This window comes from Amycolatopsis sp. 505, from assembly GCF_031625235.1.
In the GTDB taxonomy this organism is placed as follows: domain Bacteria; phylum Actinomycetota; class Actinomycetes; order Mycobacteriales; family Pseudonocardiaceae; genus Amycolatopsis.
The window spans coordinates 396,676-512,018 of the sequence record NZ_JACKQP010000007.1; the positions used below are offsets into that span (position 1 = coordinate 396,676).

The window sequence follows — 115,343 nt, forward strand, 5'->3', positions numbered from 1 at the left end:
GAGCGTCCGCGGGGTGTGCGGGCCCAGCGCCGCGGCGAGGACGTCGGGATCGAGGGGTCTGGCCGGGTCGTCGGCATGGTGCACGGTGAACTCCAGCTCCACGCCGGTCAGGCGCGGTGGTCCGTGCTTGAAGCACACCGATGCGACGTACGCCTCGCCGGCCGCGCGATCCGCCAGGACCCGCGCGGTGCGGTTCGACGCACTACCCGACTTCTCGGGGAAATCGTGCACCGCTGTCATGTCCGTTCCTGTTCCGTGGGTGGGGAACTTCTCGCCTTCGGACGCTACACGCGGGGTACGACAAATTCAGGGCGGATCCTGCGGGCCGGGAGGTGTTCACCACCCTGTAAGAAGTCCCTGATCAGGGCAAAGCCGGTTCGGTACCGAGTCCGAGCTCGGCCGCGGAAGCCCGCACCGCGTCGATCACGAGGTGCAGCGCGGGCCGCCGGAACGCGGTGCGCCGGTAGGCGATCGACACCGTCCGCAGCAGCGGCGTGGTGAGCGTGACGACGTCGATCCCGGGCGGCCGCAGCAGGCGCAGGCCCAGGTCGGACACGAGGGTGATGCCGAGCCCGGCCCCCACCATCGCCATCGCCGTCGACTGCTCTTCGACCTCGTGGTTGATCTTCGGCGAGAAGCCGTGCCGCTGGCAGGCGGTGCGCATCGCGCGGCCGAAGTGCGACTTGGCGCCGGCCAGGATCCACGGGTGTTCGGCCAGCTCGTCGAGGGCCGCCGACCCGGACGGCACGGCACCCCGCGGCACCGCGGCGTGCAGCCGTTCGACCGCGACGACCGCGCGTTCCAGCCCGGCGTCCCACGGCGTCGGCGCGTCGGAGTAGTCGATGACGAAGGAGAGGTCGAGGCTGCCGTCCCGGACCGCTTCCGCGGTGTCTTCCGGGGCCAGTTCGCGGGTGCGCACCTCGATGCCGGGGTGCGCGCCGGCCAGGGCGGTCAGCGCCGTGGGCAGCAGGCCGGAGGCCACCGACGCCCACACCCCCGCGGTCAGCCGGACCGTGCGGGCGTCCTGGGCCTCCTCCAGGGCGAGGGTCGCCCGCTCGACCGAGCCGAGGATCTCCTCGGCGTGCTCGGTGAGCAGGGTGCCGAGCTCGGTCAGCTGGACGCGCCGGCCGAGCCGTTCGAACAGCTTCGCCCCCACGTCCCGCTCGAGCTGCGCAAGCTGCTGCGACACCGCCGAAGCGGTGTAGTGCAGGGCCGCGGCCGCCGCCGTGACCGTGCCCCGGCGGTGCAGCTCGCGCAGCATCCGCAAGCGGTGCAACGAAAGCTCCATACACAAAACTTAAACGAGATCGTGCAGCAGCGTTAAATGGACGGGCGGGCCACCGGGGGCGCACGCTCGTGATGGCGGTCACGAGGCCGCCCCGGACTTCCCTGGAGGTGAGTGGCCCGATGACCCCCGCCGAACCGCTGATGCGGCTCACGTGGACCGACCCCGTCACTGGCGCGCACGGCTACCTGGTCGTGCACAGCCTGGTCTCCGGCGTCGCCACCGGCGGCACCCGGATGCGGGCCGGCTGCACGATGTCCGAGGTCGAGGACCTCGCCCGGGGCATGGCGAACAAGACCGCGACCTTCAACCTGCCGGTCGGCGGGGCCAAGGGCGGCATCGACTTCGACCCCAAAGACCCGCGCGCCTTCGAGGTGCTGAAGCGTTTCTGCGCGTTCCTGCGGCCGTGGCTGGACGCGCACTGGGTGACCGCCGAGGATCTGGGCGTCCCCCAGCACCTGATCGACTCGGTGTTCGCCGAGCTCGGGCTGGAGCAGTCGTACCACGCGGCGATCCGCCGTTCGGCCGATCCGGCGCGCACCCTGCGCCGGGTGCAGGCGGGCCTGAACGCGCCGGTCCCCGGCGGGCTGCTGCTCGGCGACGTCGTCGGCGGCTACGGCGTGGCGCAGGCGTGCCTGGGCGTCGCGGCGGCGTGGGACTGGAACGTGCGCGAGACGACGGTGGCGATCCAGGGCATCGGCACGATGGGCGGCGGCGCGGCCTGGTACCTGCACGAAGCCGGCGCGAAGGTGGTCGCGGTGGCCGACGCCGCGGGCACGCTGTACGACCCGGCCGGGCTCGACGTCCCGGCGCTGCTGGACCTGCGTGACCGCTTCGGCGAAGTGGACCGCTCCCGGCTGCCCGCCGGGGTCCGTTCGCTGCCGCGCGAGACGATCGTCGGGATCGACGCGGACATCCTCGTGCCGGCCGCGATCTCCTACGCGCTGCGGCCGGACAACGAGAGCGTGGTGAAGGCCAAGGTGGTCGTCGAAGCGGCCAACGCGGCGACGACGCCGGACGCGGAAGCCGCGCTGTCGGCCCGCGGGATCGCGGTGGTGCCCGACTTCGTCGCCAACGCGGGCGCGGCGGCCTGGGCGTGGTGGCTGCTGCTGGGCGAGGTCGGCGCGGACCCGGCCGACTCGTTCCTGCGCCTGCGCACCGAAATGCAGGCGAAGATCGCGCTGCTGCTGGCGGAGTGGAACATGGACCGGCTGCCGCTGCGCGTCACCGGGCTGCGGCTCGCCGAGGCCAATCGCACGCGGCGCGCCGAAGCCGCGCTCGCCCCGGAAGGCGAGCCGGGCCTGCTCATCCCCTGAGCGCGAACCGGTCGGTCGCGCCGATCAGGACGTCCTGCATCGACGCGGCCGACACGGTGTGCCCGACGTCGTCGAGCAGCACCAGTTCACTGCCCGGCCAGGCGTGGTGCAGCAGCCAGGGCGTGCCGACGAGGTTGCTCGTGTCCAGCACGCCCTGCGCCAGCACCGCGGGGATGCCCGCGAGCTTCCCGGCCTGGCGCAGGATCTCGCCGTCTTCGAGGAAGGCGCGGTTGCTGAAGTAGTGCGTGACGATCCGGGCGAAGCAGAGCCGGTAGGCCGGGTCCTCGAAGACGTCGGGCGGCGGGACGCCCGGGAGCATCGCGTCCTCCCAGGCGCACCAGTCCTTCGCGGCCCGGTGGTGGACGGCGGGGTCCGGGTCCATCAGGAGCCGGTGGTAGGCCGCCGAAAGGTCGCCGTCGCGCTCGCTTTCCGGCACGCCTTCGCGGAACTTGGCGAAGCCCTCCGGGAAGTAGGCGCCGAGGCCGCGGATGAGCATCTCGATCTCGACGAACCGGTCGGTCGCCAGGCCCATCAAGACCATTTCGCTGACGCGCTCGGTGTGGCGCAGCGCGTAGGTCAGGCTGAGCACGGAGCCCCAGGAACCGCCGAACAGCAACCACTTCTCGATGCCGAGGTGGGTGCGCAGGCGCTCGAAGTCGGCGACCAGGTGGCCGGTGGTGTTGGCGGACAGGTCGGCGACCGGGGCACCGGCGTGCGGGGTGCTGCGGCCGCAGCCGCGCTGGTCGGCCAGGACGATCCGGTAGCGCGCGGGGTCGAAGAACCGGCGGACGTTCGCCGAGCAGCCGGAGCCGGGGCCGCCGTGCACGACGAGCGCGGGCTTGCCGTCCGGGTTGCCGCAGGTCTCCCAGTACATCTCGTGGCCGTCGCCGACATCGAGCCGGCCGTGGTCGTAGGGCTCGATCTCGGGGTACATCAGCGCGTCCTCCCGCCCAGATACAACAGCGCTGTCACATTAGCGCCTTGGCACGTTCCGGTGCACGCTTTTTCGTTCAGCCCAGGGTGCCGGCCAGTTCGGTGAGAGTGTCGGCCAGCTCCTGCGGGCCCGCCGGGCCGATGTGGATGACGGCGTCGTCGCCCGAGCCGGTGGTGTAGCTGAGGTAGCGGCCCCAGTCGGTGTCGGCGTAGTGCAGCGGCTGCTGCAGGCAGGTGTGCCGCCCGACGTCGTCACGACGGCCGACGTAGAGCTCCCCGCTGCCCGAGACGGGCCGCTGCACGAGGCTGACGACGTCGGCGACGGCCGGGGCCAGCGGGTAGGCGGCCTGCCCGCGCCGGGCGGCCTCGGTCAGGTCGGCCACCCGCACGGTGCGCGGGTGTCCCCCGCCGGGCCCGACCGGCGGCAGCTGCTCGACGAGCGCCTCGGCCAGCCGGTTCCGGTCGATCTCCTGCACGCCGACGTGCGTCCCGTCGGAGACGGCGAGGACGGCCTGAAGCCCCTTCGCGGCGGCGAGGACGCCGTAGGTCCGGCCGCCGGTGCCGACCCAGCCGTAGCACTCCCGCGCGGGGCTGACCAGCAGCGGAAGCCAGTCGAGGAAGTCGACGGTGGCCCGGCCGCGGGCATCGACGAGCCCGGCCTCGGCGAGCGCGGCGTCGACCCGCTTGCCGGCTTCCGCACGCTCCTCGTCCGAGAGCCACAGAGGCTCCGGACGCAGGGTGAGGTGCAGCTGGCCGACCTGTTCCCGGTCGGCCAGCGCGGCCAGCGCCTCGACCGGAACGTCCACCCGGCCTGTTGCCACGTCCACCTGCCTCTTGTTCGCTTGGGTCGCCCTATTCACCGATGACCGGCGGGCTGGTCCGCTGGTCGGTGCCGAAGATCGCGTCCGGATCGGCCTCGATCAGGTAGTCCGGCCGCTGGTGCTCGTCGTCTTCTTCGCCTTCGCCCCGGCGTCCGCCGGGACCCATCGGCCCCATCTGCCCGCCGCGCCCGGCGGCCGACCGCGCGGCGGCCGCCTCCGCGGCGGCGGCGTTGCCCAGGCTGCCCATGCCGGAGCCGCGGCCGCTGCCGAGAGCGCGTTCGCCTGCGCCGCCTGCCCCGCTCCCGCCGCCGGTGCCGGAGCCTCCCCGGCCGGTGGAGTCGAGGAGCCGGCCGCCGGCGTTCCCGCTGTTCGGGCCGCGGCCGCCGCCGGTGCCGGAGTGGGGATCGCCGGAGTTCGGGAAGTTCGGGCCGTAGTTCTGGCCGCCCCCGGTGTTGGTGGGATAGAAGTCGACCCCACCGGTGTTCGGCGGCGTCTTCCCGGGCTGGTCGGTGGTCTGCCCCGGCCGCGTCGGCACGTTCGGGCGGCCGGTGCCGGTGGTGTGCGTGTCGTCGCCGCCGGTCCCTCCGGTACCGCCGGTACCACCCGTTCCTCCGGTGCCCCCGGTTCCGCCGGTGCCGCCGGTCCCTCCGGTTCCGCCCGTGCCCCCGGTGCCACCCGTGCCACCGTTCCCGCCGGGCTTGTCCCCGCCGCCGGTCTGCCCGGGATCGAAGCCGGTGGTCGAGGTGTGGTCGTCGCCGCCGGGATCACCTCCGGGGTGCCCGGGCAGCCACTTGCTGCGGTCGGTCGGCTCGACCCGGCCCGGGCCGTCCGGGGTGGTCACGGAGATGGCGGCACCGTCGGACTCGAGGATGCCGTAGTCGGTCGGGAGCGAGGCCCGCGTGCCGCTGGTGACGTTGCTGTACTGGTCCATGACGCGGACGTTGGTCTCGTTCGCGGCGTTGTACTTGGCCATCCCGGCCTGGTAGGAATCGATGTCGTCCTTGGCCATGAACGGCCCGGCGATCGGGATCGCGGCTTTCAGCCCGGTGGTCCAGGGGTTGGGCTTGTCGGGCTTCGGCGGGACTTCGACGACGGCATTGCTGGAGGAGTCGAAGACGGCAGCCTGGGTGTCGACGGAAACCTTGGTGATGTCGAGCGGCGCGGCGGTTTCGGCGAAGGCCTGTTCCAGCGGACCGGCGCCGGCGTTCGCCGCGTCCGCGGCGTCGCCGGTCCACGAGTTCACCATGCGCGACTGCAGCGCCTTGATGCTCGCGCCCCGCTCCATGTAGGCGTCGGACAGCTGCTGCACCGTCTCGGCCACCTGGCGCAGACCGTTGGTGTCGCCCTGTCTGAAGTTCTCGTAGATCTGCTTGCCGTCCACTCGTCAGGCCCCCTTGAGTGTCTTGATGATGCTCGCCGCCACCTGGCTGGCCACCGCGCAGGAGTCGTCCTGGCCCTGGTAGCCCTGGGCGTACACGTTGAACGCGAGGTCGTCGGCGATCCCGACGTCCAGGCCGCAACTGCCGAGGGCGCGCTCGTCCTGGACGTCGACGTAGATCGCCGGGTAGCCGTCGACGTCCGGGGCGCGCTCCAGGAACTTGGTGATCTTGCCGGAGCGGTAGGCGGCGTACGCCCCGGCCAATCCGCCCGCCCCCTGCTCACGGTTGCCGGTGCCGAGCGCGGCCGAGAGCCCGAGCCCTTCGCCGGAAAGCTTCCACAGGCAGGACGGTCCCGCCGCGGTGGCCGGCGTGTCCCCTTGCGGGGTGTACTTGCCCGGATCCGTGTACCGCAGTGAAGCCAGCAGGTCCTTCGGCACCAGTCCACACGGGTCGGAGGCGTACTTGCCCGCGTCGAGCGGCGGCTGGGTCACCTTGGGCACTTCCGGGTCCACCGGCGACGACGTGCCCGCCGGCGCCGAAGAGCTCGGCGCGGGGGACGCGACACCCCCCGTCGTCGGGCTGCAGGCAGTGGCCAGTCCCGCGGAAACGACCACGGACACGGCGAGGACGCAGATTTTGCTTCGCACGAGGTTCGTTCGCCTATGCCTTGAAGGTGTCCGACAGATCCTGGTCGGTGACCACGGTCTTCGACTGGGCTTCCTTGAGCTTCTTGATGTACGCCTGCGCGTACTTGCGCATCGAGTCGTTCTGGCGCTGGAGGGCGGAAATCGAGTCGCCGGTCGTCGACGCGTAGCTGTCACTGGCCGGGTCCTGGCCCGGCGCCAGCCGGTCGGCGAACCGGAGACCCTTGATCTTCTCGCCGTCGTCGACGATCTTGTCCAGCAGGTCCTCCCACTGGCCGATCACCGCGGCGAGCTCTTCGGGGTCCATCTTGAACTGGCCGCCCTTGCCGCCGCCGTAGACGCGGCCCGGGGTGTCGAAGACGTCGCCCCACAGCGCTCTGGCCGCCGCGCCGGCCTCACCGATGATCACCGCGCACCTTCCCCTCAGCTCACCCACCGTGATGGGGCAAACCTTAGCCAACCGTCTCACTTCGTGTCAGCGAATCGCCGCAACGTTCAGACGGCGGGGGCAACCGGGCGGTTCCCTGCACTCCCGGTCACAGTACGTACGTACGGATTGCGAACTCCCGGTCCGCGGTGCCAGGATTTCAGGATGCCACGCGTAAGCCAGGATCACCTCGACGCACGCCGGCGCCAGATCCTCGACGGCTCGCGCGTCTGCTTCGCGCGCTACGGCTACGAAGGTGCCACAGTCCGGCGCCTGGAGGAAGCCACCGGCCTCTCGCGCGGGGCCATCTTCCACCACTTCCGCGACAAGGAATCGCTCTTCCTCGCCCTCGCCGAGGACGACGCCCTGCGGATGGCCGACGTCGTCGCCGAACAGGGCCTCGTCCAGGTCATGCGGGACCTGCTCGCCGGGGGCGACCACCCCGCCGACTGGCTCGGGACACGCCTGGAGGTGAGCCGGCGGCTGCGCACCGATCCCGAGTTCCGGGGCCGGTGGGCCGAACGGTCCGAGCAGCTCACCACCGCCACCCGGCTGCGCCTGCTGCGCCAGCGCGAGGCCGGGAACCTGCGGGACGACGTCGACGTCGACGTCCTCACCGCCTTCCTCGAGCTCGTCCTCGAAGGACTCGTCTCGCACCTGGCCATGGGCCTGCCGGCCGCCGGGCTGGGGCCGGTGCTCGACCTCGTCGAAGAAACCGTGCGCCGGCACCGGCCGAGCCGCGGATGAGCGCTCCGACACACCCGGTACGCGAGCGGCGAGCGCGAAAGACACGTTAAGATTGTCCGCAATAACCGCAGTACACACCGATTCACCGCTAGGAGTGACCGTTTCGTGCGCGCAGCGCAGTCACCCGGTGACAGTACCGGGCCGGGTGACCGACCCGGCTGTCCGATAGGTTCATCCCCCGCCACCGAGGCGGGTGCGGAATGATCCAGATCCTGCTCGCCGTCGCCGGCGTCCTCCTCTTCGTCCTGCTGACGATCGGCACCGGGCTCGCCGTCGCGGCCGAGTTCTCGCTGACCGCCCTGGAACGCAGCACCGTCGAGGCCAACGTCCGCCAGGTCGGCGACCGCCGCGCGGTGACCGTCCAGAAGGCCCACCGGACGCTGTCCTTCCAGCTCTCCGGCGCCCAGGTCGCGATCACGCTGACCACGCTGATCACCGGGTACCTGGCCGAGCCGCTGATCGGCGAGCTCGTCCGGCCGCTGCTCACCGGCCTCGGGCTGCCGGCCGGGTTCGCCGGCGGCGCGTCGATCGTGCTCGCGCTGATCATCGCCACGTCGCTGTCGATGATCCTCGGCGAAATGGTGCCGAAGAACCTCGCGATCGCCCGGCCGCTGCCGACCGCCCGCGCGGTCGCCGGCTACCACTCGCGGTTCTCCTCGCTCTTCCGCTGGCTCATCACGCTGATGAACAACAGCGCGAACTTCCTCGTGCGCAAGTTCGGCGTCGAACCGCAGGAAGAGCTGCGGTCCGCGCGCTCGCCGCAGGAGCTGGGCTCGATCGTGCGCTCCAGCGCCGAAAGCGGCACGCTCGACACGTCCACCGCCGAGCTGCTCGACCGCTCGCTGCGGTTCGGCGAGCGCACCGCGGAGGAGCTGATGACCCCGCGCGTGCAGCTCGAATCGCTCGCCGTCGACGACACCGTGGAAGACCTCATCGAGATCTCCCGCCGCACCGGCTTCTCCCGGTTCCCGGTGCACGCCGAGGACCTCGACGACGTCCGCGGCGCCGTGCACGTCAAGCAGGCCTTCGCCGTGCCCGCGGCGGACCGGGCCGCCGTGCCGATCGGCTCGGTCATGCGGCCGGTGCCGACCGTGCCGGAGTCCCTGCCCGGCGACGACCTGCTGCTGCGCTTGCGCGACTCCCGCTTCCAGCTCGCCATCGTCGTCGACGAGTACGGCGGCACGGCCGGGCTGGTGACCCTGGAGGACGTCGTCGAGGAGATCATCGGCGACGTCCGCGACGAGCACGACGAGCGCGAAGCACCGGCCTCCCAGCAGGTCGGCGCGGACAGCTGGCTGGTCTCCGGGCAGCTGCGCGCGGACGAGGTCACCAGTGTCACCGGGTTCCGGATGCCCGACGGCGACTACGAGACCATCGCCGGGCTGATCCTCGAGCGGCTGGGCAAGATCCCCGCCGAGGGGGACGCCACCGAGGTCGACGGCTGGCTGCTCACCGTGACCACGATGGACAAGCGCCGGATCGCCGAGGTCGAGGTCGCCCCGGTCCGGGAACCGGCCCCGCAAGCGGAGGTGGCGTTGTGAGCGACTGGCTGAACATCGCCCTCGTCGTCGTCCTGCTGCTGGCCAACGCCTTCTTCGTCGGCGCGGAGTTCACGCTGATCTCCTCCCGGCGCGACCGGCTCGAAGCCTTGCTGGAACAGGGCAAGACGCGCGCCCGGATCGTCATCAACGCGAGCAGGCACGTCTCGCTGATGCTCGCCGGCGCGCAGCTGGGCATCACCATCTGCTCGCTGCTGCTCGGCCGCGTCGGCGAGCCCGCGATCGCGCACCGGCTGGCGGCGGGCTTCGACGCCCTCGGCCTGCCCGAGGCGCTGCTGCACCCGATCTCCTTCGCGATCGCGCTGGCGTTCATCACCGTGGCGCACGTGCTGATCGGCGAGATGGTGCCGAAGAACCTCGCGATCGCCGAGCCCGAGCGGCTCGCGCTGTGGCTGGTGCCGGCGCACGTCGCGTGGGTGAAGCTGGCCAACCCGTTCATCTGGCTGCTGAACTTCGTGGCCAACTCGCTGCTGCGCGCGTTCCGCGTCGAGCCGAAGGACGAGCTGGAGACGGCCTACACGTCCGACGAGCTGGCCGAGCTGCTCAGCGAGTCGCGCCGCGAAGGCCTGCTCGACCAGTCCGAGCACCAGCGGCTCGCCCAGACACTGTCGTCGGTACAGAAGACGGTCGCCGACGTCCTGGTGCCGACCGCCGAGCTGACCACGCTCCCCTGCGGGCCGACCGTCGGCGAGGTCGAGCGGGCGGTGTCGTCCACCGGATTCTCGCGGTTCCCGGTGTGCACCGACGACGGGCGCCTGACCGGCTACATCCACGTCAAGGACATCCTCGACCTGGCCGGGCAGGACCCGGGCACGACGGTGCCGTCCTCGAAGACGCGCGCGCTGACCGAACTGCGTGCCGACGCCCGGCTCGACGTCGCGCTGTCGGCCATGCGCAAGGAGCGCAGCCACCTCGCGCGGGCCCTGGACGAGGACGGGAACGCCGTCGGCGTCGTGGCGCTGGAAGACCTGGTCGAGGAGTACGTGGGCACGGTGCGCGACGGCACCCACGTGGGCGCATGACCGAAGTACTCGCCGAGGCGGACTGGCTGGCCCGGGAGGCGGCGCACACCGCACGGATGCGCCGCTGGACCGGCCCGCACCAGGAGCGGCGGGCGCGCGGCGAGAAGCACCCGGTGCTGGACTTCCTCTTCACGTACTACTCGTACCGGCCGTCCCACCTCGAGCGGTGGCAGCCCGGGCCCGGCGTCGCGCTCGCCGGGCCCGCGGCGCGGCGCTTCCTGGACCGCAAGGGGTACGTCGCCACGCCCGAGGGCGTCCTGCTCGATCCGGCGGGCTTCGGTGAGGGCAAGGTGCGGACGGCCGAGTTCGTCCTCGCCCTGCTGACCGCGACGGCGTCCCGCGCGCCCCGGCTGAGCTGCTTCGGGCTGCACGAGTGGGCGATGGTGTACCGCGAGCCCGCCGATTCGGTGCGGCACAACCAGGTGCCGCTGCGGCTCGGCTCGGCGGGCACCGACGCGGTCGTGGAGTCCCTGGACATCCGGTGCGGGCACTTCGACGCCTTCCGCTTCTTCACCGACTCCGCGCGGCCGTTGAACGAGCTGGCGCCGTCGCGGGAGACGCAGGTCGCACTCGAGCAGCCGGGGTGCCTGCACGCGAACATGGATCTGTTCAAATGGGCGTACAAGCTCGACCCGTTCGTTCCGGCGGAGCTGGTCGCGGACTGTTTCGAGCTGGCGGTCGAGATCCGGACCCTGGACATGCGGGCGAGCCCGTACGACCTGGGTTCGTTCGGCTACCCGCCGGTGCGGATCGAGACGGCCGCGGGCCGGGCGGAGTACGCCAGGGCCCAAGGGGAGTTCGCCCGCCGTGCGGCGCCACTGCGTCATCGCCTGATTGCGCATTGCCATCGCCTGGTCAGCGCAGCACCCTGAGCGCGGCCCACTGTGAGTCAGATTATTCTCTCACCGATACTCACCTGTTAGGGTGATAACGGTTTGATTGCATAGCAGCGCGTGCTTGGCATGCGCTCACCCCGAAAGGATGACGGATGGGGCGACACTACCGGGACGAGGAGCCGGTGCCGCACCCTCAGGACCGCACGCCACGCGTGCCCGCCGAGGGCCGCAGCGAGGCCTCCGGTGCCTTCCGCACCCCGGGGCGCAGCTCCATCTCGGACGCCTTCGGCATCGCTCGCGTGCCGGGCGAATCGTCCGGTTCGGTGTTCTTCACGGAAGGGGCGCAGGCGCCCGGCTTCCCGCCCGACGGCCCGGCCACCCGGCGAGGTGAGGCTTCGGGGGCGTACCCGGCCGCTTCGGGCCCGGCCACCCGCCGGGGTGAGGCTTCGGGCTCGTACCCGGTCGCCGGCGGGGATTCCGCCGTGACGCACGCGCCTCGCCGAGGTGAAGCCTCCGGGGCTCACCCGGTGACGAGCAGCGAGATCACGACGACCATCGCCACGCGCCGCGGTGAGGCTTCCGGCGCTTACCCGGTCACCGAGAGTGCCGCCACCGCCACCCGTTCCCGGCGCGGCGAGGCTTCCGGCGCTTACCCGGTCACCAACCCCGCCCGCCGCGGCGAGGCCTCGGGTTCCTACCCCGCCGCCGACAGCGCGACTCGCTCGCAGCGCCGTGGCGAGGCCACCGGGGCCGCCGGGAGCGCCACCCGCACACCCCGCCGCGGCGAGGCGACCGGCGCGCACCCGGTCACCGACACCACCCGCTCCCGCCGCGGCGAAGCTTCCGGCGCTTACCCGGTCACCGAAGGCGAAGCGCGCCCGGCCGGCACCACCTCCCGCTCCCGCCGCGGTGAAGCTTCCGGCGCTTACCCGGTCACCAACGGCGAAGCCTCCGGCGCCGAAACCACCTCGCGCTCCCGTCGCAAGGACCGCGGCGCACCGGTCCCGGACCGCGTCGAAACGCCCGCCTCCGGCCGCCCCACCCGCGCGTCCCGCCGGGCCGAAGCCACCGGCGCGCACCCCGTCGCCGCCCCCGGCGAAGCGGCTTCCCCGCGGTCCCGCCGCAGGGGCGGCAAAGCTCCCGCCGAATCCGCCGCCGAGCGGACCGAGGTCATCACCCGGCCGGACGAGGACGTCGCTACCCGGCCCGACGACACCGGCACCGACGTCAGCGGGCCGCACACCCCGGGCCGCGGCGAGCGCACCGAGTCCACCGGGCCTCAGCGCGCCGGCCGCGGGGACAGCACCGGGCCGAACCGGACTGCCCGCAGCGAAGGCACCGGCTCGCACCGGATCGTCGGCAAGAGCGATGCCACCGGGTCGCACCGGATCGTCGGGAAGAAGGCTCCGCGCCGCCGGATCGCCACCTGGCCGATCGCCTGCCTGGTGCTCGCCGTCCTCATCGGGCTCGGCGTCGTCGGCTGGAACTGGGCCGACAACGAGCTGAACAGCCGGGCCGAGGCGCAGGCCGCCAGCTGTGACGGCGGCACCACGCACATGCGGGTCGTCGTCACGCCGAGCGTGCAGAAGCCCGTCGCCGCGGCGGCCGACCGGTGGAACCAGGCCGCCACCGTCGTGCACGGGCAGTGCGTGCACGTCATGATCGAGGCCAAGCCGTCGGCACAGGTGCTCGACGCGCTGGTCGGCCGGGCCAAGCTGGACTCCATCGGCGGGCTGCCGGCCGCCTGGCTGCCCGAATCGTCGTACTGGGTCAGCGAGCTCACCACCAAGAAGCCCGAGATGATCGGCTCGCCCGCCCAGTCGGTGGCGAACGCGCGCTCGGCCGACTACCCGTTCATCGGGCTCGCCGGCCCGGGGGTCGACGACACCGCGCTGCGCGCCGCCCAGACGTTCCGCGAGTACCTGGAGCAGCCCGCCCAGCAGGCCGACTTCGCCGCGGCGGGCATCAAGTCGACCTAGGCGCTAGACCCGCGTGCCGTTGTCGAGCTCGGCCACCACGGCGAGGTCGTCGTCGGCCAGCTCGAAGTCGAAGATGCCGAAGTTCTCCCGGGTCCGGGTCGTGGTGGCCGACGCCGCCACCGCGACCGTGCCGGTCTGCAGGTGCCAGCGGAGCACGATCTGGGCCGGGGTCTTGCCGTACTTGGCGGCGAGCGCGGTGACCGTCTCGTCGGACAGCAGCGCCGCGTTCGCGGCCGGGCTGGCGGCGGCCGTCACGATGCCGCGCTCGGCGTGGAACTCGCGCAGCGGCACCTGCTGCAGCCACGGGTGCAGCTCGACCTGGTTCACCGACGGCACCGAACCGGTCGCGTCGATCAGCCGGCGCAGCTCGGCGACCCCGAAGCCGGCGACGCCGATCGCGCGGGCCCGGCCGTCGGCGCGCAGCCGGCTCAGCGCGCGCCAGGTGTCGGTGAACGCACCCTTGGTGCCCTCCAGCAGGCAGAGATCGGCCCGCTCCAGCTGCAGCGCCGCCAGCGCCTGATCGGCTGCCCGGCGGGCGTTGTCGTAGCCCTGGGCGGGCACGTGCACGCTGACGAAGAGGTCCTCGCGGGGCACTTCGGCCGCGGCGAGCACCGCGCCCACCGCCGTCTCGCTGCCCGGCGTCGTGTCGATGCCGCGGTAACCGGTGTCGAGGGCGATGCGGACGGCCCGGCCGATTTCGGACGGCGACAGGCCGGCGACGCCGAACAGCAGCTGAGGGATGCGGACTCCGACGGACAGGGCGAGCGAAGGCGGGACGGCCATCAACCGGTGATCCTCACTTCGGATGCTGCGCGGACCCCCATCATCCCACCCGGGCGGCCCGCTCGCGCAGGTACGCCGCCGTCGCGCTGTCGGCCGGGAAGAACGACTCGATCACCAGTTCCGCCACGGTGACGTCCAGCGGGGTGCCGAACGTGGCCACCGTGGAGAAGAACGTGAGGTCGACGCCGTCGTGGCGGAACTTCAGCGGCACGAAGATGTCGCCCGGTCCGGGGACCTCCACCTCGGGCACGGCCTGCTCGCACGGGTACCCGCGCAGTTCGTCCAGGAGCTCGGCGAGGCCGGTGTCGGCGGTCTGGGTCACCTGGCGCCGCAGCCGGCCGAGCAGGTGGGCGCGCCACTCCCCCAGGTTGAGGATGTGCGGCGCCATGCCGTCGGGGTGCAGGGTCGCGCGCAGGACGTTGGTGGTCAGCTCGGGCGGGATCCCGGCGACGAAGAGGCCGACCGCGCTGTTGGCGTCGACGAGGTCCCAGTTCCGGTCGACGACGGCGGCCGGGTACGGCTCGTGGCCCGCGAGCAGCTGCCGCACCGCGCGGCGGACGGCGTCCAGCTCCGGGTCGCCCAGCGCGGTCTCGGTGTAGGCGGGCGCGTACCCGGCGGCGAGCAGCAGCCGGTTGCGTTCCCGCAGCGGGACGTCGAGGTGTTCGCCCAGCCGCAGCACCATGTCCCGGCTCGGCTTGGAGCGGCCGGTTTCCACGAAGCTGAGGTGACGGGTGGAGATGTCCGCCGAGATCGCCAGATCGAGCTGGCTGATCCGGCGCCGGTCGCGCCATTCGCGCAGCAGCTCCCCGACGGGCCGCTGCCGCGCCTGCACCAAGGTCGTCACGAGAGCGACGCTACGGCGAGCACGGCATCGCTGCCATTACTTCCGGGGTAATGGCTCGATCTCCGCACCGGCCGAGCAAAAGCCCTCCAGGCGGTCCATCAGGTCCAGGACGGCGTCGTAGGCCGGATCGTCGGTCCCGTCCGGGGCGCCGTCGGCGATGAAGTCCAGCGCCGCCCCGCCCGCCCGCAGCAGGGCGGCCTTGGTGACACCGGACGCGTAGCCCGCGGTCGCCACGGCTTCGAGCGCGGCCCACGCCTGCCCGGCGCGGGCCGCGGCGACCAGGTCGCCGACCAGGACCGGGTCCGCGGGCGGCTCGGCGTCGTTCGTCATGCCCGGAGTGTGCCGAGCCGCGGCCGGGGCGCGCCACCGGATTCCGCGGCCGCTCCGGCATTACCTCTCGCGTAATCGACGGGCCGCCGCTGGTCCGCCAGAGTCGGTCCCAGCACCGGATGACGGCGGAACCGTTGTCCCCCAACCGAAGGAGCACCATGACCGACGTTCGCACCCTCGTCGAGCGGTACCTCGCCGTCTGGAACGAGACCGACGCCGACAAGCGCCGGGCGCTCGTCGCCGACGTCTTCACCGAGACCGCCGGCTACACCGATCCGCTCGGCGCCGTCACCGGGCACGACGGGATCGACCGGTTCGTCGCCGGGGCCCAGGAGCAGTTCGGCGGCCTGACCTTCAGCCTGCCCGCCGAGCCGGACGCCCACCACGACCTCGCCCGCTTCCAGTGGTACCTCGGCACGCCCGGTGCCGAGCCGGTCGCCATCGGGTTCGACGTCGTCGAGCTCGAAGACGGGAAGATCGCCCAGGTGCACGGCTTCCTCGACAAGCTGCCCGGCTGACATCCCGGTGGGGGCTCCCCACGCGGGAGCCCCCACGAACGGCTAGCTCTTCAGCGCGCCGCGCCAGCGGACGGTCGGGCGCAGCTTCTCCGGGTTCACCCGGTGCTTGTTGGCGCCCACGATGTCGAACATCGACTCGATCAGCGTGTCCGACAGCAGGTGCGGCTCCAGGCCCAGCCCGACCAGCCCGGTGTGCTTCACGTTGTAGTAGTGCTCCGGCGCCTCGGTGCGCGGGTTCTCCAGCTGCTCGATCTGCACCGGGCCGGGGAACCGGTCGGCGACCAGCTCGGCGATCTCCGCCACCGACATGCTCTCGGTCATCTGGTTGAACACCCGGAACTCCCCCGGCTCGGCGGGGTGCTCGACGGCCAGGCGGATGCACTCCACGGTGTCGCGGATGTCGATCAGGCCGCGGGTCTGCGCGCCCTTGCCGTACACGGTCAGCGGCTGGCCCAGCACCGCCTGGATGACGAACCGGTTGAGCACCGTGCCGAACACCGCGTCGTAGTCGAAGCGGGTGGCCAGGCGCGGGTCCAGGGCCGTCTGCGGGGTCTGCTGGCCGTACACCACGCCCTGGTTGAGGTCCGTCGCCCGCAGGCCCCACGCGCGGCAGGTGAATTCGATGTTGTGCGAATCGTGGACCTTGGTCAGGTGGTAGAACGAGCCCGGTCGTTTCGGGAACAGCACGCGGTCGGAGCGGCCGTTGTGCTCCAGCTCCAGCCAGCCTTCTTCGATGTCGATGTTGGGCGTGCCGTATTCGCCCATCGTGCCCAGTTTGACCAGGTGGATCGCCGGGTCGATCTCCGCGATCGCGTAGAGCAGGTTCAGGTTGCCGATGACATTGTTGTGCTGCGTGTACACCGCGTGTTCGCGGTCGATCATGGAATACGGCGCCGACCGCTGCTCGGCGTAGTGGACGACGGCGTCCGGCGCGAAGTCGCGCACCGCCGCGAACAGGAACTCCGCGTCGAGGAGGTCGCCTTCGTAGCTGGTGATCGTCCGGCCGGAGACCTCGCGCCAGGTCGCGATGCGGTCGGCGAGGGACTCGATCGGGACCAGGCTTTCCACGCCGAGTTCGGCGTCGTACCCGCGCCGCGCGAAATTGTCGAGAACGGCCACCTCGTGGCCTTTGTCCGATAAGTGCAGCGCGGTCGGCCAGCCCAGATATCCGTCACCGCCGAGAACCAGCACACGCATTGTGCCGCCTTTCCTGCTCGTTTACGCCACACGAACGCTATAGATCACGTGCTGATGAAGACCTGGCAATGACCTGTGAATCTCCTATGCATGAGGGGGTCGGACGGCGGCGCGACCGGCCCGCGGGGAGGATGGGGGCATGACGACCGTAACCAACGGCGTGCGGCCCCGCACGGCGGACGAAACCCGCCATCGCGGCTGGGCCCGCCTGGCGCGCGCCGCGACGACGTCGGTCGCGGCCACGGTCCTCAGCCAGGTCGTGCTGCTCGCCGTTCTCGCCACCGGCGGCGCCGCTTCCCTGGCGAGCACGCTGGCCTGGGCGGCCGGCGCGGTGCTGAACTTCCTGGTCACGCGCCGGTGGGTGTGGGGCCGCACCGGGCGCCCGCGCGTCCGCCGGGAACTGCTGCCCTACCTCGCGGTGATCGGGCTCGGCGGGCTGGCGTCGATCGGCCTGACCACCCTGGCCGGCTCGCTGCTGACGCCCCTCGACCTGCCGCACTTCTGGTGGGTCGTGCTCGTCGACGGCGCGTACGTGGCCAGTTACGCGCTGGTGTTCGCCGTGAAGTTCACGCTGCTCGACCGGTTCGTGTTCGGCCGCGGCGCAGCACGTACCCCCGCCACCACGTCCCGGTCATGACCCGCGCGTAGTTGGCGCCGTAGACGAGGCTGCCGCCCTTCTTGCTCTTGCCCGCCTTGCGCAGCCGCATGCTCATCGGCAGCTCGGTGACGCGGGCGCCGCGCGCGGTGACGCCGAGCAGCAGCTCGGACGACTGGTACTGCGGCTCGTTCAGCGGGACCGAGCACGCCAGCTCCGCCCGCATCGCGCGGAAGCCGAACGACGTGTCGGTGATCCGCCGGGCCGTGAGCACCGACGCCAGCGCCGCGAAGACGCGCACGCCGAGCCACCGGACGCGGCTGTCGGCTTCCTCGTGCCCGAGCCGCCGGGATCCAGTGACGAAGTCCGCGGTCCCGTCGACGACCGGCCTGACCAGGGCTTCCAGCTCGCTGTTGTCGTACTGGCCGTCGGCGTCGGTCGTGACGACGTACTCGGCGCCGGCTTCGGCCGCGAGGTGGTAGCCCAGCCGCAGCGCGGCACCCTGGCCGCGGTTGCGGGGCGCGACGCACACGTACGCGCCGTGCGCTTCGGCGATCGCGGCGGTGTCGTCGGTCCCGCCGTCGACGACGACGAGGACGTCGACCGGCATGCCGAGGCACTCGTCCGGCATCTTCTCCAGGACTTCGCCGATGCCGCCGGCTTCGTTGTAGGCGGCGATGACGACGGTCAGCGGCGCCAGTTCCAGCTCCGGGTGGCGGCCGCGGAAGTCGTCCAGGGCGCCGGAATCGACGTCGTCGGGGAAGGCGGCGAGCCGCTTCCGGCTGGCCGAGGTCAGCGTGGTGAAGCCGAGCGCTCCGGCCACCGGCAGCAGCACGAGCGCCGGGATCTGGTAGCGCCAGGAGAACTGGAACAGCGCCGAGGCGAACAGCAGGAGCAGCCCGGCCGACGCCGCGAGCAGGGCCCCGGCCCGGGCCCGGTCGAGGGGTTTCCTGCGCCGGAACACCGTCAGCAGGCCGAGGAGCGCGCCGATGCCGAGGACCGCGCCCGGGACGTACCCGCCGCCGAGCTGGTAGTCGCGCAGGATCTTCGCGAGGGGCTGGTCGACGCTCGCGACCACGCCGTCGTTCTGCAGCGTGACCAGGTCGATCAGGGACTGGTCGGCCCACTGCGGGTAGGTCAGCTGGAACTGCCAGCGGTCGAGGGGGACGTCGGAGGGGTCCTGCTCGCGTGTCCAGGCGAAGCTCTTGGCGAAGTCGTCCAGGATCGCCGCGGCGACGTCGCCGGGCTGCTCCTTGAGGACGTCGATCGCGAACTCGTGCGCCAGCGCGGCCTTGTCCGCGCCGGGCGGGAGCGGGCCGGGCCAGTTCGGGTCGAGGTCGGCGTGGGTGTAGTTGTCGACGAGCCGGGTTTCGCGCGGCTCGGCCGGGCAGAACACCATCAGCGCCGGGTCGAGGTGGAGGTTCGCGCAGTCGGCGACGGCGGCGGTGCGGCCGTAGAGCATGTTCCCGGACGGCCCGGTCAGCCCCCACTTCCCGGTCTCCGCGTGCACCCGCGCCGAGTACGGGACCAGGACGACGAGGAGCCCCAGGAGGCCGACACCCGCCCGGCGCCAGCCCGCCCAGTGCCGCCACGCTCCCCCGGCGACGACGAGGAAGACCAGCAGCGGAACGGCGAGGGAGATCCCGATCAGCCGGGTCAGCACGCCGAAGCCGAGCAGCAGGCCCGCCGCGCCGGCGCGCTTCCAGCCGGGGGTGCCCCAGCCCAGCAGCAGCCACAGCAATCCGAGGAGGACGGCCTCGAACGTCACCTCGGACATGATGTTCTGCTCGATCTGCAGCTGGTAGGCGTCGAGCAGGACCGGGGCCGCGGCGAGCGCGCCGACCCACGGGCGGCCGCCGAGGCGCAGGACCAGCGCGTACAGGCCGATCGCGATCAAAACGCCGCCGGCGTGCTGCACCGCGGCGACCCACGCCAGGCCGCCGACGGCCAGCAGCGGCCGCAGCACCAGGTCGTAGCCGATCGGGTCGAGCTGGTCGGCGCGCAGGGCGTGCAGGTTGTCGAGGTAGCGGAAGGAATCGATGAACAGCAGCGCCGGGCGGTAGGCCGGCCAGGTCAGCACCCGGAGGGTGATCGCCGGGACGAGGAGCAGGAGCAGCAGCCAATGGCGCCGGAGAAAAGCTTTCACTGGTTCGCGAGGCCGGAGAAGTACTTCCACGCCGTCGCGAGGCCGTCGGTCAGCGAGACCTCCGGCCGGTAGCCGATGGTCTCCGCGCTCGCCGAGACGTCGACGACGACCGCGGGCATCTCCCCGGCCGGGGCCTCGACGTGCTCGACCGGCAGTTCGGCCCCGGTCACCTCGCGCACGGCTCCGACCATTTCGAGCACGGACACCGAACGCCCGGCGCCGACGATCGCGCGGCCGGAGTAGCCGCTGTCGAGGGCGAGGAGCACCGCCCGCACGACGTCGTCGACGTGCACGAGGTCGCGGCGCTGGCGGCCGTCGCCGTAGACCTTGACGCCGCCGCCGGTCAGCGCGGCCCGCATCATCCGGGGCACGAAACTGTCCTTGTGGGACATTCCCGGGCCGTAGACGTTGGTGAACCGCAACGCACACGTCGTCATGCCGTACGCCCCCGCGTAGCCCGACAGCAGCATTTCGCATGCCGCCTTGGTGGCGCCGTAGGGCGTCAGCGGGCGCAGTGGCAGGTCCGGGGTGATGGTGGCGGCGCCGACGTTGCCGATCACCGCGTTGGTCGAGGCGAGCAGGAACTTCGGCACCTCGTGGCGGCGGGCGAGTTCGAGGAGTTCCTGGGTGACCAGGACGTTGTCGGCGAAGGTGTCCTCGGGCAGCTCGACCGACTTCAGCACCGACGTCAGCGCGGCGAGGTGCACGATCGCCGCGGTCTCGCGGGCCACGGCCTGCTCGCGGACGGCCGCGTCGCGGAGGTCCCCGGCGACCACGCGGACGCCGGCCAGGTCCTCGGGGAACGGGACCCGGTCGACGACGGTGACCGGGACGCCCCGGTCGCGGAGGGCGTGCACGACGGCCCGGCCGATGAAGCCGCTGCCTCCGGTCACGACCACGGACGTCCGATCAGGACCGTGCCCACTCACCATGGGCGTCAACCTACCCGCCGTTCCTGTGTGCCCGCGCGATGGCTCGCTCAGGCGAACGCCTCCGGCGGCGGGCAGGAGCAGACCAGGTTCCGGTCACCCGCGGCGCCGTCGATGCGGCGGACCGGCGGCCAGATCTTCGCCGCGCCCGGGCCGGCCGGGAACACCGCGGTCTCCCGGCTGTAGGGCCGGTCCCACTCGCCGGTGACGCACCGGGCGGTGTGCGGGGCCTGCCGCAGCGGCGAGTCCTCGAGGGGCCACTCCCCCGCCGCGACCCGGTCGATTTCCGCGCGGATCGCGATCATCGCCGCGCAGAAGCGGTCGAGTTCGGCGAGGTCTTCGCTCTCCGTCGGCTCCACCATCAGCGTGCCCGCGACCGGGAACGACATCGTGGGCGCGTGCAGCCCGTAGTCCGCCAGCCGTTTCGCGACGTCGTCGACCGTGACACCGGTGGCCTTGGTCAGCGGCCGGAGGTCGAGGATGCACTCGTGCGCCACCAGGCCTTCGTGGCCGGCGTAGAGCACCGGGTAGTGATCGGCGAGGCGGCGGGCGATGTAGTTGGCGTTGGCGACCGCGACGAGGGTGGCCCGGCGGAGGCCTTCGGCGCCCATCATCCGGACGTACGCCCACGAAATCGGCAGGATCGACGCGCTGCCCCACGGCGCCGCGCTGACCGGGCCGACGCCGGTGACCGGGCCGGCCGCCGGCTGCAGCGGGTGGTTCGGCAGGAACGGCGCCAGGTGCGCGCGGACCCCGATCGGGCCGACACCGGGCCCGCCCCCGCCGTGCGGGATGCAGAACGTCTTGTGCAGGTTGAGGTGCGAGACGTCGGCGCCGAAGCGGCCGTACTGGGCGACGCCGATCAGCGCGTTGAGGTTGGCGCCGTCGACGTACACCTGCCCGCCGGCGTCGTGCACCGCCGCGCAGACCTCGCCCACGGTGTCTTCGTACACGCCGTGCGTCGACGGGTAGGTGAGCATGATCGCCGCGAGGTCGGCGCGGTGGGAGTCCACTGTGGACCGCAGGTGGGCGAGGTCGATGTTGCCGTCGGCGTCGCAGGCGACGACGACCACGCGCAGGCCCGCCATCACCGCGCTGGCCGCGTTCGTGCCGTGCGCGCTGGCCGGGATCAGGCAGACGTCGCGCGCGTGCTCGCCGCGGGAGCGGTGGTAGGCGCGGATGGCGAGCAGGCCCGCGAACTCGCCCTGGCTGCCGGCGTTGGGTTGCAGGGAAACGGCGTCGTAGCCGGTGATCCGGGCGAGCCAGGCGCTCAGGTCGGCGGCCACGCCCAGGAGCCCGGCGGCGTCCTCGGCCGGCGCGAACGGGTGCAGGCCGGCGAACTCCGGCCAGGTGACCGGCTCCATTTCGGCGGTGGCGTTGAGCTTCATGGTGCACGAGCCGAGCGGGATCATGCTGCGGTCGAGGGCGACGTCCTGGTCCGCCAGCCGCCGGAGGTAGCGCAGCATGGCGGTTTCCGAGCGGTGCGCGTGGAACACCGGGTGCGTGAGGTACGCACTGGTGCGCCGCAGCGGGGCCGGGAGCGCGTCGGCGGTGTCCGCGTCGAGGCCGTCCACATCGGACACGGAGACGCCGAACGCCTTCCACACGCAGGAAAGCCGCTCGCGGGTGGTGGTCTCGTCGCAGGCGATGCCGACGTGGCCGTCGTCGATCCGGCGCAGCGAGACGCCGAGGTCGCGGGCCGCCGCGACGACCGCGTCCGCCCGGCCCGGCACGGCCGCGACGACGGTGTCGAAGAACTCGCCGTGGACGACCTCGATGCCGCCTTCGCAGAGCCCGGCCGCGAGCACCGTCGCCATCCGGTGGGCGCGCAGCGCGATCGCGCGCAGGCCCTCCGGCCCGTGGTACACCGCGTACATCGACGCCATCACGGCGAGGAGGACCTGCGCGGTGCAGATGTTCGACGTCGCCTTCTCGCGGCGGATGTGCTGTTCGCGCGTCTGCAGGGCGAGCCGGTACGCGGGCGCGCCGTCGGCGTCTTTCGAGACGCCGACCAGCCGGCCGGGCAGCTGCCGCTCCAGGCCCTTCCGCACGGCCAGGTAGGCGGCGTGCGGGCCGCCGAAGCCGAGCGGCACGCCGAACCGCTGCGTCGAGCCGACGGCGACGTCGGCGCCGAGCTCGCCCGGGGGCCGCAGCAGGGTGAGGGCGAGCGGGTCGGCGGCGACGATCACGGCCGCGCCGTGCTTCTTGGCCTCGGCGATGGTGAGGTCGAGTTCACGGACCGCGCCGGACGCGCCGGGGTAGGACAGGAGGACGCCGAAGAAGTCGCCGCCGAGCCCGAGCCCGGTCAATCCCTGGGAGAGGTCCTCGACGACGAGTTCGATGCCGAGGGGTTCGGCGCGCGTCCGCAGCACGGCGAGGGTCTGCGGCAGGGTGTCTTCGTCGACGACGAACCGATTCGACGTGGTCTTCCCGGCCCGGCGCACGAGGGTCATCGCCTCGGCGGCCGCGGTGGCTTCGTCGAGCAGGGAGGCGTTGGCGACCGGAAGGGCGGTCAGATCCGCGACCATCGTCTGGAAGTTGAGCAGCGCTTCGAGCCGCCCTTGGGAGATTTCGGGCTGGTAGGGCGTGTAGGCGGTGTACCAGGCCGGGTTCTCGAGGACGTTGCGGCGGATGACGGGCGGGGTGACGGTGTCGTGGTAGCCGAGCCCGATCATGGCGGCGGTGGGCCGGTTCCGGGCGGCGCGTTCGCGGAGTTCGGCGAGGGCTTGGGCTTCGGAGGCGGCGGGCGGCAGTTCGAGCGGCTGCGCGGACCGCCGCAGCGACTCCGGGACGGCCCGTTCGGCAAGTTCGTCGAGGGAGGCGACGCCGATGACGTCGAGGATGTGGCGCAGGTCGTCCGGCCCGGGCCCGAGGTGCCGGTCGGCGAAGGGGATGCCCTGTTCCAGGGAGGCGAGTGACGGATCCACGAAGGCCTCCTGGGACAGCGGGGGTGGACCGGGACGGCGGTGTCCTGGTCCTCCCCGCTCTGTCTGACCCCGAGGGGCGCCTGAGAGTTTCGCCCGCAGGTTGAGCCGGGCTTGCACCGTCGGCGGGGCCATCAGGGTGTGTCCTGACGACCCGCTTTCCAGAGGCGTCTCGTCCGCGCGGTCCAGGGTGCCTGAGAGGTTCCGGGGAGGACTTGCTCCTTCGGCGCCGAGCTCAAGGTGTGGCTCGGACTCTCCCGCGCGGATTCGTCGACCGCACGGTGAACCTTACTCTGTCTGCCGCAGCGGTGATCAACCGGTCTTGCGGGCGTTGCGGCGCTGGGTGAGTTCGTCCGGTTCGTGCGTCTCGACGACGCCGCCGTCGGCGCGTTCGGCCGGGAACTCGTGGATGGTGCCGCTGATTTCCTGCATCGCCCCGCTGACCGCGATGCCGAAGACGCCTTGACCGCCCTGGAGCAGGTCGACGATCTCTTCCGGCGAAGTGCACTCGTACACCGTGGTGCCGTCGGAGAACAATGTCACCCGAGCCAGGTCGCGGACCCCGCGGACGCGCAGGTGGTCGACCGCGACGCGGATGTTCTGGAGCGAGACGCCGGTGTCGAGCAGGCGCTTGACGACCTTGAGGACGAGGATGTCCTTGAACGAGTACAGCCGCTGCGAGCCGGAGCCGTGCGCGGTACGGATGCTGGGCGCGACCAGCTTGGTCCGGGCCCAGTAGTCGAGCTGGCGGTAGGTGATCCCGGCGATCTGGCACGCCGCCGGACCGCGGTACCCCACCAGCTCGTCGGGCAGCGAGTTGTCGGGGAACAGTTCCCCCTGCTCCCCGGTCGCGACCTCGACAGGCTGCTTCTCGGAACCAGCCTCGACCACGCAAGCCTCCCCTCGCCCGACCTGGCGGCCGGCGAATGACAGCCGGACGGCCCCAGGAGCGGGACCCGCCGGAGATCAATCACCACGGTCCGGCCCCAGACCGTGAATCACACCGTGGCGATTTCTCTTCTTCGACGGTAAGCGCCCGGACAGTGCCGGTCAACGCGACGCGCGGCAAGGCCAGGCGGTCGGCTGAGCCTTTGCGCCGTTCGCCGTACCCCCTCCCGTGTGATCCAAACCCCTTGACCGGATTTACTCAGCCAAGTAACTTTTTACTCATGCAAGTAAACCCTGACATCATGGCCGAACTGGGCCTCAGCGTCACCGAGGCCGCGCGCCGGGCCCAGATCATCGGCGCCACCATCGGCGTCCTGGCCGACCTGGGCTACCGCCGGACGACCTTCGCCAAGATCAAGGAGCGGGCCGGGCTCAGCAGCACCCGGCTGATCTCGTACCACTTCACGAACAAGGCCGGCCTGATGCAGGCCGTGCTCAGCACGGTCGTCGAGACGAAGGCCGGCTTCCTGACCGAGCGCACCGGCGGCGGCCTCGACCCGGCCGACCGGCCCGGCTACCTGCGGGCGCACATCGAGACGTCGGTGGCGTTCCTGCGGGCCTACCCCGAGTGCGTCCGGGCGCTGACGGAGCTGGCGGCCAACGCCGACGACGCCGACGGCTGGGCGATGACGAAGGTGCTGGTCGACGACCTGCGCGTGCACGGGCTGGCCCGTCAGCTGAAGCAGGGCCAGGCCGAGGGCGCCTTCGGCGCGTTCACGCCCGAGGTGATGGCCATGTCGATCGCCCAGGCCATCGACGGCGTCGCCGCGGCCTACGCCGCCGACCCGGCGCTGGACCTGGAGCAGTACGGGCGCGAGCTGGCGGACACGTTCGTCAAAGCGACGGCACCGTGAGGGCCCGGTCGAGCCGCTCTTCGATGCGGGCCTTCGGGAACGCGCCGACGATCGTCTCGACCGGCTCGCCGCCGCGGAAGAGGATCATCGTCGGCAGCGACATGACCTGGTAGGAGCGGGTGGTCTCGGGGTTCTCGTCGGCGTTGATCTTCCGGACGGCGAGCTCCCCGGCCCGTTCGGCGGCCAGCTGCGCGAGCACCGGGCCGACCATCCGGCACGGGCCGCACCAGGTGGCCCAGAACTCGACCAGCACGGGGACGTCGTGGGCGAGCACCTCGGCGAACGTGCTGTCGGTGACTTCGAGGACTTCGGACACGGCAGGGCTCCTTCAGGGACGCGGGGAATCGGGCACGACACACGGATCGGGCGCCTGCCGGGCGAGGGCGGCGGCGAGTTTCGCGGCCAGTTCGCCGCGGATGCCGCCGAGCCGGGCGAGCAGGGCGTCGGCTTCTTCGAGCTTGCGCCGGTACACCTCGATGGAACTGGCGCACGCATCGCCGGTCTCGTGGCCGCTGCGCAGGCATTCGACGAACGGGCGCGTCTCTTCGAGGGTCAGGCCGACCGTCTGGAGGGTCTGGATCTCCTGGACGAGCTGGAGGTCGTCCTCGTCGTACTCGCGGTAGCCGTTGGCCGAGCGCCGGGCCCGCAGCAGGCCCTGGTCCTCGTAAAACCGCAGCGCACGGGTGGTGACACCCGTGCGCTGCGCCAGTTCTCCGATCCGCATGCCACCGACGCTAGACGTTGACGTCCGCGTCAAGGCAAGGTTCTTACGTGTCCGCTCCGCGGAAGTCTTCCGGCGACACGGAGTCGAGGAACTCGCGGAACTTCTCGACTTCGTCTTCCTGCTCGTCCGGGATGATGAGGCCGGCTTCCTCCAGCACCGAATCCACGGCGTGGATGGGGACGCCGATCCGCAGGGCCAGCGCGACCGAGTCGCTCGGCCGGGCGGACACCCGGATGTCACCGTCGAACACGAGCTCCGCGAAGAACGTGCCCTCCTTCAGGTCGGTGATGACGACCTGCTCGAGCTCCCGGCCGAGCGCTCCGATGACCTCTTTCAGCAGGTCATGCGTGAGCGGGCGGGCGGGGCGGACCCCCTGCTGCTCCAAGGCGATGGCGGTGGCTTCGACCGAGCCGATCCAGATCGGCAGGTACCGTTCACCCTCGGTTTCCCGCAGCAACAAGATCGGCTGATTCGCGGGCAGCTCGACCCGCACACCGACGACGCGCATTTCGCTCATCGGGCTTCGCCTCCCTCTCGTGCACACGGGCTGCAGCGCTGAACCGGCTTCACGCCCATACTCCCGACGCTACCCGTCATCCGTGCGCTGTGCTCGCTGTCCGGACTCTCTCGGTTCGCCTGCCGCAAACCCGTGCCTTCACGGTACGGCATGCGGTGCCGAACATTCAGTCATTGACATGGGACCGCAAAGAGGATCTCACTGCCCCGTTATCGATCAACACCCCGCGACGCCGCGGATTCCCGCCTTGACGAGGAGCGTGTGCAGGGTCACGGACAGTGCCGCGAGCTCCCGCACCACCTCGTCGGCCCGGGCCTTGGCCTCCGGGTCGCGGTGCCGGTACACCGGCGTCACGATCTGCTCCAGCAGCCCGACCTCGCGGTCGGCCGCGGCGCGGAAGGCACGCAGGTGTCTCGGTTCGATGCCGAATTCGGTCATCGCCTTCACCGTCCGCGCCACCAGGACCGCGTCCGGGTCGAAGAACCCGGCGGGACCGGGCCGGACCAGGCCGTACTGCTGCAGCTCGGCCAGCGCGGCCGCGTCGATGCCGGCCTGGGCCAGGAGCTCCTCCTGGGTCAGGCGCTGCTCCTTGCCCGGGGTGAAGTCGGCCGCCACGGGCAGGCCGACGTTCTCCGCGGGCGCGTCGATCGGGACCAGCCGGCGCGGCGGGCGGGGCAGGGCCGCGGCGGGCCCGGCCCCCGAGTCCGCCGCGTCCAGCTGTTCCTTGATGACCTTCAACGGGAGGTAGTGGTCCCGCTGGGCGGCCAGGACGAACCGCAGTCGCTCCACGTCCGCCGCGGCGAACTGCCGGTAGCCCGAGGGCGTCCGGCCCGGCTGCACCAGGCCTTCCGCTTCGAGGAACCGGATCTTGGAGATGGTGACATCGGGGAAGTCCCCGCGCAGCTGCGCGAGGACCGCCCCGATGCTCAGTCCGTGGTTCTGTGGCCGTCCGGCCGCCGTCACTGCGCCCCCTGGCCCCCGTGCCCCGGGCCGGTCAGGAAGACCAGGCGGAACTTCCCGATCTGCACCTCGTCGCCGCCGGCGAGCACGGCCTGGTCGACCGGCTCGCGGTTGACGTAGGTGCCGTTCAGGCTGCCGACGTCGATGACGACGAACTCGCCGCCCTCACGCCGGAACTCGGCGTGCCGGCGGGAGACCGTGACGTCGTCGAGGAAGATGTCGCTGTCCGGGTGCCGCCCGGCGCTGGTGGTGTCGCGGTCGAGCAGGAACCGCGAACCCGCGTTCGGCCCGCGCTTCACGACCAGCAGCGCCGAACCCGGGGGCAGCGCGTCGACACCCTGGACCGGGGCTTCCGGGGCGGGCTCGCGACCTTCGGCTTCGGCCAGGAAATCGGCCCGGAAGACAGAGGTCCGCTCCGGAGACTGCTCCGGGGGAACGCCGCCGGGCCCGTCGTTCGTGCTCACCTGAGCTCTCCTCCACACATGCTGTGTTGCCAGTACTCAAGAACGTGTAGCTGCCAACGTACCGTGCCTGATCGATTCTCCGAGCCCCGGCTCCCCGAACCGGCGGAGCGGGCTTCAGCCCTTGGTCAGCGCGTCGTACGCCTCGGCTTCGAGCAGGGCTTCCAGGCCCGCCGGGTCGTCGAGCCGGATCTCGATCAGCCAGCCCTCGCCGTAGGGGTCGCTGTTGATGAGTTCCGGCGAGTCGGCGACGGCGTCGTTGACCGCGACGACCTCCCCGTCGACCGGCGCGAACAGCTCGGAGACGCTCTTGGTCGACTCGACCTCGCCGAAGACGTCGCCCGCGCTCACCTGCCTGCCGACGTCGGGCAGGTCGACGAACACGACGTCGCCGAGCTGGTCCTGCGCGTACTCGGTGATGCCGACGCGCACGAGGGTGTCCTCGCCGCGGGTGGCGACCCACTCGTGTTCCTCGGTGTAGCGAAGCTCTTCAGGAGCGGACACCGCCGGTCCCCTTTCATGCCCTCACTGGAAGTGTTGGGCGAAGTCTTACACCCACACGGCCCAGCCGCCCGCCACGGCCCGGCGGAAGCTCACTCCGCGGCATGGCCGCGCAGGGCGTTGCGCGCCTGGACGACGTAGAGGACACCGGACCAGACGTAGAGGACGGCGCCCCAGATGGTGAAGGCGTACCCGATCGGCCTCGCCACGGCGGCGACGTCGGAGCCTCCCTGCGCGAGCAGCAGGAACGGGAAGGCGTACATCAGGACGAAGGTGGCGCCCTTCCCGAGGTAGGTGACCTCGGGCGGCGCGAAGCCCCGGCGCCGCAGGGTGACGACGCAGACGCCGAGCACGGCCTCCCGCAGCACGAGCGGCACGACGACCCACCACGGGATGATGTCGCGCACGAGGAAGGCGACGAGGGTGGCGAGGATGTAGAGCCGGTCGGCGGCGGGGTCCAGCAGCTGCCCGAGCCGCGACATCTGGTTGAGCCAGCGGGCGAGCTTCCCGTCGAGCCAGTCGGTCAGCGCGCTGAAGACGAGCAGGGCGAGCGCCCAGCCGTCTTCCCGGGGGCCGAGCAGCAGCCAGAGGAAGACGGGCACCCCGGCCAGCCGCAGCAGGGAGAGGATGTTGGGGACGTTCAGCGCCTGCCGCAGCAACGACGGTTCGGCAGCCTGAGCGGCGGGTTCGGGGGCGGCTGTGCTCACGGGGCCATTAAACAGCGGGGCGCGGACGGGGCGCCCGGTGGTGCGGTGCCCGGTCGGGGTGTGTTGCGGGCTTGGCGGGTTGGTGGGCGGTTCGGCCGGAGGGCCCCACGCGAGGCGGCGGCCGGCTTGCGGGCTCGCTGCGGGCATGCGCGGCGCCTGCCGGGATGCTCGGCGGTCGGCGGCGCGGTCGGAGGGCCCGGCCCGACGCGGCAGCGGCCTTGCGGGCTCACCACGGACATGCGGGGCGCCTGCCGGGATGGCGGGCGGTCGGCGACTCGGCCGGAGGGCCCTGCCCGACGCGACAGCCGGCCTGCGGCTCGCCGCGGACATGCGGGGCGCCTGCCGGGATGGTCGGCGGCTTGGCCGGAGGGCCCTGCGCCAGGCGGCGGTCGGTTTGCGGGCTCGCCGCGGACATGCGAAGTCTCTGCCGGGATGGTCGGAGGCGCGGCCGGAGGGACCTGCGCGACGCGGCAGCCGGCTTGCGGACTCGCCACGGGCCGCCAAGGCGGCTTCGCCGGCACGGCGGGCGTGCGGCGGCCGGGCCGCTCGATGCAGCGGTGAGCCGACGGATCTCGAAGCGCGCCTGCCTGGTCGGCGAGCGCCGGCGCAGCTCGGCCGGGATGCGGCCGCAGGTTCACGGGAAGCGCCGGCCGGGCGGGGTGGGCCGCCGCCGGTGGGATCTGCGGCCTTGGCCGCGAGGCAGCCGGCACGCTCGGTGATGTGCCACCTGCGGCCGCCGGTGGTGCGAGGCCTGCCGAGCAGCCCAGCCGGTCCGGACCCGGCGGCCACGACCGCGGGCTCACCCCGGCAGCGAAAGCCGGGCCACCCCATCGGCGCAGCCCGGCGTCACGCTCAGCTCGCGCGGTGGTGGCTCCACCCGCGGCGCTGCAGCTCGGCGCTGCTCAACGACTCGGGGCGGCCGCGGAAGTCGGTGCCCATCCAGCGGGCGCGGCCGGCTCGTCCTTCGAGGACGTACGGGCGGCCGCAGCACCAGACCACGGTGCTCGGGACGGTCGGCGGACTGGACGGGTCTTCGGTGCTCACAGCGTCGGCGTTCATCGCTCTCACGGATTCGGGACGGGGATTCGGGACGGGGAAGCTCTTCGGCCTCCACCAAGATCTTCGGCTCGCGAGGCCGGATCGTTAACCGTTTCGGCCCGGATTAGACCGATCGATTCTTGATGGCAGTGGGAGGTTTCGGAGCGTGAACGGAATGTTAATCGTCCATTGTGGACACCGTTTCGGTGGCCACCGGGCCGGGGCGCCGGGGCGCTGTTGTAATCTCCGGCACACCCGTGGGCACGCCACGGGACCACAGCGGGGAGGAAGGATCGCGGTGCCCCACCCGACCACCACGAGGACGTGGCTCGCGGCCTGCCTCGCCCTGCCCCTCCTCGCCGCCTGCTCGGGGGACCCCGCCGCGCAGGCTCCCCCGGCTCCTCCGTCCGTGACGCCGCCACCCTCCGTGACGACGTCGGCCGGCACCCCGCCGCCTCCGCCCGGCACCACCGGCAGCGAGTCCGCGCCGCCCGCCGTGACCAGGCCGTCCGGGCCGCCGCCGTCGGTGCCCGGGTCGTGCGGCACCGTCGCCGCCGCCAGCGGGCTGACGCTCTACGTCTTCGACAGCGGCGCCGCCGGGGTCAGCTGCGTCGCCGCCACGAAACTGGTCGGCGACTTCCACCGCAAGATCGCCGGGCGCCAGGACGCCGGCTCGAACGACGCGGTGAACGAAACCGTGGACGGCTGGCTGTGCACCTCCGGGCCGCCCGCCGCCCAGGGCGGCACCACCTGCACCAAGGGCGAGCAGACGGTCTTCGCGGCCGTCGTGCCGTCCGAATGAGTCCGATCCGATCCCGAGGGGCCATGAAGACACTCGCCTATCCCGTGCTGCTCGTCGCCGCGGCCGCCGCGCTGGCCGGCTGCGGCAGCGACCCGGCGCCCGCCGCGCCCTCCTCCGAGGCGCCCGTGCCCGCCGCGGCCGCCGCCGCGGGGTCGACGGCCCCCGGCGTGCCCTGCGGCGACGTCACCGGCACGGGCGGCGCGAAGACGGCCGTCGTCGCGCACGGCAAGGTCGACTGCGCCGCGGCGACGAAGCTGCTCACGGACTACTTCGCGAAGCTGACCCCGGCCGAGGCGAACGACGCCGACGGCCCGGGCCCGGTCGTCCTCGACGAGTGGACGTGCGGCAGCGGCGCGAACGACCCGGTGACGGCGTGCTCGACCGAGGACGGCCGCCAGGTCGAGGGCACCCGCAGCTGAGCCTCACTGGTGGACGTTGGGGGGTGGACAGGCGTATGCGTCTTGTCTGCACCCCGGGTCTGCCGGGTCACTGCCGGGCTGAGCGCGTCACCCGATGGGGATGACCTGGCTGAGAGTTGCAGGGCCCGGTGGCCCGGGACGTGCAGATCGGCCATAGGGCTTTGCGCCACGGCTTGCCGGCCTGGAGCGCCTCAGTGAGCGACCGACCGTCACGTCCCGGACCGGAGTGCTGATTTCCGTGGGCTGACGGAAAGGAGCACACCATGGAGGCTACGCCCGCGTTCGCCGGAATCGACTGGTCCTGGCAGCACCACGCAATGTGCATCGTCGATGCCGGCGGGCGCCGGATCGCCGAAGCCACCCTCACCCACTCCCGCACCGGGCTGAGCACGATCACCGCACTGTTGTCCCGCCACGGCGTCGCCCGGGTCGGGATCGAGCGGAGTGACGGGCCGGTGGTCGAGCACCTGCTGCGCGAGGGCTTCGAGGTCGTGGTCATCTCGGCCAGGCAAGTCCGGTCACTGCGGGCCCGTTACGGCAGCGCCGGCAACAAAGACGACCGGTTCGACGCCTTCGTGCTGGCCGATGCCGTGCGCACCGACGCCGGTCGCTGGGCCCCCGTTCGCCCGGACCGGGATGACACCATCGCGCTGCGGATGCTCATCCGCGCTCGCCATGACCTGATCGACCATCGGATCGCAGCCCACAACCAGCTGCTGGCCTTGCTGCAGCACCACTTCCCCGGGGCCGTCGGCCTGTTCAGCCAGCTGGACCTGCCGATCAGCCTGGCGTTCCTGCGTCGGTTCCCGTCCGAGGCCAAGGCCGCCTGGCTTTCCCCGTCGAGAATGGCGCACTGGCTCAAAGCCAACAGCTACAGCGGCCGGCACAGCGCCGCCGACCTCAACGCTCACCTGCGCGAGGCGGTCACCGGACACACCAGCGGGCCCGCCGCCGAGGCCGGCGAAGTCATCGTGCTCACCCTCGTCGACCTGCTCAGCCACCTGCGCACCCGGCAAACCGACCTCGAAACACGCATCAAAGAAGCGCTGCTGGCCCACCCCGACAGCCCGATCTTCCAGTCCCTGCCCCGGGCCGGCGCTATCCGCGCCGCGACACTGCTCGCCGAGATCGGAGATTGCCGAGCCCGCTTCCCCGACGCGCAGGCACTGGCCGCAGCCGCCGGGGTCGCGCCCTCAACCCGCCAATCCGGCAAACACCGCACCGTCGCCTACCGCCGCGGCTGCAACACACAGCTCCGCGCCGCGCTCGTCGACTGGGCCCAAGACACCCCACGCGCGAATCCCTGGGCCCACGACACCTATCACCGAGCCCGCCAACGCGGCTGCCGCCACCCCCACGCAGCACGGATCCTGGCCCAAGCCTGGACCAGAATCCTCTGGCGCTGCTGGCACGACCACCAGCCCTACAACCCCGACCTCCACGGCCGACTCCACACCCTCCACCAACAAGCCGCTTGACATAGGGCTCTCAGGACTTGAGGTCCGGGAAGTCCTCCTCGCGGTACTCCGTCCCCTCGCCGCGCTTCGGGTCGCTCTCGCGGCCCCGCAGCTCGACGCGGCGGATCTTGCCCGAGATCGTCTTCGGCAGCTCCGCGAACTCCAGCCGCCGGATGCGCTTGTACGGCGCCAGGTGCTCGCGGCAGTACGCCAGGATCGACCGCGCGGTCCCGGCGTCCGCCGCGAAGCCCGCAGCCAGCACGACGTACGCCTTGGGCACCGCGAGCCGGATCGGGTCGGGGGCCGGGACGACCGCGGCCTCGGCCACCGCCTCGTGCTCGATCAGGACGCTCTCCAGCTCGAACGGCGAGATCCGGTAGTCCGACGCCTTGAACACGTCGTCGGTGCGCCCGACGTAGGTGATGTACCCACGTTCGTCGATCGAACCGACGTCACCCGTGTGGTAGAAGCCGCCGGCGAAGGCCGCCGACGTGCGCTCGTCGTCGCCGGCGTAGCCGGTCATCAGGCCCACCGGCCGGTGCGCGAGGTCCAGGCAGATCTCGCCCTCGGAAGCGCGTTCGCCGCTGACCGGGTCGACCAGCGCCACCACGAACCCCGGCAGCGGGCGGCCCATCGAGCCGGGCACGACGTCCTGACCTGGCGTGTTCGCGATCTGGACGCTGCTTTCGGTCTGGCCGAAGCCGTCGCGGATGGTGACGCCCCACGCCTTCTCGACCTGGTCGATCACCTCGGGGTTCAGCGGCTCCCCGGCGCCCACCACCTTGCGCGGCGGCGTCTTCAGCGCGGTCAGGTCGGCCTGGATGAGCATCCGCCACACCGTCGGCGGCGCGCAGAAGCTGGTGACACCGCAGCGGTCCATCTGCGCCATCAGCGCGCCCGCGTCGAACCGGCTGTAGTTGTAGAGGAACACCGTCGCCTCGGCGTTCCACGGCGCGAAGAAGTTGCTCCACGCGTGCTTGGCCCAGCCGGGCGAGGAGATGTTCAGGTGGACGTCGCCGGGTTCCAGGCCGATCCAGTACATCGTGGACAGGTGACCCACCGGGTACGAGACGTGCGTGTGCTGCACCAGCTTCGGCTTCGCGGTCGTGCCGGAGGTGAAGTACAGCAGCAGCGGGTCGCCGGCCTTCGTCGGGCCGTCCGGGGTGAACTCCGGGGACTCGGCGGACGCGGCCGAGTACGCGTGCCAGCCTTCGACCGGGTCCCCCACCGCGATCCGCGTGTAGCCGCCCTCGATGCCGTCGAACTTCGGCGCGTCGACCGAGCGGACGACGACGTGCTTCGCGGCGCCGCGCTCCACGCGGTCGGTCAGGTCGGCCGGCCCGAGCAGCGTGGACGCCGGGATGATCACCGCGCCGAGCTTGATCGCGGCGAGGATCGTCTCCCACAGCTCGCCCTGGTTGCCCAGCATGAGGATGAGCCGGTCGCCGCGGCGGACGCCGAGCGCGCGCAGCCAGTTCGCCACCTGGTTGGACCGGCCGGACATCTCCGGGTAGGTCCAGCGGTTCTCGCGGCCGTCCTCCTCGACGATCCACAGCGCGTACCGCTCGGCGTTGTCCGGGTCGTGCGCGACGACGTCGAACCAGTCGATCGCCCAGTTGAACTCGTCGAACTCCGGCCAGGCGAAGTCGCGGTACGCCGTCTCGTAGTCCTCGCGGTGGGCCTGCAGGTAGTCCCGCGCGACGCGGAAGGTGTGGTGGACGCTCACGCTGCCTCTCCTCCTACTCGCCCTGGAACTCCGGCGGGCGGCGTTCCAGGAAGGCCTGGACCGCCTCGCCGAGGTCCTTGCTGGGCAGGAACGCCGAGTTCCACGCCGCGACGTACCGGAGGCCGTCGGCGACCTGGCGCTCGGTGTTCGCCGCCAGTACCTGCTTCGTACCCTGCACCACCAGCGGCGGGTTCGCAGCGATCTCGCCGGCGAGTTCGCGGGCGGCCGTCAGCAGCGCCTCCTGGTCCGGGTGGACGTCGTTCACCAGGCCGATCTTCTCGGCGCGGGCGGCGTCGACGTCCTTGCCGGTGAGGGCGAGCTCGCGCAGGTGCCCCTCGCCGATGATCGAGGCGAGCCGCTGGAGGCTCCCGAGGTCGGCGACGATGGCGACGCGCACCTCGCGGACGCTGAACTTGGCGTCGGCGCTGGCCAGGCGGACGTCGGCGGCCGCGACGACATCGACCCCGCCGCCGATGCACCAGCCCGAAACGGCCGCGACGACCGGTTTGCGGCATTCCGCGATCGAGCTGACCGCCGCCTGCAGCGAGCGGACCTGGTCGAGGAACGCCGTCCGCGGGCCGGCCAGGTTGTCCCCGCCCAGCATCGGCGCCCAGTCGCCCATCATCGCGGGCAGGTCCAGGCCGTAGGAGAAGTGTTTGCCGCTGCCGGTCAGCACCACGGCCCTGACCTGCGGGTCGGCGTCCAGCGCGCGGAAGACCAGGGGCAGCTCGCGCCAGAAGTCCGGGCCCATCGCGTTGCCCTTGGAGGGGCCGAGAAGCGTCACTTCGGCCACATGGCCGGCGACGTCGACCTTGAGGGACACCAGGTCGGGCAGACTGTCAGCAGTAGCGGTCATGGGGCCATCTTGACCCATGCCCGCGGCCACCCGCCATTGGCACCTTGTCAATTGCCCCTCGGGTCACTGTGCCAACCCGGCCGGGGGATGCTTTCCTGAAAGAACCGGCACCGACACGGGGAGGACGGTGGGACATGAGCCCGGCCAGCGCGACCGCGATCGAGTCCGAACCCCCGTCCGCCCCGGTCCGGCGGGCCTCCCGCCCGATCGAGCTGACCGGCTCGTTCGACCACGAAGGCCACCGGCTCTGGTACACCGAGTTCGGCAGCGGCGACAAGGTCGTCGTCCTCACCCACGGGATCATGCTGACCCGCCGGATGCACGCGCCCCTCGCCCGCCGGCTGGCCCGTGCCGGCTTCCGGGTGATCACCCTCGACCTGCTCGGCCACGGCGACTCCGACCGGCCGACCGAGTCGTGGCTGTACTCGATGCCGTCGTTCGCCGAGCAGACCCTGGCCCTGCTCGATCACCTCGAGGTGGACTCCGCCGTGATCGGCGGGACGTCGCTGGGCGCGAACGTCTCCCTGGAGGTGGCGGTGCAGGCGCCCGCGCGGGCGCGGGGGCTGATCGTCGAGATGCCGGTGCTGGACAACGCGATCGTCGCCGGGCTGGTCACCTTCGCGCCGCTGCTGATGGCGGCCCGGTTCCTGCCGTTCACCGTGCAGGCGGTGGCGCTGGCGGCCTCGGTGGTCCCGCACGGCAACCAGTGGGTCGACGTCGTCACGGACACGCTCTCCCAGCGCCCGGCCCCGATGGCGGCGCTGCTGCACGGGGTGCTGTTCGGCCGGATCGCGCCGCCGAAGTCGGTGCGCCGCAAGATTTCGACGCGCGCGCTGGTGATCGGTCACCAGGGCGACCCGATCCACCCGTTCGGCGACGCGGACACCCTGGCCGTCGACATGCCGGACGCGGAGTTCGTCCAGGCCCGCAGCCCGGTCGAGCTGCGGTTCGACCCGACCCGGTTGTCGGACGCGATCCGGGATTTCGCCGCGAGCTGCTACGAGAACTGACATCCTTCGCCCATGCCTTTGGTGTGGGTGACCGGCAACGCGGGAGCGGGCAAGTCGGCGGTCTGCGCGCTGCTGAAGGAGCGGGGCGAGCTCGCGGTCGACGCGGACAACGAGGGCTACCACCACTGGGCGGACCGGACGACCGGCGAAGTCGTCATCGACCCGCCCGACCCGGTGCCGGCGGGCTGGCTCGACCGCTTCGGCTGGCGGATCAGCCGCGCGAAGGTCGAAGCCCTGGCGGCGCGGACGGCCGGCGGGGTCGCGTTCTTCTGCGGCTGCCCCGAGAACCACGAGGACGTGCGGGACCTGTTCGACCTCGTGATCTGCCTGGTGATCGACGAGGACACGCTCCGCCACCGGCTCCTGACCCGCACGTCGAACAGCTTCGGCAAGCACCCCGAGGAGCTGGCCGCGGCCCTCGCCGACAACGCCTACCTCCACCCCGGCGCCACGATCGTCGACGCCACCCGCCCCCTCCCCGAAGTCGCCGACGCCATCCTCACCGCGGCCCGGCTCCCGCGTGATGGAAACGCCGGCTCGCGTGATTGGAAAGCCAACTCGCGTGATTGAAGGGTCGACACGACGTCCGGCCGAAGCCTTGCCGTGTCGACCCTCCAATCACGGGTGTCGACCCTTCGATCACGGGTGTCGACTCCCGGATCACGCGGGAATCCGGTCAGGAGACGGGGGCGAGGCCGGCCACCGGGCCGATCACGATCACCGCGGGCGGGCGGACGCCGGAGGCGGCCGCGTCGGTGACCACCGTGTCCAAAGTGGACCGGAGGGAGCGCTGGGTGCGCATCGTGCCGTCCTCGATGATCGCCACCGGGGTGTCGGCCGGGCGGCCGCCGTCCAGGAGGGCCTTCGCGAACTGCGGGAGCCGCTCGACGCCCATCATCAGGACGATCGTGCCGCGCATGCGGGCCAGCAGCTCCCAGTCCACCAGGGACCGGTCGTCGCCGGGGGCGACGTGGCCGGAGACCACCACCACCTCGTGCGCGACGCCGCGGTGGGTGACCGGGACGTCCGCGACCGCCGGGACGGCGAACGCGCTCGTGATGCCCGGGACCATCGTGACCGGGACGCCCGCCTCGGCGCAGGCCAGCACCTCTTCGAAGCCGCGGCCGAACAGGTACGGGTCGCCGCCCTTGAGGCGGACGACGAACTTGCCCTCCTTGGCGCGCTCGATCAGCGTGCTGTTGATGACGTCCTGGCTGGCCGCGCGGCCGTACGGGATCTTCGCGGCGTCGACGATCTCGACCTCGGGCGCGAGCTCGTCGAGCAGCTCGCGGGGCGCCAGCCGGTCCACCACGACGACGTCCGCGCGCGAGAGCAGGCGCCGGCCGCGGACCGTGATCAGCTCCGGGTCGCCCGGGCCGCCGCCGACCAGCGCCACGCCGGGCAGGGTGCCCTCCGGGTGCGGACGGCGGCCGTCTTCGATCGTGCCGTTGTGCAGGCCGTCGAGCATCGAGTCGCGGACCGCCGCCGAGCGCAGCGGCTCGCCACCGGAGAGCACGCCGAACAGCAGGCCGCCGTGCCGTCCGGACGCCGGGGTCACCGCCGAACCCGACTCGCCTTCGTCGGCGCGGACGCAGAACACCCGCTCCCGCTCGGCTTCGGCGCAGACGGCGGCGTTCACCTCGGGGTCGTTCGTGCAGGCCAGCGCGTACCAGGCGTCGCGGAGGTCGCCGTCCTGATAACGCCGTTCGTGCCAGACGAGCTCGCCCGCGTCCACCATCCCCTGCACCGACGGCGTCGTGTGCGGCGACACCAGTTCGACGCGGGCGCCCGCGCTGATCAGCCGGGGCAGCCGGCGCTGGGCCACGGAACCGCCGCCGATCATCACGACGCGGCGGCCGCTCAGCTGGAGGCCGGAGAGGTAGTGCGGGTCGTCCATGCGCGGGAGTTTATTGGCGAGCGAGCCCCGCGCCAGCCCAGCGTGGGTCATGCCACGCGGAAGACCGGCCCGCGGGCCACGAACGGCAGCCGCGCGCCCCGCGGCACCAGGTACGCGTGCTCCCGCCGCGGCCGGACGTGGTCGCACTGCGCGTCGGTGATGATCAGGATCGGCCCGTCCGCCGGGAAGTCCGCGGCCCGCTGCAGCAGGTCGACGCCGGGCTGCAGGATGGTCCCGCCGCGCCCGCGGACCTCGACCCGGCCCGCGATGTCCTCGACCGCGAGGTAGCCGGCGTCGTAGGCGACGGCGTCGCAGAACACCACGCGCGCCGCCGGGACGTCCCGGGCCAGCGCGTACGACGCGATCGCGCCCAGCGCCTTGCCGAGCAGCTCCGCGTTCATCGACCCCGAGGTGTCCAGCACCACGCCGAAGGTGACGCGCCGGTCGAGGCGGTCCGGCCGGACGCGGCCCGGACGCGGGATGTCCGGCGTCGACGACTGGCGGCGCGACGCCCGCGCGTAGCTGCGCACCGGCAGCTCCACCCGGACGTGCTCGTCGAACCAGCGGGCCAGCTGCGCGTCCCACGGCAGCGGCGGGTGGTCGAGGGCCCGGATCTCCTGCTCCAGCCCGGCCGGCAGCAGCCCGCGGCCCTGCGCGCGGTGGTACTCCAGGCCCTGGGTGAGCGCCCGGCGGTAGAACTCGTCGAGGTCGACGCCCCGGGTGCGGTCGTCCCACGGCGCGGGTCGCGGGTCCCGGCGCGAGGAGCGCCGCCGGACCGCGTCCGGTGCGGACAGCCAGTCGCCGAGGACGTCCCCGGCCTCGCGCGAGCCCAGGGTCACCAGCTTCCGGGCCCGCCGGAGGTCGGTGGTGAGCGTGTCGTACACCGACTCCGCGGACATCCCGGTGAGCTGCTGGTCGTGCAGGCTGCCGTGGGGCAGCTCGCCCACGCCCATCGCCACGAGCCAGCCGTTGATCACGTAGTCGCAGGCGACGTTCCACAGGTAGGGCTCGCGGCCGAGGGCCCGCCGGTCGTGCCGCAGCGCCGCGTGCAGCATCTCGTGGGCCAGCACGAACCGCCACTCCTCGGCGGTGAGGTCGGCGGCCGGGTTGACGTAGATTTCGCCGTGCTCGGCGTCGACCGCGGCCAGGGAGATGTCCCACGCGCGGACCACTTCGGCGTCGACGACCAGGGTGAACCCGGCCGCGACCGCGCCGAGCAGCGGGAACGACGAGACGAACCAGGACAGCGCGCGGTCCCACTCCCCCATCGCCCGCCGGTGGCGGGTCCGGCCGCGCGCGTCGGCGGCGCGTTCCATGGCCTCGGTGGCCGAGGCGATCAGCCCGCGGGCGAACCGTTCGGTCCAGGGCGTCGGCTTGCCGTGGTAGTGCAGCTGCCAGCGGGACATCGGCTCCCCGAGCACCAGGCACGGCCGGCCGGTGCCCAGGTCGGCGAACGGCGCCGGGACGCCCGTTTCCCGCCAGGCGCGGGTCAAGGCCGCCTCCTCGGTGCCCGGGAGTTCGGGCAGGTCCAGCACCGGGGTCCCGAGGTGCACCGCCTCCGCGAACCGGTGGACGGCGACGCAGCACGCGGCGGCGTAGACCGGGTCGACGTCACGGCCCGGCGTGACCGCTTCGGCCTCGGTGAGCCGGTCTTCGTCGAGGTGGCCGAGGCCGAGGTGGAGCAGCAGGTGGGCGAAGACCCACGCCCACTCGTCCGCGTCGGCGACCCGGCCGCGGTTCGGCGTGATCACCCCGCGGTCGCTGACGACGGCCCAGCCGCCGCCGCTCGTCCGGCTCAGGTTCGCGCCGCGGGCCAGGTGCTCGAGAACGGGGTGGCCGCGGACGTGGGCCCAGCCGTCCTCGATCGCCTTGTTCCGGCGCTCGCGGCGCTCGGCCTCGGCGCGGGCGTTGCTCATGCGCGGGCCGCCACCAGCCGCGGCAGGTCACGGACGGCTTCGACGAGGAACCACGCCGGCAGCCGCGGATTGCCGGCTTCGTCGTCGGCGATGACCAGCTGGGCCATCTCGAGGGAGATCTCGGCCAGCTCGACCAGGAGGCTCTTCGCGCGGAAGGCGAACTGGCGCACGGCCGCCGAGGCGTGCCGCTTGTCCGCGGGCAGGTCCTTGACCAGCCGGGCGCGGAACGTCTCGGCGAGGAAGTAGAGCAGATCGCGGTCGGCCGGTTCGGCGGGCCAGCGCGCGTCGCCCTTGAGGATCGCCTCCAGGTCGAAGGCGTGCCGGGCCACCTTGAGGTACGCGCGGAACGAGCCGGCGTGCGCCGGGGTGAGGGTCGCGTACGCCAGCAGCGCGACCGTCTCGTCGTCGGCGGGGTCACCCGCGGAGTGCAGGAGGTCCGAGAGCATGTGCCAGGACCGCGGCGTCGAGAACGGCTCCTCGGTCTTCGGCGGCGGGCTCCACAGGTGGTCCGGGCGCTGGGTGAGGTACTCGACCACCCACGGGTGGATGCCGTTCCCGGCGGCCCAGGCGAGCCAGTCGCCCGGCGCGGCCCGCAGGTGGACGTGCACGAGGCGGTTGACCAGGGCCGAGGCCATCGGCCGGGCCAGGGCCTGGTCGGTAGCGCGGTTGCCGGCGCCGATCACGACCGAGCCCGCCGGCAGCTCGTAGGAGCCGATGCGACGGTCGAGGATGAGCGAGTAGAACGCCTTCTGGACGTCGGGTGCGGCGGCGTTCAGCTCGTCGAGGAACAGGCAGTACGGCTCGTCGCGGGCGATCTGCTCGGGCGGGCAGAACCGGCTGCGGCCGCCGGTGATCTGCGGGACGCCGATCAGGTCCTCGGGGGCGAGCTGGGTGCCCAGCAGCGAAACGCAGTCCAGGCCCAGCGACGCGGCGAAGTCGCGCACCAGCGAGGACTTCCCGATCCCGGGCGCGCCCCAGAGGAACACCGGCCGCACGACGGCGGTGGTGAGCAGGAGCTCGGGCAGCCGGGCGGGCGTGACCGTGAGCTGGGCGTGCAAGCGTGGACCTCCGGTGCATCAGGACATCCCCCTGCGACGCCCCCTTTCGTGCGCCCATGGTCGCGCGCCGCCCGGCTTCGCGCATCCGATTTAGTTCGCGCGGCCCGCGGACGGGTACGGCAGCAGGGCCATCTCGCGCGCGTTCTTGATCGCCGTGGCGACCTGTTTCTGTTGCTGCGGCGTCAATCCCGTCACCCGGCGGGCGCGGATCTTGCCGCGGTCGGAAACGAACTTCCGCAGCAGGTCGACGTCTTTCCAGTCGACGTGGGTGATCTTGTTGGCGTGCAACAGGTTCACCTTGCGCTTGCCCGGGCGGTCGCGGTGCGGCTTCGGCATCCGGCTCACCAGCTCGACTTCGCCACGCCGGGCAGCTCACCGCGGTGCGCGGCCTGCCGCACCTTCACCCGCGACAGCCCGAACTTCCGCAGGTACCCCCGCGGACGGCCGTCCGCGGCGTCCCGGTTGCGGATCCGCGTCGGGCTCGCGTCGCGCGGCAGTTTCTGCAGCGCGACGACCGCGTCCGCCTTCTCCTGCGGCGACGACGCGGGCGAGGCGATGACGGCCTTCAGCGCGCGGCGGCGTTCGACGTACCGCGCGGCGATCACCTTCCGCTGCTCGTTCTTCGCGATCTTCGACTTCTTGGCCATCAGCGCTCTTCCTTGAACTCGACGTGCTTGCGCGCGACCGGGTCGTACTTGCGCAGGACCATGCGGTCCGGGTCGTTGCGGCGGTTCTTCTTGGTGACGTACGTGTAGCCGGTGCCCGCGGTGGACCGCAGCTTGACGATCGGCCGGACGTCGGTGCTCTTCGCCATTACAGCTTCACCCCCTTCGCCTTCAGCTCGGCGACGACGGCCTCGATGCCGCGCTTGTCGATCGTCTTCATGCCCTTGGCGGACACGCGCAGCCGCACCCAGCGGCCTTCGCTCGGCACGAAGTAGCGACGGTTCTGCAGGTTCGGCTCCCACCGCCGGGACGTACGGCGGTGCGAGTGCGAGACCTGCTTGCCGTAGCCCGGCTTGCGGCCGGTGACCTGGCACACGGCGGACAAAGGCCCTCCCGAGTTGATAGTGGTTTTCGTTTTCATTTACTGTAGCGCACCGTACCCCGCCCGCATTCCTGGAGCACCTGTGACCCACCACCCCCGCGTCCCGCTCGTCCTCGTGAGCGGTCTGGTCGCCGGGCCGAACGCCGCGCTCGCCGAGCTGCTGCGCGCGGCCGGGCCCGGCACCGCCGTCGTCCACCACGACCTGCGCGAGATCCACTCCGGCGTCGTCCGCCGCCGGCTGCGGCTGGGCGAGCGCGACGAGCTGACCGTGCTCGAACTGGCCCACGGCTGCGTGTCCTGCACCCTGCGGGAGGACCTGCTCCCGCTGCTGCGGCGGCTGGCCCGGCGCCCGGAGGTGACCCGGATCGTCGTCCGGCTCGACGAGGCGATGGAGCCGGAGCCGGTGAGCTGGGCGATCCGGAACGTCCTGGTCGGCGACCACCCGGTGAGCGAGGACGTCGACCTGCGGGCCGTCCTGACCGTCGTCGACTGCGCGACCTGGCTCGCCGACGCGACCGGCGACGACGAGCTGGCCGACCGGAACCTGCAGGGCAGCCCCGAGGACGAGCGGACGGTCGCCCAGGTCGCGCTGGCCCAGGTGGAGTTCGCCGACGTCCTGGTGCTGGCCGGCGCGGCCACCGACGCGTGGAGCGCCGCGAAGGCGTCCGCGGTGCTCGACCGGGTGGCGCCGTCGATCCCCCGGGTCGAGCTGGCCCGGATCGACGGCGCGGGCGTGCTCGACGCCGTCCCGGCGAACGCCCGCCGCGGCGAGGTGACCGACATGCACGGCGCGCTGCTGCGCGGCGAACCGCCGTGGCACGACGACTGCGGCATCGCCCTGCTGACCTTCACCGCGCGGCGGCCGTTCCACCCCGCGCGCCTGCACGAGGCCCTCGACGTGCTGCTCGACGGCGTCGTCCGCACCCGCGGGCGCGCGTGGGTGGCCAGCCAGCCCGATGTCGCGTTCTGGATCGAGTCGGCCGGCGGCGGGCTGGGCCTCGGTCACGCCGGGCCGTGGCTCGCGTCGCCGGATGGTCCGAAGTGGACGGATGTCTCCCCCGAGCGGCGGACGCTGGCGTCCCTGCGCTGGGACCCGGTGCACGGCGACCGCGCTCAGGAACTCGTCGTGGTGACGGACCAGACAACGCCGGACGAGATCGACGCGGCCCTGCGCGGCGCTCTACTGACCGACGAAGAGCTCGCGGCCGGGCCGGAAGCCTGGGCGCACTACCCCGACCCGTTCGGCGGCTGGCACGAGGAACCGTGCGAGGACGCCGAACCCGACCCCGCGCGGCACTCCGCGGCGAACCGGAAGGAAGAACGATGAAGACCGGAATCCACCCCGACTACCACCCCGTGGTGTTCAAGGACTCGGCCACCGGGGACGCGTTCCTGACCCGCTCCACGATCACCTCCGACAAGACGATCGAGTGGTCCGACGGCCGCACCTACCCGCTGGTCGTGGTCGACATCAGCGCGTGGTCGCACCCGTTCTGGACCGGCACCCAGCGGATCATGGACAGCGCCGGCCAGGTCGAGAAGTTCCACCGCCGCTACGGGAAGCGAGGCACGCGCTGATGGCCGTCCCCAAACGGAAGACGTCGCGCAGCAACACCCGGTCCCGGCGGTCGCGGTGGAAGGCCGCCGTGCCGGATCTGGTGCCGATCACGGTCGACGGCACGGTGCGGCTGGTCCCGCGCCGGCTGATGAAGCACTTGCACGGGCAGTGAGCGTTCCGGTCACCGTCCTGTCCGGGTTCCTCGGCGCGGGCAAGACGACGCTGCTCAACCACATCCTGGCCGGCCGGGCGGGCCTGCGGGTCGCGGTGATCGTCAACGACATGAGCGAAGTGAACATCGACGCCGCACTGGTCCGCTCGCAGGAGCGGCTGGTCGAACTGACCAACGGGTGCATCTGCTGCACCCTGCGGGAGGACCTCCTGGAAGAGGTCGCGGGGCTGTGCGCGGACGACCGCTTCGACCACGTGCTGATCGAGTCGAGCGGCATCTCCGAGCCGATGCCGGTCGCGGCGACGTTCACCTTCCTGGAGGAGGTCGCGCACCTCGACACGATGGTGACGGTGGTGGACGCGGCGAACTTCGCCCGCGAGCTGGCGGCCGGCGACTCCCTGGCGGAGCGCCGGCTCGACCAGTACGCCGGGGACGAGCGGACGGTGAGCGACCTGCTGGTGGACCAGATCGAGTTCGCCGACGTCCTGCTGCTGAACAAGACGGACCTGACCCCAAACGTCGACCGGCTCGTGGCGGTCCTGCGGCGGCTGAACCCGGCCGCCGACGTCGTCACGGGCCGCTTCGGGAAGGTGCCGCTCGAGCGGGTGTTCGGGACGGGCCGGTACGACGCCGTCCGGGCGCAGGAGGCGCCGGGCTGGGTGGCCGAGCTGAACGGCGACCACGTGCCGGAGACCGAGGAGTACGGCATCTCCAGCGTGGTGTTCCGCGCTTCTCGCGCGTTCGACCCGGCGGCGCTGTGGGACTTCGTGGCCCGGCGGCTGGATTCCGGCGAGTTCGGGACGGTGCTGCGGTCGAAGGGGTTCTTCACGCTGGCGTCCCGGCCCGGGGTGACCGGTCTGTGGTCCCAGGCGGGCACGGTGGCGCGCTTCGAGCCCCAGGGCGTGGCGGCCGGGCCGCGGCAGGAGCTGGTGTTCATCGGCGTCGACCTCGCCGGGGAGGCTCTGCTCGCCGCCCTGGACGGCTGCCTCGGCGACGCGACCGGGCCGGACCTCTTCCCGGAGTGGGAGCCGGTCCACCTGCACTGAACCGGCGAGCTCCGGGGTTCAGTGGTCGTCGTAGTGGTCCTCGTGGACGGCGTGGCGGTGGCCGTCGTGGACGTAGTCGACGTGGTCGCCGTGCGGGACCGCCATGTGGCCGCAGCCGTCGCCGTGGGTGTGGTCGTGGCCCGTGTGCGGGACGTGGCCGGTGATTTCGCACTCGTCGAAGTGGCCGTCGTGGGCGCGGTGCAGGTGGCCCTCGTGCACGTAGTCCACGTGGTCGCCGTGCGGGATCGTCGCGTGGCCGCAGCCTTCGCGGTGGACGTGGTCGTGGCCGGCGTGCTCGACGTGCAGGGTGGTCATCGGCGGTCCTTCCGGGGTGTGTCCATTTCGGACGGTAACACCGGAACCGCGGCGAAACCTCCCGGCTCACCCGATAGCGGCGCCGAAGTCCGAGTTGATCAACCCAGGTTTATCAGTCTAGGTTGACGATCGTGACGGACGAGGAGCTCCTCCAGGCGAGCGCCGACCTGCGCGTCGCGCTCGGCCGGCTGGTCCGGCGGCTGCGCCAGAGCTACGTCGCCGGCGAACCGACCCTGCCCGAACGCTCGGTCCTGTCCCGGCTCGACCGCGACGGCCCGGCCACCCCGGGCTGCCTGGCTGACCTCGAACGCGTCAAACCGCAGGCCATGGGCGTCACCCTGGCCGGGCTGGTCGAGCGGGGGCTCGTCGAGCGGCGCAAGGACGACTCCGACGGCCGCAAGGTCCTCATGTCGGTCACCGAAACCGGCGTCAAGCTGCTCACCGACCGGCGGTCGCAGACCACCCGGCGGATGGCGGCCGCGCTCGCCGGGAAGTTCACCGCGGCCGAGCAGCGCGAGCTGATCGCGGCCATCCCGCTGATCGAGCGGCTGGCGGACGAGCTGTGAGCTACAAGTGGGTCGCGCTGTCGAACACCACGCTCGGCGTGCTGATGTCCGCGCTCGACGGCTCGATCGTCATCATCTCGCTGCCGGCGATCTTCCGCGGCATCGGGCTCGACCCGCTCGCCGCGGGCAACATCGGCTACCTGCTCTGGATGATCCTCGGCTACCTGCTGGTGCAGGCCGTGCTGGTGGTGACACTGGGGCGGCTCGGCGACATGTTCGGCCGGGTCAAGATGTACAACATCGGCTTCGTCGTGTTCAGCGCCGCGTCGGTCGCCCTGTCCTTCGACCCGTTCCACGCCGGCGCCGGGGCGCTCTGGCTGATCGGCTGGCGGGTCGTGCAGGCCGTCGGCGGGTCGATGCTGACGGCGAACTCGGCGGCCATCCTCACCGACGCCTTCCCCGCCGAACAGCGCGGGATGGCGCTGGGCGTCAACCAGATCACCGCGCTCGCCGGGCAGTTCCTCGGCCTGGTCGTCGGCGGGCTCCTGGCCGAGATCGACTGGCGCGCGGTGTTCTGGGTCAGCGTCCCGTTCGGCCTGCTCGGCACGATCTGGTCGATCCGCAGCCTCCGCGAAGTCGGGACACCGCAGCGGGCGAAAGTCGACTGGGGCGGCAACGTCACGTTCGCGGCCGGGACCGCGCTGGTGCTGGCCGCGATCACCTACGGCATCCAGCCCCACGGCGGCGCGGCCACCGGCTGGGGCAACCCGTGGGTGCTCGGCGGGATCGGCGCCGGTGTCCTGCTGCTCCTGCTGTTCGGCGTCATCGAGACGCGCGTCGCCGCGCCGATGTTCCAGCTCGGCCTGTTCCGGATCCGCGCGTTCGCCGCCGGCAACATCGCCGCGTTGCTGACTTCGGTCGCGCGTGGTGGCATGCAGTTCATGCTCATCATCTGGCTGCAGGGGATCTGGCTGCCCCTGCACGGCTACGACTACGAGCAGACGCCGCTGTGGGCGGGCATCCACCTGCTGCCGCTGACCGTCGGGTTCCTGATCGCCGGTCCGGTGTCCGGGTACCTGTCCGACCGCTTCGGTGCCCGGCCGCTGGCCACCGGCGGCCTGCTCCTGGTCGCCGCGGCGTTCCTCGGCCTGCTGGCCCTGCCGGTGGACTTCCCGTACCCGGCGTTCGCGGCGCTGCTCGTGCTGAGCGGCATCGGCCAGGGCATGTTCGCCGCGCCCAACACCTCGGCGATCATGAGCAGCGTCCCGACCGAGCAGCGCGGCGTCGCCTCCGGCATGCGGGCGACGTTCCAGAACTCCGGGACGTCGCTGTCGATCGGCGTGTTCTTCTCGCTGATGATCGCCGGGCTGGCGGCGTCGCTGCCGCAGACGCTGACCGGCGGGCTGCAGGCCCACGGCGTCCCGGCCCCGGTCGCCGACGGCGTCGCCCAGCTGCCGCCGGTGAGCACGCTGTTCGCCGCGTTCCTCGGCAGCAACCCGGTCGGGCACCTGCTCGGCCCGGACGTCCTGGCCGGGCTCGCGCCGGCCGACCGGGCCACCCTCACCGGCGGCTCGTTCTTCCCGCAGCTGGTGTCCGGGCCGTTCCACCACGGCCTGGTGGTCGTGTTCACCGCGGCCGCGGCGATGGCCGTCGTCGCCGCGATCGCTTCCGCTTCCCGCGGCGCGAAGTTCGTCCACACCCCCGAACGAGCGAAGGAGACCCGATGACCGACGAGATCATCGCCGGGACCGTCACCATCACCGGCCACGGCGGCGACGAACTCGAGGCGTACCTGGCCAAACCGACCGACGACACCCCGCGCGGCGGCGTCGTGGTGATCCACCACCTGCCCGGCTACGACGGACCGACGAAGGAGATGGTGCGCCGCTTCGCCGTCGAGGGCTACAACGCGCTCTGCCCGAACTTGTACACGCGAGAGGCACCGGGCGCGGACCCCGACGACGCGGCGGCAACGGTCCGCGCGGCGGGCGGCGTCCCCGACGACCGCCTGGTCGGCGACGTCTCGGGCGCGGCGGACTACCTGCGCGCGCTGGAGAACGCGAACGGCCGCATCGGTGTCATCGGGCACTGTTCGGGTGGCCGCCACGCATTCCTGTCGGCCTGCTCCCTGGACCTCGACGCGGCGGTGGACTGCTACGGCGCGTTCGTCGTCAACGACCCGCCGGAGACGCTGAAGCAGATGAAGCCGCTGCTCGGCCTGACGCCGCAGCTGTCCTGCCCGCTGCTGGGCATCTTCGGCGCGGATGACCAGTTCCCGAGTTCCGACGAGGTGGCCGTGCTGGCGGCGGAGCTGGAGAAGCACGGCAAGGAACACGAGTTCCACACCTACGCGGACGCCGGCCACGCGTTCTTCGCCGTCGACCGCCCGAGCTACCGCCCCGAAGCCGCCAAGGACGGCTGGGAACGGATTCTGGACTTCTACGCCCGCACGCTCACCGCCTGAGAGGACCCGCGCATGTGCACTTACCTGACGGAGAAGTTCGCGCTCGAAGGCAGCGGCAAGGGCGCCCGCGGCTGGTTCCGGTTGAGCGAGGGCACGGTGTACGTCGACCACCCGGTCCACGCCCCGTACGCGCACACGGTGAACATCGACTTCCGCAACCCGGCCTTGGGCGCTTCGGCGCGGGTGGCCGTGGAGCTGACCGAAGAGGACGCCCTGGCCCTGGCGGACGCGATCCACGCCGCCGTCAAGTCGGCGCCCGCCGGGCTGGCTTCGCGGAACCAGTGAAGCCGCGGCTCACCGGAAAACGCCGAGTCGGCGAGGCGGAGGAGGTCAGGATCCTCGGTGAGCAGCCGGAGCGCGAACCGGGCGTGGTCGGCCGCGGCCCCGCTCCGGTCCGCTTCCGGGTCCCGCTGCCGCAGCAGCCATAGGGAGATCACCCTCTGCGGGCTGGTCTCTCCGCCCGCCGCGCGGTGAGACGGCCGAACAGGTAGGTGAGACCCGATCCGGCCAGCGTCCCGCAGACCGCGATGCGGCTGGCGAGCACGGCGTTCATGCCGACAGCCTCCTACGGGGTGTAGAGCGCGCCCAGGAATTCCAGCAGCAGCCGCTCCCGCAACGGCGCCGGTGCCGTGGCGAGGAGCGCGTTGATCGGCGCCATCCGGTCCGGCAGGCCCGCACCACCGCCGAGGCCGGCCGCGGCGAGGAGGCCCGCGAACTGCTCCGACGTCAACGTCGCCGGGTCGAGGGCCGCCACGAACTCGGCGACGGCGGGGTCCACGACCACCGGTCCGGCGGCCCGCGCCGCGGCCACCGCCGCGGCCAGGTCGGTCAGGAACTCCTTCTCGCTGCCGTGGTTCGCCGCCGTCACCGTCAGGTGCAGGTTCGGCGGCGACGCCAGGTGAGCGAACTGCGGCTGGACGTACCAGCCACGCGCCTTCATCTCGTCGGCCACCGTGAACAGGTCGAAGCCGTCCTCGCCGGTGAACGCGATCAGGGTCGACACCGGGTCGCCCAGCACCCGCAGGCCCGGCACCTCCGCGATACCCGAGCGGATCCACGCAGTCGCCTCGCGCGCGGCCGAAGCCAGCTTCAGGTAGCCCTCGGCACCGAGGTGGTGCACCACCGCCCACGCCGCCGCCAGCGGGCCGCCCGAGCGGGTGCTCTGGATCGTCGTGTTCAGCATCGTGTAGCCCGGCCAGGCCGCGCTCGCGAAGTAGTGGGTGCGCCGCAGCTCCGCCGAAGCGTGCAGCAGCACCGACGTCCCTTTCGGGCAGTACGCGTACTTGTGCAGGTCCACCGAGATGCTCGTGACGCCGGGGACGCGGAAGTCGAACGGCGGGACGTCCGCGCCGAGCTGGGCGAAGTACGGCAGGACCCAGCCGCCGATGCAGGCGTCGACGTGCATCCGGACGCCGCGCTCGAGCGCCGCGGCCGCGATCGGGGCGATCGGATCGAGCACGCCGTGGGCGTACGACGGCGCGCTCGCCACGACCAGGACCGTCGAGTCGTCGATCGCCGCGGCCATCGCCGCCGGGTCGGCGCGGAAGGTCACCGGGTCGACCGGGACGTCGATGCGCCGCAGCCCGAACAGGTGGGCCGCCTTGTGGAACGCCGCGTGCGCGGTGGTCGGGAGCACGATCGAAGGCGCGGCCACCGCGGGGTGCGCGTCCCGGGCCGCCAGCACCGCCAGCAGGCACGATTCGGTCCCGCCGGAGGTCACCGAGCCGACCACTCCCGGCACCGAGCCGAGCAGCGCGGCCGCCGCGGCGACGAGGTCGTTCTCCATCTTCAGCAGGCTGGGGAACGCCGTCGGGTCCAGGCCGTTGGCCGACGACGCCAGCGCGTGCGCCGCCGCGCCCAGGGAGTCCACTTCGGACAGCCCGCTGTCGTAGACGTAGGCCAGGGTCCGGCCGCCGTGCGTCGGCAGGTCGCCCGCGCGCAGCTCGCGCAGCCGCGCGAGGACGTCCTCAGGCCGGCTCATGCCGCGGCTCCAGGACCGAACGCCGCAGCAGCGGCAGGGCCAGCGCGATCAGCACGCCCGGGATGACCGACGCGCCGACGAGGATGGCCACGATCGCGCTGTGCGGCTGGAACGCCGTGGCGTCCGTGCTGGACACGTACCCGCCGAACGCCAGGATCAGCGCCCAGAGCCCGCCGCCGAAGGCCAGGCCGAGGGTCTCCCCCGCGGTCCACACGCCCGCCGCGATCCCCGCGCGGGTCTCGCCGGTGCGGTCCTCTTCGGCGGTGATCAGGTCCGGCAGGATCGCCAGCGGGAACACCGAGATCCCGGCGTACCCGACGCCGCAGAGCGCCACGAAGACGAACGAGACGACCAGCGGGATCGACTGGGCGAACACCAGCCCCAGCAGCCCGACCGCGAACGCCGCCGTCGCCAGGCGGAAGCCGTTGAGCTTGCCGACCCGCTCGCCCAGCCGCGGCCACAGCGGCATGGTGACCAGCGCCGGGCCGACGAAGATGACGAACAGGATCGTGCCGTAGGCGTCGTCGCCGAGGATGCGCTGGGCGAAGAACGGGATGGCGGCGAGCACCGTGCCGATGCCGAGCGCCTGGATGAAGTACGTGCCGAGCAGCCAGCGGAACGGCCGCCAGCCGGCGAGCGTGCGGACGAGCTCCTTCAGGTTCACCGTGTTCGGCCGCAGCGAGCCGACCGGCGCGTCCTTGAGACCGAAGTAGACCAGCAGCGTCGCGGCCAGCACGATCAGCCCGATCACCACGGCCATGATCCGGTAGCCGGCGACCCCCTCGATCCCGGCGGTGATCGCCGGGGCGCCGCCGCCGCAGACCAGGATCGTCACGGCCAGCACGCCGATCCGGACGCTGGTGAGCTTCGTGCGCTCGGCCGCCGACTCGGTCAGCTCGGCGGGCAGCGCGTTGAACGGCACCTGGAACAGCGCGTACGCCGTGGCGCAGGCGGCGAACGTGATCGCCACGTACAGCGCGTCCGGCAGCGGGTCGCCGAAGCCGGGGTGGGCGAACATCGCCGCGAACAGGATCGCCACGCCGATGCCGCCGATCAGCAGGAAGCGCCGCCGGCTGCCGGTCTTGAGCAGGTCGGCGTCGGACAGCCGGCCCGCGATCGGGTTGAACAGCACGTCCCAGGCCTTGGGCACGAACACGATCGCCGCCGCCCAGCCCGCGGGCACGGCCATCGTGTCGGTCAGGTACTTCACCAGGACCAGGCCCGGGACCGTGCCGAAGGACCCGGTGACGAAGGAGCCGAGCGAATAGCGGAACCTCGTCCGGCCGGACAGCGTCGCCATGGTCCTCCTCGAATGGCTTACCGGGTGCCCGCATGAGTATTCGATCTCGGCGGACACCCGGTAGGGGTCGAGGGGAATCGTGCCATCGTCGTGACCTGGCGCACGGAGCGACCCGCCGGTCAGCCCAGGGCGCGGGCGATCTTCTCCAGCGTCGCGGCGTCCCCGCGCAGCAGCAGCTGGGTGACCACGGTGTCCTCCCAGGCCTTCAGCTCTTCGCGGATCTTCTCCGGCGGCCCGATCAGCGAGGTGTCCTCCACCAGCGACGTCGGGATCGCGGCGGCCGCCTCCTCCTTGCGCCCGGCGAGGAAAAGCTCCTGGACCTCGTCGGCGACGTCGCCGTAGCCGAGCCGCGCGTAGACGTCGTGGTGGAAGTTGACGCTCTTGGCGCCCATCCCGCCGATGTACAACGCCAGCGACGGCTTGATCCAGCTCGCCGCCTCCTCGACGTCGTCGTGCACGATCACCGGCAGCGAGCAGGGCACCTCGAACGTGTCGAAGGTGTGCCGCGCGCCCGGCCGCGAGAAGCCTTCTTCGAGCGCGGCCTTGTAGAAGTCGTTGCTCTTGGGCGAGAAGAACAGCGGCAGCCAGCCGTCGGCGATCTCCGCCGCGAGGGCGACGTTCTTCGGGCCTTCGGCCGCCAGGTGGATCGGGATGTCCTTGCGCAGCGGGTGCACGGTCGGCTTCAGCGGCTTGCCGAGCCCGGTGCCGCCCCGGTACGGCAGCTGGAAGTGCTCGCCGTCGAGGGTCACCGGCGCCTCGCGGGCGATCACCTGCCGGACGATGTCGACGTACTCGCGCGTCCTCGCCAGGGGTTTCGGGTACGGCTGGCCGTACCAGCCCTCGACGACCTGCGGGCCGGACGCGCCGAGCCCGAGCACCATCCGGCCGCCGGAGAGGTGGTCGAGGGTCAGCGCGCTCATCGCCGTCGCCGTCGGGGTCCGCGCGGCCATCTGGACGATGTTCGTGCCGAGCCGGATGCGGCTGGTGGAAGCGCCGTACCAGGCCAGCGGCGTGAAGGCGTCCGAGCCGTACGCCTCCGCCGTCCACACCGAGTCGAAGCCGAGCGCCTCGGCCTTGAGGACGGCTTCCAGCGCACCCGGGGTCGGGCCGCTCTGCCAGTACCCGACGTGGAATCCCAGCTTCACGAATGCCTCCTAGACGTTCGGCGCGTAGTGCTCGGGCTTGCCCCGCGCAATTGTTTCCGGGGCCCAGCCCCGGACCCGGCCGGGGGCGAGCCCCCTGGACCCCCAACAGCGGTCCATGGCGGCAGGTTCCTGGGTGGAGTCTCGACCAAGGGCGCGTCCGGAGCCACCTCTCCGCGCTCGCGGCGCCACCCGGCCCGGGCTCGCGGGTGGTAGCGGCGGTCGTGCGGGACCAGCTTGAAGGCGGCATTGACCAGCTTGCCGAACCGCCGGTGCCGCCGGGCGTCGCGCTCGGTCCAGCGGAAGCCGAGCAGATCGCGGACCTCGCGGTCGTACAGGCCGATCGTGAGCCAGACGAAGTTGCGCGCGATCACCCGCTGGGCCGGCCGCCACAGCGCGTCCGGCAGCCAGGGCAGGAACGGCGGTTTGCCGAGCCCGCGGATGTCGAGCACGTCCCGGGTGGCCTTGTTGTCCTCGAGGACCTCGGTGCACATGTGCTTCCAGTAGCGCTGGAAGTCCTCCCAGCTCTCCGGCACCGGCCGCATGGTCAGGTCGTACATCCGCCACCAGCGGACGTGCTCGTCGAACAGCTGCCGCTTCCCGGTTTCGCCGATGCCGCCCATGAAGTGGTCGGCGATGAGGATGGTGCTGACGAAGAAGGTCGCGTGCGCCCAGTAGTAGGTGCCGGGGTCGAGCGCGTGGTAGCGGCGGCCCTTCGCGTCGACGCCCTTGATGCGGTCGTGGTAGCCGCGGACTTCCAGGGCGGTCGCGTGGGCGCGCGGGCCGTCGTAGACCACGCCGCCGATCGGGTAGAGCGAGCGGAACAGCCGCTGCCAGCGCTCTTCGAAGAACCGCGAGTGCTGCTCGACGCCGGCGCCGAGGCCGGGGTGCATGTTCTGCATGGAGCCGGCCCACAGGCCGATGAGCAGGCCCCGCCAGTCGCCGAAGTACTTCCAGGTCAGCGAGTCGGGACCCAGTGGTTCGGGGGTCATCGGCACACTCCTCGTCGCGTCGAAACTGACTACGGCTGTTGTCAGGCTAGGATCTGACAACAGTTGTAGTCAACCGAGGAGCTGTGATGCCGGGCCGGACCTGGGCGGGCACGACGCTGGACGACCGGAAGGCGCTCCGGCGCGAGCAGCTGGTGGCCGCCGGCCTGGAGCTGCTGGGCACCGAAGGCTCGGCCGGGACGAGCGTCCGCGCGGTGTGCCGGCAGGCCAAGCTGACCGAGCGCTACTTCTACGAAAGCTTCGCCGACCGCGAAGAGCTCGTCGCGGCCGTGTACGAGCACGTCGGCGAAGAGGCGCGGCAGGCGCTCGTCGACGCGGTGCGGGACGCGCCCACGCCCGTGTCGCGCGCGGAGCACGCCGTGCGGGCGTTCGTCGAGCTGATCGTCGACGACCCGCGCAAGGGCCGGGTCCTGCTGCTCGCACCGCTGACCGACCCCGCGCTGACCCGCCGCGGCCTGCACCTGCTGCCGGTGTTCGCCGCCCTCGTCGGCGAGCAGCTGTCCCACGGCGACGAGACCGAACGCCGGATGGTCGCCGTCGGGCTGGTCGGCGCGCTGAGCAACGTGTTCATCGCCTACCTCGACGGCTCGCTGAAGGTTTCGCGTGAGCGGCTCGTCGCCCACTGCGTGAAACTCGTCCTCGGCGCCGACGGTCACTGACCCACCTCCTGCTGCTGACACTCGCGTGGCCGATCGGGCACACTCAACCCATGCGTACCGCTGGGCGGAACGACGGCGTGAGCGGCGACGGCCTGGTCGCGGCCCGGCTCGCCGCGCTCCTGGAAGCCTTCCGGCCGGGTGACGAGACGCTCGGCGTCTCCGAGCTGGCCCGCCGGACCGGGCTGGCGAAGACGACCGTGCACCGGCTCGTCGGCCACCTGACCGAGACCGGCCTGCTCGAACGCGACGCCGGCGCGGTGCGGCTCGGGCTGCGCCTGTTCGAGATCGGCCAGCTCGCCTCGCCGCGGCGCGGGCTGGTCGAGGCCGCGCGGCCGTACCTGGCCGACCTGCGCGAAGCCACCCGGAACACGGTCCACCTGGCGATCCTCGAAGGCACCGAAGTGGTGTACCTCGACGTGCTGCGCGGCCCGGACGCGCCGACGCTGCCCTCGCGCATCGGCGGCCGGTTCCCCGCGCACGCCACCGGCGTCGGCAAGGCGATCCTGGCGTTCTCCCCGGAAGCGGTGGTGAACCAGGTGATCGAAGCCGGGCTGCCGCGGATGAGCGCGCGGACGATCACCGCACCCGGCCTGCTCCGCCGTCAGCTCACCCGCGTCCGGGAGGACGGGATCGCCTTGGAGCGCGAGGAATCCGGCGTCGGCGTGGTGTGCGCGGCGAGTCCGCTGCTGGACGCCGGCGGGGTCGCGGTGGCGGCGGTGTCGATCTCCGGCTGGGCCAACCGGATGCGGACCGAACGGGTCGCCCCGGCCGTCCGGACGGTCGCGCTCGCGCTGACCCGGACGCTCTCCGGCTCCACTGCGGACAGTCGAAGATAACTTTGCCGGGCAACGGTTTTCCGGCGACCGACCGGTCCGTGGTCCCGGCTTCGCGGCACCCGCTACGATCCGTGCAATGGTCCAGCACCGCCCGGTCCCCGCCGCGCACCGGTTGCTGTCGCTCGACATCGTGCTCGCGCTGCTGGCGCTGGCCGGCGGCCTGCGCGTCCTCTACCTCGCCGCGCCCGAGCCGGCCCTGCCCACGGAGGCGGCGACCGTCGCCCACGCCTACGCGCTCGGCAACCTGACGTCGTTCGCCGACGCGGGCGGAGCGGGGGTGAGCCCCTTCGGCTGGCTGCAGCTGGCGGCGGCCACGATGGTCTCGGACGCCTTCGGCCGCTCGGCCACGGCGCTGGCCGCGGTCCGCGAGACGGTGCTGGTCGCGGCGCTGGCCATCGCGGTGCTGACGTGGCTGCTGGCCCGCCGCCTCGGCTTGACCCGCTGGGCCGCGGCGGCGGCGGTCCTGCTGCCGGCGGCCTCCCCGCTGGCGCTGGGGTTGCAGCGCCTGGTCGTGGTGGAGCACCTGGCGGCGGCGTGGGCGCTGGGGGCGCTGGTCCTGATCACGCGTCGCCGGGCCCGCATCCGCCACGACATCGCGGCGGCGGCGTGCCTGCTGGCGGCGGTGCTGACGTCCCCGTTGGCGCTGTTCTTCCTGCCGGCGGCGGGCTGGCTCCTGGTGCGACGGGCGCCGGCGCGGGCGGCGCTGGTGGTGGTGCTGCTCAACTTGGGGCTGGGCATCGCGTTCGGCCCGGCAGCCTCGGTGCTGCGGCCCCACCTGGCGGCGGCGACCCGCCCGTCGGTGGCCGACTGGGCGGCGCTGGACCCGGTGTGGGTGGCGCTGTCGCTGGCCGCCCTGGCGGCGGCGATGGCGGTCCGGGCGATGCGCCCGCTGGCGGCGACGGGGTCGATGCTGGCGGCGACGCTGCTCGTGCCGGGGGTGCCGGACACGGCGGTGCTGGCGTTGCTGGTGCCGGTGACCCCGGTGCTGCTGGCGGGAGTGGCACAGGCAGCAACCCGCCACCGCGCCCCGGCCCGCCACGGCCGGGCGGACCGCCTTCTTCGGACCGCATCGGCCGCCCCCGCACCGCACCCCTCGCACCGCGAAGCCGCAAGCCGACCCGGCCAAGCCGAAGCTCCACCGGCCGCCTCCACACCGCACATTCCACATCGCGAAGCCGCAATCTCGCCCGGCCAAGCCGATGCCCCATCGGCCGCCCTCGCCCACACCACCCACCCCGAGCACACAAACCGGCCCGAAACTTCTCCCGCCGCCGTGCCTCGGCACGGCCGTGCCGTCCGGCGGCGGGCTGTTCCCGTCCTCGCCGCCGGCGTGCTCGTCGTCGCGCTCGGCGTCAGCTGGAGCGTCGGCTATCCCGCCCTCCGGCCTGCCGTCGACCGTGGCAGTCCCCTCTCCTCCGCCCGGGAGTGGTTGCACGCCAACGCTTCCGGCTCCCGGCTCCTCGTCGACGACGCCGCCTGGGCCGAACTCGCCGACAGCGGCTGGCCGACCGGCCTGCTCGCCCCGCCCGCCTCCTGCTCCGTCGCCTGCCCGCCCGCCGAGTGGGCCGTCTTCGGCAGCGATGCCACCTCCCTCCGGCAGCACTACCCCGCCCTGGACGGCGCCCTCGTCGGCGCCGGCCCCACCGCCGTCTTCGGCGACGGTGGCACGCGGGTCACCGTCTGGCGGCTGGGTCTGCCGCCGCCCGATCCCGCCGCTCCGCCGGAAACGTCCGCCCGGGCCCACGCCGGCGAAGCACTGGCCGCGTCCGCCCGGATCACCCTGGCCCCCGGGGCCGCCGCCGTGTTGCGGGACGGCTGTGCCGATCCGCGGCTCATCGCGACGATCGCCGCGCTCGCCGCCATCCAGCCCGTCGACGTCGCGGCCTTCCCCGGAATCCCCGGTGAGGACGCCGCCGGGCAGCCGCGCCGCCGGGTGCTGCTCCGGAGCCGCGAAGACGAAACCGCCGCCTTCTACGCCGGCCAGCGCGACCTCTTCCGGCCCGCCTCGGTCGTCCGCACCGCCGGCGGCGTGCTCGTCACCTACCCGCTGTTCGCGCCGCCCGGGCTCCTCCCCCAGACCCGGTAGGTTCCGGGCATGGGGCAGGGGACCGCGCTGCTCAGGGAGCTGCTACAGCGCCGCGACGTTGCGCTCCGGGTGGGCCGGCCGGTGCAGGGCCGGGACGTCGGCCAGCAGGCCGCGCCGGGCCAGTTCCGGGCGGACGCCGTCGCCGAACCAGTACGCCTCCTCCAGGTGCGGGTAGCCCGACAGCACGAACTCGGTCACGCCGACGCTGTGGTACTCCTCGATCAGGTCCGCGACCTCTTCGTGGCTGCCGACCAGCGCGGTCCCCGCGCCGCCGCGGACCAGACCGACGCCGGCCCACAGGTGCGGGTGGATCTCCAGCCCGCGGACGCCGCCGTCGGTCCGGCCGCCGTGCAGCGCGACCATCCGCTGCTGCCCGACCGACTCGCTCGCCGCCAGCTGGGCCTGCGCCTTCGCGACCTGCTCGGGGCTCAGCGCGTCGAGCAGCTTCTGCGCCTCCGCCCAGGCCTCGGCCGAGGTGTCGCGCGAGATCGTGTGCAGCCGGACGCCGAACCGGATCGGCCGGTCCCCGGCCAGCTCGCGCACCTTGCCGATCTTCTCGGCGACCTGCGCGGGCGGCTCGCCCCAGGTCAGGTAGACGTCGGCGTGGCGCGCCGCGACCGGCAGCGCGGCCGGGGACGAGCCGCCGAAGTAGATCGGCGGCACCGGGTCCGGGGCCGCCAGCGTCGTCGCGCCTTCGACTCGCAGGTGCTCGCCCGCGAAGCTGAACGGCTCGCCGGACCAGACGCCGCGGACGATGGTCAGGAACTCGTCCGTGCGGGCGTACCGGGCGTCGTGGTCGTGCCAGTCGCCGAAGCGGCGCTGCTCGACCGCGTCGCCGCCGGTGACGATGTTGAGCAGCACGCGACCGCCGGACAGCCGCTGGAACGTCCCCGCCATCTGCGCGGCGAGCGTCGGCGAGATGACGCCCGGGCGGAAGGCGACCAGGAACTTCAGCCGGGTCGTCTCCCGGATCAGCGCGGCCGTGGTGAGCCACGCGTCCTCGCACCACGTGCCCGTCGGGGTCAGGACGCCTTCGAAGCCCTGCCGCTCGGCCGCGCGGGCGACCTGGGCCAGGTAGTCGAGGTCCGGGTTGCGCTGGGCGGCCGGGCCCGCGGACCGGTTGGCGTGGAAGCGTTCCACGATCGTGCGGCCGTCGCCGCTGGTGGGCAGGAACCAGTGCAGCCTGATGCTCATCCGTTGCTCCTCGCCTGGTCCAGGTCGAGACCGAACCGCCGATCGACGAAGGCGGCGAAGTCCACCTTGCCCGGCAGAGTCTTCTCGTCGGTGAACGCGTCCGCGAGCTGCTGTTCGGACGCCACCACCGAGTCGTCCAGCACGATCGGCTGGTCACGGCCCGCTTCGACGGCCTTCCGCGCGACTTCGAGCTTCAGGCCGGTCTCCTTGGCCCACGCCTGCGCCCACTCCTCGCGGTGCGTGTCGGCCCACTTCTGCGCCTTGACCACGCGCACGGCGAAGTCGCGCAGGGCGGAGTTCTTGCCGGGATCGCCGAGCGCGGCGGTGCTCGCGGTCAGGAAGCCGAGGCCGTTGGACGCGCCCCGGCCGTCGGCCAGCACCCGCGCGCGGGCTTCGAGCTGCGCCTGGGCGGTGTAGGGGTCCCAGATCGCCCAGGCGTCGATGGTGTGCTGCGTGAACGCGGCGTAGGCCTCGGACGGCTGCAGGAAGCTCAGCTTGACGTCCTTTGTGGACAGGCCGTTGTTGTGCAGCGTGTTCAACAGCTGCCCGTGCGCCGAGGAGCCCTTCGCGACGCCGATCGTCTTGCCCTTCAGCGAAGCGACGTTCTGCAGCGGCGAGTCCGGCGGGACGAGGAGGGCTTCCCGCTCGACATTGCTGCGCGAGACGCTGATCACCTTGATCTTCGCCTTCGCGGCGGCCGCGAAGATCGGCGGTGTGTTGCCGACGCGCCCGGTGTCGATCGCGCCGGCCGAGGCGGCTTCCAGCAGCGGCGGGCCGGAGGTGAACGTGGCCCATTCGATCTTGTACGGCGTCCCCTGCAGCAGGTTGGCGGCGGTGAGCAGGGACTTCACGCCACCCTTCTGGTCGCCGACCTTGAGCGTCACCTTCGCCAGGTCGGCCGCGCTCACCGAGGCCGGCACGGGAGCGTCCCCGCCGGCCGCCGTCCCGCAGGCGGACACCACGAGGGCCGCCGCGATCGCGATGATTCCGTTACGCCACAGCATCTTCGGTCACTCCCAGGTCGGCCAGCACGCGGCGGCGGAGGGTGTCGTGGCCGGCGGCTTCGCGCGGCCGGTGCGCGGCCACGATCCGGCCGTCGTCGAGCACCAGGACACGGTCGGCGAGCCGCAGGGCTTCGTCGACGTCGTGGGTCACCAGCAGGACGCCCGGCCGGTGCCGCCGCCAGAGGTCCTGGACGAGGCCGTGCATGGAGATCCGGGTGAGTGCGTCGAGGGCGCCGAACGGCTCGTCGAGCAGCAGCAAGTCCGGCTCCCGCACCAGCGCGCGGGCCAGCGAGACGCGTTGGGCCTCGCCGCCGGACAGCGTGAGCGGCCAATCGTCGGCGTGCTCGGCCAGGTGCACCTCGGCCAGGGCCTTCTCGGCGAGGGCCCGGTTGCGGGACTTCGCGACGCCGTCCTGGCGCAGGCCGAGCACGACGTTGCGCCAGACCTTCCGCCACGGCAGCAGTCTCGGCTGCTGGAACGCCACCGAAACGGTGCCGGTGACGTCGACGCTGCCTTCGACGGCGGAATCCAGGCCGGCGAGCACCCGCAGCAGCGTCGACTTGCCGGACCCGCTGCGGCCGAGCAGGGCGACGAACTCGCCGCGGCCGACGGTCAGGTCGAGGCCGGAGAGGACGGTCCGGTCGCCGAACCGCTTGGTCAGACCGCGGACCTCCGCTACCGGGTTCGCCACCGCAGCACCTTCCGTTCCAGCAGCCGGACCAGCGCGTCGGTGACCAGGCCGAGCAGGGCGTACAGGACCAGCCCGACGACCACGACGTCGGTGCGCAGGAATTCCCGGGCGTTGTTGATGAGGTAACCGACGCCGGCGTCGGCGTTGACGGTTTCGCCGACGATCAGCGCGAGCCAGGCCAGGCCGAGCGACTGCCGCAACCCGACGAGGGTCTGGGGCAGCGCGCCGGGCAGGACGACGTGCCAGAGCCGTTCCGCGCGGCTGAACCCGAGGGCCCGGGAAGCTTCGACCAGCGCCGGGTCGGCGCCGCGGATTCCCGAGTGGACGTTGAGGTAGAGCGGGAAGGCCACCCCGAGGGCGACCAGCACGATCTTCGTCTCTTCGCCGATCCCGAACCACAGGATGAACAGCGGGATCAGGCCGAGGAACGGCAGCGTGCGCAGCATCTGGACCGGCGGGTCGACCAGGGCTTCACCCCAGCGGGACAGCCCGGAGACGATGCCGAGCAGGACACCGGCGACGGCACCGAGCGCGAAGCCGGCACCGACCCGGCCGAGGGAAACGGCGAAGGCGTCACCGAGTTCGCCGCTGCGCGCGGCCTCGATGCCGGCCTGCACGACCGTCCACGGTGCACTGAGCTTGTCGGGCGGCAGGACACCGGTGGCGCTGGCGAGCTGCCAGGCGGCGAGCAGCACCACCGGGCTGATCCAGCGCCGCAGATCGGGCCGCCGCCGCACGGCGGTGCGCGGCGGCCCGGCGGCGCGCTTCCGGGCGTGCGCGAGCACGCCCGTGGTGGAAATCGACACGGATTTCTCCCGGGGGACGGTCGGGGTTGCGTGGTCCCGACCATCGGGTCCCCGGCAGGGGAAGTCAATCGGCGCCCACTCCGTGAACTCCCGGTGTTTCAGCCCGTGGAACGACTTGGCTCAGCCGCCGAACATGACTTTCCATTCGTCGAGCGACCGCGGCCGGTAGACGAAGTTGCTGCGCTTGACTTCGGACAGCGCGGCGGACGGCTCGGCCGAGTACTGGTGCCCGGGGTAGACGACCGGGTCGCCGGCCAGCCCGGCGAGCGCCTGCAGGCTGCGGTAGATCTCCTCGGCGTCGCCGCCGGGGAAGTCGGTGCGGCCACAGCCTTCCAGGAAGAGCGTGTCGCCGGAGACGAGCTTGTCCTCGACCAGGAAGCACTGGCTGCCCGGCGTGTGCCCGGGCGTGTGCAGCAGCCGGATCGGGATGGCCCCGACCTCGAGGACGTCGTCGTGGTCGTGGGCGCGCAGATCGGTGCCGGAGACACCGGTGACCCGCTTGACCCATTCGGTTTCGGCGCCGTTGACGTGGATCGGCACCTGCTCGACGGCGAGCAGTTCGGCGATGCCGGGCAGGGAGAAGCCGAGCATCTCGCCGCCGACGTGGTCGGGGTGGTGGTGGGTGGCCAGCACCCCGGTGAGCCGCATGCCGTCCTGAGCCAGCACGTCGAGCAGATCCCGCACGGCGTAGGCGGGATCGACGATGACGGCATCCTTGGTCTCGCGGTCGCCGATGAGGTAGGCGAAGTTCACCATCTGCGTCGCGACGGGATCCCCGACGGCGAAGTCGCGGCCGGCGAGCAGCTGCCGGAAGTAGAGCCGATCAGTCATGCCGGACACCCTACGGGCCCGCGGCGGCGGCCTGGGTGAGCGCGGCCAGGACGGCGGCCACCGCGGGCGGGTCGGGTGGGTCGCCGTAGGTGGCCGCGTGGATGCCGCGGTGGATGCCCGGGAGTGCGGTTGCGTGGATTGCCGGATTGCGGTGCGCCTCCAGGGCCAGGCCGGGCAGGATCGCGACACCGAGACCCGCGGCGACCAGGGACTGGACGACGACCATGTCGTCGCTGGACGTGCCGAGGCGGGGGACGAAGCCGGCCTGCGCGCAGACGGCCGTCAGCTCCGCGCGGCACCGGTCGCAGCCGCCGATCCAGGCCGAGTCGCGGTGGGCGGCGAGGCTGTCGTCCGGCCGGTGGCTGATCAGGTGGATCGGGTCGTCGGCGAGGTGGTGGAGCCGGACCCCGTCCTCCTCGGCCGGGGCGCCCGCGAGCTGGAAGACGAGGGCGACGTCGAGTTCGCCTCGGCGCAGCATGTCCAGTGCTTCGACGGGATGCCGGTCGAACAGGCTCAGCTCGAGCCCCGGGTGCGCCTCGGCCAGCGACGCGGCCGCCCGCGGCACGAGGGTGCTCAGCGCGGAGGCGTTGGCGGCCAGCCGGACGCGCCCGGACCGCAGGCCGACCTGCGCGGCCAGTTCTTCGGCCGCCGCGGCCACGCGCCCGGCGATTTCGGCGGCGCGGTCGGCCAGCAGCCGGCCTTCCGGCGTCAGGCGGATCCCGCGGCCGGCCCGCTGCACGAGCCGGGCGCCGGTGGCCGCTTCCAGGCGGGCCAGGTGGTGGCTGACCGACGGCTGCGAATAGTGGAGTTCCCGGGCCGCTTCGGTCACCGACCCGTGGCGGGCCACCGCGGCCAGGACCTTGAGCTGGACCAGGTTCAGCATTCATCGAGAATATCAATGGATCGCGGGCTCGATTGGCATTGGACGTCATGTGGCGCCCTGCGCCATCCTGGGCGCCGGAGCAGCCGACCGAAAAGGACACGGACATGACCGGCAAGGTGACCTGCGACCTCACGATCACCCTCGACGGCTACGCCGCCGGGCACCACCAGACCGAGCAGCGCCCCTTCGGCGACGACGGCGGCGACGGCTGGGGCGACAAGCTGCACGCCTGGTACGGCGAAGGCCGCGACGAGCACCCCGCCGAGTTCGACCGGATGATGACGGCCAAGGCGTTCATCATGGGGCGCAACATGTTCGGCCCGGTGCGCGGCGAGTGGGACCGGCCGTGGACGGGGTGGTGGGGCGACAACCCGCCGTACCACGGCCCGGTGTTCGTGCTCACCCACCACCCGCGCGAGCCGCAGCCGATGGCGGGCGGCACCACGTTCCACTTCGTCACCGACGGCATCGAGGCCGCAATGGCCCGCGCCCGCGAGGCGGCCGGCGACGGCGGGATCTCCGTCCACGGCGGCGCGACCACCGTCAACCAGTACCTCGCCGCCGGCCTGATCGACGAGGTCCGGCTGCACGTCGCGCCGTACACCCTCGGCGACGGCGTCCGGCTCTTCGACGGCGTCCCGCCGCTGGACCTCGAGCAGATCGACGCGCGGGCAACGGCCTCGATCACGCACCTGCGCTATCGCGTCCTCCGGTGAGCCCGGCCCACTCGTGGACGCTCCCCCGGTGCAGGGCGGCGTAGGCCCGATCCCGGAGGACGTTCGCCTCCTGGTCGGACAGCGTCCGGTCCAGGGGCCGGAGCACCAGGCGGACGAGCAGGTTCTTCTGGTCCGGCGTCGCACCGAGGCGGGCCCGGGCCTGCGCCGGCAGCCGGGCGTACGACGTCTCCTGCCGGATCTCGACCGACTCGACGACGTCTTCACCCAGGGCCTCCCGGACCCGGTCGCCGAGGTCCTCGGCGCGGTCGTCCGCCGGCACCGCGATCGACAGGTCGCGGCGCACCGGCGGCAGCGCGGAGACCGGCCGGTAGGGCGCGAGGTCCGTCAGCTGCGCGGCGACGGCCGGCTCGGTGGAGCGCAGCAGCCGGATGTCCGGGATGCCCTTGCGCAGCATGACCATCCGGTCGAGGCCCATGCCGAGCGCCAGCCCGGACCAGCCGTCGCCGAGCCCCGCCCGCGCGAGCACGGCGGGGTGGGCGAGGCCGCACTCGGCGACCTCCACCCAGCGCCCGTCGTGTTCGACGTCGAGCTGCGCACCGTCCACTGTGTACGGATGACGGCGCGGTTCGAGCCGCCACCGCAGGCCCGGCACGAGGGCGGCGACCATGTCCTCGAGGTCGGCCCGGGTGACGGTCCCGCGGACGATCCGCCAGAGGTCGAGCTGGTGCGGCGTGCCGCTGTGCAGCCGGTCGATGCTGTCGCGGCGGTAGACGAGGCCGGGACACACGAGCAGGACGTCGTCGGCCGGGTTCGCGGCCAGGTCCCGGAGCGCGGCGGGGACGAGGGCGGTGGAGTGGCTGCGCAGGACGTGCTCGGTGTCGACGTACCGGGTGTAGCGGGCGTCGCGGGTGACGTCGGCCGGGTCGTAGCCGAGGTTGTCGTAGTTGTCGGCCACGGTGACGATGCGCTCGCCCGGCCATCGCCGGACGGCGCACGGCCACCGGCCGGCGAGCGCCTCGACGGCCTGGTCGACGACGAGCTGGACGGCATGCGGGCCGCCGGCCGGATCGGTGAGGTCGCGGACGGCGAGATCGCGCGCGAGCTGGGCAGGGGTGAGTGCTTCGGGCATGACGGAACCTCCGGGCTCGGGACGGCTGAGGACGTGGATCCCCCTGGCCCGGACACCCGGCGCGGTTCAGGCTGCGGTCATGGCACCGGAACCCCGCTGGCGCCCGGAACGGGCCAGGGGGCCGGTAAATCGGCGGGATTCCGCAACGACGGCCACGAGTCCAGGATAGCCGCGCCTGTCACCCGGATTTCCGCCCGGATCGCGCCGCCATCATCGTCGGGTCACTCCCCCACCTCCCCGTCGGCCAGCTCGCGCAGCACGTCCAGGTGCCCCACGTGGCGGGCCGTCTCCTGCACGACATGGGCGACCACCCACCGCACGGTGAACTCCGACCGCCGCCGCGTCCGGTCGTCCGGGCCCAGCCCGCGTAGCGCCTTCTCCACCCGTGCCCACTCCGCCTTGTACGCCGCCACCACCGAAGCCGGCGTGTCGTCCGGGCCGACGTCCCAGCTCGGGTCCGGGCTGCCCGCCCACAGCGAGGGCAGGTCCGCCCCGCCCGCCTCGATCGCCAGCCACCAGCGCTCGACCGCCGTCAGGTGCTTCACCACCCCCAGCGCGCTCATCCGGGGCGACGCGGGCAACGGGGTCGCCGAGGCCTGCGCTGCCGTCAGCCCCGCCAGCTTGTTCACCGCCGTCGCGCGGAGGAACTGCAGGAAATCCAGCAGGAGACGCAGCTCGTCGGCCGCCAGCGGGGCGGGCCACTGGCGGTGCGTCTTCGAACTCGTGTTCGACATGGCCGCACCGTACCCCACGGGTCCGACAAAATAGAGTGACCGGCATGTGGTGGGGACTGCTCTGCGCCCTCGGCGCGGCATGCGCGTACGGCGTGGCTTCGGTGATGCAATCGGTCGCCGCCCGGGCGACCGACACCGGGGCCGACGGCGTCGACCCGAAACTGCTGGTCCGCGTGCTCGGCCAGTGGAAGTTCGTGCTCGGCCTCTCCCTCGACGTCCTCGGGTTCGTCGCGCAGATCGCCGCCCTGCACGTCCTGCCGCTGTTCGTCGTCCAGGCCGCGCTGGCCGCGAGCCTCGCCGTGACCGCCGTCGCCGCCCGGTTCCTCGGCGTGCGGCTCGGCAAGAAGGAGTGGGCGGCCGTCGGCGTCGTGTGCGCCGGGCTCGCCCTGCTCGGCACCGCCGCCGAAAGCGAGGGCTCGGACCCCGTCGGGCTCGGCTTCCGCCTCGGCCTGGTGGGCGCGGTCGCCGTGCTCGCCGTGGCCGGGATCGCCGCGGGCAAGGCGAGCCGCCGGATCCGGACCCCGGCGCTGGGGCTCGTCGCCGGATTGTGCTTCGGCGTCGTCGCCATCGCCGGCCGGATCATCCCCAGCCTCGCCCCGCTCGACCTGCTCACCGACCTCGCCACCTACACCGTCGCGATCGCCGGCGGGATGGCGATGCTGTTCTACGCGACGGCGTTGCAGCGCGGGAGCGTCACCACCTCGACCGCGATGATGGTGCTCGGCGAGACGGTCTTCCCGTCCCTGGTCGGCGTGCTCGCCCTCGGCGACCGCACCCGGCCCGGCTTCGCGCTCGTCGCCGTCGCCGGGTTCGCCCTCGCCGTGCTGGCCGCGCTCGCGCTGGCCCGGTTCGGCGAACCGGCGACCGAACCGCGTTCCGAGACGAAGCCGACCGTGTTCCCGTAACTTCTTTACTTAGACTAGCCTTACCTATCCCAGCTCTGGAGAGGGAGGCGCGGGTGCGCACGACGGGACGGCAGGTCCTCCGCCGGTCGATCGCCGGGCAACGACGGTCGGTGGCGCTCGCCGCGCTGCTGACCGCGGGCCACCAAGGCGGCGAAGCACTGGTCCCGGTGGTGATCGGCGTGGTCATCGACCAGGCCGTCACGGGCGGGTCGATCGGCACGCTGCTGAGCTGGCTGGCCGTCCTGGGCGTGCTCTTCGCCGCGCTGTCCACCAGCTACCGGCTCGGCGCCCGCTTCGGCGAGCGCGCCGCCGAACGCGCGGCCCACGACCTGCGCCTGGACGTCGGACGCCGTGTGCTGCACCCCGGCGGCGTCGCCGATTCCGGCACGCTCGCCGGCGAGCTGGTGAGCATCGGGACGTCGGACGCCAAGCGCGTCGGCACCGTCAACGGCGTCCTCCCCTTCGGCGTCGCCGGCCTGGCCGGGCTGCTGGTCAGCGCGGTCGCGCTGCTCACCATGTCGCTGCCGCTCGGCCTGCTCGTGCTGCTCGGCACGCCGCCGATGCTGTACCTCGCGCACCTGATCGGGAAGCCGCTGGAGCGCCGCAGCGAGGCCGAGCAGGAGCGGTCGGCGTTCGCCTCCGGCGTCGCCACCGACCTCGTCGCCGGACTGCGCGTGCTGAAGGGCGTCGGCGCCGAACGCGCCGCCGTCGACCGCTACCGCCGGACCAGCCAGGACTCGCTGCGGGCGACGCTGCGCGCGGCCCGCGCCCAGGCCTGGCACAACGGCGCGCTGCTGGCGCTCACCGGCATCTTCATCGCCGTGGTCGCGCTGGTCGGCGGCAACCTCGCCGCGGCGGGCGACATCAGCGTCGGCGACCTGGTCGCCGCGGTCGGGCTCGCGCAGTACCTGATCACGCCGTTCTCGATCTTCTCGTGGGTCAACGGCGAACTCGCGCAGGGTCGCGCGTCCGCCGCCCGCATCGCCGACGTGCTGAACGCGCCGCCCGCCGTCGGCGCCGGGGACGCGATGCTGCCGGTGCCGGCGGCCGGGCACGTCAAGCTGTCCGCGCTGAACCGCGGCGCCCTGCGCGACGTCGGCTTCGAAGCACGGCCGGGCGAGCTGCTCGGCGTGGTGGCCACCGACCCGGCCGCCGCGACGGACCTCCTCGACTGCCTGGGCCGCGCCGCCGATCCCGCGGGCGGCTCGGTCTCGGTCGACTCGGTGGACCTGTCCACTGTGGACCCAAGCCGGGTCCGCGAGGTGGTGCTGGTCGCCGCGCACGACGCGGACCTGTTCGCCGGCACGGTCGCCGAGAACATCGAAACCGGCCCGAAGACGGCCGAAGCGATGACCGCGGCCGCCGTCGACGAGGTGGCGAGCGCGCTGCCCGACGGCGTCGCGACCGCCGTCACCGAACGCGGGCGGTCGCTCTCCGGCGGGCAGCGGCAGCGGGTCGCGCTCGCCCGGGCGCTCGCCGCCGACGCGCCGGTGCTGGTGCTGCACGACCCGACGACCGCCGTCGACACCGTCACCGAGGCCCGGATCGCCGCGGGGCTCGCCGACCTGCGGCGCGGCCGCACCACGATCCTCGTCACCACCAGCCCGGCGCTGCTGGCCGCCACCGACCGCGTCGTCCTGCTCGACGACGGACGGGTCGCGGGCGAAGGCAGCCACACCGAACTGGCCGGCCGTCCCGACTACCGAGCGGCGGTGCTGTCATGACCCGCGAACTCCTGCCCGTGGCCGACGGACGGCGGATCCGCGCCGTCCTCGGCGAGCTCATCGGCCGGGCGAAGGGCCGCGCGGCGGCCGCGTTCACCATGCTCGTCGCGGCGACCGCGATCGGCCTGCTGACCGCGCCGCTGCTCGGCCGGGTCGTCGACCTGGTCGCCACCCGCCGCCCGGCCGCGGACCTCGTCACGCCGGTGGTGGGGCTGGTGCTCGTCGCGGTGGCGCAGGCGGTGGCGACGGCGATCGGCGTGTCGCTGGTGGCGCGGCTGGGCGAGACGATCCTGGCCGAGCTGCGCGAACGGTTCGTCGAACGCGCCCTCGGCCTGCCGCTCGAACAGCTCGAACGCGCCGGGTCCGGCGACCTCACCGCCCGCGTGACGAACGACGTCTCGGTCGTCGCCGAGGGCGTCCGGCAGGCGCTGCCCGAGCTGGGCCGGTCGGTGCTGACGGTCGTGCTGACCCTCGGGGCGCTGGCCGTGCTGGACTGGCGGTTCCTGCTGGCCGCGCTGCTGGCCGTGCCGGTCCAGCTGTGGACCGTGCGCTGGTACGTGCCGCGCGCGAAGCCGTTGTACGCCGCGCAGCGCGAGGCGGTCGGGACGCAACAGCAGCAGTTGCTGGACACCATCGGCGGCGCGAAGACGGTCCGCGCGTTCCGGCTGGCGGACACCCACCTGGACCGGGTCCGCGCGCGGTCCGACGCGGCGGTGTCGCTGGCGCTGCAGGGAATCCGCCTGGTCACGCGGTTCTACGCGCGGCTGAACCTGGCGGAGTTCATCGGGCTGTCGGCGGTGCTCGCGCTCGGGTTCGTGCTGGTGGGCGCGGACGCGGTGACCGTCGGTGTCGCGACGGCGGCGGCACTGTACTTCCACAGCCTGTTCGGGCCGATCACGACGGGGCTGGCGCTGGTCGACGACGCCCAGGCGGCCGCGGCCAGCCTCGCGCGGCTGATCGGCGTCGCGGATCTGCCCGCCGAGGCCTCGCCGGCGCAGCCGTCACGGCCGGTCGACGCTTCGGTGAAGACGGCGGGGATCGGCTACTCCTATGTGGACGGACATCCGGTGCTGCGCGACGTCGACCTCGGCGTCGCGCCCGGGGAACGGGTGGCGCTGGTCGGGGCGAGCGGGGCCGGGAAGACGACGCTGGCCAAGCTGATCGCCGGCATCCACCGCCCGGACGCGGGCTCGGTGACGCTCGGCGGTGTGCCGCTGGACGAGCTGGGTCCGGAAACCACCCGGCGGACCGTCGGGCTGATCAGCCAGGAGGTCCACGTCTTCGCGGGGACGCTCGCCGACGACCTGCGGCTGGCCCGTCCGGAGGCGACGGACGCCGAACTGCGGGAGGCGCTGGCCAAGGTGGGGGCGCTGACGTGGGTTTCGTCGCTGCCGGACGGGCTGGCGACGGTCGTCGGCGAAGGCGGTCACCAGCTGACGGTGACGCAGGCGCAGCAACTGGCTCTGGTACGGCTGGTGCTGGCGGATCCCCCGATCGCGATCCTCGACGAGGCCACGGCGGAGGCGGGCAGCGCGGGTTCGAAGGTCCTGGAGTCGGCGGCCGCGGCGGCCCTGGAGGGACGCACGGCGCTGGTGGTGGCCCACCGCCTCACCCAGGCGGCGGCGTCCGACCGGATCGTGGTCCTCGACGAGGGTGCGATCGTGGAGTCCGGAACCCACGACGACCTGGTCGCCGCCGGTGGCCGGTACGCGAAGCTGTGGGCGGCCTGGTCCGGTCAGCGCGCTTGAGGGCGCGCCGGCCGGCACCATGATTCGCCTCAGGCGATGGTGAGACTCCACTTCTGCCAGTTCGCCAGGGAAGTGCGCTCGTAGGTCGTGATGTCGTTGGAGCTTCCGCGCGGCGTGAGGTAAGTGCCGCCGGCGACGTTGCGCACCCGGAACGTGCCGATCAGGTCCGGCTCGACCCGCCACTGCTGCGCCGGGTCGGCCGAAGCGCAGGCCGTCACCAGATCGACGCGGGGCAGTCCGAACGTCCCGGTGCGCAGGCAGGTGCCGGAGGCGAGGTTGCGCAGCTGGACCACGCCCCCGCCGAGCTCGACCCGCTGGAATTTCTGTTCCACCGCGCCGGCGCAGTCGGCCAGCCGCACGGCGGTGCCGGTGGCCACGGCGCACTTGCGCTCCGAAACGCTTTTGAGCTGGACAACCTTGCCGCTCGTGTCCGCCGGCGGCGCCGGCGTGGTCCCGGTGACCGTGAACTGCCACCGCTGGTAGTCACTGCCGCTGGGGTTCTGCAGGATCACGCCGAAGCCGTCGTAGAGGTAGCTGTCGGCCACTTGGCCCGTGCCGGCGTTCTTCAGCTGGTCACCGGCGAGCACCCAGTACTGCTGCACGTCCTCGTCGTCGCATTCGAAGCGGGCGAGGTTGTTCATTCCCTTGACACAGCCCCGATCGCCGAGGTTGCGCAGGATCACCTTGTCGCCGTCCACGGGGATCCGCTCCCACTGCTGGGTTTTCGCGCCGGTGCAGTCCTCCAGCGTGACCCAGGCGTTGGTGGGCGCTCCGACGGAGAGGCATTTGCCCAGGACGACATTCTTGATTTCGAGCGTCTGATTGGTTTCCGCCAGTGCGGGAGCGGTGACTCCCAGACCCATGGCGATCGTGGCCGCGATGACGGCGAAAATACGGGATCTCGATTTCACCCGGCGGACGATACCGATCCCGGCAAGCGGAGGGATACCGAATTAACCGGTCACCGGAACCGGAATGGACGACACGCCGGAAACCGTTCGGCTTCCGGCGTGTCGTTCGGGAAGGTGGTCAGGCGTCCATGGCGTCGGCCAGGGATTTCGGGCGCATGTCCGTCCAATTCGCTTCCACGTGGTCCAGGCACTCCTGGCGGGACGACGGGCCGAAGGCGACCGTCCAGCCGGCCGGGACGTCCGCGAACTCCGGCCACAGGCTGTGCTGGTTCTCGGCGTTCACCAGGACCAGGTACGTCGCCGACGGGTCTTCGAACGGGTTGGTCATCGCGGGCCTCCTCAGGCGGTGATGTCCGTGCGGGCACCCTTCACCAGCGCGGTCAGCTGCTGGATGACCGGCGTGGCGAGCAGGTGGTTGAAGCGCGGCTCGGCCGACCAGTCGCCGAGCTGGTTCGCCTTGACCGCGGGCAGCTGGTTCCAGGTCGGGAACTGCGTCATCTGGGCCCGCGGCAGCGCGTACGAGCGCGAGTCGGTCAGGATCAGGTCGGCCGGGTACTTGCCCGCCTGCTCCCAGGACAGCTGCTCCCAGTAGTCCTCGCTGCCGCCGCCGGAGACGATGTCCAGGCCGAGCTCGCGGTAGTACGCGAGGTCGGCGAAGAAGTCCGGCTTCGCGATGTACAGGCCGTCCTTGTCGCCGTAGAGCACCAGAACCTTGAGGCCGGCCTTTTCCTTGGCCGCCGCGCGCAGGTCCTCGGACGCCTTGCCGAAGTCCTCCTTGGCCTTCTTCATGGTCTCCGAGTTCGCGTCGCCGCCCAGCGCGACCGCCAGCTGCGAGTAGCGCTCGATCACCTTGGGCAGCGTGACCTTGTACTCCGAGAGCGCGACGATCGGCGCGACCTGCTGCACCTTGGGGCCGAGGTCGTCGGTGAGCACCCACATGTCCGTCGGCTTGGTGCCGGTCAGGCCGGTGACGACCAGGTCCGGCTTCAGCGCGGCGAACTTCTCCATGCTGAAGTCGTCCCAGGCGTTGCCGATCGAGGTGACGGCGTTCAAGTCGATGTTGCCGGCCTGGATCTCCTTTCCGCCGTCGGCCTTCTTCTGCGGGCCGAACACGCCGACCGGGCGGACGCCGTAGTCCCAGAGCGCGGCGGCCGAGCTGGCGTAGGCCACCACCCGCGCCGGACGCTGGTCGCGCGCGGCCTTCTGGCCGCGGTCGTCGGTGAACTCCCACGGGCCGGAGGCGCCGGCCGCCTGCTTGTCGTCGCCGCTGCCGCACGCGGTGAGGGCCGCGGCAGCCGCGAGGCCACCCGCGCCGATCAGGAAACCACGCCGGCTGAGCCCGGCGGCTGGGAACAAGGACATGAGCACCTCTCGCAGACCAGTAACTTAGGCATACCTTATTTAGGTAAGCCTCGCAAAAGCAACTGTGTCAGCGCCCACGGCCCGAAAGCTGCGCCTCCGCTCCCGGCACCGGCTCGGCCGGGTCGTGCCCGAAGTGGACCTGCCGGTTGTCCGCGTCGACGTGCACCACCCGCGGCCGGTGCCCGGCCCGCTCGGCCTCCTCGACCTGGGCGTAGGTGATGATGATGACGAGGTCGCCGGGGTGCACGAGGTGCGCCGCGGCGCCGTTGACGCCGATCACGCCGGACCCGGGCTCGCCGGTGATGGCGTAGGTCTCCAGCCGGGCGCCGTTGGTGATGTCGACGACCTGGACCTTCTCCCCTTCGACGATGTCCGCGGCGGCCATCAGGTCCGCGTCGATGGTCAGCGAGCCGACGTAGTGCAGGTCGGCCTGGGTGACGGTGGCGCGGTGGATCTTGGCGTTCATCAGGGTGCGGTGCACGTCTACTCCGTGTCTGGGGTCAACAGCGCGGCGAGGCCCGCCGCGGTGGGGGTGCGGAAGAACTCGGCGATCGGCAGTTCGGTCCCGAGCCGCTCGGTGATCCGGTTGCGCAGGACCACCAGCAGCATCGAATGGCCGCCGAGGGTGAACAGGTCGTCGTCCGCGCCGACGGCGGCGACGTCCAGGACCTCCGCGAAGATCTCGCAGAGCGCCTTCTCCGTGGCCGTTCCGGGGGCCCGGCCGCGGGTTCCGAACTCGGGCACCGGCAACGCCGCCCGATCCAGCTTCCCGTTGGGGGTCACGGGGAACGCGGCGAGGGGGACGATCGCCGCGGGCACCATGTACTCGGGCAGCGTGCGGGCGAGGAACTCCCGCAGCCGCCGCGGATCCGCGGTCTCCGGGGTCGTGTAGGCGATCAGCCGTTCGTCGCGGACGACGACCAGCGCCTGCGAGACGTCCTCGTGCCGGGTCAGGGCCGTCTCGATCTCGCCGGGCTCGATCCGGAAGCCGCGGAGTTTGACCTGGTCGTCGGTGCGGCCGAGGTACTCCAGCTGCCCGTCCGGCCGCCAGCGCACCAGGTCGCCGGTGCGGTACATCCGCTCCCCCGGCTGGAACGGCGAGGCGACGAACCGTTCGGCGGTGAGCCCGGGACGCCCGTGGTAGCCGCGGGCCAGCCCGGCGCCGGCCAGGTACAGCTCGCCGGGCACCCCGGCGGGCACCGGCGCCAGACCGCCGTCGAGGACGTACGCGCGGGTGTTGTGCACCGGACGGCCGACCACCGGCCGGTCGGCGTCGCCGAAGCGGCCGACCAGCGCGTCCACCGTGGCTTCGGTGGGGCCGTAGAGGTTGTACGCCTCCGTGTCCGGCATCGACGACAGCGTCTCCCACAGCGTCTGCGACACGGCTTCCCCGCCGACGCCGACCACGCCGAGGGCGCACCGGCCGTCCGCGATCACCCCGGCCGCGGCCAGCTGCGCGAAGTGCGACGGCGTGAGCTCGAGGAAGTCGAGGCCGCGCTCGCGCACCACCGCCGCCAGCCGCGCAGGGTCGCGGCGGGTGTCGTCGTCGACGACGTGCACCTCGTGCCCGTCGAGCAGCCACAGCTGCGGCTGCCAGGAGGCGTCGAAGAAGAACGCCCACGCGTGCCCGACGCGCAGCCGCCGTCCGCCCGCCGCGGCGACGGCCGGGCGGTAGAGCGTCTCGCGGTGGCTGTGGAACAGGTTGACCAGCCCCGAATGCGGGATGACCACGCCCTTGGGCTTGCCCGTGGAACCGGACGTGTAGAGCACGTACGCCGGGTTCGCGGGCGACGGCGGAGCAAGCGCGGCGTCACTGTCCACAATGTCCTCGACGAACAACGCACCGGGAACGGCCGAAGCCAGCGAACGGCTGGTGAGCACCAGCGCGGGACCGGCGTCGGCGAGGATCGCCGAGATCCGGTCGGCCGGCTGGTCCGGGTCCACCGGCAGGTAGGCCGCGCCCGTCTTGAACACGCCGAAGATCGCCTCGACCACCGCCGCCGACCGCGGCAGCACGAGTGCCACGACCTTCTCCGGCCCCGCCCCCTGCGACGCGAGCCACCGGGCGAGGCGATCGGTCCGCGCGGCGAACTCCGCGAACGTCACGCTCGAAGTCGCATCGCTCAGCGCGGTCGCGTCCGGGGTCGCCGCCACCTGGGCGGCCAGCCGGTCGACGACCGTCGGCGCGGAGAGTGTCAGCGGCGCCCCGGTACCCCAGTCACGCAGGATGCGGTCCCGCTCCGGAGCGTCGAGGACGTCGAGGCGGCTCAGCGGCCGGTCCGGGTCGGCGACGACCGCCGCCATCACCCGCACCAGGCGCTCGGTGAGCGTCCGGGCGGTCGGCTCGTCGAAGAGGTCGAGGCTGTATTCGAGGTCGCCGTCGATGCCCTCGGGCGTCTCGACCAGGTCGAACGACAGGTCGAACTTCGCCTGCCGCAGCCCGGTGTCCCGGTAGGCCGCGTCCAGCCCGAGCAGCCGTTCCGGCTCCGCACCCGAGTGGTAGACCGCGAGCATGACCTGGAACAGCGGGTGCCGGGAGAGCGACCGCGGCGGGTTGAGCAGCTCGACGAGGTGCTCGAACGGCAGGTCCTGGTGGGCGTACGCCGCCAGGTCGGCCTCGCGGACGCGGTCCAGCAGCTGCCGGAACGTCGGGTCGCCGCCGGTGTCGGTCCGCAGGACAAGGGTGTTGACGAAGAAGCCGGCGAGGTCCTCCAGGGCGTGGTCGGAGCGGCCGGCCACCGGCGTCCCCAGCGGGATGTCGGTACCCGCGCCGAGCCGGGTCAGCAGCGCGGCCAGCACCGCCTGCAGGACCATGAACGTGCTCGTGTCGCTGCGGTGGGCCAGGTCCCGCAATCCCTTGTGGACGGACGCGGGCACGGTGAACGGCACGGCGGCGCCGCGGTTGGTCGACCGCGCCGGACGTGGCCGGTCGGCCGGGAGGGGCAGTTCGTCGGGGATCCCGGCCAGGGTGTCCCGCCAGAACGCGGCCTGCCGGCCGAGGAGGCTGTCCGGGTCGTCGGCGCGGCCGAACATCTCCCGCTGCCACAGCGTGTAGTCCGCGTACTGCACCGGCAACGACGTCCACTGTGGACGCTCACCGCGGAGCCGGGCCGCGTAGGCGGTGTCGAGGTCCCGCTTCAGCGGCGGCAGCGACCAGCCGTCGCCCGCGATGTGGTGCACCAGCAGCACCAGCACGTGCCGCTCCGGTCCGGCCGAGACGAGCGTGGCCCGGATCGGGATCTCGGCGTCGAGGGTGAAGCGGTACGACGCCGCCGCGGCGACGCGCTCGTCGAGGCCGGCCGCCGTCTCGGTGACCAGCACCGGGACGGCCTCGCCGAGGACGACCTGCCGGGGCGTGCCCTGCTCTTCGACCAGGAGCGTCCGGAGGACCTCGTGACGCGCCACGACGTCACCCAACGCGGCCCGCAGCGCGTCGACGTCGACCGGGCCGGTCAGGTCCCACGCCCACGGGATGTTGTAGGTCGCGGACGGCCCGTCGAGGCGGTCGAGGAACCACAGCCGCTGCTGCGCGAACGACAGCGGCAGGACGTCCGGGCGCGCGGCCGGGACCAGCGCCGGGCGGCGGCCCCGCGCGGGGTCCAGGGCTTCGGCGAGCCGGGCCGGGGTCGGGGCGTCGAACACCGCCCGGATCGGCACTTCGACGCCGAGCAGCGCGCGGATCCGGCTGACCAGCCGGGTCGCCAGCAGCGAATGGCCGCCGAGGGTGAAGAACCCGTCGTCCGGGCCGACCGACGGCACGCCGAGGACGTCGGCGAACAGCTCGCACAGCGCCTGCTCGGCCGGGGTCCGGGCGAGCCGTCCGGACGCCCGGACCTCCGGGTCGGGCAGGGCGGCGCGGTCGAGCTTGCCGTTGGCGTTCACCGGCAGCTCGGGCAGGACGACGATCGCCGACGGCACCAGGTGCTCCGGCAGCCGCTCGGCGAGCAGCGCCCGCAGCGCGACCGGATCACCCGAGGGCGCCACGTAGGCGATCAGCCGGTTCTCCCGGGCGATCACGGCCGCGCGCGCCACCGCGGCGCCGGTCGTCAGCACGGCCTCGACTTCGCCGGGTTCGACGCGGAAGCCGCGGATCTTGACCTGCTGGTCGGCGCGGCCGAGGAAGTCCAGGGCCCCGTCGGCGCGGCGGCGGACCAGGTCGCCGGTGCGGTACATCCGCTCCCCCGGTTCGAACGGCGAGGCGACGAACCGTTCGGCGGTGAGCGCGGGCCGGCCGAGGTAGCCCCGCGCGACACCGGCGCCGGCGAGGTACAGCTCGCCACGCACCCCCGGCGGCACCGGCCGCAACGCCGCGTCGAGGACGTACGCGCGGGTGTTCGCGACCGGCCGTCCGATGGCCACCGGGCCGCAGACCTGGGCCAGGCTGTCGCCGGCGACTTCCGAGCAGCCGTAGAGGTTGACCAGTTTCGCCGACGGCCACCGGGCGGCGACCTTCTCGGCCAAGGCGTCGGACAGCGGTTCGCCGCTGGTGATCCAGGTGGACACCGAGTCGAACGCGCCCGCCGGGGCGTCCTCGGCGAAGGTGTCGAGGAGGCCGGGGACGACGGTGAGCACCTGGGCGCCGGACTCGCGGACGAAACCGGCCAGCGCCAGGGGGTCGGTGGCCGTGCTGTCGTCGGCGAGGACCACCGGATCACCGGCGACCAGGCCGCCGAGCAGCTCGGTGGAGCCGTCGATGAACGTCAGCGCGCTCTTGGCCACGCGCACGCCCCGGGCGATGTCCCGGCCCCAGTGCAGCCGGTTGGCCAGCGCCCGCTGGGTTCCGGCGACGGCCTTCGGACGTCCGGTGGAGCCGGACGTGAAGATCACGTACGCCGGGTGGTCCGGGCTGATCGACGGCCAGGCCGCTTCCGGGCCGGTGTCGCCGGGCCGCACGAGCCGGTCGCCGAAGCCGTCTTCGGCGACGACCAGGTGCGGGGCCGCGTCGGTGAGCATCAGCTCGATGCGCTCGGCCGGGTGGTTGAGGTCCAGGGGCAGGTAGGCGGCGCCGGTCTTGAGCACCGCCAGCAGCGCGACGACCAGGTCCACCGAGCGCGGCAGCGCGACCGCCACCACGCGTTCCGGCCGCGCGCCCCGCGCGAGCAGCGCCCGGGCGAGGGTCGTGGCCCGCGTGTCCAGCTCGGCGTAGGTGAGCCGCTCGGAACCGAACGTCAAGGCGAGGGCGTCCGGCGTCCGGGCGACCTGGGCGGCGAACAGCCCGGCGGTCGTCTCCGCGGGCAGCGGGGTCGCCGGGTCGGCGGCGAGCTGCTCGTGTTCGGCGGCGGTGAGCAGGTCGACGGCGCCGATCCGGGTGTCCGGATCGGCCACCACGGCCGCCAGGAGCGTCCGCAGCCGCTCCAGGAGCGCCTCGACGCTCGTGCGGTCGAAGACATCGCTGTTGTACTCCGCCGTGCCGCGGATGCCGGCCTGGTGCCCAGGCCGCTCGCCGACGAAGAACGTCAGGTCGGCGCGCGCGGTGCCGGTGCGGACCGGCTCCTCCGCGACGGCCAGGCCCGGCAGCGCGAGGTCGGCGACGGCGTTGTTCTGCCAGGCCAGCATCGTCTGGAACAGCGGGTGGTACGCGAGGGACCGGACCGGGTTCAGCGTCTCGACCAGCCGCTCGAACGGCACGTCCTGGTGGGCGTAGGCGTCGAGGCTGCGGTCCCGCACCCGGGCCACGAGCTCCCGGAACGACGGGTCACCACTCGTGTCCACGCGCAGGACCAGGGTGTTGACGAAGAACCCGACGAGGTCGTCGAGGGCGGCGTCGGTGCGCCCGGCGATGGACGTGCCGAGCGGGATGTCGGTGCCCGCGCCGAGCCGGGTGAGCACCGCGGTGAGCCCGGCGTGCACGACCATGAACACGCTGGCCCCGCAGGCCCGGGCCAGCTCGACGAGTCCGCTGTGGAGCCCGGCGTCCCAGCCGAAGGCGAACTGCTCGCCCCGGTAGGACGCCTCCGCCGGGTGCGGCCGGTCGGTGGGCAGCTCGATCCGTTCGGGCAGGCCCGCGAGGGCTTCGCGCCAGTAGGCCAGCTGCGGTTCGATCACCGGCTCGCCGAGGACGTCCCGCTGCCACAGCGTGTAGTCCGCGTACTGCACCGGCAACGGCGTCCACTGTGGACGTCCGCCGGCGCACCGGGCGGTGTAGGCCGTCGCGAGGTCCCGCCACAGCGGCGCGGTCGACCAGCCGTCGGAGGCGATGTGGTGGAACACCAGCACCAGGACGTGCTCCCGGGCGCCCAGGCGCAGCAGCTGCGCCCGCAGCGGGAGCTCCGACTCCAGTTCGAACACCGTGCCCGCCGCTTCGGACACCGCGTCGGCGAGCGTGGCTTCGGTGACCGCGCGGACCGGCAGCGGGACCGTGACGTCGGCGAGGACGAGCTGGCGGGCTTCCCCGTCGATCTCCGGGAAGACCGTGCGCAGGGCTTCGTGGCGCTCGACGACGTCGGACAGCGCCGTACGCAGCGCGTCGACGTCGAGGTCGCCGGTCAGCCGGACCGCCGTCGGCATGTTGTACGTCGCCGACGGGCCTTCCAGGCGGTGCAGGAACCACAGCCGCTGCTGGGCGAACGACAGCGGCAGCACGTCCGGCCGCGGGTCGGCGCACACCAGGGCGGGCCGGGCCTGTCCGGCGTCCGCGCCGGCCAGCAGGGCAGCGAGCCCGGCGACCGTCGGTGTCTCGAACACCGACCGCACCTGCAGTTCGACGCCGAAGACCGCGCGCAGCCGGGCGACCAGGCGGGTCGCCATCAGCGAATGCCCGCCGAGGGCGAAGAAGTCGTCGTCGACGCCGATCGACGCCGTGTCGAGGACCTCGGCGAACAGCCCGCACAGGACTTCTTCGACCGGTGTCCGCGGGGCCCGGCCGGTGGTGGCCGCCTGCTGGTCCGGGCTCGGCAGGGCGCGCCGGTCGAGTTTGCCGGAGGCCAGCAGCGGGAGCCGGTCGAGGAGCACTAACGCCGACGGCACCATGTACTGCGGCAGCCGGTCGCGAACGTGCGCCCGCATGGCCGTCACCAACGCGTTCGTGTCCCGCTGCCCGGCCGGGTGGTTGCCCAGCGCTTCGAGGGGGACCCGGGTCGGCCGGCCGCGGTAGACCCGCTGCGGCGACCCGGTCGTGAACACGACCTCCAGCGCGCCCTCGTCCGCGGTGACGGTCGCGTACACGCGGTAACCGTGCCGCTCGCCGAGGTCGTGCAGCGATTCGGGATCCACGCCAGCTCGCTGCTCCAAAGAGGACAGTGCGGTCCCGGCGTCGCCCGCGGCCAGCGCGGCGACGGCGGCGAGTTCACCGGACAGCCGGGCGTTGGGCACGCCGGTCACGCGCAGCCGGGCCGGGCGGGCGGCCAAGGCCGGTTCCAGCGCGTCGAGTCCGACGACCAGCTCTTCGGGCGCGTCGGGTCGCGGAGCCTTCCGCAGGACGACGTCGTAGCGGTGGCGGGTCAGCTCGTTGTGGGCGTGGCCGCGCTTGACCCACAGGTCGACGTCGTCGAAGCCGTCGAGGTCCAGGGCCGTGAAGAAATCCGGGTCCAGGACCAGCTCGCCTTCGCGGGCGATCGCCTGGTCCACCGCGGCGACGTCGCGGCGGCCGTGGCGCAGCTCGGTCGCCGTCCGGAACGCCCGCAAGGACCGCAGGTTCCGGATGTCGCCGAGGAAGATGACCCCGCCCGGCCGGACGTGCGCCGCGGCCGTGCGGAGGACTTCGGCGAGGTAACCGACGCTGGGGAAGTACTGGGCGACCGAGTTGATGACCACCGTGTCGAACTCCGGCAGCTCACCGAGGTCGTGGGCGGGCCGCGCGGCCAGGTGGACCTTGCTCGCGAACGGCGTCGCCGCGAGTTCGCGCCGCAGGTTGGCGATGGCCTTCTCGGACAGGTCGACGCCCCAGTACTCCTCGGCGTCCGGCGCGATCCGGGACAGGATCAGGCCGCTGCCGACGCCGATCTCCAGCACCCGCTTCGGCCGCAGCGAGCGGATCCGGTCGATCGTCGCGGCGTGCCACTCGCGCATCTCGTCGAGGGGGATTTCGGAGCCGTCGTAGCTGGAGTTCCAGCCGGTGAAGTTCTCTTCGAGGCCCCCGGCCGCGGCTTCGGCGAAGACGTTCTCGTGCAGCTCGCGCCACTCGCCGACGTGGCCCCGTTCGGCGTCTTCGTCCCGCCCGGCCGAGGGCACGGCGTAGGCGATGAGCCGCCCGTCCTGGGCGACGACGACGGTCTGGCCGACGGCCGGGTGCTCGGCGAGCACGGACTCGATCTCGCCGAGTTCGATGCGGTAGCCGCGGATCTTGACCTGGTCGTCGGCCCGGCCGAGGAACACCAGCCGGCCGTCCGGCAGCCATTTCACCAGGTCACCCGTGCGGTAGAGGCGTCCACCGGAACCGAACGGGTCGGCGACGAACCGCTCCGAAGTCAGCCCCGGCCGCCCGAGGTATCCGCGCGCCAGGCCCGAGCCCGCGAGGTACAGCTCCCCCACCACGCCGGGTGGGACCGGCCGCAGCCCGGCGTCGAGCACGTACGCCCGGGTGCCAGGGTCGGGGATCCCGATCGGGACGACGGTCGCGTCCGCCAGCTCGGCCGGGTCGCTCTCGCCGAGGGTCGAGTTGGTGGTCGCCTCGGTCGGGCCGTAGGCGTTGAACATCCGGCGGCCCGGCGCCCAGCGGCGCACCAGCTCCGGCGACACGCGTTCGGTGCCGGCGAGCAGCACGCTGTCGCGCGGCAGGTCGAGGTCCGCCGGCATCGCGTCGAGCAGGGCGGGCGGCAGGATCATGAAGTCGACGCCGTGGGCGTGGGCGTACTCGGTCAGCGCCGGGCCCGCGACCCGCCGCTCGGCCGGGACGACCACCAGGCGGCCCCCTGAGAGCAGCCCGAGGCAGAGGTCCCAGAACGCGACGTCGAAACTCGGCGAGGCGAACTGCAGCACCCGGCTGTGCGGGCCGACGCCGAACCGCTCGACCTGGGTGGCGACCAGCTTCGCGACCCCCGAGTGCTGGAGGACGACGCCTTTGGGCCGCCCGGACGAGCCGGAGGTGTAGATCACGTAGGCCGCGTTCTCCGGCGTGATCGTGACCTTCGGGTCCTCCGGGGACAGTCCGGCGAGCGCCGCGTCGTCGAGGAGGACCCGCGGCAGGGACGCGGGCAGCTTCGCTTCGACGTCCCGGGTCGTCACGACGCAGACCGGGCCCGCGTCCTCGACCATGTAGGCGATCCGGTCGCCCGGGTAGTCGACGTCGATCGGCAGGTAGGCGGCACCGGCCTTGAGCACCGCCAGCTCGGCGATGATCATCTCCAGCGACCGCGGTACGGCCAGCGCGACCACCCGCTCCGGTCCGGCGCCGCGAGAAAGCAGCAGGTGCGCGAGCCGGTTCGCGCGGGCGTTCACCTCGGCGTAGGTGAGTTCGACGTCCTCGAACACGAGCGCCACCGCATCCGGGGCCTCGGCGACGCGGCGGGCGAACAGCCCGGGGAACGTCTCGGTGCCCGCCGGGTCGAGGGACCCGGCCCATTCGGTGAGCACCCGGTCCCGCTCGTCCCCGTCGAGGAGGTCCAGGGCGCCGACCGGGCGGTCGGGCTCGGCCACGGCCGCGCGCAGCAGCACCTCGAGGCGGCGCAGGATCCCGTCGGCGCTCGCGTGGTCGAAGACGTCGGCGTTGAACTCCAGGACGCCGGCGATCCCGGCGTCGCGTTCGGTCAGCGAGATCGACAGGTCGAACTTCGACGTCCCGGTGGTCACCGGGAGCTCCGTGACGGCGAGGCCGGGCAGGGTCACCTCGGCGCGGGCGTTGTTCTGCCCGGCGATCATCACCTGGAACAGCGGGTGGTAGGACAGCGATCGCACCGGGTTGAGCACCTCGACCAGGCGCTCGAACGGCACGTCCTGGTGGGCGTAGGCGTCGAGGTTGCGCTCGCGGACGCGGGCGAGGAGCTCGCGGAACGTCGGCTCGCCGCCGGTGTCGACGCGCAGCACGAGGGTGTTGACGAAGAACCCGACGAGATCGTCGAGGGCCGGGTCGGTGCGGCCGGCGATGGGCGAGCCGATCGGCACGTCGGTCCCGGCGCCGAGCCGGGTGAGCAGGGCGGCGAGGGCCGCGTGCACGACCATGAACACGCTCGCGCCGCTCTCGCGGGCCAGGCCGGCCAGACCGGCGTGGAGGGCGGCGTCCCAGGTGAAGGTGTGCAGCTCGCCGCGGAAGGTGGCGCTCGCCGGGTGCGGCCGGTCCAGGGGCAGCTCGATCCGGTCCGGGAGGCCGGCCAAGGCGTCTCGCCAGTAGTCGAGCTGGGCGCTCAGCATGCTGTCCGGGTCGTCTTCGCGCCCGAGGAGATCCTGCTGCCACAGCGTGTAGTCCGCGTACTGCACCGGCAACGGCGTCCACTGTGGAGCGTCATCGGCCCGGCGGGCGGCGTAGGCCGTGGCGATGTCGCGCCACAGCGGGGCCATCGACCAGCCGTCGGAGGCGATGTGGTGGAACACCAGGGCGAAGACGTGCTCGCGGGCATGGATCCGCAGCAGTTCCGCGCGCATCGGCGCGTGCCGTTCCAGGTCGAACGAGCCACGGACCAGGCCGGTCAGGGCCTCGCCGAGGTCGGTGACCTCGCGGACGGGCAGCTCGACGTCCCCGGCCGGGAGGATGTCCTGGTACGGGACGCCGTCGCGCTGCGGGAACCGGGTGCGCAGGGCCTCGTGGCGGGCGACCACGTCCGAGAGCGCCCGGCGCAGCGCGGCGACGTCGAGGTCACCTTCCAGGCGCATGATCAGCGGGACGTTGTAGGTGGCCGACGGTCCTTCGAGGTGGTGCAGGAACCACAGCCGCTGCTGGGCGCCGGACAGCGGGACGAGGTCCGGCCGGCTCGCGCGCACCAGCGGCGGCCGCGCGGTTCCCTGGGCGGTGGCGAGCACCCCGGCCAGGCCCGCCGGCGTCGGCGTCTCGAAGACCGCCCGCACTTCGAGCTCCGCTCCGACCGTGGTGCGGACGCGGGCGATCAGCCGGGTGGCCAGCAGCGAATGGCCGCCGAGGGCGAAGAAGCTGTCGTCCGGGCCGACCCGCGGCAGGCCGAGGACGTCGGCGAACAGCTCGCACAGCTGCCGTTCGAGGAGGGTGCGCGGTTCGCGGTCCGACACCGGCGCGCTCACGTCCGGGGCGGGCAGGGCGCGGCGGTCGAGCTTGCCGTTCGCCGTCACCGGCAGCGCGTCGAGGACGACGATCGCCGACGGCACCATGTGCTCGGGCAGCCGTCCGGCGGCGAAGGCCCGCAGGTCCGCCGGGAGCGCGGTGCTCCGGCGCGAGCGCCGCGGGTTGCCGGTGTAGCTCAGGATCGGCTCCGGGCCGGGCCGGAACGCCCCGGCCGCGTCGCCGGCGAACAGGACGTCGACCGAGCCGTCGCCGGTCGCGGACCAGGTGACCACCGCGCCCAGCTCGAACCAGTCTTCGGGGTTCACGCCGTCGGTGGTGCGGCCGTTCGGGACGTCTTCGACGCGCAGGCCGTCGCCTCGGCGGGCGATCACTTCCGCCACAGTGGACACGTCGGTGCCCCAGGTCAGCGTCTCCCCCGGCGCCGGCTCGGCCGCGCCGGGGCGCAGGACGACGTCGTAGCGGTACTGGGTGAGTTCGTTGACCGCCCGGCCGCGCTTGACCCGGATGTCCGCGGCGACCCCGTCGAGGCCCGCGAAGAACTCCGGTGCCACCAGGAGTTCCTTCTCCCGCAGCAGCCGCTGCTCGACGTCGCCGCCGCGCGCCCGGGCCACGGCGGTGTGGAACGCCCGGGCCTGCCGCAGGTCCCGGACGTCGCCGACGAACAGCGCCCCGCCCGGCGCCAGGAGGCCGAGTGCCGTGCGCACGACGTCGAGGAGGTACGTGCCGCTCGGGAAGTACTGGATGACGGAATTCAGCACGATCGTGTCGAAGAACCCGGACGGCAGGCCGCCGAGGTCGGCGGCGTCGCCGGTGCGCAGTTCGACCCGCCCGGCGAGCGCGGGGTCGGCCGCGACCCGCTCCCCCAGCGAAGCGATGACCTCGGCGGAGAAGTCCGTGCCCCAGTAGGTCTCGCAGTCCGGGGCCAGTTCGGTCAGCAGCAGGCCGCTGCCGACGCCGATCTCCAGGACCCGCTTCGGCCGGAGTGAGCGGATCCGGCCGGCGATCGCGTCGCGCCACTCCCGCATCTCTTCGCGCGGGATCGGCTCGCCGGTGTAGCTGGAATTCCAGCCGGCGAACTCGTCGCGGTCGCCGGAGTACATCGAGTCGTACAGCTCGCGCCACTCGCCGACCTGCTCGGTCTCCTCCTCGGCGGACCCGGAGTTGTCGGCGGGGACCACGTACCCGACCAGCCGGACGTCGCCGGGCCGGTCCTCGCGGGCGACGACGACGGCGTGGGCGACGTCGTCGTGCGCGGACAGCGTCGCGGCGATCTCGCCCGGTTCGACGCGGAAGCCGCGGATCTTGATCTGCTCGTCGCCGCGGCCGAGGAACTCGAGGACGCCGTCGGGGCGGAAGCGGGCGAGGTCGCCGGTGCGGTACATCCGGGTGCCGGGTGCGCCGAACGGGTCGGCGACGAACCGTTCGGCGGTGAGCCCGGCCCGGCCGAGGTAGCCGCGGGCGAGCTGGACACCGGCCAGGTACAACTCGCCGGGAGTGCCCGGCGGGACCGGCCGCAGGGCGGCGTCGAGGACGTAGGTGCGGGTGTTCCACACCGGACGTCCGATCGGGACGGAAGTGTCCTCGACGGATGTTCGCCAGGCCGTGACGTCGACCGAGGCTTCGGTCGGTCCGTAGAGGTTGTGCAGTTCGGCGTCGAGGACCTGACCGAACTGCGCGACGGCGTCCGGGGGCAGGGCTTCGCCGCTGCACAGCACCCGGCGCAGGCTCGTGCACTCCCCCGCCGCCGGTTCCTGGAGGAAGACCTGGAGCATGGACGGGACGAAGTGGACGGTCGTGACACCGCGGTCGCGGATCAGCCGGGCGAGGTAGGCGGGGTCCTTGTGCCCGTCCGGCCGGGCGAGCACCTCGGTGGCGCCGGTGAGCAGCGGCCAGAGGAACTCCCACACCGAGACGTCGAAGCTCGACGGCGTCTTCTGCAGCACGCGGTCTTCGGCGGTGAGGCCGTATTCGTCCTGCATCCAGAGCAGCCGGTTGACGATCCCGGCGTGCGGGACGACGACCCCCTTCGGCCGGCCGGTCGACCCGGACGTGTAGATGACGTAGGCCGGGTTCTCCGGGCGGATGGCGACTTCGAGGGGCTCGGCCGGGACTCCGGCCAGGGTGTCCGGGTCGTCCAGGAGCAGGGCGCCCTCGACGGCGGTCTCCGCGACGGCCAGCACGAGCGCCGGGTCGGCGTCTTCGAGCATGAACGCGAGGCGGTCGGCCGGGTAGCCGGGGTCGAGCGGCAGGTAGGCCGCGCCCGTCTTCAGGACGGCGAGGATCGCCGTGACCAGGTGCGTCGAGCGGGGCAGCGCCAGGGCGACCACGCGCTCGGGCCCGGCTCCGCGCGCGGCGAGGACACGGGCGAGGCGGGTGGAGACGGCGTCGAGCTCGGCGTAGGTGAGTTCTTCGTCCTCGAAGACCAGCGCGGAGTGGTCGGGGGTCCGCGCGACCTGGGCGGCGAACAGCTCGGGCACGGTGACCGCGGGGACGTCCGCGACGGCCCCCGACCAGGTCGGTTCGAGACCGTCGCGCTCGGCGGCGGTGAGCACGTCCAGGGAACCGAGGCGGCGGTCCGGGGCGGCGGCGACCTGCCGGAGCAGGGTCTCCAGGCGGTCGAGGAGACCGGTCACGGTCGCGCGGTCGAACACCTCGGCGTTGAATTCGGCCTGCCCGTGCAGGCCGTCGGGGCGCTCGGTGAAGGAGAACCAGAGGTCGAACTTGGCCGTGCCGGTGCCGACCGGCCGCTCGGTGACGGTCAGGCCGGGCAGTTCGACGCCGGTGCCGGGGGTGTTCTGCCAGGCGAGCATGGTCTGGAACAGCGGGTGGTGCGCCAGCGACCGGGCCGGGTTCAGGGCCTCGACCAGGCGCTCGAAGGGGACGTCCTGGTGGGCGTAGGCGTCGAGGCCGCGGTCGCGGACCCGGGCCACGAGGTCACGGAAGGTCGGGTCGCCGCCGGTGTCCACGCGCAGGACCAGGGTGTTGACGAAGAACCCGACGAGGTCGTCGAGGGCCGGGTCGGTGCGGCCGGCGATCGGGGTGCCGATCGGGATGTCGGTGCCCGCGCCGAGGCGGGACAGCAGCGCGGTCAGGCCCGCGTGCACGACCATGAACGGGCTGGCCCCGCAGGCGCGGGCGAGGTCGGTGAGGGCGGCCTGGAGCCCGGCGTCCCAGGTGAAGGTGAAGAAGCCGCCGCGGTAGGCCGACACCGGCGGGTGCGGCCGGTCGAGCGGGAGCGCGATCCGCTCGGGCAGGCCCTCCAGGGTCTCGCGCCAGTAGGCGAGCTGGGCTTCCTCCTCGACGGCCAGGAGATCGCGCTGCCAGAGCGTGTAGTCCGCGTACTGGACCGGCAGCGGCGTCCACTGTGGAGCCTCGCCGTGCCGGCGGGCGCGGTAGGCCACGGCGATGTCCCGCCAGAGGGGGGACAGCGACCAGCCGTCGGCGGCGATGTGGTGCACGACCAGGACCAGGACGTGCCGCCGCGGGCCGTCGGTGAGCAGTTCCGCACGCACCGGGACCCCGGCACCGAGGTCGAACACCCCGCGCACCAGAGCGGTCACTTCGGAGTCCACATCGGACACTCCGCGGACGGCGAGGCCGATTGTCCCCTCGGGCAGGATTTCCTGGTACGGGACGCCGTCGGCGACCGGGAAGACCGTCCGCAGGGCCTCGTGCCGGGCCACGACGTCGTTGAGCGCTTCACGCAGCGCGTCGACGTCGAGTTCCCCGGCCAGCCGCATGACGAGCGGGACGTTGTAGGTCGCCGAGCCGCCTTCGAGGCCGTGCAGGAACCACAGCCGCTGCTGCGCGAACGACAGCGGCAGCCGTTCCGGCCGCTCGGTGACGCGCGCGAGCGGGCGCCGCTCGGTCCCGGTGACGGCCCCGGCGAGGTGGTCCGCGAGCGCGGCCGGCGTCGGGGCGTCGAACACGGCCCGCACCGGCACCTCGGCGCCGACGCCCGCGCGGATCCGCTGGATCAGCCGGGTGGCGAGCAGGGAATGCCCGCCCAGGGCAAAGAAGTCGTCGTCCGGGCCGGCCTGCGGCACGCCGAGGACGTCGGCGAACATCTCGCACAGCAGCTGCTCGACGGGGTTGCGCGGCGCCCGGCCCGGCCCGGCGGTGAACCGCTCCGGGCTGGGCAGGGCCTTGCGGTCCAGCTTGCCGGAGGCGAGCACCGGGAGCTTGTCGAGGACGACGAACGCCGAGGGCACCATGTACAGCGGCAGCCGGTCCCGCACGTGGGCGCGCAGCGAGGCGACGAGCGCACCGGTTTCGCGCCGGGCGGCGGGGTTGTTGGCGTACGACCCGGGCGTGCCGGTCTGCCGGACCGGGCGGTACGCGGAGCCGCCCTCGCCCCTCGAGAAGACGGCCTCCAGCTCGCCCCCCTCGGCCGCCAAGGTGACGGCCACGCGGTAGCCGGCCCGCTCGCCGAGCGCGTACAACGCTTCCGGGTCGACGCCGTCCCGGCCGTCCAGGGCGGCCAGGGCCGCCTCGGCGTCGCCGGCGTCCAGGGCGCGGACCGCGGCGAGCTCGCCGGCCGGCCGCGCGTCCGGGATCGTGGTGACCCGCAGCCGCTCCGGCGTCTCGGCGGCCAGGAACCGTTCCACCGCACCGAGGTCGCCGAACGCGACGACCTGCTCGCCGGCCGGTTCGGCCCGGTCGGCCTTGCGCAGGACGACGTCGTAGCGGTGGCGGGTCAGCTCGTTGTGCGCGGTGCCGCGCTTGACCCACAGGTCGACGTCGCCGAAGCCGTCGAGGCCGCGGGCCAGCGCCGGGAAGAAGTCCGGGTCGAGGACGAGCTCGCCCTCGCGCGCGATCGCCTGGTCCACCGCGGCGACGTCGGTCCGGCCCCGGTGCAGCTCGACGGCGGTCCGGAAGGCCCGCAGCGAACGCAGGTTGCGGAGGTCACCGAGGAAGATCGTCCCGCCGGGAGCCAGCCGCGCGGCGGCGGTCTTGACGACTTCGGCGAGGTAGTCCGCGCTCGGGAAGTACTGCGCGACGGAGTTGATGATCACCGTGTCGAACTCCGGCAGCTCGCCCAGGTCGTGGGCGGGCCGGGCCGCCAGGTGCACCCGGTCCGCGAAGGGCGTCGCGGCGACCTCGCGCCGGACGTTCTCGACGGCGCTCTCGGAAAGGTCGACGCCCCAGTAGGTTTCGGCGTCCGGGGCGATCCGCGAGAGGATCAGGCCGCTGCCGACACCGATTTCCAGCACCCGCTTCGGGCGCAAGGACCGGATCCGCTCGATCGTCGCCGCGTGCCACTCGCGCATCTCGCCGAGGGGGATCTCGGAACCGTCGTAGCTGGAGTTCCAGCCTGCGAAGTTCTCCTCGATGCCGTGGGAGCCGGCGAGCATCTCCTCGTGGACGGCGCGCCATTCGTCGACGTGCCCCTGCTCGGCGGCCTGGTCGCGGTCGGGCACCGGGACGGCGTAGGCGATCAGCTGCCCGTCCTGCGCGACGACGACCGACTGGCCGACCCGCGGGTGTTCGGCGAGCACGGACTCGATCTCGCCGAGTTCGATGCGGTAGCCGCGGATCTTGACCTGGTCGTCGGCCCGGCCGAGGAATACGAGCCGCCCGTCCGGCAGCCATTTGACCAGGTCACCGGTCCGGTAGAGGCGTCCGCCGGAACCGAAGGGGTCGGCGACGAACCGCTCCGCCGTCAGGCCCGGCCGCCCGAGATAACCGCGCGCCAGGCCGCTTCCGGCGAGGTACAGCTCCCCCACCACGCCCACCGGGACCGGGGCGAGGTGCGCGTCGAGGACGTACGCGCGGGTGCCGGGGTCCGGCACGCCGATCGGCACGGCCGAGCCCGGCGCGATCCCCGGGTCGCAGAGCCCGAGCGTCGAGTTGGTCGTGGCCTCGGTCGGGCCGTAGGCGTTGAACATCCGCCGTCCGGGCGCCCAGCGACGGACCAGCTCCGGCGACACCCGTTCGGTGCCCGCCAGCAGCACGCTGTCGCGGGGAAGGTCGCAGTCCTCGGGGAATTCGGCGAGCAGGGCGGGCGGCAGGATCATGAAGTCGACGCCGTGGGCGTGCGCGTATTCGGCCAGTTCGGGGCCGGGCACCCGGCGTTCGGCCGGCGTGATCACCAGGCGCCCGCCCGAAAGCAGGCCGAGGCACAGGTCCCAGAAGGCGACGTCGAAACTCGGCGAGGCGAACTGCAGCACCCGGCTGTGCGGGCCGACGCCGAACCGCTCGGACTGCGTCGCGACGAGCTTCGCGACACCCGCGTGGGAAACCACGACACCCTTGGGGCGCCCGGTGGAGCCGGAGGTGTAGATGACGTAGGCGGCGTTGGCCGGGACGATCGCGGCGGCCGGGTCGGTCGCCGGGACGCCGTCCAGGCCGACCTCGTCCAGCAACAGGACGTCACCGTCGAAGAGACCGGCGAGCTCGCTGGTGGTGACCACGCAGACCGGGCGGGCGTCGGACACCATGAACGCGATCCGCTCGGCCGGGTAGTCCTGGTCCAGCGGCAGGTAGGCGGCGCCGGCCTTGAGGACGGCCAGCTCGGCGACGATCATCTCGATCGAGCGCGGCACGGCGAGCGCGACGACCTGTTCCGGCCCGGCGCCGCGCCCGATGAGGACGTGGGCGAGCCGGTTCGCGCGGGCGTCGAGTTCGGCGTAGGTGAGTTCCTCGTCTTCGAAGACGAGGGCCACGGCGTCCGGCGCCTCGCGGACGCGGGCGGCGAAGAGCCCGGGCAGCGTGGAAAGCGGCGCGGCGAGGTCCGTGTCGTTCCACTCCTCGAGGATCCGGTGCCGTTCCGGTGCCGTCACGAGGTCCAGCCGGGCCACCGGCCACTGTGGCCGTTCCTGGGCGACGGCGAGGAGGGTGCCGAGGTGGTCCAGCATCCGGTCCACAGTGGATCCGTCGAGGACGTCGGCGCGGTAGACCACGCCGTCGCGGGTCAGGTTCAGGTCGAGGGCCAGGTCGGTTTCGGCCTCGAAACCGACGTTGACCAGCACCGATCCCCCGCGCCCCGGCTCGGGTCCCACTTCGGCGACCAAGTCCCGGAACGGAACTTCGTGCGCCAGGGCTTCGTCCCGTGCCTCGCGCACGCGCGCCACCACTTCGCCGAACCCCGGCGAGCCGCCCAGATTCACCCGCAGGGGCACCAGGGCGCCGATCCCGACCACGACGTCCGTCGTTCCCGCATATCGGGAAACCAGCACCGTGAACGCCGCGAGGAGGGTCAGTTCGTCGGCGGCGGGCAGCGGCCGGTCCAGCCGGGCGAAGACGGGCTCCGCGGGGTACGGCCGGTCGACCGGCAGCGGCAGCTCCTTCGGCGCCGAGGCGAGGCGGTCACGCCAGAACCCGAGCCTCGATCCCTGCTGCTGCACAGCGTCACCGTTGCTCACCGGTAGACCAGCCTCCCGCTGCTCACGGCGCCCCGAACGGGGCGCGAACTTAGGTGACCCTAACAAACGGATGGTGAGGATGCACTCCTGTACCATCGGTTAGCCTTACCTAAAATCAGTACCAGTCGGAGGTGCGGTGCGAACAGACCCCGGAGGGATCGCTCTCAAGCGACGCCCGCCACACACGGGCCGCGCGCTCGGTCTGCTGGCCGCTCTCGGTGTGCTGGTTTTCCTGTGCCTGCTGAGCGTCTGGCTGGGGTCGAAGGAGATTTCGTTCGGCGCCGTCTGGCAGGTGCTCTGGCACGACGACGGTTCGGCCGACGCGGTGATCATCCACAGTGTCCGGATGCCGCGGACGCTGCTGGCGGTGCTGGTGGGTGCCGCGCTGGGCCTGTCCGGCACGCTCATGCAGGCGCTGACCCGCAACCCGCTGGCCGAGCCGGGCCTGCTCGGCATCAGCGCCGGAGCCGCGTTCGCCATCGTCTTCTCCATCACCGTGCTCGGCGTCAGCTCGCTCTACGGCTACATCTGGTTCGCCTTCGCCGGCGCGCTGGCCGCGACCGTGGTCGTCTACTTCCTCGGCACCCGCGGCCGCAGCGGCTCGAGCCCGGTCAAGCTCGCCCTCGCCGGGGCCGCCGTCACGGCGCTGCTCGGCTCGTTCACCAGCGCGATGGTGCTGTCGGATCCGGTGGCGCTCAACCGCTTCCGGTTCTGGTCGGCCGGTTCGCTCGCCGGCGTCGACAGCGGTTCGCTGCTGCGGGTGCTGCCGTTCCTCCTGGCCGGGGCGGTGCTGGCGCTCGCCACCGGGCCGGCGTTGAACAGCCTCGCGCTCGGCGACGACGTCGCGGTCGCGCTCGGACGGCGGCTGGGCCCGCTGCGGCTGCGCGGTGCCCTGGCCGTCACGCTCCTGACCGGCGCGTCCGTCGCGGTCGCCGGGCCGATCGTGTTCCTCGGCCTGATCGTCCCGCACGCCGTGCGGTTCGTCATCGGGCCCGACCACCGCTGGCTGCTGCCCTACACCGCGGTCCTCGCCCCTTGCCTGCTGCTGGCCGCGGACATCCTCGGCCGCGTCATGGCGCGGCCCGGCGAGGTCCGGGCCGGGGTGATCGTCGCCTTCCTCGGCGCGCCGTTCTTCATCTGGCTGGTCCGCCGCCGCAAGCTGGTGGAGTCCTGATGAGCCTGCTGCAGGTCCGGCGCGACCGCGTCATCTTCCGCCTCGCCAAACCCCCGGTGTCCGGCCAGGTCCGGCTCCGGCTCGTCGCCGTCTCGGTCGTGCTCGCCGTGCTGGCGTTCGCGTTGTTCTGCTGGGGCATGACGATCGGCGACGTCCCGCTCGCCGTGTCCGACGTCCTGTCCGCCGTGTTCGGCGGCGGCGACAGCGGCGCCGCCTACATCGTGCAGGAACTGCGGCTGCCCCGGGCGCTCACCGGACTGCTCGCCGGGCTCGCGTTCGGCGCGTCCGGCGCGGTGTTCCAGACCATCACGCGCAACCCCCTGGCCAGCCCGGACATGATCGGCATCAACGCGGGCGCGGCCACCGCCGTCGTCGCCGGGATTTCCTTCGGCTTCGGCGGCGGCCTCGGCACCACCACGCTCGGCCTGCTGGGCGGCCTGCTGACCGGGTTGCTCGTGTACGTCCTCGCGTGGCGGCGCGGCACCACCGGCTACCGGATCATCCTGGTGGGCATCGGCATCTTCGCGATGTGCACCAGCCTGACCGACTACCTGCTCAGCCGCGCGCAGATCACCGAAGCCCAGGCCTCGATCGGCTGGCTCGTCGGGAACCTGAACAACCGCGGCTGGGAGCACGTCGTCCCGCTGGCCGGCGCGCTGGCGGTGCTGCTGCCGCTCGTGCTGGCCCTGTCCCGCTGGATGCGGACGCTGCAGCTCGGCGACGACGTGGCGGCCGGGCTCGGCACGCCGGTCCAGCCGGTGCGGCTCGGGCTGCTGCTGTCCGGCGCCGGTCTGGTGGCCTTCGCGACGGCGTCCGCGGGCCCGGTTTCCTTCGTGGCGCTGACCGCGCCGCAGATCGCGCAACGCCTGGCGCGCCAGGCGTCCCCGCCGCTGACGGCGTCCGCGCTCACCGGCGCGGTCGTCGTGCTGGGCAGCGACATCCTGGCCCGCACGATCACGGCGTCGCCGCTGCCGGTGGGCATCGTGACCGGCGCGCTCGGCGCCCCGCTGCTGCTCTGGCTGCTGGCCAGGGCCAACCGATCCGGCTCCGGAGGCTGAGAAGATGACACCGTCCCTGCGCGTGCAGGACCTGCGCGTCGCCTACGACGACCGGGTCGTCATCGACGGCCTCGACCTCGACATCCCGCCCGGGAAGATCACCGCGATCGTCGGCGCCAACGCGTGCGGGAAGTCGACCCTGCTGCGCACGATGGCCCGGCTGCTCTCGCCGAAGTCGGGCGGGGTGTACCTCGACGGCCGGTCGATCCAGGACCTCCCGACCCGCCAGGTCGCCCAGCGGCTCGGCATCCTGCCGCAGTCCCCGGTGGCGCCGGAGGGCATGACGGTGGCCGACCTCGTCGGCCGCGGCCGCGCCCCGCACCAGAGCTGGTGGCGGCAATGGTCCACTTCGGACGAAGGAGCGGTCGCTTCGGCGCTCGCGGCCACCGGGATGACCGACCTCGCCGACCGCCCGGTGGACGAGCTGTCCGGCGGCCAGCGCCAGCGCGCGTGGATCGCGATGGCGGTCGCCCAGGGCACGCCGGTGCTGCTGCTCGACGAGCCGACCACGTACCTGGACCTGGCGCACCAGATCGACGTGCTCGACCTGGTCGTCGACCTCAACCGCGCGGAGGGCCGCACGGTGGTGATGGTGCTGCACGACCTGCCGCAGGCGTGCCGCTACGCCGACCACGTGATCGCGATGAAGGCCGGCCGCGTGGTCGCCTCCGGCGAACCGGCGGCGGTGATCACGGAAGAGCTCGTCGAGGAGGTCTTCGACGTCCGTTGCCAGGTGCGCCCGGACCCGGTGAGCGGGACGCCGATGGTCATCCCGATCGGCCGCCACCACCCGGCACCGGTGCACCAGGGCTGATTCTCGGGCAAGCTGGCCGCATGTACGTGCTGCCCGAAAAGACCACCGGCTCCGAGCGAGAACTGCTGGAGGCCATGCTCGACCGCGGCCGCCTCGCCCTCGTCGAGAACGCGCGTGGCCTGTCGGAAACCGACGCCCGGCGCCGGCTGGTCCCGTCGCTGACCACGCCGATCGCGCTGGTCAAGCACGCCGCCGTCGCCGAGCGCCGGTGGTTCCAGTGGCTGATCGCCGGGCTCGGCGAGGCCGAGATCGACGGCCCCTCGACGCCCGGGGACGTCAGTTTCACCGTCGCCGACGACGATACGGTCGAGGGCGTGATCGCCGAGCACGAGCGGACCGCCCGGCGTTCCCGTGAGATCGCGGCGGGCTTCTCGCTCGACGACCGGTGGACGCACCCGGTCGTAGGCGAGGTCACCCTCCGCTTCGTCTACCTGTTCCTGATCGAGGAGTACGCCCGCCACACCGGCCACGGCGACATCCTGCGGGAGCAGATCACCGCAGGCTGACGGCGAACTCCCCGGCCGGCTCCGCGACCACCCGCCGGTCCACGACGGACTGCAGGATCTCCCCCACCCGCACCGCGGTGTTCGACAGCAGCGACGACGTGATGCCGTGCGTGTGCTCGGTGCCGCCCTGCAGGTAGATCCCGCCGCGCAGCGGGAAGTCCGTCGTGAGGCGGTAGTCGCGCTCCACGCGCAGGCGCCCGGACCCGTCACGCAGGCAGCGCGCGCCCAGCTCGCCGAGCAGCGGCGTCGGGTCCGCGGGCCGGTAGCCCGTGGCGTACACGACCGCGTCGGCTTCGAGCACCGTCTGCGAGCCGGTCGTCAGGGACTCGACCGTCACCGTTCCCGCGTCGGTGACCTCGACCGGGCGCGAGACGTTGAACAGCCGCAGCCGTTCCACGCCCAGCACCTTCTCGCGGTAGACGCGCCGGTAGAGCTCGTCGATCAGGTCGATGTCGACGGCCGAGTAGTTCGTCGCGCCGTGGTAGCGCATCAGGCGGTCCTTCACCGGCTCGCCCGCGCGGTAGAACTGGTCGACGGCCTCGGGGTCGAAGATGCGGTTGGCGAACGAGCTGTCGTCGGCCGGGCTGTAGCCGTAGCGGGCGAACACCGCGCACACCTCGGCGCGGGGGAACTCGTCGTGCAGCAACGCGGCGACCTCGGCCGCGCTCTGGCCGGCCCCGACCACGACGAACCGCTTCGGGTCGGCGCCGCGCAAGGCGTCCACGCGGAACAGCAGCTCGCTGTTGTGCCAGATCCGCGGCCCGGCGGTGACGCCGTCGGGCAGCTGGGGCCGCAGGCCGGTCCCCACCACCAGGTTCCGGGCGCGCAGGGACGAGCCGTCCGAGGCCTCGACGTCGAAGTAGGCCACTTCGGAACCGTCGTACACCGGCCGGACCGCGACGACCTCGGTCCCGTAGGAGACGACGTCGTCGACCTTCGCGGCCGCCCACTCGAAGTAGTCGTGGAACTCCACGCGCAGCGGGAAGAGGTTCTTGTGGTTGATGAAGTCGACCAGCCGGCCGGCGGCGTGCAGGTAGTTGAGGAAGCTGAACTCGCTGGTCGGGTTCCGCATGGTGACCAGGTCCTTGAGGAACGACACCTGCATGGTCGCGGTGTCGATGAGCATCCCGCGGTGCCAGCCGAACCGCGGCTGCCGCTCGAGGAAGTGCGCGGTCACCGGCTCCCCGGCGCCCGCGTTGTGCTCGGCGAGGGCGATCGCGAGGGCCAGGTTCGACGGTCCGAAGCCCACGCCGACGATGTCGTAGATCGGGACCTCTGCAGTCATGTTGCTCCCTCGCGCGCTCCGGTACGGTTCAGGGAACCCTAACCTAACTTAGGCGAGCCTCGCCTAGTACGTTCGTGGTGATGTTCGTCCCCCGATCATGAAAGGCACTCTCGAATGCGCGTGGCGATGTTCGGCTACCAGACCTGGGGGCACCGGACCCTCCAGGCGCTCATCGACGCCGGCCACGAGGTCGCCGTCGTGGTCACCCACCCGAAGAGCGACCACGCCTACGAGCGGATCTGGGCCGACTCGGTCGCCGACCTGGCCGCGGAGAACGGCATCCGGGTCCTGCTGCGCACCCGGCCGGACGACGCCGAGCTGCTGGCCGAGCTCAAGGCCGCGGACCTCGACCTGATCGTGGCGAACAACTGGCGCACCTGGCTGCCGCCGGAGATCTTCGAGCTGCCGCGGCACGGCACGCTGAACATCCACGACTCGCTGCTGCCGGCGTACGCGGGCTTCTCGCCGCTCATCTGGGCCATGATCAACGGCGAGCCCGAGGTCGGCGTCACCGCCCACATGATGGACGGCGAGCTCGACGCCGGGGACGTCGTGCTGCAGCGGGCGATCCCGGTCGGGCCGTCCGACACCACGACCGACCTCTTCCACCGCACGGTCGACCTCATCGCGCCGATCACCACCGAAGCCATCTCGCTGATCGAGACCGGGTACACGCCGGTGCCCCAGGACCGGTCGAAGGCGAGCTTCTTCCACAAGCGGGCCAAGCGGGACAGCCTGATCGACTGGACGCTGCCGCCCGCGGACCTCGAGCGGTTCGTGCGCGCGCTGTCGGACCCATACCCCAACGCGTTCGCCTACCACCGCGGCGAGGAGCTGCGGATCCTGAAGGCGTCGGTGTCGCGGGGCCACTACGGCGGCACGCCGGGCCGCATCTTCATCCGCGAGGGCGACGGCGTCGTGATCGTGGCCGGACCGGACGCCCGCCGCGGCCGGTCCCCCGGCCTGCTCGTCGAGCGGGTCCGCACCGCCGACGGGACGGAGCTGCCGGCGTCGGAGTACTTCAAGACGATGGGCGGGTACCTCACCGACCGCCCGTGACCGGTGAGCGGGACATCCCTTGGCGGCGGCCGCGCCGGTGAGCAGGATGTCCCGCATGGCCGGGATCAGCTTCCTCGACGGACACCGCACCTGGGTGCTCACCGGGGAATCGAGCACGTACGCGCTGCGGCTCGACGAGGACGACGTCCCGGTGCACGTCTACTGGGGCCCGGCGCTGTCCGATGCCGACGTCGTCGAGCTGACCGGGAAAACGCTGCCCTGGTGGGACGGCTTCAACGACCCGAACGAGGGCCTCGCCGAACTCGCCGCCGACGGCGGGACCCGGTACTGGACACCGGCCCTGCAGGTCCGCTTCGCCGACGGGACGCGGGCCCTCGAATGGCGGTTCTCCTCCCACGAAGCCACCGCCGATCACCTGCGGCTGGTTTTCGCCGACCGGCACTACCCGCTGCGGATCACCCTGCACTACCGGCTGCGCGGTGATGTCCTCGAACGCTGGACCGAGCTGAGCGCGGACACCGACGTCGAGGTCGTCCGGGCCGACTCGGCCACCTGGGCGCTGCCGGTCTTCGAGGACTACCGGCTCAGCCACGCGACCGGCCGCTGGGCCGCGGAAACCCAGCTGCAGCGCGGCTTCGCACCCCACGGCGAAACCGTCTTCGCCAGCCGGCGCGGGATCACCGGGCACCACGCCAATCCCTGGGTGATGGTCGACGACGGCACGGCGACCGAGCGCCACGGCGAGGTCTACGGCGTCGCGCTGGCGTGGAGCGGGTCGTGGCGGCTGACCACCACCCGGTCGTCGACCGGGCGGCTGACGGTGAGCGGCGGCTTCGGCCAGGACGGCGTCGTCCACCGCGTCGGGCCCGGACGGCCGCTGACCACCCCGGTGTCCGCCGGGCTGTACACCGACGGCGGGTTCGGCGCGGCGAGCCGGGCGTGGCACGCCTACGTCCTCGCGCACGTCCTGCCGCACCCGGAAGAGCTGCGCCCGGTGCTCTACAACTCGTGGGAGGCCACGGGATTCGACGTCACCGAGGCGGGCCAGCGCGCCCTCGCCGAGCGGGCGGCGGCGCTCGGCGTCGAACTGTTCGTGATGGACGACGGCTGGTTCGGCGCCCGCACCGGCGACCACGCCGGCCTCGGCGACTGGGAGGTGAACCGCACCCGCTTCCCCGACGGGCTCAAGCCGCTGGTCGACGCCGTGCACGGGCTCGGCATGCGGTTCGGCATCTGGGTCGAGCCCGAGATGGTCAACCCGGACAGCGACCTGTACCGCGCCCACCCGGACTGGGTGCTGCACCACCCGCACCGGCGCCGCTCGGAGCTGCGGCGGCAGCTGGTGCTCAACTTCGCCCGCCCGGACGTCGCCGCGTGGGCGCACGAGTGGCTGGACCGGCTGGTCGGCTCGCACGGCATCGACTTCCTCAAGTGGGACATGAACCGGCCGTTCAGCGAAGCGGGCTGGCCGGGCGAACCCGACCAGGACCGGCTGTGGGTGGAGCACACCCACGCGGTGTACGCGCTGCTCGACCGGCTGCGCGCGGACCACCCGGGCCTGCGGATCGAGTCGTGCGCGGGCGGCGGCGGCCGGATCGACCTCGGCGTGCTCGCCCGCGCCGACCAGGTCTGGACCTCCGACAACACCGACGCGCTCGACCGGCTGCGGATCCAGCACGGCTACGGGCAGCTCTACCCGGCCCGCGCGATGGCGGCGTGGGTCACCGACAACCCCGGCTTCGTGACGGCCCGGTCGGTGCCGCTGCAGTTCCGGTTCCACGTCGCCATGGCCGGCGTGCTCGGCCTCGGCGGCGACATCGTGCGCTGGCCCGCGGGCGACCTCGAGCTCGCCCGCGAGCTCGTCGCGCGGTACAAGGACATCCGGCCGGTGGTGCAGCACGGCGCGCTGTACCGGCTGCGGCCGCCGGTCGACGACGGCGTCACCGCCCTGCAGTACGTCCACGGCGATCGCGCGGTCGTGTTCGCCTACCGGCAGTCCGCGCACTTCAACGCGCCGGAGCGGCCGCTGCGGCTGGACGGCCTCGACCCGGCCGCGCGGTACCTCGACCCGGATTCCGGTCGGACGCACAGCGGCGCGGTGCTTCTTTCCCACGGCCTCCCACTGGCGTTGCCGGCCGGCGACTTCGCCAGCACTGTCGTTCGACTCGATCGCGTAAAGATCTGATCTATCTCGGCTTTCTTGCGGTTTCGTGGCCGCCTGGCGCTTGACATCGTCGAATACGTCCGATCAAATGCGTCATACATCACATATGGTGGAAGGTGGCTTCGACATGAGAAGGTCCCTGGCGCTGGGCGCGGCGGTGCTCCTGGCGGTGAGCGCGTGCTCGGTCGGCTCGAACACCGGCAGCGGCGGCGACGCGGAGATCACCTTCCTGACGTTCGAAACCCCGAACCTCACGCCGGCCTACTGGGACGCGGCGATCAAGCGCGTCACGGACAAGAACCCGGGCATCAAGGTCAAGAAGCTCGTCGCGCCGACCGCCGACGGGCGGACGTCGTACGCGAAGCAGCTGCTGCAATCGGGCCAGTTCCCGGACGTGATGATCGCCGTCGACTCGGCCGGTTTCGCCGAAGCGGGCAACCTCTACGCGTGGACGCCCGAGGAGCTGAAGGACTTCCAGTTCCCGCAGGCCAACCCGGTGAACGGCAAGTACTACCAGCTGCCGGCGAACACCCAGACCATCCCGCCGATCTACTACAACAAGAAGATGTTCGCCGACGCGGGCATCGCGGCGCCGCCGAAGACGTGGGACGAGCTCGTCGCCGACGCCGGCAAGCTCAAGGAGAAGGGCTTCTCGCCGTTCACCATCGGTGGCGGCAAGGACGGCTTCCCGTCGTCGATGATCCTGTCGGGGCTGGTCAGCACCGAGGTCTACAACACGATGCCGGACTGGCTCACCCAGCGGCGCCAGGACAAGGTGAAGTTCGCCGACCCCGCGTTCCAGCACGCGTTCGCGAAGCTCGCCGACCTCGCGGCGAGGGGGTACGTGGACAAGACGAGCGTGTCGCGCGACTACGCGGCGACCGAGCAGGCGTTCCTGGACGGCCAGAGCGCGATGTACCCGATGGGCAACTGGTTCGCCGCCAACGCCGACTCGAAGAAGCACGACTTCGAGGTGGGTGTCTTCAACTTCCCCTCCGAGGACGGCAAGCTGGTCGTCCCGGCCTACACCGGCGGCGGGATGATCGTCAACGCCAAGGCCGCGAACCTCGACGCCGCCCGCAAGTTCGCGCTCGGTTTCCAGCTCGACAAGGACCAGCTGGACGCCTCGGTGAAGGCGGACGGCCTGTTCCCGGCGATCAAGGGCTACACGCCGCCGCCCGGCGTCGGGCCGACGTTCAAGGCCGGCTACGACCTGTACGCACAGGCGGTGCAGCAGAACGCCGTGGTGCACGCGTTCCGCTGGGAGACCGCCGACGACGGGTTGCTGCCCGGGATGAAGGACAAGGTCGACCAGGCCGCCCAGGACGTCATCACCGGCCGCAAGTCGGTGGCCGACGCGTGCGCGTTCCTGGACACCGAGTGGGCGAAGGCGGGCTGACGTCCTTGACCGCCGTCATTTCCCGCCCCTCCCCGCCCTCGGCCACGGCCCGGCCCCGCCGCCGGCGCCGCCCGATCCTGCCGCGGCTGGCGCACTTCGCGTCGTTCGGCGCGCCGGGTGTGCTCGTGTACTTGTGTTTCGTGATGGCACCGATCCTGATCAGCTTCGGCTACAGCCTGACGAACTACAACCCGTTCAACCCGCCGGTGAAGTTCGTCGGTTTCGCCAATTACCGCTTGTTGTTCACCGATTCGCAGTTCCTCACGGCGCTGCAGGTGACCACGATCCTGACGCTGATCGTGGTGATCGTGCCCAATGTGCTGGGGTTGGGCGTGGCGCTGCTGCTGGACCGGAAGGGCTGGCTGTACAACGCTTTGCGCAGCGTATTCTTCACGCCGGTGATCCTCAGCTCGGTGGTGGTGTCGATCGTCTGGTCCCGCTTGCTCGACGACCGCGGGCCGCTGAATTCCTTGCTGCGCGCAGTGGGTGTCGCGCATCCGCCGGGCTGGCTGTCCGACCCGGACGTGGCCCTGTATTCGGTGGCCTCGATCGTGTGCTGGCAGATGCTCGGGTTCTGCGTCGTGGTGTACCTGGCGGGTCTCCAGGGCGTGCCGGCGGAACTGCTGGAGGCGGCGGAGATCGACGGCGCGGGGCCGGTGCGCCGCTTCCGCGCGGTCACCTGGCCGCTATTGGCGCCGTCGCTGACGATCAACACGGTGGTGCTGTTGATTTCGGCGTTCAAGACGTACGACTACGTCAAGGTGATCACCAACGGCGGCCCGGGTTCCGGCGCCACGGCGACGATCGCCTTCGACGTCCTGCAGACGGGTTTCGATTCGAACCACGTCGGTTACGCGTCCGCGATGGCCGTGGTGATGCTGGTGATCGTGGCCCTGGTGACGACGGTGGTGCTGAACTTCCTCCGCCGCCGGGAGGTGGACCTGTGACCCGGTCCCGGTCTTTGGTGCGCCCCGCGGTGGCGTTGCTCGTCAGCGCGGTGTTCTTCGTCCCGCTGTATCTGGTGCTGGCGAACGTGTTCAAGCAGGGCGAGCTGATCGCCAAGGAGCCGGCATCCCTGCCGATCCCGCCGACGCTCTCGAACATCCACGCGGTCCTGACCCGCCCGGACGGCCTGTTCTGGGTCAGCTTGACGAACAGCATCGTGGTGACGGTGCTGTCGATCCTGGTCCTGACGGTGCTGTCGGCCATGCTCGGTCACTACCTGGCCCGTTCGGCCAAGCGCTGGACAAAGGTCCTCACGCTCGTTCTGTTGGCCGGTTTGATGATCCCGCCCCAGGTGATCCTGATCCCGATCACCGACGTCCTGCGCGTGACCCACCTGATGGCGACCCTCCAGGGCCTGATCCTGTTCAACGTCGGGTACTATGTGCCCTTCGGGGTGTTCGTGTTCACGGGCTTCATCCGCGGCGTCCCGGTGGAACTGGAGGAGGCGGCCCTGCTCGACGGAGCAAGCCGCATGCAGGTGTTCTGGCGAGTGGTGTTCCCGCTGCTGCGCCCGGCAACGGCGTCGGTGTTGATCTTCCTGGGCGTCTGGATCTGGAACGACTTCATCGACCCGCTGATCATCCTCGGCCCCAGCCAGGGCACCACGATCACGACGGGCATCTACCGCTCGATCGGCCAGTACCAGGCGGACCTGGGAAGCGTGTTCGCCCTGATGTTCCTGGCGACGCTGCCGGTGCTGATTTTTTACCTGACGTTGCAGAAACAGTTCGTGAAGGGCTTGACTGGCGGGGCGACGAAAGGGTGAGCAGTGCTCTCGCCCGAGAGCACTGCTCACATCTCTGGCAGGGCAGGTGCTCACATCGAAGAGCACTGCTCTCTCTTGAGAGCACCGATCATCGTCAAGAGCACCGCTCACCCGCTGATGCGGGCACCGCTCCGACTCAAGAGCACCGCTCTCAAACCAGCGACGACGGGCGCACCCATTCGGAGAGCGCCGCTCACCTTAAGGAGCGCTGCTCACCTTGGAGAGCACCGCTCACCTTGAAGAGCGGCGCCCCCATTGGAGAGCAGTGCTCCAATGGGCCCGCGGCAGCGCACCCAGGAGGCGCCGCTTCAGACCATTCACGTCACACTCAAGTTCGAGTGCACCGGCGACGCGCAACAACGAGCGCCGCTCACGTTGGTGGGCACCGCTCACCGCAGGGGCGAAGCGGTGCTCAAAATTCGAGAGCACTGCTCACGCAAGTTCAGGGAGCGCCAATCGCGTTCGAGAGCACTGTTCACGCAACAGCAAAGCAGCGCTCACCCGCGAGAGCACTGCTCACAACCAATGCCGAAGCGGCGCTCCAAAACGAGAGCACCGCTCACAACGGTGACCGAAGCAGTGTCCCGAAACGAGAGCACTGCTCTAGAACGTGAGCACCAGCAGCGTCGCAGATCACTGCTCGCTGACCTTGCCCTCCTCCACCACCAGCCGGCGCGTCACGTGCACCGCGTCGAGCATGCGGCGGTCGTGTGTCACCAGGAGCAACGTCCCCGGGTACTTGTCGAGCGCCGCCTCGAGTTGCTCGATGGCCGGGAGGTCCAGGTGGTTGGTCGGCTCGTCCAGGACCAGGAGATTCACGCCACGGGCCTGCAACAACGCCAGTGCGGCCCGTGTCCGCTCGCCCGGCGAAAGCGTCGCGGCGGAGCGGAGCACGTGCGCGGCCTTGAGGCCGTACTTGGCCAGCAAAGTCCGGACCTCGGCGTCGGCGAACTCAGGTACCTCCCGAGCGAACGCCGAGGCCAGCGGAACATCGCCCAGGAACAACCGCCGTGCCTGGTCGACCTCGCCGACCACCACACCCGGGCCCAGGGACGCGGCGCCGTCGGACAGCGGGACCCGGCCCAGCATTGCCGCCAAGAGCGTTGACTTGCCGGATCCGTTCGCGCCCGTGATGGCGACCTTGTCCGCCCAGTCGATCTGCAGGTCGACCGGCCCGAGCGTGAATCCGCCGCGCCGGACCACTGCGCCCCGCAGCGTCGCGACCACCGCTCCCGCCCGAGGGGCCGCGGCGATCTCCATCCGCAGCTCCCATTCCTTGCGCGGCTCCTCGACGACCTCCAGCCGCTCGATCATGCGGTCGGTCTGCCGCGCCTTCGACGCCTGCTTCTCCGTTGCCTCGGTGCGGAACTTGCGCGCCGCCTTGTCGTTGTCGGGCTGCTTCCGGCGGGCGTTCTTCACGCCCTTCTCCATCCACGCCCGCTGCATCCGCCCGCGCGCCTCCAGGGACGCCTTCGTGTCGGCGTACTCCTCGTACTCCTCACGCGCGTGCCGGCGCGCGACCTCACGCTCCTCCAGGTACGCCTCGTACCCGCCGCCGTAGACGTTCACCTGCTGCTGGGCCAGGTCCAGCTCGACGACGCGGTCGACCGTGCGGGCCAGGAACTCGCGGTCGTGGCTGACCAGGACCGTCGCCGCTCGGAGGCCGGACACGAACTGCTCCAGGCGGGCCAGGCCGTCGAGGTCGAGGTCGTTCGTCGGTTCGTCGAGCAGGAAGACGTCGTAGCGGCTGAGCAGCAGCGACGCCAGCCCCGCCCGGGCCGCCTGGCCGCCCGACAGGGACGTCATCGGCTGGTCCAGGTCCACGGCCAAGCCGAGGTCGGCGGCCACTTCGGCGGCCCGGTCGTCGAGGTCGGCGCCGCCGAGAGCCAGCCAGCGGTCCAGGGCCGCCGCGTACTGGTCGTCCGCGCCCGCTGCGCCGCCGGTGAGGGCCGACGTCGCCGCGTCGAGGTCCGCCTGCGCCGCCGAGACGCCGGTGCGGCGCGCCAGGAACGCCCGCACCGACTCGCCTTCGCGCCGTTCCGGCTCCTGCGGCAGGTGGCCGACCGTCGCGGCCGGCGGGTTCAGGCGAATTTCACCGCTGTCCGGCTTGGCGAGGCCGGCGAGGGTCCGCAGCAGCGTCGACTTGCCGGCGCCGTTGACCCCGACCAGACCGACGACGTCGCCGGGTGCCACCACGAGATCGAGGCCGGAAAAGAGAATGCGGTCACCGTGGCCCGCGGCCAGGTCCTTCGCGACGAGAGTTGCACTCATGAGGTAGCCGAGTCTACGACCTCGTGGTGAACTGTCAGATCAAGGTCAAAACCACCGACAGTGTGTGTCCCGTGGCGCTTTGATCACTCACTGTGGGTACCCTGTTCGGTTGTCAGTCCCCCAGCGCAGTGAGGTCGGTGAAACAGCATGGGCGAGCCCGCTCCCCCGGTCACCCTCGGCCGCAGGCCGAAGCCGAGGGAAGGCCGTCCGTCCGCGCCCCGGCCGACGGTGAGCCGGCGGCGCGAGGTCAGTCACGCCAGCGCGCGGTCGCTGCTGATGACCGTCCTCGGCGAGTACGCGCTGCCGCGCGACAAGCCGGTCTGGACGTCGATGCTCGTCGAGGTCCTGGGCATCCTCGACATCGAGGAGAAGTCGGCGCGGCAGGCGCTCGCCCGCTCCGCCGCCGAAGGCTGGGTGGTCTCCGAGCGCGTCGGGCGCCGCGTGCGCTGGTCGCTGACGCCGCCGGGGCGCCGCCTGCTGACCGAGGGCGCCGACCGGATCTACGCGTTCGGCCGTGAGGAACGCCGCTGGAACGGCCAGTGGCTGATGCTGATCGTCTCCGTCCCGGAGGCCAAGCGCGACCTGCGGCACCGGCTGCGCACGCGGCTGACCTGGGCGGGCTTCGGTTCGCCGGTCGCCGGCGTGTGGGTCAGCCCGGACCTGACCCGCCAGCGGGAGGCCCAGCAGATCGTCAACGACCTCGGCCTCGACGCGCAGGCGATGTCGTTCACCGCCGCTTACGGCGAGGTCGGCGAGCAGGAGTCGATGGTCGCCCGGTCCTGGGACCTGACCGAGCTGAAGGACCGCTACGAGGACTTCATCGACCGCTTCACCGGCCTGCACCCGACCGGTGGCCGCGCGGTGCTGCGCGCGCAGACCGAGCTCGTCCACGAGTGGCGGCGGTTCCCGTTCCTCGACCCGCAGCTGCCGGCCGAGCTGCTGCCGGCGAAGTGGAGCGGGACGAAAGCGGCGGAACTGTTCCATCACAAACACGTCGACTGGCGCCCCGAGGCCCAGCAGTATTGGGACGACATCGTCGAAGCCGAAGAAGCAGGGTGAACATGACTCAGCAGGTCCGCCTCGATCGTGACGGCGGGCTCGCCGTCCTGACCGTCGACGCTCCGCCGTTGAACCTCTACACGGCTTCGCTGCAGTCCGACCTTTCCTCGGCGATCGGCGAGCTGGAGGCCGGACCCGCGCGCGCCCTGCTGATCCGCGCCGAAGGCAAGATCGTCAGCGGTGGTGTCGACGTCTCGCTGTTCGACGCCCAGGGCTCGCCGGCCGAGGCGAAGGTCCTCTTCGACGAGATGCTGGCGGTGCCGGACCGGATCGCGGCACTGCCGTTCCCGACCGTGTTCGCCGCGCACGGCCTGTGCCTGACCTGGGCGTTCGAGGTGGCCGTCGCCTGCGACATCATCCTCGCCGCCGACCGCGCGAAGTTCGGGCTGGTCGAGAAGGTCGTCGGCCTGACGCCGACCATGGGCGGCACCCAGCGGCTCGCCGCGCGGGCCGGTGCCGGGCGCGCCAAGGAGTTCGTGATGACCGGCGACACCTACGACGCCGCGACGCTGGAGCGCTGGAACGTCGTCAACCGCGTCCTGCCGAGCGAGGGCTTCGACGACGCGGCGCGGGCGTTCGCCCGGCGGCTGGCCGAGGGACCGACGCGCGCCCACGCGGCGACCAAGCGCGTGCTCGACCACTTCGCCGCCGGCGGTGTTCCCGAGGCGAACGCGCACATCACGACGATCGCGGCCGAGCTCTTCGAGACCGAAGACCTCCGCAACGCCGTGAAGTCGTTCCTCGCCGACGGACCGGGGAAAGCGACCTTCTCGGGGCGTTAACCGTCCGTTCGGACACCGGTTGCCGCCGTTCGGGCGTGCGCGGTTCTCCTCGCACCGGGTTACATTCGATGTGGTCTAGACCACGTTGTCCCCGCCTCGTGCCGCTTGGAGAACCGCCATGAGACGCACTCCCGCACGACTACGCTCCGCACTCGCCGCCTTGCTCATCGCGCTGGGCGGCACCGCGGCGCTCGCGCCACCCGCCGCCGCAGCCGGTTCGCTGACCGCCACCCTGGCGATGAGCGGCACCACCGGCACGTACACCGTCGCCAACACCGGTACCGCGTCGGTGAGCAACTGGGCGATCACCTTCACGCTGCCCGCCGGGATCACCGCCTCGACCGGCGAAAACGGCACGGTGACCCAGAACGGCACCCAGGTCACGCTGACGCCGGCGTACTACATCGCCACGCTGGCGCCGGGCCGCAACACCTACCCGTACAGCCCGACCTTCCGGCTCAGCGCCGCCGCAACGCCGACGCAGTGCCGCGTCGACAACGCCAATTGCGACGGTTCACCGGACACCCCGCCGGGCGCGCCGGCGAACCTGCGGCTGGTCGCGAAGACGACCAAAACCGTCGCGCTGGCGTGGAACGCTTCCGCGGCCGGTTCCCTTCCGGTGACCGGGTACGACGTCTACCAGGGTGCCTCCCTGGCCGCGTCGGTGACCGGGACGAGCGCCACGATCTCCGGGCTCACCCCGGGCACCGCCTATTCGTTCACGGTGAAAGCCAAGGACGCCAAGGGGAACACGTCCCCGGCGAGCACTTCCCTGGCCGTGACGACGAACAACCCGGCCGACGACACGCAGGCGCCGTCCGCGCCGTCCGGATTGCGCTCGACGGCCGCCGACTCCGGAAGCATCTCCCTGGCCTGGACGGCGTCGACGGACAACACCGGCGTGGTCAGCTACGACGTCTACCGCGGGTCCGCTTTGGCCACGACGGTGACCACCACGTCGGCGGTCGTGACCGGGCTGGCACCGTCCACTTCGTACACCTTCACCGTCCGCGCCCGCGACGGCTACGACAACGTGTCGGCGCCGAGCGCCGCGGTGACCGCCCGGACCGGCGACATCGTCTCGGGGTACGCGAAGGTCGGGTACTTCGTGCAGTGGGGCATCTACGGGCGCCAGTACTTCGTGAAGAACCTGGAAACCTCGGGCGCGGCTTCGAAGCTGACGCATCTGCTGTACGCGTTCGAGAACATCGATCCGGTGAACCTGACCTGCCTGTCCGGGGTCACGAAGGGCACGACGGCCAACCCGCAGGACCCCAACCAGGGTGACGGCGCCGGTGACGCCGAGGCCGACTACTCGCGGCCGTTCGCGGCGGCGCAGTCCGTCGACGGCGTGGCCGACACCGGCTGGGAGTCGCTGCGCGGCAACTTCAACCAGCTCAAGAAGCTCAAGGCGAAGCACCCGAACCTGAAGGTGCTGGTTTCGCTCGGCGGCTGGACGTATTCGAAGTACTTCTCGGACGTCGCGGCCACCGACGCGTCGCGCAAGAAGTTCGTCTCGTCCTGTGTGGACACCTGGCTCAAGGGCAACATCGCGCCGTACGGTGGCGCGGGCGGGCCGGGCACCGCGGCGGGCATCTTCGACGGCATCGACGTCGACTGGGAATGGCCCGGCAGCGCCGACGGCCACCCCGGGAACCACTGGAGCCCGAACGACAAAGCGAATCTGACCGCGTTGCTGGCGGAATTCCGCACGCAGATGGACGCCTACGGCGCGACCACCGGCAAGCGGTACCAGCTGCACGCGTTCACGCCGGCCGACCCGGCCAAGGTCGCTTCGGGCTGGGACGTTTCCAAGATCTTCAATTACCTGGACGTCGCGAACGTGCAGGGTTACGACTTCCACGGCGCGGGCAGCGACAATTCGTGGGAGCCGAACCGCACCGGCCACCAGGGCAACCTGTACGCCGACGCGGATGACCCGTACAACTTCCACTTCAGTGCGGAAAGCGCGATCAATGCGTACACGAACGCCGGTGTCGATCCACGGCGGCTGACGCTCGGCCTGGCCTTCTACGGCCGCGGCTGGCAGGGCGTCGCCGACGGCGGGAAGAGCGGCGAGTGGCAGTCCGCGACCGGCGCAGCACCGGGCCAGTTCGCCGAGGAAGCGGGCACGCGCGGGTACGCGAACCTGGTGGCGAGCGTGCCGGGCTGCACCGTCCACCACGACACGGCCGCCGTCGCGACGTCGTGCTACACGGGCAACGGCGGGCAGTGGTGGACGTTCGACGACGCCTGGTCGATCGGGCTGAAGACGACGTGGCTCAAGTCGCGCGGGCTGCTCGGCGTGATGGCGTGGGAGATGTCGGGCGACACCGGCGCGTTGCTGAACGCGGTGAGCGCCGGGCTCGGCTGAGGTTCCGTTCAGCCCGCTGAACACCCTGTTCAGCGGGCTGAACACTTTCTTTGGGACACAAAGAAAAGCTTGACCCGCGGTGGTCTGGACCATGACACTGAGCCGGCGCGCGCCCCCAGACACCGTCGTCTCGAGGAGAGCCATGTCCCGCTTCCGCAAGGTCCTCGCGCTGGTCCCCCTGCTCCTGGGGGTGCTGGCCACCCCGGCTCCGGCCGCCCCGGCGGCGTTCACCCATCCGGGCGTGCTGGTGAGCCGTCCGCAGCTGGACTTCGTCAAGGCCAAGGTGAACGCCGGCGCCCAGCCGTGGAAGGCGGCGTACGACCAGGCTCGGGCCAGCTCGTACGCCTCGCTCTCGCGGACCCCGAAACCGCGCGCGGTGGTCGAATGCGGCTCGTATTCGAACCCGAACTACGGCTGCACGGACGAGCGCGAAGACGCGATCGCGGCGTACACGGACGCGCTGATCTGGTACATCACGGGCGACGCGCGGTACGCGCAGAAATCGATCGCGCTGATGGACGCGTGGTCGGCGGTGATCACGAGCCACACGAACAGCAACGCCCCGCTGCAAACGGGCTGGGCGGGCTCGTCGTGGCCACGCGCGGCGGAGATCATCAAGTACACGTATTCGAGCTGGCCGAATGCGGGCCGGTTCGCGACGATGCTGCGCAATGTGTACCTGAACAAGGTGATCAACGGCAGCAACAGCAACGGCAACTGGGAACTGTCCATGATGGAGGCCGCGGTCGGCATCTCGGTGTTCCTGGAGGACAAGGCGAGCTACGACAAGGCGGTGACCCGTTACCGCAACCGCGTCGCGGCTTACGTGTATCTGTCGTCCGACGGCGCGCTCCCGAAGACCGTCCCGGGCAGCGGGCTGTCTTCGCGCGACCAGATCGTCGGCTACTGGCAGGGCCAATCGACGTTCGTGGACGGCCTGACCCAGGAAACCTGCCGCGATTTCACCCACACGGGCTACGGAATAGCGGCGATCGCGGACGTGGCGGAAACGCTCCGCATCCAGGGCGAGGACGTCTACTCGACGGAGATCGGCACGCGCCTGCGCCAGGCCCTGGGCTTCCAGGCGAAGTACCAGCTCGGCGCGGCGGTGCCGTCCTGGTTGTGTTCGGGACACCTGAACCTCGGCCTCGGCCCGGTGACGGAGGTGGGCTTCAACGCGCTGAACACACGCTTGGGCATCGCGATGACGAACACGCAGACGCTGACCGAGCGCCAGCGCCCGGCGGGCTCGAACAACCTGTTCGTGGCGTGGCAGACCCTGACCCACGCCGCCAACCCGTCGTGACCCGGTCGCCCTGACCTGTTTCCGCAGGTCAGGGCGACAACCGACCCTGCCTTCAGGGCCGTTCGGAGGGCACGCTAGAGTACTTCTCACGCACTCAGGGAGTGCGAGTCCGGGCTGTGGCGCAGTTTGGTAGCGCACTTGACTGGGGGTCAAGGGGTCGCAGGTTCAAATCCTGTCAGCCCGACGGACACACTTGCAGGGCCCGTGAGAGGCACCACCGCCGCTCACGGGCCCTTTGTGTTGTCGCCCGCCCGGTTACCGGATCCGGTCCCGAGTTGACATTCATCCGTTTTGCCTGCTTGCATGAATTACCCTTTTCGACGACCATCAGGCGTGGTAGGCCCACCCGCCGTACCTGGTCGGTGACGGATCGCACTGGTGGAAAATCACTATTCCTTCTTTGGGGTTACCCGCTCCCCCTTTCCGGAATCTCGCATTTACGGAGATGTCCGCCCACTCGCCGGCGGGCAGAGTATCGCTGCGGGGAGTGGCGCCGGAATCGGTGCCGGAAACAAACAATGAGCTCCGAGGAGCGGGTGATGTTGAACCGAAGACGACTGCTGGGGTGGGCGACGGCCGGGGGCGTGGTGGGCGGGGCGGCGCTGCTGCCTTCCGTGCTGACCCGGGAACCTTCGCCCGGCGGGGCGGACCACACCGGGCACGCCCCGGCCGACGGTGCCGCGGCCGGCGGGGGCCGTCCGGCGGCGGGGCTGGGGGTTTCGTTCTCGCAACGCTTGCCGATACCGCAGGAGCTGACGCCGGTGCGCCGCCGCGACGGCGTCGACGTCTACAAGATCCCGATCAAGACGGCGCAGCACGCGTTCCAGCCCGGCAAGCCGACGACGGTGCGCTCGTTCGGCGGCCTGTTCGTCGGGCCCACCATTCGCGCCAAGACCGGCACGCCGGTGGAGGTGACCTTCACCAACCAGCTGGACGTGCCGTCCAATGTCCACCTGCACGGCGGGCACAACGCCCATGCCGACGACGGCTACCCGATGGACGTGCTCAACCCCGGGCAGAGCCGGACCTACCACTACCCGAACCGCCAGCAGGGCGCGACGCTCTGGTACCACGACCACGCCCACCACCTCGAGGCCGAGAACGTCTACCGGGGACTGCACGGCCTCTACATCATCGACGACGACGCGGAACGCGGCCTGAACCTGCCTTCGGGGCAGTACGACGTGCCGCTCATGATCCGCGACATCCAGCTCGACGCCAACGGCGCCATGGTCTACCCGAACTTCCCGCCGGACCGCACCACCACCCTCGTCAACGGCGTCGAGACCCCCTACTTCCAGGTCGCGGCCCGCAAGTACCGGTTCCGGCTGCTCAACAGCGCCAACGATCGACAGTTCCGGCTCACCCTGGGCGGCCTCCAGATGACGCAGATCGGCTCCGACGGCGGGCTGCTGCCGGCGCCGGTGCAGCGGTCGGAGATCCTGCTCGGGTCCGCGGAACGCGCGGACATCGTGGTCGACTTCTCGCGCGTGCCCCTGGGTTCGCACCTGGTGCTCCAGGACATCTACGGCCCGGTGATGCGGTTCGACGTGACGCGCCTCGCGGTCGACACCAGCCGCGTGCCCGCCGTCCTGCGGCCACTGCCCGCGCTGGGCCCGGCGACCGTCCAGCGGGAGATCACCCTGCGGTTCGACGAAACCGGCACCGTCGGTCTCGTCAACGACCAGCCCTACGACCCCAACCGGGTGGACCTGAAGGTCAAGCGCGGCACGACCGAGATCTGGACCGTCCGCAACACCGACACCGTCCGGGGGATACCCCACTCGTTCCACCTTCACCTCGAGCAGTTCCGCGTGCTCGACCGCAACGGCGGGCCGCCGGCACCGGACGACGCGGGCCGCAAGGACACGGTGAACCTCGATCCGGGCGAGTGGATCCGGGTGCAGACCACCTTCACCGACTACGTCGGCCGGTACGTCTACCACTGCCACTTCCTGGAACACTCGAGCATCGGCATGATGGCGGAAATGGAGATCGTCCCCTGACGGGTGGTACCGCGGGGCGGGCGGCGGGTCCGCCTGCCCCGCGGTACAGGTTTGCCCTCCCCTGGAGGTGGGGTAGTCATCCTTTTTGGCCGGTCATGGCCAGGCGCGGACGACGGAGGTGGGAGCCGGTGGCCGAGGTGCGCTTCGAAACGGCGGTCCGGGCCGGGTGCACGGTGGTGACCGCCACCGGGACGCTCACCCCGGCGAGCGCGTCCGGGCTGCGCGACGGCGTGCTCAAGGTCGCCACGGACGCCCCCGGCTGCGTGATCGCCGACATCCGCGGCCTCACCGTCGAGCACGACCGCCTGTTCAGCCTGTTCTCGGTGATCGCCTCGCGGATCGGTGACTGGCCGGGCGTGTCGTTCGCGGTGGTGACCGACCGGGCCGACCACCTGGCCGGCCTGCACGCCCGCTCGATCGACGAGTTCGTCGCCGTGCACCCGGACGTGGCCGGCGCGGAGCGGGCGGGCGACCGGGCTCCCCGCCAACGGGCCGTGCGGGAGTTCCCGCCGTCGACGTTCGCCTCGACCATGGCGCGGCGGTTCGTCGGCGAAGTCTGCGCACGCTGGGCGGTGCCGGAGTTCGCCGGCGACGCCCAGATCGTCGCGACCGAACTGGTCGAGAACACCGTCGTGCACACGGCATCACCGGCCCGGCTGCGGCTGGAGCTGCGCCGCGAGCTGTTCCGGGTGGCCGTCGCCGACGACGACCCACGGCCGGCGGTGCTGCACGAACGTTCGACGTTGACCGAACCCGGCCTGGGGCTGCGGGTGGTCGCGCACACGGCGAGACGCTGGGGCTGCAGCCGCTCCTGGCTGGGTGGCAAGGTCGTCTGGGCGGTCCTGGACCGGCGGCCCCGGGCCCGGAAACCGGTTCCGTGGAGGGAGGAATCGTGAGCGGTGACATCGAGGTCGTGCCGGTGACCTCCGAGCAGGCCTTCGTCCTGCGGCTGACCGGGACGCTGAACTCGGGCACGGCGGAGGTCGCGTCCGGCAAACTGGCCGACGCGACCGTGGTGCTGCCCCCGCCGTCGCTGATCGTGCTGGATCTGCGGGACCTGGAACTGCTCTCGGCCGCCGGCGCGCGGGTCCTCGTGTCCTTCGCCCTCGAACGGGCCCACCACGGAGTCCGGACCGCGGCGCTGCTCGACCCGGCCGGTGTGAACGCCCGCATCCTGCGCACCGCGGCGCCCGCGGACACGCTGCCCCTGCACACGAGTGTGGACGAGGCGATCACCGCGGCGCTTCCCGAGCACCCCGAGGTCGAGCGGCTCGGCGACCAGCTCGCCGCGCTGACCCGCGTCCTGCTGGACGCCCGAAGCGTCGGCCAGGCGCTGTCCCAGGTGGTGGCCGCCACCACCGTGGTCGTCCCGCATGCGCGGCTGGTCAGCATCACCCTGCGTGACCCGGGTGGGCGGTTCTTCACCCCGATCGAGGCGCCCGAAGTCGCCATCGACCTCGATGACGTGCAGTACCGCACCGGGGAGGGCCCGTGCCTGGACGCGGCCACTCCGGACGGCCCCGCTTTCGCGCTCGAACAGGACCTGGCCCGCACGACGTCGTGGCCGCAGTTCGCGGCCGTGGCCACCGCGCACGGCCTGGGTGCGGTCCTCTCGACCGCGCTCCTGCCGCCGTCCGGCCCGGCCGCGGTGAGCGGCGCGCTCAACATCTACGCCCACCGCGGAGGCATCACCGACGCCGACCGCCACCGCGCCCTGTTGCTGGCCACGCACGCTTCCCTGGCCCTGCAGCACGCCCGCAGCGTCGAGGTCGCCGAACTGGAACAGGCCAGCCTGCGGCGGGCCATCGCCTCCCGGGACGTCATCGGGCAGGCGAAAGGCATTCTGATGGCCCGGCAGGGCCTCGACGCCGACGCGGCGTTCGACCTGCTGCGGCGCACCTCGCAGCAGCTCAACGTCAAGCTGGCCGACATCGCGGCCGGCCTGGTCGGCAACCATTCCGCGCTGGCGGCCGAAGACCGGCGCCCTTGACGATCGGCCGGCGCGGGAAACTCCGATCGGCTCGCGCGCCGGTCGCGGCCATGGTGCTCACCGGGAGAACGGAGCCGAGAGGTCGGCGGCCGGAAGATCACGCCGCCGCCGCATTCGTCGGTGATTCCCGGCGAGCACGACCGGTGTCACGTCCGCGCTCCTTCCGCCGGGACCCGGGCATCCAGCAGGTACCGCGCCAGCTCGGCGACGGTCGGCCGGTCGAAGACGACCGTGGCCGGCAAGTCCAGGCCCGACAGCTCCGTGAGGCGGGTGCGCAGCTCGATCACGGTGAGCGAATCGAACCCGAGTTCCGGGAACGGGCGGTCGTCGGCGATCACGGCGGCGTCCGGGTGGCCGAGGACCGCCGCGACCTCCGCGCGCACCAGGTCGCGCAGCTCCGGCTCGGCCGGGTTCGGCGGCCAGCTCGGCCGCGCCGGAGCCAGGCGGGCGGGCGCACCGCCGGTCGGTGGGGCCAGTGCCGCCGACGGGTCGAAGCGGACCGGGACCAGCACGGGGTCGGGCGAGCCGAGGGCCGCGTCGAACAGGGCCAGGCCCTGCTCGGCCGTCAACCCTTCGACGCCGGACGCCCGGATGCGCCGCCGGGCCGTGGCCGAGATGCGGTCGCCGAGGCCGGTGCCCAGCTCCCACAGCCCCCACGCCAGGGACAACGCCGGCCGCCCGGCCGCGTGGCGGCGGCAGGCCAGGGCGTCCAGGACCCGGTTCGCCGCCGCGTAGTTGGCCTGGCCCGCCTTGCCGAACACGCCGGCGACCGAGGAGAACAGGACGAACGCCGTCAGCGGCAGGTCGCGGGTCACCTCGTCGAGGACCAGGGCCGCGTCCGCCTTGGGCCGCAGCACGACGTCGAGGCGTTCCGGCGTCTGGGCCGCCAGCACCCCGTCGTCGACGACGGCCGCGCTGTGCACCACCGCCGTCAACGGCGGGTCGCAGCCGGCGACCAGGCCGGCCACGGTGGCCCGGTCCGCGACGTCGGCCGCGACGATCCGGACCTCCGCGCCGAGGTCCCGCAGGGACGCGAGCAGTTCCGGCGCGTCGGGCGCCGCCGGCCCGCGACGGCTCACCAGCAGGAGGTGCCGGACGTCGTGCGCGGCCACCAGGTGCCGGGCCAGCAGGGCACCGAGCGCGCCCGTCCCGCCGGTGATCAGCACCGTCCCGGCCGGGTCGATCGGCCGTGCCGGGGCCGGGGCGGCGCGGGTGATGCGCAGGGCGTGGGGCACGCCGTCGCGGAGGGCGATCTGCGGTTCCGCGCTGCCGCCGGCGAGGTCGGCCACCCGCGTCACCGGGAAGCCCGGCTCGAGGTCGACGAGGCCGATCCGGCCCGGGTGTTCCGCCGCGGCCGCGCAGCCCAGTCCCCAGGCCGCCGCGGCGGCCGGGTCGGGGTCGGGGCCGGTCGCGTTGCGGGTGACCAGCAGCAACCGGTCGCCGCTGCCCTGCCAGTCGTGGAGCACCGACAGGGCGTGTTCGGCCGCCGCGCGCACGTCACCCGGTGTCCCGGCGATTTCGACAGTCCGGACCGGTTCCGTCGCCGCCGCCGGCGGGATCGGAATCCACTGTGGACGGTAGAGCATCGTGTCGGGGGCCGCCATCGGCCGGGTCGTCAGTGATTCGATCCCGGCCGCGGGGTTCCCGGCTTCGTCGTACAGCGTGACGCGGACGGAGCCGGCGCCGAGGCGGACGCCGTGCACCCGGGCTCGCCGGACGCCCGGCGCGTAGACCTCGACACCGCTCCAGAGGAACGGCACCCGCTGCTCGGCCGCCGGTCCCTCGGCCAGCGCGGTCGCGTGCACGGCCGCGTCCAGCAGGACCGGGTGCAGCTCGAACCGGCCGCCGACGCCCGGCGGTACTTCGACGTCGGCGAAGAACTCCGCATCGCGCAGCCACAACCGTTGTACCGCTCGGAAAGCGGGCCCGTAGGCGTGCGCACGGTAGGCGTCGGCGACGTCGGCTTCCACGGCCCCGGCCGGTGGCCACTCCCCGCTCCGGACGGGCGGGAGCGGGCCGCGGGGGCGCAGCTTTCCGCCGGCGTGCTTCCGCCACTGCTTGGCGTCGCGGGCCCGGGCGTAGACGTCGA

The 115,343-nt window shown here is 72.3% G+C and carries 97 protein-coding genes, 1 tRNA gene, 1 pseudogene and 1 riboswitch (2 of these 100 only partly in view); of the genes and pseudogenes, 46 read left to right on the forward strand and 53 right to left on the reverse strand.

What is annotated here, in order from left to right; all coding sequences use genetic code 11:
- Positions 1–240, reverse strand: the start of a protein-coding gene (locus tag H5965_RS26780; protein WP_310973002.1) for a glutamate-cysteine ligase family protein. It extends 1,023 nt beyond the left edge of the window; only the first 240 of its 1,263 coding nucleotides appear in the window; the start codon lies at positions 238–240; its stop codon lies off the left edge, out of view.
- A gap of 121 nt (positions 241–361) precedes the next feature.
- Positions 362–1,288: a LysR substrate-binding domain-containing protein gene (locus H5965_RS26785; RefSeq protein ID WP_310973003.1), complete on the reverse strand. Its 927-nt coding sequence runs from the start codon at positions 1,286–1,288 to the stop codon at positions 362–364.
- Between the two features lie 119 nt (positions 1,289–1,407).
- On the opposite strand from H5965_RS26785, the gene H5965_RS26790 reads away from it, so the two are divergent.
- On the forward strand, positions 1,408–2,601 hold the full coding sequence (locus H5965_RS26790; protein WP_310973004.1) for a Glu/Leu/Phe/Val dehydrogenase dimerization domain-containing protein: 1,194 nt from the start codon (positions 1,408–1,410) through the stop codon (positions 2,599–2,601).
- On the opposite strand, the gene pip is transcribed toward H5965_RS26790, so the two are convergent.
- The 5 genes from pip to H5965_RS26815 form a co-directional block, all read right to left on the reverse strand.
- Positions 2,591–3,538, reverse strand: coding sequence for a prolyl aminopeptidase (gene pip / locus H5965_RS26795; RefSeq protein ID WP_310973232.1), 948 nt, complete (start codon positions 3,536–3,538; stop codon positions 2,591–2,593). The genes H5965_RS26790 and pip overlap by 11 nt on opposite strands.
- Before the next feature lie 73 nt (positions 3,539–3,611).
- The gene (locus tag H5965_RS26800; protein WP_310973234.1) at positions 3,612–4,340 is read right to left on the reverse strand and encodes an ESX secretion-associated protein EspG; all 729 of its coding nucleotides are present in this window, start codon (positions 4,338–4,340) and stop codon (positions 3,612–3,614) included.
- 46 nt (positions 4,341–4,386) lie between these two features.
- Positions 4,387–5,736, reverse strand: a complete 1,350-nt coding sequence (locus tag H5965_RS26805; RefSeq protein ID WP_310973005.1) for a hypothetical protein — start codon at positions 5,734–5,736, stop codon at positions 4,387–4,389.
- 3 nt (positions 5,737–5,739) lie between these two features.
- Positions 5,740–6,381, reverse strand: coding sequence for a DUF3558 domain-containing protein (locus tag H5965_RS26810; protein WP_310973006.1), 642 nt, complete (start codon positions 6,379–6,381; stop codon positions 5,740–5,742).
- 13 nt (positions 6,382–6,394) lie between these two features.
- Entirely contained in the window at positions 6,395–6,787 is a 393-nt protein-coding gene (locus H5965_RS26815) for a hypothetical protein (RefSeq protein WP_310973007.1), read from the reverse strand.
- Between the two features lie 183 nt (positions 6,788–6,970).
- Between H5965_RS26815 and H5965_RS26820 the strand changes: the two genes are divergently transcribed.
- From H5965_RS26820 to H5965_RS26840, 5 genes are all read left to right on the forward strand, one after another.
- On the forward strand, positions 6,971–7,552 hold the full coding sequence (locus H5965_RS26820) for a TetR/AcrR family transcriptional regulator (RefSeq protein ID WP_043784004.1): 582 nt from the start codon (positions 6,971–6,973) through the stop codon (positions 7,550–7,552).
- Positions 7,553–7,752: 200 nt separating this feature from the next.
- The gene (locus H5965_RS26825; protein WP_310973008.1) at positions 7,753–9,093 is read left to right on the forward strand and encodes a hemolysin family protein; all 1,341 of its coding nucleotides are present in this window, start codon (positions 7,753–7,755) and stop codon (positions 9,091–9,093) included.
- Positions 9,090–10,133: a hemolysin family protein gene (locus H5965_RS26830; RefSeq protein WP_310973009.1), complete on the forward strand. Its 1,044-nt coding sequence runs from the start codon at positions 9,090–9,092 to the stop codon at positions 10,131–10,133. The genes H5965_RS26825 and H5965_RS26830 overlap by 4 nt, the downstream gene beginning before the upstream one ends.
- Positions 10,130–11,005, forward strand: coding sequence for a 3-methyladenine DNA glycosylase (locus H5965_RS26835; RefSeq protein ID WP_310973010.1), 876 nt, complete (start codon positions 10,130–10,132; stop codon positions 11,003–11,005). Before H5965_RS26830 ends, H5965_RS26835 begins: the two co-directional genes overlap by 4 nt.
- Positions 11,006–11,121: 116 nt before the next feature.
- On the forward strand, positions 11,122–12,948 hold the full coding sequence (locus H5965_RS26840) for a hypothetical protein (protein ID WP_310973011.1): 1,827 nt from the start codon (positions 11,122–11,124) through the stop codon (positions 12,946–12,948).
- Between the two features lie 3 nt (positions 12,949–12,951).
- On the opposite strand, the gene H5965_RS26845 is transcribed toward H5965_RS26840, so the two are convergent.
- Genes H5965_RS26845 through H5965_RS26855 form a run of 3 tightly spaced genes read right to left on the reverse strand, consistent with a single transcriptional unit; the run spans position 12,952 to position 14,905 of the window.
- On the reverse strand, positions 12,952–13,731 hold the full coding sequence (locus tag H5965_RS26845; protein WP_310973012.1) for an aldo/keto reductase: 780 nt from the start codon (positions 13,729–13,731) through the stop codon (positions 12,952–12,954).
- Positions 13,732–13,771: 40 nt separating this feature from the next.
- Positions 13,772–14,566 (reverse strand): helix-turn-helix transcriptional regulator, encoded by a 795-nt coding sequence (locus tag H5965_RS26850; RefSeq protein ID WP_310973236.1) that lies wholly within the window; start codon positions 14,564–14,566, stop codon positions 13,772–13,774.
- A 45-nt stretch (positions 14,567–14,611) separates the two neighbouring features.
- Complete coding sequence (locus H5965_RS26855; RefSeq protein ID WP_310973013.1) at positions 14,612–14,905, reverse strand: hypothetical protein; 294 nt, start codon at positions 14,903–14,905, stop codon at positions 14,612–14,614.
- A gap of 158 nt (positions 14,906–15,063) precedes the next feature.
- On the opposite strand from H5965_RS26855, the gene H5965_RS26860 reads away from it, so the two are divergent.
- On the forward strand, positions 15,064–15,423 hold the full coding sequence (locus tag H5965_RS26860) for a nuclear transport factor 2 family protein (RefSeq protein ID WP_310973014.1): 360 nt from the start codon (positions 15,064–15,066) through the stop codon (positions 15,421–15,423).
- 42 nt (positions 15,424–15,465) lie between these two features.
- On the opposite strand, the gene H5965_RS26865 is transcribed toward H5965_RS26860, so the two are convergent.
- The gene (locus H5965_RS26865) at positions 15,466–16,620 is read right to left on the reverse strand and encodes an NAD-dependent epimerase/dehydratase family protein (protein ID WP_310973015.1); all 1,155 of its coding nucleotides are present in this window, start codon (positions 16,618–16,620) and stop codon (positions 15,466–15,468) included.
- A gap of 139 nt (positions 16,621–16,759) precedes the next feature.
- On the opposite strand from H5965_RS26865, the gene H5965_RS26870 reads away from it, so the two are divergent.
- Positions 16,760–17,257 carry a GtrA family protein gene (locus H5965_RS26870; RefSeq protein ID WP_310973016.1) on the forward strand — a complete coding sequence of 166 codons (498 nt, stop codon included), beginning with the start codon at positions 16,760–16,762 and terminating at the stop codon, positions 17,255–17,257.
- Here the strand turns inward: H5965_RS26870 and H5965_RS26875 are convergent.
- The 4 genes from H5965_RS26875 to H5965_RS26890 all read right to left on the reverse strand — a co-directional run bounded on the left by H5965_RS26875 (position 17,187) and on the right by H5965_RS26890 (position 24,105).
- On the reverse strand, positions 17,187–19,361 hold the full coding sequence (locus H5965_RS26875) for a glycosyltransferase family 2 protein (RefSeq protein ID WP_310973017.1): 2,175 nt from the start codon (positions 19,359–19,361) through the stop codon (positions 17,187–17,189). The genes H5965_RS26870 and H5965_RS26875 overlap by 71 nt on opposite strands.
- Positions 19,358–20,293: an NAD-dependent epimerase/dehydratase family protein gene (locus H5965_RS26880; protein WP_310973018.1), complete on the reverse strand. Its 936-nt coding sequence runs from the start codon at positions 20,291–20,293 to the stop codon at positions 19,358–19,360. The genes H5965_RS26875 and H5965_RS26880 overlap by 4 nt, the downstream gene beginning before the upstream one ends.
- 47 nt (positions 20,294–20,340) lie before the next feature.
- Positions 20,341–23,217: an aminomethyl-transferring glycine dehydrogenase gene (gene gcvP, locus H5965_RS26885; protein ID WP_310973019.1), complete on the reverse strand. Its 2,877-nt coding sequence runs from the start codon at positions 23,215–23,217 to the stop codon at positions 20,341–20,343.
- 168 nt (positions 23,218–23,385) lie between these two features.
- Positions 23,386–23,484, reverse strand: a riboswitch (glycine riboswitch).
- A 42-nt stretch (positions 23,485–23,526) separates the two neighbouring features.
- On the reverse strand, positions 23,527–24,105 hold the full coding sequence (locus H5965_RS26890; RefSeq protein WP_310973020.1) for a MerR family transcriptional regulator: 579 nt from the start codon (positions 24,103–24,105) through the stop codon (positions 23,527–23,529).
- A 278-nt stretch (positions 24,106–24,383) separates the two neighbouring features.
- Between H5965_RS26890 and H5965_RS26895 the strand changes: the two genes are divergently transcribed.
- Complete coding sequence (locus H5965_RS26895) at positions 24,384–25,016, forward strand: TetR/AcrR family transcriptional regulator (RefSeq protein WP_310973021.1); 633 nt, start codon at positions 24,384–24,386, stop codon at positions 25,014–25,016.
- Here H5965_RS26895 and trxA read toward each other — a convergent pair.
- From trxA to H5965_RS26935, 8 genes are all read right to left on the reverse strand, one after another.
- Positions 24,997–25,332: a thioredoxin gene (gene trxA, locus H5965_RS26900; protein ID WP_310973022.1), complete on the reverse strand. Its 336-nt coding sequence runs from the start codon at positions 25,330–25,332 to the stop codon at positions 24,997–24,999. The genes H5965_RS26895 and trxA overlap by 20 nt on opposite strands.
- Positions 25,333–25,344: 12 nt before the next feature.
- Positions 25,345–25,740 carry a MerR family transcriptional regulator gene (locus H5965_RS26905; RefSeq protein WP_310973023.1) on the reverse strand — a complete coding sequence of 132 codons (396 nt, stop codon included), beginning with the start codon at positions 25,738–25,740 and terminating at the stop codon, positions 25,345–25,347.
- 43 nt (positions 25,741–25,783) lie between these two features.
- Positions 25,784–26,257 (reverse strand): bifunctional nuclease family protein, encoded by a 474-nt coding sequence (locus H5965_RS26910; protein WP_004559569.1) that lies wholly within the window; start codon positions 26,255–26,257, stop codon positions 25,784–25,786.
- Positions 26,258–26,473: 216 nt separating this feature from the next.
- Positions 26,474–27,220, reverse strand: a complete 747-nt coding sequence (locus tag H5965_RS26915) for a MerR family transcriptional regulator (protein ID WP_310973024.1) — start codon at positions 27,218–27,220, stop codon at positions 26,474–26,476.
- On the reverse strand, positions 27,217–27,681 hold the full coding sequence (gene garA / locus H5965_RS26920) for a glycogen accumulation regulator GarA (RefSeq protein ID WP_004559567.1): 465 nt from the start codon (positions 27,679–27,681) through the stop codon (positions 27,217–27,219). Before garA ends, H5965_RS26915 begins: the two co-directional genes overlap by 4 nt.
- A 114-nt stretch (positions 27,682–27,795) precedes the next feature.
- On the reverse strand, positions 27,796–28,182 hold the full coding sequence (gene gcvH / locus H5965_RS26925) for a glycine cleavage system protein GcvH (protein WP_013226819.1): 387 nt from the start codon (positions 28,180–28,182) through the stop codon (positions 27,796–27,798).
- An 89-nt stretch (positions 28,183–28,271) separates the two neighbouring features.
- Positions 28,272–28,886: a CDP-alcohol phosphatidyltransferase family protein gene (locus H5965_RS26930; RefSeq protein ID WP_310973025.1), complete on the reverse strand. Its 615-nt coding sequence runs from the start codon at positions 28,884–28,886 to the stop codon at positions 28,272–28,274.
- Positions 28,887–29,738: 852 nt separating this feature from the next.
- Entirely contained in the window at positions 29,739–29,945 is a 207-nt protein-coding gene (locus H5965_RS26935) for a hypothetical protein (protein WP_310973026.1), read from the reverse strand.
- A 277-nt stretch (positions 29,946–30,222) separates the two neighbouring features.
- On the opposite strand from H5965_RS26935, the gene H5965_RS26940 reads away from it, so the two are divergent.
- The 3 genes from H5965_RS26940 to H5965_RS26950 all read left to right on the forward strand — a co-directional run bounded on the left by H5965_RS26940 (position 30,223) and on the right by H5965_RS26950 (position 32,623).
- Positions 30,223–30,726, forward strand: coding sequence for a hypothetical protein (locus H5965_RS26940; protein ID WP_310973027.1), 504 nt, complete (start codon positions 30,223–30,225; stop codon positions 30,724–30,726).
- A gap of 23 nt (positions 30,727–30,749) precedes the next feature.
- Positions 30,750–31,145 carry a hypothetical protein gene (locus H5965_RS26945; protein WP_310973028.1) on the forward strand — a complete coding sequence of 132 codons (396 nt, stop codon included), beginning with the start codon at positions 30,750–30,752 and terminating at the stop codon, positions 31,143–31,145.
- A gap of 263 nt (positions 31,146–31,408) precedes the next feature.
- Positions 31,409–32,623, forward strand: a complete 1,215-nt coding sequence (locus H5965_RS26950) for an IS110 family transposase (RefSeq protein ID WP_310973029.1) — start codon at positions 31,409–31,411, stop codon at positions 32,621–32,623.
- Between the two features lie 10 nt (positions 32,624–32,633).
- Here the strand turns inward: H5965_RS26950 and H5965_RS26955 are convergent, their stop codons facing one another.
- Together H5965_RS26955 and H5965_RS26960 are read right to left on the reverse strand one after the other, a co-directional pair.
- A complete protein-coding gene (locus H5965_RS26955; RefSeq protein ID WP_310973030.1) occupies positions 32,634–34,328 on the reverse strand; it encodes an AMP-binding protein in 1,695 nt (564 codons plus the stop codon).
- Positions 34,329–34,341: 13 nt separating this feature from the next.
- Positions 34,342–35,184, reverse strand: a complete 843-nt coding sequence (locus H5965_RS26960; protein ID WP_310973031.1) for a crotonase/enoyl-CoA hydratase family protein — start codon at positions 35,182–35,184, stop codon at positions 34,342–34,344.
- A gap of 134 nt (positions 35,185–35,318) precedes the next feature.
- On the opposite strand from H5965_RS26960, the gene H5965_RS26965 reads away from it, so the two are divergent.
- On the forward strand, positions 35,319–36,194 hold the full coding sequence (locus H5965_RS26965; RefSeq protein ID WP_310973032.1) for an alpha/beta fold hydrolase: 876 nt from the start codon (positions 35,319–35,321) through the stop codon (positions 36,192–36,194).
- A 12-nt stretch (positions 36,195–36,206) separates the two neighbouring features.
- Positions 36,207–36,764 (forward strand): AAA family ATPase, encoded by a 558-nt coding sequence (locus H5965_RS26970; RefSeq protein WP_310973033.1) that lies wholly within the window; start codon positions 36,207–36,209, stop codon positions 36,762–36,764.
- 106 nt (positions 36,765–36,870) lie between these two features.
- Here the strand turns inward: H5965_RS26970 and cobA are convergent, their stop codons facing one another.
- The 7 genes from cobA to rpmB form a co-directional block, all read right to left on the reverse strand.
- Positions 36,871–38,091: a uroporphyrinogen-III C-methyltransferase gene (gene cobA / locus H5965_RS26975; RefSeq protein ID WP_310973034.1), complete on the reverse strand. Its 1,221-nt coding sequence runs from the start codon at positions 38,089–38,091 to the stop codon at positions 36,871–36,873.
- Between the two features lie 47 nt (positions 38,092–38,138).
- Positions 38,139–40,007 (reverse strand): DUF2201 family putative metallopeptidase, encoded by a 1,869-nt coding sequence (locus H5965_RS26980; protein ID WP_310973035.1) that lies wholly within the window; start codon positions 40,005–40,007, stop codon positions 38,139–38,141.
- Entirely contained in the window at positions 40,004–41,065 is a 1,062-nt protein-coding gene (locus tag H5965_RS26985) for a MoxR family ATPase (protein ID WP_310973036.1), read from the reverse strand. The genes H5965_RS26980 and H5965_RS26985 overlap by 4 nt, the downstream gene beginning before the upstream one ends.
- Before the next feature lie 90 nt (positions 41,066–41,155).
- A complete protein-coding gene (rpsR, locus tag H5965_RS26990) occupies positions 41,156–41,410 on the reverse strand; it encodes a 30S ribosomal protein S18 (protein ID WP_191306290.1) in 255 nt (84 codons plus the stop codon).
- A complete protein-coding gene (rpsN, locus tag H5965_RS26995; RefSeq protein ID WP_310973037.1) occupies positions 41,407–41,712 on the reverse strand; it encodes a 30S ribosomal protein S14 in 306 nt (101 codons plus the stop codon). Before rpsN ends, rpsR begins: the two co-directional genes overlap by 4 nt.
- Complete coding sequence (gene rpmG / locus H5965_RS27000) at positions 41,712–41,879, reverse strand: 50S ribosomal protein L33 (protein ID WP_310973038.1); 168 nt, start codon at positions 41,877–41,879, stop codon at positions 41,712–41,714. Before rpmG ends, rpsN begins: the two co-directional genes overlap by 1 nt.
- Positions 41,879–42,115, reverse strand: a complete 237-nt coding sequence (rpmB, locus tag H5965_RS27005; RefSeq protein ID WP_003091680.1) for a 50S ribosomal protein L28 — start codon at positions 42,113–42,115, stop codon at positions 41,879–41,881. The genes rpmG and rpmB overlap by 1 nt, the downstream gene beginning before the upstream one ends.
- Before the next feature lie 79 nt (positions 42,116–42,194).
- On the opposite strand from rpmB, the gene mrf reads away from it, so the two are divergent.
- The 4 genes from mrf to H5965_RS27025 are packed head-to-tail and all read left to right on the forward strand — an operon-like array spanning position 42,195 to position 44,888.
- A complete protein-coding gene (gene mrf, locus H5965_RS27010) occupies positions 42,195–43,439 on the forward strand; it encodes a ribosome hibernation factor-recruiting GTPase MRF (protein ID WP_310973039.1) in 1,245 nt (414 codons plus the stop codon).
- Positions 43,436–43,690 (forward strand): type B 50S ribosomal protein L31, encoded by a 255-nt coding sequence (locus H5965_RS27015; protein ID WP_310973040.1) that lies wholly within the window; start codon positions 43,436–43,438, stop codon positions 43,688–43,690. The genes mrf and H5965_RS27015 overlap by 4 nt, the downstream gene beginning before the upstream one ends.
- Positions 43,690–43,842 carry a 50S ribosomal protein L32 gene (gene rpmF / locus H5965_RS27020; RefSeq protein ID WP_310973041.1) on the forward strand — a complete coding sequence of 51 codons (153 nt, stop codon included), beginning with the start codon at positions 43,690–43,692 and terminating at the stop codon, positions 43,840–43,842. The genes H5965_RS27015 and rpmF overlap by 1 nt, the downstream gene beginning before the upstream one ends.
- Entirely contained in the window at positions 43,839–44,888 is a 1,050-nt protein-coding gene (locus H5965_RS27025; RefSeq protein WP_310973042.1) for a GTP-binding protein, read from the forward strand. Before rpmF ends, H5965_RS27025 begins: the two co-directional genes overlap by 4 nt.
- Before the next feature lie 18 nt (positions 44,889–44,906).
- Here the strand turns inward: H5965_RS27025 and H5965_RS27030 are convergent, their stop codons facing one another.
- A complete protein-coding gene (locus H5965_RS27030) occupies positions 44,907–45,203 on the reverse strand; it encodes a hypothetical protein (protein ID WP_310973043.1) in 297 nt (98 codons plus the stop codon).
- Between the two features lie 131 nt (positions 45,204–45,334).
- Here H5965_RS27030 and H5965_RS27035 point away from each other — a divergent pair, with 131 nt between their 5' ends.
- Genes H5965_RS27035 through H5965_RS27050 form a run of 4 tightly spaced genes read left to right on the forward strand, consistent with a single transcriptional unit; the run spans position 45,335 to position 48,458 of the window.
- A complete protein-coding gene (locus H5965_RS27035) occupies positions 45,335–45,769 on the forward strand; it encodes a MarR family transcriptional regulator (protein ID WP_310973044.1) in 435 nt (144 codons plus the stop codon).
- Entirely contained in the window at positions 45,766–47,436 is a 1,671-nt protein-coding gene (locus H5965_RS27040) for an MFS transporter (protein WP_310973045.1), read from the forward strand. The genes H5965_RS27035 and H5965_RS27040 overlap by 4 nt, the downstream gene beginning before the upstream one ends.
- Positions 47,433–48,173, forward strand: a complete 741-nt coding sequence (locus tag H5965_RS27045) for a dienelactone hydrolase family protein (protein WP_310973046.1) — start codon at positions 47,433–47,435, stop codon at positions 48,171–48,173. The genes H5965_RS27040 and H5965_RS27045 overlap by 4 nt, the downstream gene beginning before the upstream one ends.
- Before the next feature lie 12 nt (positions 48,174–48,185).
- Positions 48,186–48,458 (forward strand): DUF6295 family protein, encoded by a 273-nt coding sequence (locus H5965_RS27050; RefSeq protein ID WP_310973047.1) that lies wholly within the window; start codon positions 48,186–48,188, stop codon positions 48,456–48,458.
- 280 nt (positions 48,459–48,738) lie between these two features.
- Here H5965_RS27050 and H5965_RS27055 read toward each other — a convergent pair whose 3' ends face one another.
- From H5965_RS27055 to H5965_RS27070, 4 genes and pseudogenes are all read right to left on the reverse strand, one after another.
- Complete coding sequence (locus H5965_RS27055; protein WP_310973048.1) at positions 48,739–50,154, reverse strand: aminotransferase class V-fold PLP-dependent enzyme; 1,416 nt, start codon at positions 50,152–50,154, stop codon at positions 48,739–48,741.
- On the reverse strand, positions 50,141–51,454 hold the full coding sequence (locus H5965_RS27060; RefSeq protein ID WP_310973049.1) for an MFS transporter: 1,314 nt from the start codon (positions 51,452–51,454) through the stop codon (positions 50,141–50,143). Before H5965_RS27060 ends, H5965_RS27055 begins: the two co-directional genes overlap by 14 nt.
- Before the next feature lie 119 nt (positions 51,455–51,573).
- Positions 51,574–52,599, reverse strand: coding sequence for an LLM class F420-dependent oxidoreductase (locus H5965_RS27065; protein ID WP_310973050.1), 1,026 nt, complete (start codon positions 52,597–52,599; stop codon positions 51,574–51,576).
- A 95-nt stretch (positions 52,600–52,694) separates the two neighbouring features.
- A pseudogene (locus H5965_RS27070) lies at positions 52,695–53,588 on the reverse strand (oxygenase MpaB family protein); the annotation flags it as partial.
- 86 nt (positions 53,589–53,674) lie between these two features.
- On the opposite strand from H5965_RS27070, the gene H5965_RS27075 reads away from it, so the two are divergent.
- From H5965_RS27075 to H5965_RS27085, 3 genes are all read left to right on the forward strand, one after another.
- Positions 53,675–54,265 (forward strand): TetR/AcrR family transcriptional regulator, encoded by a 591-nt coding sequence (locus H5965_RS27075; protein WP_310973051.1) that lies wholly within the window; start codon positions 53,675–53,677, stop codon positions 54,263–54,265.
- 50 nt (positions 54,266–54,315) lie between these two features.
- A complete protein-coding gene (locus H5965_RS27080; RefSeq protein WP_310973052.1) occupies positions 54,316–55,101 on the forward strand; it encodes an IclR family transcriptional regulator in 786 nt (261 codons plus the stop codon).
- 76 nt (positions 55,102–55,177) lie between these two features.
- Positions 55,178–57,187: a glycosyl transferase gene (locus H5965_RS27085; RefSeq protein ID WP_310973053.1), complete on the forward strand. Its 2,010-nt coding sequence runs from the start codon at positions 55,178–55,180 to the stop codon at positions 57,185–57,187.
- A 42-nt stretch (positions 57,188–57,229) separates the two neighbouring features.
- On the opposite strand, the gene H5965_RS27090 is transcribed toward H5965_RS27085, so the two are convergent.
- The 6 genes from H5965_RS27090 to H5965_RS27115 form a co-directional block, all read right to left on the reverse strand.
- Positions 57,230–58,381 carry an LLM class flavin-dependent oxidoreductase gene (locus tag H5965_RS27090; protein ID WP_310973054.1) on the reverse strand — a complete coding sequence of 384 codons (1,152 nt, stop codon included), beginning with the start codon at positions 58,379–58,381 and terminating at the stop codon, positions 57,230–57,232.
- Entirely contained in the window at positions 58,378–59,385 is a 1,008-nt protein-coding gene (locus tag H5965_RS27095; protein WP_310973055.1) for an ABC transporter substrate-binding protein, read from the reverse strand. Before H5965_RS27095 ends, H5965_RS27090 begins: the two co-directional genes overlap by 4 nt.
- Positions 59,372–60,076, reverse strand: a complete 705-nt coding sequence (locus tag H5965_RS27100) for an ABC transporter ATP-binding protein (RefSeq protein WP_310973056.1) — start codon at positions 60,074–60,076, stop codon at positions 59,372–59,374. The genes H5965_RS27095 and H5965_RS27100 overlap by 14 nt, the downstream gene beginning before the upstream one ends.
- The gene (locus H5965_RS27105) at positions 60,061–60,882 is read right to left on the reverse strand and encodes an ABC transporter permease (protein ID WP_310973057.1); all 822 of its coding nucleotides are present in this window, start codon (positions 60,880–60,882) and stop codon (positions 60,061–60,063) included. Before H5965_RS27105 ends, H5965_RS27100 begins: the two co-directional genes overlap by 16 nt.
- Positions 60,883–61,002: 120 nt before the next feature.
- Complete coding sequence (locus tag H5965_RS27110; protein ID WP_310973058.1) at positions 61,003–61,713, reverse strand: MBL fold metallo-hydrolase; 711 nt, start codon at positions 61,711–61,713, stop codon at positions 61,003–61,005.
- 10 nt (positions 61,714–61,723) lie between these two features.
- Complete coding sequence (locus H5965_RS27115; protein WP_310973059.1) at positions 61,724–62,596, reverse strand: LysR family transcriptional regulator; 873 nt, start codon at positions 62,594–62,596, stop codon at positions 61,724–61,726.
- Positions 62,597–62,700: 104 nt separating this feature from the next.
- On the opposite strand from H5965_RS27115, the gene H5965_RS27120 reads away from it, so the two are divergent.
- Positions 62,701–63,312: a dihydrofolate reductase family protein gene (locus H5965_RS27120; RefSeq protein WP_310973060.1), complete on the forward strand. Its 612-nt coding sequence runs from the start codon at positions 62,701–62,703 to the stop codon at positions 63,310–63,312.
- Here the strand turns inward: H5965_RS27120 and H5965_RS27125 are convergent.
- Together H5965_RS27125 and H5965_RS27130 are read right to left on the reverse strand one after the other, a co-directional pair.
- Positions 63,281–64,402, reverse strand: a complete 1,122-nt coding sequence (locus tag H5965_RS27125) for a hypothetical protein (protein WP_310973061.1) — start codon at positions 64,400–64,402, stop codon at positions 63,281–63,283. The genes H5965_RS27120 and H5965_RS27125 overlap by 32 nt on opposite strands.
- A gap of 221 nt (positions 64,403–64,623) precedes the next feature.
- Positions 64,624–65,136 carry a DinB family protein gene (locus H5965_RS27130; protein WP_310973062.1) on the reverse strand — a complete coding sequence of 171 codons (513 nt, stop codon included), beginning with the start codon at positions 65,134–65,136 and terminating at the stop codon, positions 64,624–64,626.
- A 44-nt stretch (positions 65,137–65,180) separates the two neighbouring features.
- On the opposite strand from H5965_RS27130, the gene H5965_RS27135 reads away from it, so the two are divergent.
- The 3 genes from H5965_RS27135 to H5965_RS27145 are packed head-to-tail and all read left to right on the forward strand — an operon-like array spanning position 65,181 to position 69,513.
- Complete coding sequence (locus H5965_RS27135) at positions 65,181–66,041, forward strand: hypothetical protein (RefSeq protein ID WP_310973063.1); 861 nt, start codon at positions 65,181–65,183, stop codon at positions 66,039–66,041.
- Positions 66,042–66,094: 53 nt separating this feature from the next.
- Positions 66,095–67,765, forward strand: coding sequence for an ABC transporter ATP-binding protein (locus H5965_RS27140; protein WP_310973064.1), 1,671 nt, complete (start codon positions 66,095–66,097; stop codon positions 67,763–67,765).
- Positions 67,762–69,513, forward strand: a complete 1,752-nt coding sequence (locus H5965_RS27145) for an ABC transporter ATP-binding protein (protein WP_310973065.1) — start codon at positions 67,762–67,764, stop codon at positions 69,511–69,513. The genes H5965_RS27140 and H5965_RS27145 overlap by 4 nt, the downstream gene beginning before the upstream one ends.
- A gap of 29 nt (positions 69,514–69,542) precedes the next feature.
- On the opposite strand, the gene H5965_RS27150 is transcribed toward H5965_RS27145, so the two are convergent.
- From H5965_RS27150 to H5965_RS27170, 5 genes are all read right to left on the reverse strand, one after another.
- Positions 69,543–70,424, reverse strand: a complete 882-nt coding sequence (locus tag H5965_RS27150; RefSeq protein ID WP_310973066.1) for a ricin-type beta-trefoil lectin domain protein — start codon at positions 70,422–70,424, stop codon at positions 69,543–69,545.
- A 118-nt stretch (positions 70,425–70,542) separates the two neighbouring features.
- Entirely contained in the window at positions 70,543–70,752 is a 210-nt protein-coding gene (locus H5965_RS27155; protein WP_191306322.1) for an MbtH family protein, read from the reverse strand.
- 11 nt (positions 70,753–70,763) lie between these two features.
- Positions 70,764–71,786 (reverse strand): ABC transporter substrate-binding protein, encoded by a 1,023-nt coding sequence (locus H5965_RS27160; protein ID WP_310973067.1) that lies wholly within the window; start codon positions 71,784–71,786, stop codon positions 70,764–70,766.
- 67 nt (positions 71,787–71,853) lie between these two features.
- On the reverse strand, positions 71,854–72,267 hold the full coding sequence (panD, locus tag H5965_RS27165; RefSeq protein ID WP_310973068.1) for an aspartate 1-decarboxylase: 414 nt from the start codon (positions 72,265–72,267) through the stop codon (positions 71,854–71,856).
- 2 nt (positions 72,268–72,269) lie between these two features.
- Complete coding sequence (locus H5965_RS27170; protein WP_396136949.1) at positions 72,270–90,275, reverse strand: amino acid adenylation domain-containing protein; 18,006 nt, start codon at positions 90,273–90,275, stop codon at positions 72,270–72,272.
- 136 nt (positions 90,276–90,411) lie between these two features.
- Here H5965_RS27170 and H5965_RS27175 point away from each other — a divergent pair, with 136 nt between their 5' ends.
- Genes H5965_RS27175 through H5965_RS27190 form a run of 4 tightly spaced genes read left to right on the forward strand, consistent with a single transcriptional unit; the run spans position 90,412 to position 93,827 of the window.
- Positions 90,412–91,449: an iron chelate uptake ABC transporter family permease subunit gene (locus tag H5965_RS27175; protein WP_310973070.1), complete on the forward strand. Its 1,038-nt coding sequence runs from the start codon at positions 90,412–90,414 to the stop codon at positions 91,447–91,449.
- On the forward strand, positions 91,449–92,507 hold the full coding sequence (locus tag H5965_RS27180; protein ID WP_310973071.1) for an iron chelate uptake ABC transporter family permease subunit: 1,059 nt from the start codon (positions 91,449–91,451) through the stop codon (positions 92,505–92,507). Before H5965_RS27175 ends, H5965_RS27180 begins: the two co-directional genes overlap by 1 nt.
- Before the next feature lie 4 nt (positions 92,508–92,511).
- Positions 92,512–93,321, forward strand: a complete 810-nt coding sequence (locus tag H5965_RS27185; protein WP_310973072.1) for an ABC transporter ATP-binding protein — start codon at positions 92,512–92,514, stop codon at positions 93,319–93,321.
- Positions 93,322–93,341: 20 nt separating this feature from the next.
- Entirely contained in the window at positions 93,342–93,827 is a 486-nt protein-coding gene (locus H5965_RS27190; protein ID WP_310973073.1) for a DinB family protein, read from the forward strand.
- Here H5965_RS27190 and H5965_RS27195 read toward each other — a convergent pair.
- Positions 93,814–95,112: a lysine N(6)-hydroxylase/L-ornithine N(5)-oxygenase family protein gene (locus H5965_RS27195; protein ID WP_310973074.1), complete on the reverse strand. Its 1,299-nt coding sequence runs from the start codon at positions 95,110–95,112 to the stop codon at positions 93,814–93,816. The two genes, H5965_RS27190 and H5965_RS27195, sit on opposite strands and share 14 nt — an antisense overlap.
- 114 nt (positions 95,113–95,226) lie before the next feature.
- Between H5965_RS27195 and H5965_RS27200 the strand changes: the two genes are divergently transcribed.
- The 5 genes from H5965_RS27200 to H5965_RS27220 all read left to right on the forward strand — a co-directional run bounded on the left by H5965_RS27200 (position 95,227) and on the right by H5965_RS27220 (position 101,466).
- The gene (locus H5965_RS27200) at positions 95,227–96,171 is read left to right on the forward strand and encodes a methionyl-tRNA formyltransferase (protein ID WP_310973075.1); all 945 of its coding nucleotides are present in this window, start codon (positions 95,227–95,229) and stop codon (positions 96,169–96,171) included.
- Between the two features lie 55 nt (positions 96,172–96,226).
- On the forward strand, positions 96,227–98,317 hold the full coding sequence (locus tag H5965_RS27205) for an alpha-galactosidase (protein ID WP_310973076.1): 2,091 nt from the start codon (positions 96,227–96,229) through the stop codon (positions 98,315–98,317).
- Positions 98,318–98,423: 106 nt separating this feature from the next.
- The gene (locus H5965_RS27210) at positions 98,424–99,695 is read left to right on the forward strand and encodes an extracellular solute-binding protein (protein WP_310973077.1); all 1,272 of its coding nucleotides are present in this window, start codon (positions 98,424–98,426) and stop codon (positions 99,693–99,695) included.
- Positions 99,677–100,642 (forward strand): sugar ABC transporter permease, encoded by a 966-nt coding sequence (locus H5965_RS27215; RefSeq protein ID WP_310973078.1) that lies wholly within the window; start codon positions 99,677–99,679, stop codon positions 100,640–100,642. Before H5965_RS27210 ends, H5965_RS27215 begins: the two co-directional genes overlap by 19 nt.
- Positions 100,639–101,466 (forward strand): carbohydrate ABC transporter permease, encoded by an 828-nt coding sequence (locus H5965_RS27220; protein ID WP_310973079.1) that lies wholly within the window; start codon positions 100,639–100,641, stop codon positions 101,464–101,466. The genes H5965_RS27215 and H5965_RS27220 overlap by 4 nt, the downstream gene beginning before the upstream one ends.
- 633 nt (positions 101,467–102,099) lie before the next feature.
- Here the strand turns inward: H5965_RS27220 and H5965_RS27225 are convergent.
- Entirely contained in the window at positions 102,100–103,737 is a 1,638-nt protein-coding gene (locus tag H5965_RS27225; protein WP_310973080.1) for an ABC-F family ATP-binding cassette domain-containing protein, read from the reverse strand.
- A 147-nt stretch (positions 103,738–103,884) separates the two neighbouring features.
- On the opposite strand from H5965_RS27225, the gene H5965_RS27230 reads away from it, so the two are divergent.
- The 8 genes from H5965_RS27230 to H5965_RS27265 all read left to right on the forward strand — a co-directional run bounded on the left by H5965_RS27230 (position 103,885) and on the right by H5965_RS27265 (position 113,254).
- Complete coding sequence (locus tag H5965_RS27230) at positions 103,885–104,796, forward strand: PaaX family transcriptional regulator C-terminal domain-containing protein (protein WP_310973081.1); 912 nt, start codon at positions 103,885–103,887, stop codon at positions 104,794–104,796.
- 2 nt (positions 104,797–104,798) lie between these two features.
- Positions 104,799–105,578, forward strand: coding sequence for an enoyl-CoA hydratase/isomerase family protein (locus H5965_RS27235; RefSeq protein ID WP_310973082.1), 780 nt, complete (start codon positions 104,799–104,801; stop codon positions 105,576–105,578).
- A gap of 160 nt (positions 105,579–105,738) precedes the next feature.
- On the forward strand, positions 105,739–107,952 hold the full coding sequence (locus H5965_RS27240; RefSeq protein ID WP_310973237.1) for a glycosyl hydrolase family 18 protein: 2,214 nt from the start codon (positions 105,739–105,741) through the stop codon (positions 107,950–107,952).
- Between the two features lie 142 nt (positions 107,953–108,094).
- On the forward strand, positions 108,095–109,258 hold the full coding sequence (locus H5965_RS27245) for an alginate lyase family protein (RefSeq protein WP_310973083.1): 1,164 nt from the start codon (positions 108,095–108,097) through the stop codon (positions 109,256–109,258).
- Positions 109,259–109,368: 110 nt separating this feature from the next.
- Positions 109,369–109,442: transfer RNA gene (locus H5965_RS27250), tRNA-Pro, on the forward strand.
- 355 nt (positions 109,443–109,797) lie between these two features.
- On the forward strand, positions 109,798–111,264 hold the full coding sequence (locus H5965_RS27255) for a multicopper oxidase family protein (RefSeq protein WP_310973084.1): 1,467 nt from the start codon (positions 109,798–109,800) through the stop codon (positions 111,262–111,264).
- 128 nt (positions 111,265–111,392) lie between these two features.
- Complete coding sequence (locus H5965_RS27260; protein WP_310973085.1) at positions 111,393–112,160, forward strand: ATP-binding protein; 768 nt, start codon at positions 111,393–111,395, stop codon at positions 112,158–112,160.
- Positions 112,157–113,254 carry an ANTAR domain-containing protein gene (locus H5965_RS27265; protein ID WP_310973086.1) on the forward strand — a complete coding sequence of 366 codons (1,098 nt, stop codon included), beginning with the start codon at positions 112,157–112,159 and terminating at the stop codon, positions 113,252–113,254. Before H5965_RS27260 ends, H5965_RS27265 begins: the two co-directional genes overlap by 4 nt.
- A gap of 146 nt (positions 113,255–113,400) precedes the next feature.
- On the opposite strand, the gene H5965_RS27270 is transcribed toward H5965_RS27265, so the two are convergent.
- Positions 113,401–115,343 carry the end of a type I polyketide synthase gene (locus H5965_RS27270; protein ID WP_310973087.1) on the reverse strand. It continues 4,438 nt past the right edge of the window, so the window shows 1,943 of its 6,381 coding nt (coding positions 4,439–6,381); the start codon falls outside the window, past its right edge; its stop codon occupies positions 113,401–113,403.

Excerpts from the sequence above, each read along its gene's own strand:
- H5965_RS26785 (WP_310973003.1), bottom strand. The coding sequence starts at position 1,288 with ATGGAGCTTTCGTTGCACCGCTTGCGGATGCTGCGCGAGCTGCACCGC.
- H5965_RS26790 (WP_310973004.1), top strand. The coding sequence starts at position 1,408 with ATGACCCCCGCCGAACCGCTGATGCGGCTCACGTGGACCGACCCCGTC.
- H5965_RS26820 (WP_043784004.1), top strand. The coding sequence starts at position 6,971 with ATGCCACGCGTAAGCCAGGATCACCTCGACGCACGCCGGCGCCAGATC.
- H5965_RS26825 (WP_310973008.1), top strand. The coding sequence starts at position 7,753 with ATGATCCAGATCCTGCTCGCCGTCGCCGGCGTCCTCCTCTTCGTCCTG.
- H5965_RS26835 (WP_310973010.1), top strand. The coding sequence starts at position 10,130 with ATGACCGAAGTACTCGCCGAGGCGGACTGGCTGGCCCGGGAGGCGGCG.
- H5965_RS26840 (WP_310973011.1), top strand. The coding sequence starts at position 11,122 with ATGGGGCGACACTACCGGGACGAGGAGCCGGTGCCGCACCCTCAGGAC.
- H5965_RS26845 (WP_310973012.1), bottom strand. The coding sequence starts at position 13,731 with ATGGCCGTCCCGCCTTCGCTCGCCCTGTCCGTCGGAGTCCGCATCCCT.
- H5965_RS26855 (WP_310973013.1), bottom strand. The coding sequence starts at position 14,905 with ATGACGAACGACGCCGAGCCGCCCGCGGACCCGGTCCTGGTCGGCGAC.
- H5965_RS26860 (WP_310973014.1), top strand. The coding sequence starts at position 15,064 with ATGACCGACGTTCGCACCCTCGTCGAGCGGTACCTCGCCGTCTGGAAC.
- H5965_RS26865 (WP_310973015.1), bottom strand. The coding sequence starts at position 16,620 with ATGCGTGTGCTGGTTCTCGGCGGTGACGGATATCTGGGCTGGCCGACC.
- H5965_RS26870 (WP_310973016.1), top strand. The coding sequence starts at position 16,760 with ATGACGACCGTAACCAACGGCGTGCGGCCCCGCACGGCGGACGAAACC.
- H5965_RS26880 (WP_310973018.1), bottom strand. The coding sequence starts at position 20,293 with ATGGTGAGTGGGCACGGTCCTGATCGGACGTCCGTGGTCGTGACCGGA.
- H5965_RS26895 (WP_310973021.1), top strand. The coding sequence starts at position 24,384 with ATGCAAGTAAACCCTGACATCATGGCCGAACTGGGCCTCAGCGTCACC.
- H5965_RS26905 (WP_310973023.1), bottom strand. The coding sequence starts at position 25,740 with ATGCGGATCGGAGAACTGGCGCAGCGCACGGGTGTCACCACCCGTGCG.
- H5965_RS26910 (WP_004559569.1), bottom strand. The coding sequence starts at position 26,257 with ATGAGCGAAATGCGCGTCGTCGGTGTGCGGGTCGAGCTGCCCGCGAAT.
- H5965_RS26935 (WP_310973026.1), bottom strand. The coding sequence starts at position 29,945 with ATGAACGCCGACGCTGTGAGCACCGAAGACCCGTCCAGTCCGCCGACC.
- H5965_RS26945 (WP_310973028.1), top strand. The coding sequence starts at position 30,750 with ATGAAGACACTCGCCTATCCCGTGCTGCTCGTCGCCGCGGCCGCCGCG.
- H5965_RS26950 (WP_310973029.1), top strand. The coding sequence starts at position 31,409 with ATGGAGGCTACGCCCGCGTTCGCCGGAATCGACTGGTCCTGGCAGCAC.
- H5965_RS26960 (WP_310973031.1), bottom strand. The coding sequence starts at position 35,184 with ATGACCGCTACTGCTGACAGTCTGCCCGACCTGGTGTCCCTCAAGGTC.
- H5965_RS26965 (WP_310973032.1), top strand. The coding sequence starts at position 35,319 with ATGAGCCCGGCCAGCGCGACCGCGATCGAGTCCGAACCCCCGTCCGCC.
- H5965_RS26970 (WP_310973033.1), top strand. The coding sequence starts at position 36,207 with ATGCCTTTGGTGTGGGTGACCGGCAACGCGGGAGCGGGCAAGTCGGCG.
- cobA (WP_310973034.1), bottom strand. The coding sequence starts at position 38,091 with ATGGACGACCCGCACTACCTCTCCGGCCTCCAGCTGAGCGGCCGCCGC.
- H5965_RS26980 (WP_310973035.1), bottom strand. The coding sequence starts at position 40,007 with ATGAGCAACGCCCGCGCCGAGGCCGAGCGCCGCGAGCGCCGGAACAAG.
- rpsN (WP_310973037.1), bottom strand. The coding sequence starts at position 41,712 with ATGGCCAAGAAGTCGAAGATCGCGAAGAACGAGCAGCGGAAGGTGATC.
- rpmG (WP_310973038.1), bottom strand. The coding sequence starts at position 41,879 with ATGGCGAAGAGCACCGACGTCCGGCCGATCGTCAAGCTGCGGTCCACC.
- H5965_RS27015 (WP_310973040.1), top strand. The coding sequence starts at position 43,436 with ATGAAGACCGGAATCCACCCCGACTACCACCCCGTGGTGTTCAAGGAC.
- rpmF (WP_310973041.1), top strand. The coding sequence starts at position 43,690 with ATGGCCGTCCCCAAACGGAAGACGTCGCGCAGCAACACCCGGTCCCGG.
- H5965_RS27030 (WP_310973043.1), bottom strand. The coding sequence starts at position 45,203 with ATGACCACCCTGCACGTCGAGCACGCCGGCCACGACCACGTCCACCGC.
- H5965_RS27045 (WP_310973046.1), top strand. The coding sequence starts at position 47,433 with ATGACCGACGAGATCATCGCCGGGACCGTCACCATCACCGGCCACGGC.
- H5965_RS27050 (WP_310973047.1), top strand. The coding sequence starts at position 48,186 with ATGTGCACTTACCTGACGGAGAAGTTCGCGCTCGAAGGCAGCGGCAAG.
- H5965_RS27055 (WP_310973048.1), bottom strand. The coding sequence starts at position 50,154 with ATGAGCCGGCCTGAGGACGTCCTCGCGCGGCTGCGCGAGCTGCGCGCG.
- H5965_RS27060 (WP_310973049.1), bottom strand. The coding sequence starts at position 51,454 with ATGGCGACGCTGTCCGGCCGGACGAGGTTCCGCTATTCGCTCGGCTCC.
- H5965_RS27075 (WP_310973051.1), top strand. The coding sequence starts at position 53,675 with ATGCCGGGCCGGACCTGGGCGGGCACGACGCTGGACGACCGGAAGGCG.
- H5965_RS27080 (WP_310973052.1), top strand. The coding sequence starts at position 54,316 with ATGCGTACCGCTGGGCGGAACGACGGCGTGAGCGGCGACGGCCTGGTC.
- H5965_RS27085 (WP_310973053.1), top strand. The coding sequence starts at position 55,178 with ATGGTCCAGCACCGCCCGGTCCCCGCCGCGCACCGGTTGCTGTCGCTC.
- H5965_RS27090 (WP_310973054.1), bottom strand. The coding sequence starts at position 58,381 with ATGAGCATCAGGCTGCACTGGTTCCTGCCCACCAGCGGCGACGGCCGC.
- H5965_RS27095 (WP_310973055.1), bottom strand. The coding sequence starts at position 59,385 with ATGCTGTGGCGTAACGGAATCATCGCGATCGCGGCGGCCCTCGTGGTG.
- H5965_RS27110 (WP_310973058.1), bottom strand. The coding sequence starts at position 61,713 with ATGACTGATCGGCTCTACTTCCGGCAGCTGCTCGCCGGCCGCGACTTC.
- H5965_RS27115 (WP_310973059.1), bottom strand. The coding sequence starts at position 62,596 with ATGCTGAACCTGGTCCAGCTCAAGGTCCTGGCCGCGGTGGCCCGCCAC.
- H5965_RS27120 (WP_310973060.1), top strand. The coding sequence starts at position 62,701 with ATGACCGGCAAGGTGACCTGCGACCTCACGATCACCCTCGACGGCTAC.
- H5965_RS27125 (WP_310973061.1), bottom strand. The coding sequence starts at position 64,402 with ATGCCCGAAGCACTCACCCCTGCCCAGCTCGCGCGCGATCTCGCCGTC.
- H5965_RS27130 (WP_310973062.1), bottom strand. The coding sequence starts at position 65,136 with ATGTCGAACACGAGTTCGAAGACGCACCGCCAGTGGCCCGCCCCGCTG.
- H5965_RS27135 (WP_310973063.1), top strand. The coding sequence starts at position 65,181 with ATGTGGTGGGGACTGCTCTGCGCCCTCGGCGCGGCATGCGCGTACGGC.
- H5965_RS27145 (WP_310973065.1), top strand. The coding sequence starts at position 67,762 with ATGACCCGCGAACTCCTGCCCGTGGCCGACGGACGGCGGATCCGCGCC.
- H5965_RS27155 (WP_191306322.1), bottom strand. The coding sequence starts at position 70,752 with ATGACCAACCCGTTCGAAGACCCGTCGGCGACGTACCTGGTCCTGGTG.
- H5965_RS27160 (WP_310973067.1), bottom strand. The coding sequence starts at position 71,786 with ATGTCCTTGTTCCCAGCCGCCGGGCTCAGCCGGCGTGGTTTCCTGATC.
- H5965_RS27180 (WP_310973071.1), top strand. The coding sequence starts at position 91,449 with ATGAGCCTGCTGCAGGTCCGGCGCGACCGCGTCATCTTCCGCCTCGCC.
- H5965_RS27185 (WP_310973072.1), top strand. The coding sequence starts at position 92,512 with ATGACACCGTCCCTGCGCGTGCAGGACCTGCGCGTCGCCTACGACGAC.
- H5965_RS27190 (WP_310973073.1), top strand. The coding sequence starts at position 93,342 with ATGTACGTGCTGCCCGAAAAGACCACCGGCTCCGAGCGAGAACTGCTG.
- H5965_RS27195 (WP_310973074.1), bottom strand. The coding sequence starts at position 95,112 with ATGACTGCAGAGGTCCCGATCTACGACATCGTCGGCGTGGGCTTCGGA.
- H5965_RS27200 (WP_310973075.1), top strand. The coding sequence starts at position 95,227 with ATGCGCGTGGCGATGTTCGGCTACCAGACCTGGGGGCACCGGACCCTC.
- H5965_RS27205 (WP_310973076.1), top strand. The coding sequence starts at position 96,227 with ATGGCCGGGATCAGCTTCCTCGACGGACACCGCACCTGGGTGCTCACC.
- H5965_RS27210 (WP_310973077.1), top strand. The coding sequence starts at position 98,424 with ATGAGAAGGTCCCTGGCGCTGGGCGCGGCGGTGCTCCTGGCGGTGAGC.
- H5965_RS27225 (WP_310973080.1), bottom strand. The coding sequence starts at position 103,737 with ATGAGTGCAACTCTCGTCGCGAAGGACCTGGCCGCGGGCCACGGTGAC.
- H5965_RS27230 (WP_310973081.1), top strand. The coding sequence starts at position 103,885 with ATGGGCGAGCCCGCTCCCCCGGTCACCCTCGGCCGCAGGCCGAAGCCG.
- H5965_RS27235 (WP_310973082.1), top strand. The coding sequence starts at position 104,799 with ATGACTCAGCAGGTCCGCCTCGATCGTGACGGCGGGCTCGCCGTCCTG.
- H5965_RS27245 (WP_310973083.1), top strand. The coding sequence starts at position 108,095 with ATGTCCCGCTTCCGCAAGGTCCTCGCGCTGGTCCCCCTGCTCCTGGGG.
- H5965_RS27255 (WP_310973084.1), top strand. The coding sequence starts at position 109,798 with ATGTTGAACCGAAGACGACTGCTGGGGTGGGCGACGGCCGGGGGCGTG.